Origin of the sequence: Halomonas sp. AOP5-B2-8 (assembly GCF_052376475.1) — a bacterium.
Taxonomy (GTDB): Bacteria; Pseudomonadota; Gammaproteobacteria; order Pseudomonadales; family Halomonadaceae; genus Vreelandella; species Vreelandella casei.
This window is the reverse complement of sequence record NZ_JBQSVS010000007.1, coordinates 56,911-166,493: the sequence shown is the minus strand read 5'-3', so window position 1 is coordinate 166,493 and position 109,583 is coordinate 56,911. Positions and strand designations below refer to the sequence as shown.

The following is a 109,583-nucleotide window of genomic DNA, read 5'->3' as shown; positions in this document are numbered from 1 at the left end:
AGCGTTCTCTGCGCGTACTCGATGGTGCCGTGGTTGTACTGTGTGGTTCTTCCGGCGTTCAGCCCCAGACCGAAACTGTATGGCGTCAAGCCAACAAGTATGAAGTTCCGCGCATGGTGTTCGTCAATAAGATGGACCGTACCGGCGCTGACTTCTTCATGGTTGTTGAGCAGCTCAAAGAGCGTCTAGGTGCTAACGCTGTGCCGATCCAGATTAACTGGGGCACGGAAGAAGACTTTAAAGGCGTTATCGACCTTCTCCAGATGAAAGCCATCCTTTGGGATGAGGCAAGTCTGGGTATGAACTATGAGCTCGTCGATATTCCTGCTGACTTGCAAGAAACGGCTGAGAAGTATCGCGAAGAAATGGTTGAAGCCGCTGCCGAAGGCTCTGATGAGCTGATGGAGAAGTATCTCGACGGTACTGAACTCAGCATCGAAGAGATCAAGGCTGGTCTGCGCGCGCGTACTCTGCGTAACGACATCGTGCTGGTCACCTGTGGTTCTGCCTTTAAGAACAAAGGCGTTCAAGCAGTGTTGGACGGCATTATCGAATACATGCCTTCGCCGACTGAAGTTAAGGCGATCGAAGGTGAGCTTGACGATAAAGACGGTACCATTGCCACACGTATCGCCGATGACAGCGCGCCGTTTGCGGCGCTGGCGTTCAAGATCGCGACCGACCCCTTCGTTGGTACGCTGACCTTTATCCGCGTCTATTCGGGTGTTCTGAAATCTGGTGACGGCGTTTATAACTCCGTTAAACAGAAGAAAGAGCGCGTTGGTCGTATCGTTCAGATGCACGCCAACTCACGCGAAGAGATCAAAGAGATCCTGGCTGGCGATATCGCTGCTTGTATCGGTCTGAAAGACGTCACCACCGGTGACACACTGTGCGATATCGACAACAAAATTGTTCTCGAGCGTATGGAGTTCCCGGATCCGGTTATTTCGGTTGCTGTTGAGCCGAAGACCAAGAGTGACCAAGAGAAGATGGGTGTTGCTCTGGGCAAATTGGCTCAGGAAGATCCTTCCTTCCAAGTTAAAACCGACGAAGAAACCGGCCAGACGATTATTTCTGGTATGGGCGAGCTTCACTTGGACATTATCGTTGACCGTATGCGTCGCGAGTTCAAGGTTGAAGCTAATATCGGTAAGCCTCAAGTAGCCTACCGCGAAACGATTCGCGGCAGCGTTGAGCAAGAAGGCAAGTTCGTGCGTCAGTCCGGTGGTCGTGGTCAGTATGGTCACGTTTGGCTGCGTATCGAGCCGCTGACTGCAGCAGAAAAGGGTGAAGGCGAAGATGAAATTTTCTTCAAATTCAACTCTGAAGTCGTGGGCGGTACGGTTCCTAAGGAATACATCCCCGCGGTTGAGAAGGGTGCTTATGAGCAGCTCAAAAACGGCGTCATCGCGGGTTACCCGATGATCGACGTTAAAGTGTCGCTGTTCGATGGCTCTTTTCACGACGTGGACTCTAACGAGACTGCGTTCAAGATTGCTTCTTCTATGGCCGTTAAAGAAGGTGCCAGGAAGGCCAAGGCCGTGCTGCTGGAGCCGGTGATGAAGGTCGAAATCGTGACCCCCGAAGAGTTTATGGGTGACGTCATGGGCGACCTGAGCCGTCGTCGCGGTCTGGTGCAGGGCATGGATGACTCTTCCGCAGGTAAAGTCATTCGTGCAACGGTACCGCTGGGTGAGATGTTCGGTTACGCAACCGACCTACGCTCGCAATCCCAGGGCCGTGCGAGCTACTCTATGGAGTTCTCGAAGTACGAGGAGGCGCCCTCCAGCGTCGTTGAAGCCGTCATCAATCAAAACGGTTAACCGTTAGCTAACGTAAAGAGGTTATAGCAGTGGCTAAGGAAAAATTTGAACGTTCCAAACCGCACGTCAACGTCGGCACCATTGGTCACGTCGACCACGGTAAAACGACTCTGACAGCGGCCCTAACCCGCGTGTCTGCTGAAGTTTTCGGCGGCGACTGGAGCGAGTTCTCGTCTATCGATAACGCTCCTGAAGAGCGCGAGCGCGGTATCACGATCGCTACGTCCCACGTGGAATACCAGTCTGAAATGCGCCACTACGCGCACGTTGACTGCCCAGGACACGCTGACTACGTCAAGAACATGATCACCGGTGCTGCGCAGATGGACGGCGCGATCCTGGTATGTTCTGCCGCTGACGGCCCGATGCCGCAAACTCGCGAGCACATCCTGCTGTCTCGTCAGGTTGGCGTACCGTACATCGTTGTGTTCCTGAACAAAGCGGACATGGTTGATGACGAAGAGCTGCTCGAACTGGTAGAGATGGAAGTTCGTGAACTCCTCGATCAGTACGACTTCCCGGGCGACGACACGCCGATCATCACAGGTTCTGCGCTGATGGCGTTGAACGGTGAAGATGAGAACGGAATGGGTACCACCGCCGTTGCTAATCTGATCAAAGCTCTGGATGATTACATTCCTGAGCCGGAGCGTGCGATCGACCAGCCGTTCCTGATGCCGATCGAAGACGTGTTCTCTATCTCTGGCCGCGGTACTGTTGTAACCGGTCGTGTAGAGCGCGGTATCGTGAAAGCGGGCGAAGAAGTTGAAATCGTCGGTATTCGTGACACCACTAAAACGATCGTTACTGGCGTTGAAATGTTCCGCAAGCTGCTCGACGAAGGTCGTGCTGGTGAGAACGTTGGCGCCCTGCTACGTGGTACTAAGCGTGATGACGTCGAGCGTGGTCAGGTACTGGCCAAGCCAGGCAGTATTCATCCGCACACTACCTTCGAAGCAGAAGTTTACGTTCTGTCCAAAGAAGAAGGTGGTCGTCATACGCCTTTCTTCAAGGGCTACCGTCCTCAGTTCTACTTCCGTACCACCGATGTAACGGGTACTTGTGAACTGCCGGAAGGTGTTGAAATGGTTATGCCTGGTGACAACGTGCAAATGGTTGTTACCTTGATCGCTCCGATTGCCATGGACGACGGTCTACGCTTCGCAATTCGCGAAGGTGGTCGTACTGTCGGTGCTGGCGTTGTAGCTAAGATCGTCAAGTAAGCTATTTGCTTGAATGATGAAGGGGGCTCTGATGAGCCCCCTTTTCTGCGCACCATCAGCAAATGTTTGACATGGGCTTGTGGCGTGCCTATAATGCGCATCCTTTGAATGCGTGGGTAGACGGCTCGCGCCGTCGACATCCATTGGAGTTTAGGGCAAATGCAGAACCAAAAGATTCGCATTCGGTTGAAAGCGTTCGACCATCGCCTGATCGATCAGTCCACAGCGGAGATTGTTGAAACCGCTAAGCGTACTGGTGCTCAGGTTCGTGGGCCGATCCCGCTGCCAACCAACCGTGAGCGCTTCACCATTCTGATCTCGCCGCACGTCAATAAAGATGCGCGTGACCAGTATGAGATTCGTACTCACAAGCGTGTGCTCGACATCGTTGAGCCGACTGAGAAAACTGTTGATGCACTGATGAAGCTCGATCTCGCCGCTGGCGTTGACGTGCAAATCAAGCTCAACTAATTACACTAGTCACTTTGCGGCCCAGCGTTCATCGCTTGTTTTAAACAAGCTTAGTATGATCAGCAGCCGCCACGCCGTGAGGCGCCATACAATGTGCTAGTGGAATGCTCTGGAAAGGGCAGCCATAGCGGGTGATAGCCCCGTACACTATAGGAGACTGAGTATGACTATCGGTTTAGTCGGTAAAAAGGCCGGGATGACCCGTGTCTTTACCGAAGACGGCGCGTCTGTGCCCGTAACCGTTATTGAAGTTGATCCTAATCGTGTTACACGCGTTAAATCTGTCGAGTCTGACGGTTACGCAGCGATTCAGGTCACATCTGGTTCTCGTAAAGCCAAGTACCTCACCAAAGCGCAAGCTGGACAGTTTGCCAAGGCGGGTGTTGAGGCTGGTCGTGCACTGATGGAATTCCGTCTTGCAGAAGGCGAAACAATTCCTGAGGTGGGTGGCGAAATCACCGTATCCCTCTTCGAAGCTGGTCAAATGGTTGACGTGACTGGCACCTCTAAAGGTAAAGGCTTCCAGGGTGCTGTTAAGCGCTGGAATTTCCGTACCCAAGACATGACTCACGGTAACTCTCTGTCGCATCGCGCGCCGGGTTCTATCGGCATGTGTCAGACTCCGGGTCGCGTTTTCAAAGGCAAAAAGATGGCCGGTCAAATGGGTAATGCCCGTTGCACCGTTCAAAGCCTTGAGATCGTCCGTGTCGACGCCGAGCGTAACCTGCTGCTGATCAAAGGCGCAGTGCCGGGTGCTCCCGGTAGTGACGTTATCGTTCGCAGCGCCGTGAAAGCTGGCTGAAGGGGATAATTACCAATGAATCTGAATCTTGCTGCAGGCGCGGGTACCGTTGAAGTAGCCGACGCCACTTTTGGCAAAGAATTCAACGAAGCGCTCGTTCACCAAGTGGTTACTGCCTATTTGGCTGGTGGCCGTCAGGGAACTCACGCACAAAAGAGTCGTTCCGACGTTCGTGGCGGTGGTAAAAAGCCTTGGCGTCAGAAAGGCACCGGTCGTGCACGTGCCGGTACTATCCGCTCTCCGCTATGGCGTGGCGGCGGCGTAACCTTCGCGGCTCGTCCGCAAGACTATACTCAGAAGGTTAACCGCAAGATGTACCGCGCAGCGATGCGCTCCATCCTGTCTGAGCTGGTACGTCAAGAGCGTCTAGTCGCGATTGAAGAGTTCAGCGTCGATGCGCCTAAGACCAAGCAGGTAGCTGCCAAGCTGAAAGAGCTCAACCTTGAAAAAGTGTTGATCGTCACTGAAGAAGTTGACGAAAAACTCTATTTGGCCGCACGCAACCTTCCCCACGTTGACGTGGTGGATGTCGCGGCAGCTGACCCGGTAAGTCTGGTAGCCTTTGATAAGGTCCTGATTACCGTCTCCGCCCTGCGTAAATTCGAGGAGAAGCTGGCATGAACCAGGAACGCGTATTCAAGGTTCTGCTTGGGCCGCACGTGACCGAAAAGGCCGCGATGGCAGCCGAGCGCAACCAGTACGTTTTCAAGGTGGCACGCGATGCTACCAAGCCCGAGATCAAGAAAGCCGTAGAAGCACTTTTCGGCAAGAAGGTCGGCAGTGTTCAGGTACTGAACATGAAGGGTAAAACGAAGCGTACTGCGAACGGTGTTGGCCTACGTAAGGGTTACCGCAAAGCGTATGTGACCCTGGCTGCGGGTGAAACGCTCGAAGACTTCACAGGCGCCGAATAGGGCAGGAGTACGGATAATGGCAATCGTCAAGACCAAACCCACTTCCGCCGGTCGTCGCCACGTCGTCAAGATCGTTGGCGAGGAACTGTTCAAGGGCCGTGCTTATGCGCCGCTTTTGGAAAAACAGTCCAAGTCCGGTGGCCGTAATAATAACGGTCGCATCACCACTCGCCACATAGGCGGTGGTCATCGTCACCACTATCGGTTGATCGATTTCAAACGTACCAAGGATGGCGTTCCAGCCACCGTTGAGCGTTTAGAGCACGATCCCAATCGCAGTGCGCACATTGCACTGCTGATGTATGCCGATGGTGAGCGTCGTTACATCATTGCACCGAAAGGTGTCAGCGCGGGTGACGTGCTGGAATCTGGTGTTAATGCGTCGATCAAGAAAGGCAATGCATTGCCGCTGCGCAACGTCCCATTGGGTTCTACGGTGCACTGCATCGAACTCAAGCCGGGTAAAGGTGCGCAGATTGCACGCAGTGCCGGTACAAGCGCCCAGTTGGTAGCTCGTGAAGGTAACTACGCCACGCTACGTCTTCGCTCTGGCGAAATGCGTAAAGTATTGGCTGAGTGCCGCGCGACGTTGGGCGAGGTGAGCAACTCTGAGCACAGCCTGCGTCAACTTGGCAAGGCCGGTGCGAAGCGCTGGAGAGGCGTGCGTCCGACTGTTCGCGGTGTCGCGATGAACCCGGTGGATCACCCACACGGTGGTGGCGAAGGCCGCACCAGTGGTGGTCGTCACCCGGTCTCCCCTTGGGGTGTGCCGACTAAGGGTCACAAGACGCGTAAGAACAAGCGCACCGACAAGCTGATCATCCGTCGTCGTAATAAGACGCGTTGATCTAAATTGCCCAGACACTAAGAGGTAACGGCTGTGCCACGTTCACTAAAGAAAGGTCCCTTCATTGACCTTCATCTTTTGAAGAAGGTAGAGGCTGCAGTGGAGAAGAACGATCGCAAACCAATTAAGACTTGGTCGCGCCGTTCAATGATCCTGCCAAACATGGTAGGCCTCACTATCGCTGTCCATAATGGTCGTCAACACATCCCGGTGCACGTATCCGAGGAAATGGTTGGCCACAAATTGGGCGAATTCGCTGCTACTCGCACTTATCGCGGGCATGCGGCGGATAAAAAAGCCAAACGGTAAGCCAGAGAGGATTGAGAGATGGAAGTCACAGCTAAGCTGCTTGGCGCTCGTTTATCCGCCCAGAAGGCCCGTTTGGTGGCTGACCAGGTGCGCGGTAAACCTGTCGCCGAGGCACTCGACCTGCTGACCTTCTCACCGAAGAAGGCTGCTAAGCTGGTTAAGAAGGTGCTGCAATCCGCCATAGCAAACGCGGAAGAAAATAACGGCATGGATATTGACGAGCTGCGTGTCTCGACCATCTGCGTCGATGAGGGCATGACGCTCAAGCGTATCAAGCCGCGTGCCAAAGGGCGTGCGGATCGTATCTTGAAGCGCACGTGCCACATCACCGTCAAGGTAGCCGAGAAGTAGGAGTCGACCGATGGGTCAGAAAGTCAATCCAACAGGCATTCGACTGGGCATCGTCAAAGACCATGCTTCTGTCTGGTATGCTGAGCGCGGCGCTTACGCCGATAAGCTCAATAACGATCTCGAAGTGCGTAGCTTCTTGGAAGAGCGTCTTAAAAGCGCTTCTGTGAGCCGCATCCACATCGAGCGTCCGGCGAACAACGCCCGCATCACCATTCACACCGCCCGTCCGGGTATTGTGATTGGTAAGAAAGGTGAAGATGTCGACCGTCTGCGTCGCGATCTCACCCAGATGATGGGTGTCCCCGTGCATGTGAACATCGAAGAAGTTCGCAAGCCGGAGCTGGATGCCAAGCTAGTCGCTGCTAACGTAGCGGGTCAGCTTGAGCGTCGCGTGATGTTCCGTCGTGCTATGAAGCGCGCGGTACAAAACGCAATGCGTCTTGGCGCTGGTGGCATCAAGATTCAGCTGTCAGGTCGTCTTGGTGGCGCTGAAATCGCACGTACCGAATGGTACCGCGAAGGTCGCGTTCCGTTGCACACGTTGCGTGCGGATATCGACTACGCCACTTACGAAGCTCACACCACCTATGGCGTTATCGGCGTCAAAGTGTGGATCTTCAAGGGTGAAATCCTCGGCGGTATCGAGGAAGTACGTGCCAAGGCCAAACAGCCTGCCGGCAACGCGCCCAAGAAGAAAGGTTCCAGGTAAGGGGAGAGCGAGTCGATGTTACAGCCCAAGCGTATGAAATTCCGCAAGATGATGAAAGGCCGCAACCGTGGCCTGGCGCATCGCGGAAGCAAGATCAGCTTCGGGGAATATGGCCTTAAAGCTACCGGTCGCGGCCGCATCACTGCGCGTCAGATCGAAGCAGGCCGTCGTGCGATCACACGTCACGTTAAACGTGGCGGTAAGATCTGGATCCGCGTCTTCCCTGATAAGCCGATCTCTAAGAAGCCGCTCGAAGTTCGTATGGGTAAAGGTAAAGGTTCTGTTGAGTACTGGGTAGCCCAGATCCAACCGGGTCGGGTCCTTTATGAAATAGAAGGCGTGTCGGAAGAGCTCGCTCGTGAAGCGTTTGAGCTCGCCGCACAGAAAATGCCCTTATCCACCACCTTTGCGAAACGGACGGTGATGTGATGAAAGCCCAGGAAATTCGTGAAAAGTCCGCAGGAGAGCTCCAGGAGCAACTCCTCGAACTCCTCCGCGAGCAGTTTAACCTGCGCATGCAGAAGGCCACTGGCCAACTGAGCCAGACTCATCTGCTCAAGCAGGTCCGTCGGGATATCGCCCGCGTTAAGACTATGCTCAACGAGAAGGCAGGTGATTGAGATGGCCGAAGAGAAAACAACGCGTACGCTCACCGGTAAAGTGGTGAGCGATAAGATGGACAAGTCCATCGTCGTTATGATCGAGCGGCGCGAGCGTCACCCGATCTACGGAAAATACGTTAAGCGCTCCACCAAGCTGCACGCCCATGATGAGGCGAACCAGGCAAAGGCAGGCGATACGGTTTCCATTCAGGAGTGCCGTCCGCTTTCCAAGAAGAAAGCCTGGACGCTCGTCGAGGTGGTTGAACACGCCAAGGGTTAATCCCGAGGCTGTCCAATCAGTGTAGTCAGATTAGGTTTGGAGAAAACCGATGATTCAGACTCAGACAATGCTGGATGTCGCCGACAACAGCGGAGCGCGCCGGGTGCAATGCATCAAGGTGCTAGGCGGTTCACACCGTCGCTACGCTCGTATAGGTGATGTCATCAAGGTCACGGTTAAGGAAGCGATTCCGCGTGGCAAGGTCAAAAAAGGCCAGGTGCTAAAAGCGGTCGTGGTCCGGACCCGTAGTGGCGTCCGTCGTCCCGACGGTTCGCTCATCCGTTTCGATGGAAATGCGGCAGTTTTGTTGAATAACACCAACGAACAGCCCATCGGTACCCGTATTTTTGGGCCGGTGACTCGTGAACTTCGTAATGAAAAGTTCATGAAGATCATTTCCTTAGCGCCTGAAGTGCTGTAAGGAGCGAGGCGGATATGCAAAAGATCAAACGTGACGATGAAGTCATCGTCATCGCCGGGAAGGATAAAGGCAAACGTGGCACTGTTAAGCGGGTATTAGAAAGCCGCTTCTTGGTGTCCGGTGTGAACATGATTAAACGTCACACCAAGCCAAATCCCATGGCGGGTAATCAGGGCGGTATCGTCGAGCGTGAGGCTCCGATTCACGCGTCCAACGTAGCCATCTTCAATTCGGAGACCGGTAAGGCGGATCGCGTCGGCTTCCAAGTTAAGGAAGACGGTACCAAGGTACGTATCTACAAGTCGACGCAGACGCAGATCGACGCCTAACGCGAGTCGGGTAGCAAAATGGCGAACTTGAAAGAACGTTATCAAAACGAGGTAGCAGCTGAACTTAAAGAACAGTTTAGCTATGCCAACGTTATGCAGGTACCCCGGATCACGAAAGTGACTCTGAATATGGGTATCGGCGAAGCAGTCAACGATAAAAAGTTGATTGACAATGCCATCGGCGACCTAGAGAAACTCTCTGGTCAAAAACCGTTGGTGACCAAGGCACGTAAGTCCATCGCGGGCTTTAAGGTGCGCGAAGGTTGGCCAATCGGCATCAAGGTAACTCTGCGCGCTGAGCGTATGTGGGACTTCTTGGACCGTTTGGTTTACATCGCGATTCCCCGCGTGCGTGACTTCCGTGGTCTCAACCCGAAGTCCTTCGACGGTCGCGGCAACTATTCTATGGGTGTGCGTGAGCAGATCATCTTCCCGGAGATCGAGTATGATAAAATCGATCGCATCCGTGGGTTGGACGTCACTATCACTACTACCGCCAAAACCGATGAGGAAGGTCGTGCGCTGCTAGCGGCGCTGAACTTCCCCTTCAAGAAATAAGGGTGGGATCATGGCTAAGAAAAGTATGATAGAGCGTGAGCTCAAACGTACGCAATTGGTGGCGAAGTATGCCACCAAGCGTGCCGAGCTCAAGAAGATCATCTCAGGCGTTGATTCGTCTGAGGAAGACCGCTTCGAGGCGACGCTGAAGCTGCAGCAACTGCCGCGCGACTCAAGCCCGGTGCGTCAGCGTAACCGCTGTCGCATCACTGGTCGTCCGCACGGTTTTTACAACAAGTTCGGCCTCGGCCGTAACAAGCTGCGTGAAGCCGCCATGCGTGGCGACGTCCCTGGACTCAAAAAGTCCAGTTGGTAACGCCACGTAGAATCATCAGGAGCGCACATTAAATGAGCATGCAAGATACTCTAGCGGATATGATAACTCGTCTCCGCAATGCGCAGATGGCCACCAAGGAGACGGCTACCATGCCGTCCTCCAAGTTGAAAGTGCAAGTGGCCCGAGTGCTAAAGGAAGAAGGCTACATTGCCGACTTTACGGTTGCAGAGGGTGTTAAGCCTGAGCTGACCGTGACTCTCAAATACTTTGAGGGTAAGCCGGTTATTGAGCATATTCAGCGGGTTTCCAAGCCGTCCCTGCGCCGCTATATGGGCAAGGACAACCTGCCTAAGGTCGCCGATGGTCTTGGTATTGCGATTGTCACTACGTCAAGTGGTGTCATGACCGATCGTGCCGCGCGCCAAGCCGGTGTGGGTGGCGAAGTCATCTGCACCGTATTCTAGGAGGCTGGAATGTCCCGCATAGCGAAATATCCGGTTAAAGTGCCCGCCGGTGTTGATGTTAAAATCAATGCTGACCAGCTGACCGCCAAGGGCGGCCAGGGCACGCTATCTTTGACCATCCACTCAGATGTAGTGGTCGGTCAAGAAGATGGCCAGCTGACCTTCGCCCCGAGCGAATCTGCCAAGAGCTGGGCAATGGCCGGTACTACCCGCGCCTTAGTTCAGAACCTGGTAACGGGCGTATCCGAGGGTTTCACAAAGACTCTCGAAATTGTTGGCGTCGGTTATCGTGCCCAAGCTAAGGGCCAGACGCTCAATCTTTCACTGGGCTTCTCGCACCCGGTCGACTACGAACTGCCTGAAGGTGTCTCAGCGGAAACGCCGAAAAACACCGTGATCGTGCTGAAAAGCGCGAACAAGCAGCAGCTCGGTCAGTGCGCCGCGGAAATCCGCGCTTTCCGTCCGCCTGAGCCATATAAAGGCAAGGGTGTACGGTACGCCGACGAGCAGGTGCGTCGCAAAGAAGCCAAGAAGAAGTAAGGCAGGGTTATGAACGCGAAGAAAGAATCTCGTCTCCGTCGTGCCCGCCGCGCTCGCGCAAAGATCCGCGAGCTGGGCGTGTATCGCCTGTGCGTCAACCGTACCCCGCGTCACATCTATGCGCAGATTATCTCGCCGGATGGTGGCAAAGTGTTAGCCAGTGCTTCTACGCTGGACAAAGCACTGCGCGAGGGTGCGACCGGTAACTCAGATGCTGCCTCTAAAGTAGGTGCACTGATTGCCGAACGCGCTAAAGAAGCAGGCATCACCCAGGTGGCCTTCGACCGTGCTGGCTTTAAGTATCACGGCCGCGTCAAGGCTCTGGCCGACGCCGCACGTGAAGGCGGCCTGGAATTCTAAAGGGTTTTACGATGGCGAAGAACGAACAGCAAAGCGGTGATCTGCAAGAGAAGTTAGTGCAGGTCAACCGCGTCGCCAAGGTGGTCAAGGGTGGTCGTATTTTCGGCTTCACCGCACTGACCGTCGTTGGTGATGGTAAAGGTCGTGTCGGTTTCGGTCGTGGCAAGGCGCGTGAAGTGCCGGTCGCAATCCAGAAAGCGATGGATCAAGCTCGTCGCAATATGGTCAAGGTGAACCTTGCTGGCCACACGCTGCAGTACCCGATTAAAGCCCGTCACGGTGCTTCTAAGGTGTACATGCAGCCGGCTTCCGAAGGTACCGGTATTATTGCCGGTGGCGCCATGCGCTCTGTATTAGAGCTCGCTGGTGTCCACGATGTACTGGCCAAGTGCTACGGTTCCACCAACCCGGTTAACGTGGTACGAGCGACTGTTAAAGGTCTCTCCTCCATGCAAGCACCGGAAGACATCGCCGCTAAGCGCGGTCTGTCTGTCGACGCGATCACGGGGTAAGACACCATGGCAGCAACGATCAAGTTTACTCAGATCCGCAGCACCATCGGCATTTTGCCTAAGCACAAGGCCACTATGAAAGGCCTGGGTCTGCGTCGCATCGGTCAGACGGTTGAACTGGAAGACACCCCAGCCGTACGCGGCATGATCAACAAGGTTAACTACCTTGTGCGCGTTGAGGGAGAGTAATCCATGAAACTTAATACCTTAAGCCCGGCACCGGGCTCCAAGCACGCTGCAAAGCGCGTTGGTCGTGGTATCGGTTCCGGTCTTGGTAAGACCGGTGGCCGTGGTCACAAAGGTCAGAAATCACGCAGTGGCGGTAGCGTCAAGCCTGGTTTCGAAGGCGGTCAGATGCCTTTGCAGCGTCGTTTGCCGAAATTCGGTTTTACGTCTGCAAAATCATTAGTATCTGAAGAAGTACGCCTGGCCGAACTTGCTAAAGTAGCCGGTGGCGAAGTCACTATGGCGACATTGAAGCAAGCCAACGTGCTGAAGGACTCTACGCTACACGCGAAGATTATCCTTTCTGGCGAATTGAAAACGGCAGTTACCGTTCGCGGAATCAAGGTCACCAAAGGTGCCCGTGAAGCGATCGAAGCTGCTGGCGGCAAGGTAGAGGACTAAATGGCCAAGTCAGGAAAAATGCCGGCGATGGGCAGCGGTCTGAGTGAACTGTGGGCGCGTTTGCGCTTCGTGCTCCTCGCCATCGTGGTGTACCGTATTGGTGCCCACATTCCCGTTCCCGGTATCAATCCTGACCAGCTTGCTGCCTTGTTTAGGGAGCAACAGGGTACTATCTTAGGCATGTTTAACATGTTCTCGGGTGGTGCCCTGGAGCGCATGAGTGTCCTCGCCCTGGGTATAATGCCCTATATTTCGGCGTCGATTATCATGCAGCTCATGACTGCGGTCTCCCCTCATCTTGAGCAGCTCAAGAAAGAGGGTGAGGCTGGCCGCCGCAAGATCAGCCAGTACACCCGCTACGGCACGGTGATACTGGCATTTGTCCAGGCTACCGGCATGTCCGTCGGTCTGGCTAGCCAAGGTATCGCGTACAGCGCTGACTTCAGTTTCTTCTTCACCGCCGTGGTTACGTTTGTATCAGGCGCGGTGTTTATGATGTGGCTGGGTGAGCAAATTACCGAGAAGGGCATCGGCAACGGTATTTCGCTGCTGATCTTCTCCGGTATTGTCGCTGGGCTACCGAGTGCCGTGGGCCAAGCCTTTGAGCTTGCCCGTAACGAAGGCGCCTGGAATGTTCTGCCGCTGTTAGCGTTGTCTGTGTTAGGTATTGCCACTGTCGCTTTCGTGGTTTTCATTGAGCGCGGCCAACGCCGTCTTAAGGTTAACTACCCGCGGCGTCAGGTGGGCAATAAGATGTATGCAGGCCAAAGCAGTTACCTGCCTTTGAAGGTTAATATGGCTGGCGTTATTCCAGCTATCTTTGCCTCCAGTATTCTACTCTTCCCGGCCTCTATTGGTCAGTGGGTAGGTGCCGGTGAAGGTATGGAGTGGTTGCAGCGTGCATCCCAGGCATTAGGTCCAGGTCAACCGCTTTACATCTTGCTTTTCGCGGCGGCAGTGGTATTCTTCTGCTTCTTTTACACAGCGCTGGTCTTCAACCCCAAGGATGTGGCTGACAATCTTAAAAAGTCAGGCGCTTTCCTGCCGGGCATTCGCCCCGGCGAGCAGACCGCTCGCTATATCGACAAGGTCATGACACGCTTGACCCTGTTCGGTGCCTTGTATATCACTGCGGTTTCCTTGATGCCCCAGTTCTTGATTGTGGCGTGGAACGTGCCGTTCTTTTTCGGCGGTACCTCGTTGTTAATCGTAGTCGTGGTCATCATGGACTTCATGGCCCAGGTGCAATCGCATCTCATGTCGCATCAGTATGACTCAGTGATGAAGAAGTCCAACCTGAAAGGCTACGGTAGCGGCGGTATCATGCGCTGAGAGGCGCCGCCCACCCCTATTAAGTTAGTTAAGGTGGCGAGCCGCGAGCCGGTTTTTGGAGAAAGATCGATGAAAGTTCGAGCTTCCGTAAAGAAAATGTGCCGTAACTGCAAGATCATTCGTCGCAATGGCGCTGTCCGCGTCATTTGCAGCGAACCACGGCACAAACAGCGCCAGGGTTAATACCCCTGGGTTGTTTTAAGCGGGTGCCAGCATACCCCTTGCCCTCGGGCAAATGAAGGGGTATGCTGTTGCGCCTTTTGTAGATGAATAAACGAGCAAGCCGCTCAAATTTCGGAGTAAGCTGATGGCCCGTATTGCAGGCGTCAATATCCCGGACAACAAGCATGCGGCGATCTCGCTGACCTATATCTTCGGGATTGGCCGTACTCGTGCTGAGCACATCTGTGCAGCAGCCGGTATCGCCACTACTGCCAAGATCCAGGATCTGTCTTCTGAAGAAGTCGACACCCTGCGTTCTGAAGTTGGCAAGTACACCGTAGAAGGTGACCTTCGTCGTGATGTTACGCTTAATATTAAGCGTCTCATGGACTTAGGTTGCTACCGTGGTCTGCGTCATCGTCGTAGTCTTCCGCTGCGTGGTCAGCGGACTAAGACTAACGCGCGCACCCGTAAGGGCCCGCGTAAGCCGATCCGCAAATAATACGCAGGCTCTTTAATAGAGAGCCGGCGTAACGACAGGAATAGACATCAACATGGCTAACCCGCGTAGTAACCGTAAAAAGGTTAAAAAGCAGGTAGTGGACGCGATTGCGCACATCCATGCCTCTTTTAACAACACGATCGTGACGATCACAGACCGCCAGGGCAATGCGCTTTCTTGGGCAACTGCCGGTGGTTCGGGTTTTCGTGGTTCTCGCAAGAGCACCCCGTTCGCTGCTCAAGTGGCAAGTGAACGTGCAGCAACTGCTGCAGCCGAGTATGGTGTGAAAAACGTAGACGTACTGGTTAAAGGCCCCGGTCCTGGTCGTGAATCCGCCGTGCGTGCACTTAACGCCGCCGGCTTCCGCGTGCAAAGCATCACAGACGCGACGCCCATTCCTCACAATGGCTGCCGTCCGCCTAAGAAACGCCGCGTTTAAGGAGACAGATTCATGGCTCGTTATATTGGACCGAAGTGCAAACTGTCTCGTCGTGAAGGCACCGATCTCTTTTTGAAGAGTGGTGTGACTCCCTTCGAGAAAAAGTGTAAATCCGAGCAAATCCCGGGTGTACACGGCCAACGTCGTCAGCGTCTTTCAGACTACGGCTTGCAGCTTCGCGAGAAGCAAAAAGTACGTCGCATGTATGGCGTACTCGAAAAACAGTTCCGCAACTACTACAAAGAAGCTGCTCGCCTGAAAGGCGCGACCGGTGAAGTATTGTTGCAGTTGTTAGAATCCCGACTGGATAACGTCGTCTATCGTATGGGCTTTGGCTCGACTCGCTCTGAAGCGCGTCAGCTAGTAAGCCACAAGGCGATTTCAGTGAACGGACGTACCGTTAACGTGGCTTCCTATCAAGTTAAGCCGGGTGACGTTGTTTCCATTCGCGAAAAGGCGAAGAACCAAGCACGTATTCAAAGCGCACTGTCCATTGCGGCAAACCGTGGCGATATTGTTTGGATCGAGATCGACGCCAAGAAGATGGAAGGCACTTTCAAGGCTCTGCCTGAACGCGGTGACCTGACTGCCGACATCAACGAAAACCTGATCGTCGAGCTGTACTCCAAGTAAGCAGCGTTAATTAAGTAAGAGTCTGCTTCTTGAAGCCCGGACGGGTAGCGTAGCTCTCCGTCCGGTTGCTCTTGAGTACATGCTCTTGAGCCTATGCTCTTGAGACTGAGTATCCGTTTGGCAGCCTGAAAGGTGTTCATATGCAGCGTTCAGTGACAGAGTTTCTCCGCCCTCGCGACATCAAGGTCGAAGAAATCAGCGCACATCACGCCAAAATCGTACTCGAACCATTCGAGCGCGGATTTGGTCACACCCTTGGGAATGCACTGCGTCGCATTCTGCTTTCGTCTATGCCCGGCTGTGCCGTGGTAGAGGCTGAAATTGCCGGTGTAGAGCATGAGTACAGTGCGCTCGAAGGGGTGCAGGAAGATGTTATTGAAATCCTCCTGAACTTGAAAGATGTTGCGATCAAGATGCACAGCCGCGATGAGGCGGTGCTCACGCTGAACAAGCAGGGCCCAGCCGTCGTCACCGCTGGCGACATTGCGCTTGATCATAGCGTCGAAATCGTCAACCCGGACCACATCATTGCTCATGTCAATGAAGGTGCCGAGCTGAAAATTCAGCTTAAGGTAGCGCTGGGTCGTGGCTACGAACCGGCTGACGCCCGCGGCTCTGATGAAGAGTCACGTGCTATTGGCCGCCTGCAGCTGGATGCCACCTTCAGCCCTGTCCGCCGTGTTTCCTACTCGGTTGAGGCCGCTCGTGTTGAGCAGCGCACCGACCTCGATAAGCTAATTATCGATTTGGAAACCGACGGTACCCTGGATCCGGAAGAGGCTATCCGTCGCAGTGCGACCATTCTGCAAGAGCAGCTGGCCGCCTTCGTCGACCTGGAAGCTGATAAAGAACAGGAAGTCGAAGAAGAAGAGGATCACGTTGATCCAATTCTATTGCGCCCCGTAGACGATCTTGAGTTGACCGTTCGTAGCGCGAACTGCCTAAAAGCCGAGAATATTTACTACATTGGTGATTTGATTCAGCGCACAGAAGTTGAGCTGTTGAAAACACCTAACCTCGGTAAAAAGTCTTTGAATGAAATCAAAGATGTATTGGCGGCGCGCGGCTTGTCCCTCGGCATGCGGTTGGAAAATTGGCCACCGGCAAGCCTGAAGGACGACAAGGCCTCCGCGTGAGTGTCGACTTGAGTCCCAGTTTGGTAAGGAATTACAACCATGCGTCATCGTAAGAGTGGTCGTCATCTGAATCGTACCAGCTCGCATCGCCAGGCAATGTTTAAAAACATGTCTGTCTCGCTGGTCGAGCATGAAGTCATTAAGACAACCCTGCCGAAAGCCAAGGAACTGCGTCGCGTTATCGAGCCGCTGATCACCTTGTCTAAGCAGGATAGCGTTGCAAACCGTCGCTTGGCGTTTGCCCGTACGCGTTCTAAAGAAGCGGTCGGCAAACTGTTCAACGAATTAGGTCCGCGTTACGCTGAGCGTCCGGGTGGTTACATCCGTATTCTTAAGTGCGGTTTCCGCACCGGCGACAACGCGCCTATGGCGTATGTTGAGCTAGTTGATCGTCCCGTTGTTGAAGAAGCCGCAGCAGAAGAGTAATCCTCTGTCGTCAGCGTCTTGAATAGCGAATGAAAACCGACCCTTTGGGTCGGTTTTTTTATACCTCTCAGCTAACACTCTCTAGGTGAGCCGAACTGGGTATATACTGCGCCTATTATAGATAGCCATAATGACTACCTTGCCGCCATGGGAAAGCCTTGCGTTGCGCCTTGAGTGTGGCATGGTAGTGGAACAGTACGAGCGCGTTGATAACGAGCAAGGGGCAGAGGCATGTATGCGAGGGTAAAACACGCTGTCGGTAAAGCATCGGCAGCATGGGCAGTGAGTATGGGGCTACTACTCATGCTGTCGTTGATCACCAGCGCTCACGCTGATAATCCGCGCTACGCGGGCATTGTGGTCGACTTGGATAATGGTGAAGTGCTGTATGCCGAAAATATTGATGATCAGCGTTATCCTGCATCGCTGACGAAAATGATGACGCTGTATTTAGCCTTCGAGGCGCTTCAAGCCGGTACCCTGCGTATCGACCAGCCCTTACCCGTTTCTAGCGTTGCCGCTGCTAAGCCTGCCGTAAAACTCTGGCTGGCGGCGGGCAGCTCTATTCCTGTTGATACGGCGATACGTGCACTGGCGGTGCGTTCAGCTAACGATGTCGCTGCGGTGATAGCGGAAGCACTGGGCGGCACCGAAGAGCGCTTCAGTGACATGATGACGACCAAAGCCCGCGAATTAGGCATGCACGCCACGACCTTTCGCAATGCATCCGGTTTACCAGATGACGGCCAGGTGACTACCGCGCGCGATATGCTGACGCTTTCTGTACGCGTGATGCAGGATTTTCCTCAGTACTATCATTATTTTGGCCTGCAAGAGTTTACTTACCGTGGCACCCGGCATACCAGCCACAACCGCTTAGTGCGTGATTACCCCGGGGCTGATGGCCTGAAAACTGGATTTATCCGCGCCTCTGGTTTTAACGTGGCGACGACGGCCGTGCACGGCAATCGCCGGCTGATGGCTGTGGTGATGGGTGGCTTTTCCGCTCAGTCTCGTGATACCCATATGGCTAACTTGCTCGACCGCGGCTTTTTGCGCGCGTCACTACGCGACCAGTCAACCTGGATGGCCAGCACCAATGTCGCGCAGGAATTTATGACATTTGGCCCGGCTGCTTTGACGCCGCCTCAACCGGCTACGCCGCCGTCGCAGCGCCAGCCCATGCTGGCCGTCGTGGAAACCACGCCGGCAGCATCCCCATCGCCCTCACTGTCGTCAACGCCTGCTCAAGATCTCGATGCTCAGCTGGCTGATGTGTCGAATATACAGCGCCCCAATGAGCAGCAAGCCGCGCCGCAGCAAGATCCCTTACAGACGTTTATTGAGCGTGAGCAGCAGATGGCCTCGGTATCTGAATCCGGTGGCAGTTGGGGAATTCAGGTAGGCGCCTTTAGCCAAGAAATGCAGGCAAGACATCTTGCCCAGCAGGCGGCGCAGCGGGTAGACCAAAGCGTCGGTGGCCGTGTTGAAGTAGATACCATTGCTGGTCAAACGCCTGTTTACCGTGCTCGTGTAGTCGCGCTTGATGAGCAGCGCGCGCGTCAGGCATGCCGCCAACTGCACTCTCAAGGCATGGACTGCATGGTGGTCAACGCCAGCTTATAGCGCATTTCACTGGCATATCACCCCGCCAATCTGCATTGGCGGGGTTTTTTGTTTTGGGCGATTAATAAATAGGAGGCTGCGGTGACAACGTCGCTAAAGGGCATACTCAGCATGTGTATCGGCGTATTTTTTCTAGCGCTGGGTGACGCCGTCGCCAAGTGGCTTGGTGAGGTGCACTCGCCCCTGCAGATTATTTTCTTTCGTACACTGATATCGCTGCCGCTGATTGCGCTGCTGGCCCATTTTTCGGGAGGGCTGCGTAAACTGGGTACTCGAAGGCCAGGGGTGCATGCCGTTCGAGGTTTGATTTATACCGGCACCATGGTGTTCTTCGTGGTGGGCTTAACACTGCTTCCGCTGGCTGAGGCGACGGCGATTGCCTTTGTCGCTCCGCTGTTTGTCACACTGCTGTCTGTGCCTTTGCTTGGCGAGCGAATTGCACCGCCGGTGCTCGCTGCCTCATTGGTGGGTTTTATCGGTGTGCTGGTCGTGGTTCGTCCTGGCGAAGGTGCGTTTCACATTGGTACGCTCAGCATGATAGCGGCGGCCCTGTTTTATGCACTGATGATGATTACGGCGCGTCGCTACGGCGCTCGCGAGAATCTCTGGGCTATGGTGTTCTATGTCACGCTAGTGCCGTTTATAGTGACCGCGGTGAGCCTGCCTTGGGTGTGGCAAACGCCCCAACTCTGGCACTGGGCAGGTTTTATGGCATCGGGCGTGCTTGGCGTGGCGGCAACGGTGTTTATCACGTTGGCCTTTCGGTTTGCTCCGGCGGCCATCGCCGCACCGTTTGATTACACCGCCATGCTGTGGGCAGTGATACTGGGCTGGTGGTTTTGGGGTGAAATGCCGGACATCTGGGTGTGGGTGGGCAGCGTGTTGATTGTGAGTAGTGGGATTGCCGTGGCGTACTACGACCGTCGGACTACCTTAAAACGCCGCCCAACCTCTTAATCTGCCCTCAAGCAAACTGGTAGACATCCATCGCCAGCACGCCGTGCTCAACGCTGTGATGCAGCTGAGTTGCCTCGTTACCGGCGCCCATCGCGACAAGCAGCGGTTGGAAGTGCTCAGGCGTAGGGTGATTTCTATTGGCCTGCGGCGCCTTTTCCCAGTGCAGCAGCGCATCACGATCATTGGCGACTATATGGGTCGTCACCCAGCTTGAAAATTCATCTACCCAGGTAGGCATTTGACTGCCCATCGGCATCAGCTCATACAAGTTATGGGTCAGGCTGCCTGAGCCGATAATCAGAATACCTTCTTCTCGCAGTGCCGACAGCTGTTCGCCGAGTGCGACAAGCTCGCTATTACGCCAGTGCACGGGCAATGATAGTGACACGATGGGCACATTAGCAGCTGGAAACATCAACGAAAGTGGCACCCAGGCACCGTGGTCCATGCCGCGCTCTACTCGCTCGGCATCGAGTAACAGCGCCAGCCGTTCGGCAAGCTCAGGGTCGCCTGAAGCAGGGTACTGACATTCGAAAAGCGCCCGCGGAAATCCTCCGAAGTCATGAATCGTTTCTGGCTTGGCGGTGGTGCTTACTTTGAGTGACGAACTCTCCCAATGTGCCGATATCACGATGACGGCTTTAGGCGAGAGACGTTTGCCCAATTCGCGTAAAAAAGCATGAGCGGGAGTTTTGTTCAGCGCCAGCATGGGCGAGCCGTGGGATATAAACAGGCTAGGTAACATGAGTGACTCTCCATCGCAGTGCCAGCGCTAGCGGTAAGCAGGCGCCGGAGGTAACGTTAGGCAAAGCGGCGATCTAACACCCAGCGCCCACTTCCTAGGCCGGCTTGAACCATCAGCGCCAGCGTCCAAAATGCTGGGAATTCCCAACCGCCTCCGGCATTAGAGAACATCCAGCCGTTGCCGAGGTGTACCCAGGTGGCGCCCAGTAGCACCGGAATTAACGCCAGACTCACCCAGCGGGTATACACACCCAGCAGCAGCGCAGCGCCGCCGCCAATTTCCGCAGCGATAGTCAGGTAGGCCAAAAACCCCGGTAACCCAAGTGACTCAAAGTAGCCGACAGTGCCGGGCAGGGTAAATACAAATAGTTTGAGCGAGCCGTGGGCGAGAGCCATCACGCCTAGCGCGACGCGCAGCAGCGAAATAGCATGAGGCTGTAGAGAGGTGGCTGTCGCAGGCGGTGAGAGAGTGGTCATATGAGTCGCTTCCATCAAGGGTGGTCGATGGAGCTACTTTACCGCTGGACTTAGCTGAGATAATCAGCGCGCATTGCACATCACTGTTGCGCTGGCTGCGACAATCCGATCTGTTGTTCCCAAATAGGGGGGTCGCCCCATGCTACTGATAGCTGCTCGACAAAGCGTTCCACTTTGGCAGGTAGGTAGCGCCTAGCGGGATAAAGGGCGTGAACATCGAGTCGCACGGTGGGCTCATCGATCAAAATAGGCACTAAACGGCCACTGGCGATACTCTCAGTGACTAAAAAGCTGGGCTGCTGGGCGATACCCAGCCCGGCTTCTGCTGCGTGGGTTAATACATCGCCATTGTTGCTTTCCATCGGGCCACGAACGCTGATGGGCTGCGTTGCTAGCTGCCAGTCCGCGGTATTTTGGCCGCTGCGATAACGCAGGCAACGGTGGTGTGCCAGCGCTTGAATACTTTTGGGCTCCCCGTGGGTGGCCAGATAATCCGGCGATGCGCAAAACAGTAAACGGCAGCGGGTTAGGCGGCGGGCGATTAAGCTGGAGTCGGGCAGGCTGCCGATGCGAATTGCGACGTCATAGCCTTCTTCCAATAAATCAACGCGGCGATCGTTAAGATCCAGGCGAACTTCAAGCGCTGGATGCGCGAGCATAAACTGAGCGACCAGCGGCGCCAGGTAGCGAGTACCGAAGCTCATGGGCCCATTGACGCGCAGCTGCCCGCGCACATCGCTGGTGCCCTGGCCGACCTCCGCGGCGGCTTCGTCAAGCGCCTGTAAAATGCTTTGAGCACGTGCCAGATAGCGCTCTCCGGCCTCAGTGAGATGCAAGCGTCGCGTAGTGCGCTGAATCAACCGCGCCCCCAGCGATGCTTCCAGTGCCATGACCTGACGCGACACTCGAGTGCGTGAAAGATCCAGCGCCTGCGCTGCTTGTGTATAGCTACCCAGCTCGGCAACGCGCACAAACGTAACGAGATGCTCTAGCTGGTTCATGAGGCTGTTGCCGCTTTAAACGCCCGCGCGGCTTGAGCCGGGTCAGGCTGGCCGCAAATAGCCGAAATGACCGCTAAGCCGTCTGTGCCTGCGCGCCGTACATGGTTCGCGTGTTCAGCCTTTAGCCCGCCAATGGCAACGCTGGGGAGCCGGCATGCGGCTACCAGCGTGGCTAAGCCGTCAAAGCCAATTGGCTGCGCGTGATCTTGCTTACTTCCGGTGGCAAACACCGGGCCAATCCCTACATAGTCGAGCAGTGCCAGTGGCGCTGCATCAAGCTGGGCATGCGTGTTGATCGAAAGGCCAATAATCGCCTGCTCGCCCATCGCCGCACGCGCCGCTTGCACGGCGGTGTCGCTTTGCCCTACGTGCAAACCGTCTGCCTGGCTTTCTAGCGCCACCGTTAAGCGGTCGTTAATAATCAGCGGTACGCCGGTGCCTGCCAGTACGCTTTTCAGCCGTTTTGCTTGCGCAATCATCTGGGTGTCGCTGGCGTGCTTATCGCGTAGCTGGACGATCGTCACGCCGCCGTTTACCGCGGCTTCGACCGTGCTTTCCAATCCGTAATCGTGGCATAGCGCAGCATCGGTGACTAAATACAGCGACAGATCAAACGACATAGACCGCCTCCAGATGAGTATGAGTAGTGAGATCCGCAGGGGTGAGCTGGTAGAGCGCATCCAGAAGGGCTACTTGAAAGCTACCGGGGCCTTGCGCGTGGCTGCCTGCACGTTCGCCGGCAACGGCAAAACAGGCCAATGCTGCCGCTGTTGCGCCCAGTGCCGCCTTGCGATTAGCGGCCACAAAAGCGGCTACTAGCGCGCTCAGCCCGCAGCCCAGCGTCGTGACATGCGGCATCAATGAGTGGCCGCCCTCAATTCGATAATGCTGTGTGCCATCGGTCACCCAGTCGCTTTCACCGGTCATGGCCACCACGCAGCCGTGCTTTTGAGCCAGCGCGATTGCAGCCTCGACGGCTTGTCCTGTGGTGGCCGTCGCATCCACGCCGCGGCCCTGGCTGGTCAAGCCATTGAGGGCGAGAATTTCAGAAGCATTGCCGCGAATAACGCCAGGCTTCAAGGCCAGCAGTCGTGTGCAAAGCGTTTGACGATAGCGCGTTGCGCCAACGGCGACAGGGTCTAACACCCACGGGATAGCGTGTTGATCGGCGGCAGCCGCAGCGATCAGCATAGCATCGGCCCAGTGAGCAGAAATCGTACCAATATTGACAGACAGTGCCGCAGAGATAGCGGTGAACTCAGCCACTTCCTCAGGCGCATGCAGCATGGCGGGCGAGGCCCCCGTGGCTAGCAGCAAGTTAGCGGTGCTATTCATCGCGACGTAGTTCGTCATGCAGTGAACCAGCGGTGTCTCTGAGCGAAGTGCCTCAAGATAATCGCCAAGCGGGCGGAGGGGCATAGTCTGTTCCTATAAAGCGGCCAGCGTTACTGGCTGAATGCCAGCATGGTAACGATTATTCATCATCAGTACTGAATGAGGGTAATAAAAGCCTATAGACTTGCCATAGAATCAATCTGCGAAGCAGCGATACATGAGGAAAACCAATGGCTGAACTACTGTTCCGGCTGCGCCACGTGACCGATGAGGAAGCGATGGAAGTGCGCGATCTATTCGCAGCGCACGGCTTTGATACCTATGAAACCCAGGCGGGCTTTTTCCGCTTGGGTGTCGATGCCATTTGGCTGCGTAACCCACATCAGCATGAAGCGGCGACCGCTGCGTTGAACGCTTATCAAGCCGAGCGCTTTGAGCGCGTGCAGCGTGAGCACCAGGCGACGGTTGAGCGCGGTGAGGCGGCAACGCTGTGGCGCCGCCTAGCCGCGCACCCGGTACAAGTCGTGCTGGTGTTGATAGCGGTAGTACTTATTGCCGCCCTCACGCTGCTCCCTTTTGTAGGTCTGTCGCACGCCTAAGCGGCCGGTAAATGACCGCGTTTAAGATACATCATGACGCCTTCGCTACCGGCGGTGAGCGCCGGGGCCGCGCCACTGGGGTAGCGGCACCAAGTACCCGCAGAGTAGCTTTGCTCAGTATCGCTGAGGGTACCTTCTAAGACCAAAAACTCCATGCCCCCCATCAGGGTCGGGTACGTAATAGACGTGCCCGCAGCCCAGTTTTCTAGGCTGATGCGCTCCTGCTTATAGGTGTGCAGCATTTTGTAGACAATGCGCGGGCGCCTATCAGGTTGCCAGGGAAGCCGGTGGGCAGGCACCGCCAGCTGTAGCGTGTCGTTAGGATCAAACTGATGCAGTTTGACAAAAATCAGCGCGCCTTCCTCGCCAATCTGCGGCGTATGGCCGGTACCCACAGGGTTTCTTAAGTAGCTACCCGCTGCGTAGCGGCCATGTTCATCGGCAAAGACACCCTCTAACACCAAAATTTCTTCACCGCCGCCGTGCGTGTGCCGCTCGAACTGCGAGTGGGGGGCGTAGCGAACCAGGCTAGTCGCACGTGCGACTTCGTCACCAATCCGGTCAAACATCATGCGTTCTACTCCCGGGCTGGGGGAGTCGACCCATTGATACTCTTCCGGGGTAACACAGGCAAAGTGGCTAAAATCAGCGTTTAGGCGCATAGGAAGGCTCTTCGCAGGGGACGTAAAGTAAGGGGGAAGGGGTGCTAGTCTCCTTATCGAGAGCCGAGAATGCAACTTTCAGTGGTGCGATACGCGCGGTGACGGCATAAAAATACCGCCCGAAGGCGGCATTCTTTTAAGCATATGTGAAGATTACTTCAGGGCGCGTCGGTCAGCGCGGTAATAATATGATGAGCCGCTTCAATACGCGCACTGTTGGGGTAGCTACGATTAGCCAACAGTACAATGCCTATTTTCTCGCTAGGCACAAAGGCCACGTAGGCGCCAAAGCCGTTAGTCGAGCCGGTCTTGTTGTACCACACGGCTTGGCCTGCCGGTAACGGTGGCTGTAAACGACTCGCTTCATTGGCTTCCATAATCATTTCAAGCGAATTCCCTGCACGCAATTGCTCAAGCTGCACAGGGTAGCTATAGCGCTCCCAACCCAGGCCTTGGGTCATATCACCCATATTGAAATAGCCCATCCGCGTCGTTTCTAGCGCCTCACGCAGAACCTCGTCCAGCGCTGAGTCGTCCATGTTGGCTTCAACGAATGTCAGCATGTCAGCGGCATTCGACTTCAATCCGTACGCCTGGGCGTCCAGCACGCCAGGGTTCACCCGAATAGGCTCATCCTGCTTTGAATAACCAAAGGCATAATTCGCCTGCTCCTCTTCGGGCACCTGCAGATAGCTATGCTCAAGCCCAAGCGTTGAGAACAGGTGCTCTTGCATCGATATAGCATATGGCTCATCAAGGCTTTGGGCCGCCAGATAGCCTAGCAAGCCAATGCTTGGGTTAGAGTACCGACGGTAGGTGCCAGGAGCGTACTCAGGCGTCCATTGACGATAGTAGGTGATCATATCATCTTCATCTTGAACGTCTTCTGGGAACTGCAAAGGCAGCCCACCTGCCGTGTAGGTGCCGAGTTCAAGCAAGCTGACGTCATCGAAGGCGCTGCCTTCAAGCGCAGGCAGATACTGGCTAGCAGGGTCAGAGAACGATAGAGCGCCGCTGGCCTGGGCATAGGCAGCCAGCGCGGCGGTAAAGGTCTTACTCACCGAGCCCAGCTCAAACAGCGTGTCTGCCGTTACCGGTACTCCGGCCGCTTGATCGGCAACACCATAATTAAAGTAATAACGCTGCCCCTCAACACTGAGTGCCACCGCCATGCCGGGAATGCGATGTTCCGCCATCAGGGCCGTTATGGTGTCATTGACCATGGCCTCGGTTTGGGAGCTGCTCAGCTTTTCGGTAGCCCAGCTTGAGGTACCGAGAAGTAGCGAACCTGCCACGATAAAACCTGCTTTGGCTGCTAGCATCCTATCCATATGAAACCTGCCTTCTTGTTTGTGAATATCGCATGATACGTCCTAGCAACGATAAAGCGTGGCCAGTAAGTCGTCGACAAACGTAAAAAAGCGCCCGTAGGGCGCTTTGGTTATCATTTTTCGCTACATTGTTCAGTTTAGTGGGCATGCTCGCTGTGATCGTGATCGTGATCGTGATCGTGATCGTGATCGTCGTCAGACGCATGATCCTCATGACCTGCTGCTGCCAGCGAGTCGTGCAGCACGCGCGCATTGTGGCGCATCATACCCAGATACGTGCTGGCCTCGCCTTCACTTGCTAGCGCGTCCGCGTACAGCGTGCCTGCAATGGGCAAGCCGGTTTCTTCGGCTAGCTGGGTGATGATCGACTGGTTGGTCATGTTCTCGTGGAACAGTGCCTTAACGTTCTCTTGATTAATCACGTCTACCAGCGCTGCCATGCTGGCGCCACTAGGATCCGCTTCCGTGGAAAGTCCCACTGGAGATAGGAAGTTAACTCCATAAGCGTTTGAGAAGTAGCCAAAAGAGTCGTGACCCGTAATCACACTGGTGGAGGCTGGAATTTCCTCTATTAGCGCACGAATCTCGGCGTCTACCTCGGCTATTTCTTGTAAATACTGCTCCGCATTGGCGCGGTACGCATCGGCGTTGTCAGCATCAGCGGCGATTAATCCATCGCGGATGTTGGCGATATACACCTCGGCTTGGTGCATATCCTGCCATGCGTGCGGGTCCTCATCACCATGATCATGACCGGCATGGTCGTCGCCATGATCGGCATGCTCATGCGCTTCGTGATCGTGTCCTTCATGATCGTGGCCGTGATCGTCATGTCCGGCATAAGAGAGGGGCTCAATGCCGTCGGTCGCGGTGGCCAGGGCGCCATCGTAGTCGCTGGCGCTAATTAGCCGCTCCATCCAGCCTTCAAATAGCAGGCCGTTAAACACGACTAAATCGGCATCGGCCAGTGAGCGTGCATCGCCAGGGCTGGGCGAGTAAACATGGGCGTCGCCATCGGCCGCGACCAGGGAACTTACCTCAACATGGTCACCGCCTACGTTTTCCACCATGTCCGCCAATATAGAGAAACTGGTCACGACCTGAATACGCTCATTAGCCATGGCAGCAGGCAGTGCCAACAGGGCAGAAACACCGACTAACCAGCGTGCCGACCGGTGTGATAACCGGTATGAAACATGGCTAAGCGACATATAAAACTCCTTACGATTAAGCGTGAACGGGCGCCATTAACACCCGTGATCGACGGCCAGCGGCGTCGTTTTACGCCGTAGCTTGGCTGCTAAACTGTGATAACGGCCAAACAGCGCCGAGAATAGATAACCCGCCCCGGCCAGCAGAATAATGCTCGGGCCTGAAGGGATATCCAGGTGGAACGAAAGCAGTAGGCCGCCGGTGCTAGACACCATGGCCAGCACAATCGAAATACCGATCAGCCCTTCTAAGCGCTTGCTCCAAAAGCGTGCCGAGGTGGCGGGAAGCATCATTAATCCCACCGCCATCAGCGTGCCTAGGGTCTGAAAGCCGGCCGTTAAATTCAGCACCAGCAGCCCCAAAAACACGCTGTGCACCCAGCCGCTACGGCGGCTTTGGCCGCGCAAAAATAGCGGGTCTAAACACTCCACCACTAAGGCACGAAAAACCACCGCCAGCGTCACCACAATCAGCGTACTGATACCGGCAATCAGCATTAGGGCGGTGCCATTAATCGCCAAAATAGAGCCAAACAGCACGTGGGTTAGATCCACGCTGCTACCGCCTAGCGAAATCAGCATGACGCCCGCAGCCAGCGAAATAATAAAAAAGCTCGCCATGGCCGCATCTTCACGCTGGCCGCCCATTTTCGATACCGCGCCCGCCAGCAGTGCCACCAGCAAACCAAACAGCACGCCGCCAATACTCATAATGGGTAGCGAGAATCCTGCCAGCAGAAAGCCGAGCGCCACACCGGGGAGAATCGCGTGAGCCATGGCGTCGCCAATCAGGCTCATCCCGCGTAACACCAAAAACACCCCCAGCGGAGGGGCCGCCAGCGAAAGCGCTAAACCGCCCACCACCGCACGGCGCATAAAGCCGTAGTCGAATGGCGCGACAAACCATGCATTCAGTAGGTCAAGCATGCTGATCCCCCACGCTAAACGGCATCGCCTGAACGGGCGCATGCTGATGAGTCAGCGCAACGGGGGCAACCCAGCGCGCGTGGCCGCCGTTGAGCATCAGCACTTCATCGGCAAGACGGCGCAAATGATCCATATCGTGTAACACCACAATAATCGTCGCGCCGTCATCGGCCATCTGACGCAGGATACGAATCAAAATGTCGACCGTTTCACTGTCCACATTGGCAAACGGCTCATCCAACAGTAATAGCTCGGCTTCCTGCATCAGCGTGCGCCCAATCAGCGCACGCTGGCGCTGGCCGCCGGAAAGCTCGCCCAGCGGGCGGTGGGCCAAGTGCGAAATACCCAGCCGCGCCATAATCTCGCGGCCTTTTCGATAATGCCCGGCGCAATAGCCGGTTAGCGCGCCGTGGCTAGGCCAGCTGCCGGTCATGACCAATTCTTCCACGCTCATTGGGAAGGTAAGGTCCAGCGCTAGCTGCTGGGGCAGCCACGCCCGGCGCTCTTTTGCTACCGTGCAGACCACTTCGCCGCTAATCGGCCGAAGCTCACCCATAATTGCCTGAATCAACGTACTTTTACCGGCACCGTTAGCGCCAATCAATGCGGTAATGGCACCCGGTTTGAAGTCGCCTTCAATGTGTTCCAGCACCGTGCGGCGCGCCTGGGCCAAATGTAGGTTGTGCAGCTGAAGACGAGAGACTAAATGCTCACTCATCCCCACCACCCGCCAGCCCAACTCACTAAACCCCACAGCGCTAGCAGCGGCACGGTAACAAACAGCAGTCGTTTAACCGCCGACAATGACATTAAGGAAAAGTGGCAAGGACCTTCCTTGTTATGACGGTGCGTATGCTCACTCATTAAATGGCCTCGTGTAATATCAAATAGGTTATAACATAACATGTTGCAAAGCCAAAAAATTGCTGGATATTTTACGCGCTCACGCCGTATTGGCAATAACAAAACACTGGACACAAGCCGCCGCCAGCGCTTTAGAGTAATTAAAAAGGCATCCACGATTTAATATCTGTTTGGCACCCACCAAAGCACCCGTTAAGAAAATTTTATTCTCTTAACGGGAAATCTCTTTGTTAGAGCGATCCGCAGCATTTTTTCCGGTAAATAGCTAAGTAATCCTGACACAAGATAGGTAGCGCCTATCCAGGTTTTGTGGCCTTTATAAATTTTCTTGCCTTATATTCGATGGTGTTGCTGAGACATCAATGATATCCAGCTAGAGCAGCGTATGTGCGTTTTTAATCGATCCTGTATTGCACTTGGCTGCTTATCGCTTTCAAGATGCCTTATGACATTTTCTGGGCAATACTTCGGGAAAAAGCGACGAATGCCTGCATGCCAGTGCTCATGTGACGGTGTTTAGGATAGTAAAGACAAAGGCCCGGGTAAGGCGGAGTCCAATCGGTCAATACCTGAGCAATTTGGCTGGAAGCTAATGCCGCCTCAGCGGCCCATTTCGTCACATATCCCAGCCCATAGCCCTCAATAGCAGCGGAGAGAATAAGGCGCGAATTATCCAGGATCAGCCCGCCTTTTGTTTCGACGACAATCGCTTTTCCATGGCTTTCGAACTCCCAGCGATAGAAAACGCCAGTGGGCATTCGAAGCTGGATGCAACGATGCTGGGCAAGATCAGCCGGTGAATAAATAGGAGGGGCATTATTAAGATAAGACGGTGCGCCTACCACGATATGTTGTTGTTCGGGACCTATAGGCACCGCCACCATATCGTTTGGCACAAGTTCCGCCGTGCGTATTCCACAGTCAAAGCCGTCTTCAGCGAGGTCGACTAGACGCTTCTCGCAGAGAATCTCTACATGCATATCGGGATACGCTCGCATGAAGTTCAGCACGAGTGGTTTCAAAATCTGTTCGGCGGCTATGCCATCGGCATTGATTCGTAATAGGCCGTTTGGACGAGTCGCATAATCGCTGAGATCGCGAATAGCATCGGCAATATCTGCCAGTACGGGAGTGAGGCGGGTGAAAAGGGTTTGTCCCGCTGCCGTCAACGATACGTGCCGAGTTGTTCGGTGGAACAGTTGTACCTTTAAACGCGCTTCAAGCCCTGCTACTGCATGGCTCAAGGCAGAGGAGCTAAGGCCGGACTCTCTCGCCGCCGCACGGAAGCCTCCATATTGGGCCACAGCCAGAAACGCAGCAAGTTCCGCTGGTGGGAGTGCGGAAACTGTCCTAAATATCTCACTAGTGTGCGGATAAGTGTCCATATTATAAAGACGTTAATCTGAATGTATTATGTTTGCAACTAATGTCAGTTAGAGAAAAGCAATGTTTATTCAGACCCCCTTCAGTTTTTCCAGCACCGCCAGTGAAGTGCTTGCGAACATCGACCTAGCGGGTAAGACGATGATTGTTACAGGTGGTGCAAGTGGTATCGGTATAGAGACTACCCGGGCCTTGGCATTGGCCGGTGCTGAAGTCACGATCGCAGCCCGACGCCCAGACGCTGCTGAAGAAGTCGCCAGTATGTTGCGACGGGAGACGGGCAATCCAGCCATCTCCGTTCGTGCTCTTAACCTTTGCGACTTACAATCTGTACGAAGCTTTGTGGAAACCTGGGATAGACCTCTTCACGCCCTTATTAACAATGCGGGAATCATGGCCTTGCCTGAGCTACAGCGCTCATCTCAAGGCTACGAGATGCAATTTGCCACAAACTATCTTGGACACTTTGCTTTGACCGTTGGTTTACACCCGTATCTGGCAAAGGCGCAGGGGGCTCGGGTTGTCTCGGTTAGCTCTACAGGTAGCTTGTTTGGACCGGTCTTTTGGGATGATCCACATTTCCGTTTCATTCCTTACAACCCGCTGCTCGCGTATGCGCAGTCCAAGACAGCATGCATATTGCTATCAATTGGAATTACCCAACATTGGTCAGATGACGGCATTGTTTCAAATGCTCTAAACCCCGGTGCTATCGCCACTAATTTGCAGCGGCACACGGGCGGGCTCAAGACGCCAGAAAACCGGCGCAAAACACCGGCTCAGGGCGCTTCTACCTCAGTTCTTCTCGCTGCTTCGCCCTTAGTAGAGGGCGTGACCGGTCGATATTTCGACAATTGCAATGAGGCTCAGGTAGTTCAAGGGCGTTCAGATGGCATTCCGGACGGTGTAGCTTCCTATGCGCTGGATCAGTCTAATGCTATGCGATTGTGGGAGCTTGCCGGGAAGCTGGTGAAAGAATGAAGATGGGAGTGATCTAATAAGAGAAGTGGGTAGCTTGCGCAAAGAGATTATAATCATTTTTAGAAATGAACATGATAGACACCACGTATACACGGGCAAAGATAAAAGTTGTGGATATTGTGGTTACTCCTTCGAAGAGATACAGGCACAAATTTTCTTCACCACAAAGCAAAAGAGGAAGAGGGCTTCGACGGCGACAGCTTATTCTTTCTATAAGCAAATCAGCGATTACGGTCTGTCGTGCTTCTCAAATGAGTTTTGATGTGGGGAGATATCAATCATCTGAAGGTGGTGTCAGGCTGGTGGGGGAAGGGTGCCTCACTAACCATTCACTCCATATACCTCTCAAAAGGATGGAATATATAAATCAGTAACGCCAGGTAGCGCCAAGCTGCTGTGGCCCCACATTCAGTGCATATTCACCAGGAATAGTGATCGGCCCTAGCGAGAGGTTAGCGGGCTGGAAGCGATTAATGGCCGAAGACGCCTGATTCGGCTGCGACCAGATTTGTAGCTCATTCACCAGCATACCGGTGGCAAAGTTAATCGCGCCATCGTCACCCCGTCCATCGGTAGCAATTACCGCGCCCGCCACGCCATTCACCACCAAAGAGCCCACGCGAGCACCCCAGCCGCGCCGTTCACGCTCTGCTTGGGCAAGCTGTAATCCCAGGGCCTGCACGCTACTTAAATCGCCGCTGGCTTTCAAACGCTCATATTCGGCCAAAGCCGCCGGGTGCGGCTGGCGGTCGGTCAACATACCGGCCACGGCCAGGGCTGATTTCACCACGCCCACCCGGGCATCAAAGCGGTCCTCCGGATCGCTTGCCTCGCTCGACTGGTACGCATTCACCGCCAGGCTTGTGCCGTAAATGCCCGTCCAGCCCCATTGCCAAACGTTGGCATGGCTGGCGCCGTTCTCAAATACCTCATCGTATTCACTCCACTGCCCATCTGTTTGTGCCTGGGCTTGTAGAGAGACAGGCATAACGACCACCAGGGTGGTAATCATCGCAAAGAGACGAAAAGCATGCATGAGGAGTGCCTATAGAAAGGGAGCAGTAGTGCTAAGCGTAGCACGCCGATCCCCGCACGAGCGCGGATGAACCGTGTAGCGAAGAGCGCTGAGGTTGTTGTTAATACCGATCCCCGTGCAGGCAGGAATGAAATGCTATACCCATTTAATCATGCTCTGCCGATATGCCTGCACCACCCACAAAAAAGCCACCCCGCAAGGTGGCTGTCAGTGCTGAGTTATCAACGCTAGTGCGTTTAACCTTCTTTCGGTGATGTTTCCATGGCGCGTTTGTCGTCGGGTACTCTGACCATGTTGCCGACTTCCAGTTTTTCATGGCGCTGGTGGCGGCCGCCGTTGGCGTCAATGATCGCGGCAACTTCGCCAATGCTAACGGCGTCATCTTCTCGATAGGCTTCTACTTTGACGCGTACCATCGCGCCTTGGTAGCGCGCGGAAATAATATCGCCCGAGTCCGGGGCGTGATGGTCAGGGTCGTTCTTAAAGTACTCAGATACGCTGGCGCTGCCTGGGGCATCCCATTCGACATGTTGATGCATCGCTGTTTTCCTTATCGTGTTGGGTGTTTCTGCAGTGTAGTGCGTTCAACCGCTCACTTCCTCTGTGCTTTGCTCCTCCGCTGATTTTTCTGTTGTTTCTACGCTATTTTCTTGCCCAACGTATTGAAATAAGAAGTTGAGCGCGGCCGGTAAGCTGGCGCGCCAGACTTGCCAAGTGTGGCCGCCAGGATACAGGTCGAGACGCACGTCGTTAGGTTGAATGCGCTCCATGGCTTGGCGCATTAGGCGGGCATGAAACTCAGCGTCGTAAACGTCACTGCGCCCCGCGCTGATATACAGCGGCACGGGTGGAGTCTCGGCCTCTTGTCCAGCGCCGCGAGGTGTTACGCGTAGCCGGTACTCCTCAAGATGAGCGGTATAGTTGAGCGATTCCCACAGCTCAGGATCAAACCGGCCCTGTTCATCGAGAAAGGCCGGATGACGATGGGCCGATGAGTTGCGCGGTGGCTGCGGTGAGTAGCTGGCAGGGCTTAACGCTGCAACAGCGGCGAATAAGTCAGGCCGTTCCAGCGCGAAGTTAAGCGCGCCATAGCCACCGGCTGAAAGGCCGGCAACGCCACGTAGGCGGCGTTGCCGGCCTACACGGTAGGTAGCTTCCACGTGGGGCATTAAATCGTTAAAAAACGCCCTGCGAGCGGGCTCGTTGTAGCCATCTACCCACCAGCTGCGGCTGCCGGGCATAATATAAACGGCAGGCGGAATGTGCCCTGCGCTAATTAACCTGTCGGCGACTTGCTGCAGGTTGCCGCGTGACACCCAGTCGCGGTCGGTTCCAAACGAGCCGTGCAGCATATAGATAACCGGGTACGCGTCTGTCGCCTGAGCGTCATAATGATCGGGTAAATAAACGCTGTACGGATAGTCGTAGCCGAGCGTGGGTGAGAAGAATTGATGATGCTCAACCTCGCTGGCCAAACTGTGGCCGCTCAACGTTAGCCACCCAATTAGCGCTGTTAAAAGGGCTTGAGATCGGTACGAGCACAGCGATAGCTTGAGTTTGGGCACCTTGCCTCCGGGAATTAAAACGGTTCAATAAGGTCGGACAACGGGACGGCATTAGATGTTCATTATAGTAAGGATGGCGTTGTGTAGCGGCGGGAGGCCCAATGCGGAAAGTTGAAGAGATTTATTGGCTGCGTGCTTACGGCTGCATCGCCGTTTTTTTATTTCACCTATTAGACCATGTGAATCAACGCATTGATAACGTTGCCACCGATCTCTTGCGCTTGCCACTTGTGTTGGGTACGCCCATTTTTCTGTTTATTTCGGTGTTTGTTTTTGCCGTTCGCTACGATAAATCGGTGCCAGAAGGTTTTCTCATCCAGCGCGTAAAATATGTGATGGTGCCGTATTTTGTGTACGGCTTTATTTACTCAACGGCCGAGTGGGTGCGCTTACAAGGATCGGATGAGCCAGTGGGGTTTATCGCCAATGCCATTGAGTATTTTGTCTACGCGGGTTGGCACGGCTATTTTTTAATCATTGCGATGCAGTTTTATATGGCGTACTGGCTGTTTACACGCTTTCAGCTGTGGCGCTTAAATCCGGTGCCATGGTTATGGGGCTCTTGTGTGATCAGTATGGCCTACTGGGGGCTTGCTTACTGGTTGGGTATTGACCTGCCCGGCTACTTGCTGTGGGTCGCGCCACTAGGTTGGATCTATGTGTTTTTCTTAGCATTGGTGCTGGTACGTTATTACCCGCTAGCGCCAGAAAGCGTGCTTGCCCTACGGCCAACTTGGATGCAGCGGCTGGCTCAGCCCGTTTGGCTGGCGCTGCTCGTTGCGCTGATCATTGCGGGCACTTTCGCGGGCCAGCTGGCCTTTTCATCGAAAGAAGTATGGGTGATCCCTTTCTTTGTGCTGTTTACGCTTTGCGCGATGCGCTACTTAGCCGGGCGACCGGTGCCGGTGTGGGTACGTCACGTGAATGCGCATTCGTTTGGCATTTACTTAGCGCACCCCATGTTTTTTGTGCTGGCCGATTTGGCCGTTGCGCCGCTGGCGTTGCCGGTTGTGGTATATGCCTTGGTGCTTATCGTGGTGGGCATAGTGGGGTCGGTAGCGCTTAATAAGCTGGCGAATACCTTTACGCTGGGGGCGATGTTGTTTGGTAAACAGCTTAAAGTGGCTTAAGGGCGGAAGGCGTAAAATAGGCATCAAAGGCGCAGCGTGTATGCAGTACTAAGCGTGTTTGACGCAGCCGACTCCGTGAGTGGTAACTTCCCATAATGTAGCTTATCGCAGTGTATTATTTCTTTAGGTAACAAGAAAAAATGTGCGAGCCAAACAAGAGCACCATCATGTCGAGCGCCCCTTTTTGGGGCATTGACGGGTGTTTTTGTTCTATTTTGGTGCATTGAGCGTGTTTTTAGCCCCTGCCTGGCTTCAGTGAGCGCGCTATGCGCCATCACGAGGCACTAAAGAGTATTTTTTAATGTTTATAAAACAAATGGTTGTTGTTTTTTAATACCATAATGGTGCAGTGTTGGCATGATCTATGCTTTCTCCTGTGCAGTAGGTTTTACAGCGGCTACAGGTCGTAGGCAGAAGCCTTGCGGCATGATAAAACGATAGCCGGCCTGAAAGGCTCGCTCAGCGCTTTGTTTATATTTTTCAGCAAGCGCTTGGGGAGCAAAAAATGACAGGCGTGCGTTTTTGCACGTATTTTGTCGCACAACACTTTTATCGGTAGCTTACTGTCGTTAGCTTTAAGCCACGCTCATACCGGAGGACACTATGTCAGCCAAGACCATAGCGCTAATTGAAGAACATGATGTTAAGTGGGTAGACCTGCGTTTCACTGATACGCTCGGTAAAGAACACCATGTCACCGTGCCTGCTCGCGACGTGACCGAAGAGTTTTTTGAAAATGGCCAGATGTTTGATGGTTCTTCCATCGGCGGCTGGAAGGGCATCAACGAATCCGACATGATTCTGAGCCCAGAGGACGGCTCTGCCTACCTCGATCCTTTCACTGAAGACGCTACGCTGGTGCTGCGTTGCGACATCATCGAACCTGCGACGATGCAAGGCTATGATCGTGATCCGCGCTCCATCGCTAAGCGTGCAGAAGCGTTTCTGCAGTCTACAGGCCTTGGCGACACCGCCTTCTTTGGTCCTGAGCCTGAATTCTTTATCTTTGATGAAGTACATTGGAAAACCGATATGCAGGGTTCCATGTACAAAATCTCTTCTGATGAAGGCGCTTGGGCGACTGACAGCGTCGTGGAAGGTGGTAACTTGGGCCACCGTCCGCGCCTGAAAGGCGGCTACTTCCCGGTTCCACCGGTTGATAGCTTCCATGATATTCGTGGCGCTATGTGTAATACGTTGGAGGCGATTGGCCAGACCGTGGAAGTTCATCACCACGAAGTTGCCAACGCAGGTCAGAACGAAATCGGCGTTAGATTCAACACGCTGGTGAAGAAAGCTGACGAAGTGCAGGAAATGAAGTACGTGATCCACAACGTGGCGCACGCTTACGGCAAAACGGCCACCTTCATGCCCAAGCCGCTAGTAGGCGACAACGGTTCTGGTATGCACGTCCACCAGTCGTTCTGGAAAGATGGTAACAACCAGTTCGCCGGTGATGAGTACGCAGGCCTGTCTGAAATGGCGCTTTACTACATTGGCGGCATCATCAAGCACGCTCGTGCGTTGAACGCGTTCACCAACGCTTCTACCAACTCGTACAAGCGTCTGGTGCCTGGCTACGAAGCGCCGGTAATGCTGGCCTACAGCGCGCGTAACCGCTCAGCTTCTATTCGTATTCCTTACACCGCGAGCCCGAAAGGCAAGCGCGTAGAAGCTCGCTTCCCTGATCCGACCGCTAACCCGTACCTGGCATTCTCTGCCATGTTGATGGCTGGTATCGACGGCATTAAAAACAAGATTCACCCTGGCGACGCCATGGATAAGAACTTGTACGATCTGCCGCCAGAAGAAGGTAAGGCGATCCCTACGGTCGCGAACAGCCTGGATCAAGCATTGGAAGCACTCGACGCTGACCGTGCGTTCTTGACCGAAGGTGGCGTGTTCACTGACGATATGATCAATGCTTACATTGAGCTCAAAATGGAAGAAGTTAATCGTATTCGTATGACGACTCACCCGATTGAGTTTGATATGTACTACAGCTGCTAAATGACAATAGCTGCTAAACGACAGCTGCTCAGAGCGCATTAGCCGTTGACTGTTGCTGACGAGATGTTAATAGCAGTGATAAACCCCGCTTCGGCGGGGTTTTTTTATGGCGAGCACCAAGTTGGTGCAATAATAAAAGCGTTAGTGCAGTGCGATGCGATAAAAGGGCTCGATTCTTGGTATTACGTTGCTCGCAGGCCGTGCAATCGGGCATAGGTGCGTAATTGGCGCGCTTATTGCAGTCTCTCATTAATCATCCACCTGTAGGTCTGTAATGGCGATGGAAGACGCGATTTCTCAGGACGGTTTCTCAGAGCATGCAATGCACCAGCGCTTGCTCGAACATCTCACTACGGCAGTATTGCTGCTAGATGGCGAGCTGAGCGTGCGCTGGATGAATCCAGCGGCCGAGGCGCTGTTAGCGGTTAGCCTGAGCCGTGTGCGTGGGAGCAGCCTGGATACGTTACTAGGCGGTGATGAAAGCATTGATGAGGTGTTGGCCAAGGCCCGCGATGCCTTTCACCCTTATACCCAGCGTGAGGCGCGTATTACGCCGCTGAATAGCGATCCGCTGACGGTCGACTATACGGTCACGCCGCTATCAGACAATGAGCTGCTGCTGGAAGTAGAGCCTCGCGATCGATTGATGCAGATCTCCCGAGAAGAGGCGCTGACCACGCGCCAAGAAACCATCAAGATATTAGCCCGAGGGCTTGCCCACGAAGTTAAAAACCCGCTAGGCGGTATTCGTGGTGCCGCACAGCTGCTAGAGCGAGATTTAGACGATCCGGCGCTGCGCGAATATACCCACATTATTGTGGAAGAAGTGGATCGGCTTCGCGATCTGGTCGATTCCATGCTGGGCCCCAATCGGATTCTTAAACATGAGCCGGTGAATATTCACCGGGTGCTGGAACGCGTACGCACGCTATTAATGGCTGAGCATCCCGATGTGGCTATTAATCGCGATTATGACCCTAGCTTGCCCGATCTTTCCGGCGATGAATCGCAGGTAATTCAAGCGGTACTCAACGTGGCGCGTAATGCGGTGCAGGCCATGAGCGATGCCCAAACGCCTGAGCCCACCCTAATACTGCGTACTCGTGCCCGGCGCCAGTTTACCCTCGGTGCAGAGCGTCACCGCTTAGTCAGTGAAGTTGCGGTTATTGATAACGGCCCTGGCGTTCCCGATGCGCTACACGAAACGCTTTTTTACCCCATGGTATCGGGGCGTGCTGAAGGCAGTGGCCTTGGGCTATCTATTGCCCAGTCGATTTTGCACCAACATCAAGGGTTGATTGAATGCGATTCCCGAGCCGGACATACCGAGTTTCGCTTACTGATTCCATTGGTCTTAATTTCACCGGAGAAACGTCATGACTGAGGCGACACGTACTGATGTTGCGCGGGTGGTGATTGTCGATGACGATCGCGCTATCCGTTGGGTACTTGAACGCGCATTAGCGCAACCCGATCTTGACGTTGAATGCATCGAGCGTGCGGATGTTGCATTGGCCCGCGTGCTGGAAAGCCCGCCGGATGTGTTGGTGACCGATATTCGTATGCCGGGTATCGATGGGTTGGATTTAATGTCGCGAGTCCGCGAGGCGCATCCTGACCTGCCGGTCATTGTAATGACGGCGCACTCCGATTTAGACAGCGCCGTCGCTTCTTATCAAGGCGGCGCGTTTGAGTACCTGCCCAAGCCGTTTGATGTTGATGAAGCGCTGGCGTTAGTACGCCGCGCGGTGGCGCATGCCCGTGAGCGCGAACGTCAGCGCCCGGCCACTGTGCCGGAAGGCTTAAATACCGAAATTATTGGTGAAGCCCCGGCGATGCAGGAAGTATTTCGCGCGATTGGCAGGCTTTCGCACTCGCATATCACGGTGTTGATTAACGGTGAGTCTGGCACCGGTAAAGAGCGTGTCGCCCAGGCGCTTCATCAGCATAGCCCGCGATCAGGAAAGCCGTTTATCGCCTTAAACATGGCGGCCATTCCACGCGACTTGATTGAATCGGAGCTGTTTGGCCATGAGAAAGGCGCCTTTACAGGGGCCGCGCAGCAGCGCCAAGGGCGCTTTGAACAGGCCAACGGCGGCACGCTGTTTCTAGATGAAATTGGCGACATGCCCGCTGAAACCCAAACGCGCTTGCTACGTGTGCTGGCCGACGGTGAGTTTTATCGCGTCGGGGGGCATACGCCGGTCAGGGTCGATGTGCGCATTATCGCCGCTACCCATCAAAATTTAGAGGTACTGGTGGACGATGGTCGCTTTCGCGAAGATCTATTCCATCGGTTGAACGTGATTCGCATTCATCTGCCCAAGCTTGCTGAGCGGCGCGAAGACATTCCCCGGCTAACGCGGCATTTTTTAGCCGAAGCGGCAAAAGAGCTAACCACCGATATTAAAGTGCTCACCAGTGAAGCAGAAACACATCTGACGCATTTGCCGTGGCCTGGCAACGTCCGTCAGCTAGAAAACATCTGCCGCTGGCTGACCGTCATGGCCTCAGGGCGTGAAATTCTTGTTGAGGATCTGCCTCCCGAACTGCGTTCGCCCAACGCCACGGATAGCCGTGTTCACGGCGACTGGCGCACGGCGTTTCGCGATTGGGCCGACCGTGCGTTGGCAGAGGGCCACACGCATTTGCTGGAAGAAGCGGTGCCGGATTTCGAACGGATTTTAATTGAGACTGCCTTGAAGCATACCGGCGGTCGCAAAGGGGAGGCAGCAGAGCTGCTTGGTTGGGGACGCAATACGCTGACCCGTAAATTGAAAACGCTATTACCGGCGCTGGCAGATGAGTGAGCGCTATTGTTGCGCTTCTATACGCAGGATCTCGGCCCTGATGGCCTCGGCTTCTTCCGTCAGCGTGGCGTTGGCGCGCATGTCGCCATTACGTGATGCCTCCATCGCCGCCTGAAGTTTGCGTTCATAACCTTGCTGCAGTTTCTTTTTGGGGTCGCGCTTAAACATGCCTAACATGAGCAAACTCCGCACTGAAATGTATACTATTTGTATAGCTTTTTAAGGCTCGTGTCGAATGTTTGTTGTATGTTGGCCGGCAAGGGCTTGACGGGCATCGGCACCGCACTGATGTAAGAAGCGTTCGAAATCGAGCAATATCGTATCGAGGCAGGCATGCAGACGATGATCGTCATCGACCATGCGTAGCGACAGCCGCTGAAGGCGGGCGCGTTCGATCACTGGCCCCGGAGCAATCACATCATCACGCCAGCCGTGAATAATGTGAGTATGGCGTGCTTGAATGTTGGGGGACGTTTCAGGGTAATCAATTAAACCCAGAGCCGGGGCCAAGAGAAAACAGCCCAGCACCGGCTGCTGGGCACTGACCGTCGCACTTAGCCAGCCACCTAAGCTTGAGCCTGCTAGCACGCAGCAGGCGGGGTCATCTCCACGTTCGGCCAACACCGCCAGCAGGTGAGTTAGGCGTTGCTGCGGTTCTGCCATACCCCGGTAGTCCATGACGACGGGTTCGCAGTCGTCCAGCTTTTCGGCGATGCTCTTCAGTGCTTGAGTTTTCAATGCACCCGGCCCGCTCTCCAAGCCGTGAGACAAGTAAACAGTCATCATCATCGTTATTCCGCTGAGCGTTGGATAGCCTGGCCACCCTGTTCAATGTCTTCCCCTGCGCCGCGAATAGTATTGCAGCCGCTGAGAAGCAGCGCTGTGATGATGAGAATACCAATGGCAACAGCTGATTTCATGGCGGCCTCCTTGAAGGCATAGTTTGCTAATAGTATTGACTGAGCGCTAACGGTTGGCACCCCTTGGCGAGGGCACTCTTTTCACCATCAGATAGTTCTCACCATCAGATAATAAACTAATCCCTGTCGCGTCGTTTCGCTACGGCTGAGTGAAAGAAATGCGCACTTATGTCGTGTGCTTATGTCGCATGTGTCAGTTCTATACATTAATTAGGTATTTTAAAAGACGTTTTTGAGCGTGATTTGTTTTTTAAGGATATGTTTTTAAATGTTTTATTTTTTTATACGGTGAATTGGCCCAGCGTGTGCAACAACTAATTTGTAGCGATAATCGCAGCCATCGATAGGTAGTCAAAGATTTGCATTCAAAGACAGGCATCGCTACACAAGGTTAGGCAACAGTTATTGAGCATCGTTATTAAGCGTCGTTTTTCATTTTAATTAGTCATGTCTAAATCGTCCTTATGGGGCGGGCTAGATTTTAGAAGTTAAGAACTTAGGAATTGAGAACTTAGAAACCAAAAATTCAAAAACCGAGTGAGTGGGCTGAGTACATAAGGAAGGCAGGAAGCCGAGTAAAAGTACAGGGAGCAAAAGGACAACCCGCTTACTCATTGGTTGCAGCGCAAAGAGGCGCTGTTCATCAACGCCAGGGACCGGAATCGATGCGAAACAGCCATCTCATGAAAATGAGGTGGCTTTTTTGCGTCTGGCGTTTACTAGGGTAAATAAATATTGTTCTTTATGTTTTTTGTGCATAGGTTTTGCATAAGTAAAAATTTTGTACAGATTAACACCTTGTTTTGGTCTATCCTTTTAGCAAGTGTAAATATGCTGCGGTTAGAAGGCGTCAACGTCACAGCCGCACACTGACAGGGACAAGACTATGGCCATGGCATTGATGTTGTGCATGTTTTTTTTGTTCTTAGGATTTTCGGGCGTTGGGCTGTATATGATGTTTAAAACATCTTTTATGGCGCGGCTGGATGAGCGCGACGACATGCCTCCCGGTATGTAATCCACCACGGTTCCAGTATGGCTCGTGTCTTCTAGTAATTTGCCCGTATTTTGAGATTTTTATAGGCATATGAAAAACGCCCGCTTAGCGGGCGTTTTGCGTTTAGCCCACCCAATAAAGACTGATCAGCGCAAATGCGTAGCCCAAGGCGGCGCCTGCCAGCACATCGCTTACGTAGTGCAATCCCAAGCCCACGCGCGAAATCGCAATTAGCAGGGTTAACGGCACAATCACCGGCAGCAGCCAGGGAGTGTGCGCGGCGACTAATACGCTAAACATGACTGCATGCATGGTATGGCCGCTAGGAAAGCTGTAGCGATCACGCGCGGGTTCGCAGCACTGAATATCCTCACCGTAGGTAATAAACGGTCGCTCGCGGCATAGCCGTGTTTTCACCAGTCGATAAACGGCCATGGCAAACAGCGCGACGACGCTGTACTGCATGACTCGCCAAGCGCCATCCGGTTGAAGCCAGGGTTGGGCCATGATGAGCAGCGCCCAGGCAGGCCAGTCGCCTAAACGGCTGGCGGCCTGCAGCGTGAAACGCCACGGCGAGTACAGCGATAGGCGTGAGATACGCTGGCAAAACTGCCATTCCAGCAGGTCAAGACGATCGAATACGACAAGCGGACGCGGGCGCATGGTGTGCCTCCTGGGCTTGGTGTAAATAACGCAGAAACTGCTCGGTAATACCTGACCAACTTTGCTCAAGCGCGCGTAAGCGTGCCACGCGGCCTAGGCGTGCGTAGTCAGCGGGATGCTGGCACAGATCTACCGCTGCCCGGCGAAACGCAGCACTATCTCCTGCGGTGACGGTGACGCCATTGCGGCCGCTGCTGATGAGCTCAGCGCTGGCGGCGTGATCATAGGCCATCACTGCCAAGCCGCTAGCCATGGCTTCCCCCACCACGTTGCCCCAGGTTTCTGAAAGCGAGGGAAAAATAAATAAGTCGGCACTAGCATAGTGGCGAGCGAGGGCCTCCTGGTTAATGAAGCCAGTGAAATGCACATCGGGTAGAGCCCTTTGTAATTGTGCCCGAGCGGGGCCATCGCCCACGATTACCTGGGCCATGTCGGGGCGCACTTCACGCATAGCGTGAAAGCTTTCTTGCAATAAGGTGAGATTTTTCTCTACGGCTAGTCGGCCAACGTACAGTGCGACTGGCTGGTGCTCGCTAACGCCCCAGCGCTTTCGTAACTGTGTGTCACGGTATGCAGGTGAAAATCGCTCGCCGTCTAACCCCCGTGAAAGCACGTGAACGCCTCGAATGCCTTGGTGCGTTAACGCAGCAGCCTGTGCGTGAGTAGGCACCAATGTTGAGGCGCAGCCGTTATGAAAGTAGCGAAGATAGCGAAGGGCCGTCGACGCCAGCCATGTGACGCCGTAATCTTTGCAGTAGTGGTCGAAATTGGTGTGCCAACCGGCTACCAGGGGAATGTTGAGCCGCTTTGCCGCTTGGCGCGCCGCCCAGCCTAGGGGGCCTTGAGTGGCCAAATAGATCACATCGGGACGATGTGTTCGCCAAAATCGTCGCAGCGCGGCCGGTGTTGCCAAGCCCACCTGGACATCGGTATAGCCGGGTAGTGCAACGCGTGAAACCTGTAGCTCGTGGTTAATGCGCGTGGTATTTCCAGCCACGCGTGGGCGTGGGCGAATAACGTCAACCGGCACTCCTTGCCGATTGAGCTCACAGCTTAGCCGGCTCAGCGTATGGGCGACGCCGTTGATGTCCGGTGACCATGTTTCACTAACGATACAGAGCCGCATGAGCGATTCATCCCTTCATCACGTTTATACGCAGTGTGGGGGAGGAGAATGACACTGCTGAGTCAAACCGATGAATAAGCGATGACTCGCGGGCATTAGTCCGGAAGAAACAGGGTGGCTGACCGGGAACAATGCGGGATGGACTTAGATTTAGATGACCTTGTCCTGAAGAATTGATCAAGACGATGAGCATGAAGTTCCGTTTTTTACTCCCCCTGCCCGGCACTAATCTTCAAGCGCTAATTGGAATGCCCCAGCTTCGCCGAACCGAGATATCTTAAAAAAGGCCGCCCGGTACTACGCAAGCCTGCCCGAGTGAAGTAGCGGTTTATTGCTGACAACAGTGACGACTTTCCTGTGCGCACAATGTGTAACCTGCTTCATGTCTCACGAAGTGGCTACTACGAGTGGCGCTTCAGGCCGTTATCAGAGAGGACTATCGACGACGCCCTGGCTACTCTGGTGGTGGGGAGATTATCCAATGACCGTATCTTTCATTCTAAACCTCAGGGTAAATAAATCGTAAAATATAACATCACCTACCTGTGGTAAGAGAAAATTTTACCTAACCCTAGGAGAAGCAGTCAAAGAAACACATTGCCTTTTAGCTTCACGCTCTTGTATTTTTAATGACCTCATATAAGCTTCTCTACTCCTTAGCTTATCCCAGTATTTTTTAATGCCATCTCCAAACTTTTCTTCCATATCTAAATATGAGGCTAGCATTAGGGAGTAACCAACGGATACGTCGGCAGCAGTGAACCTCCCGGAACAAATATAATCTTCGGACAATAGTCTATCGTTAATAAATTTAAGCCTTGAAAGAAACCAGCGTTCATAATCGTTCGCCACTTGTTCTATTCTTCTTTCTAACGATTCAAAGTACTTGTATCTAAGGATAAGGGTCTGCGGAAAAGTAAGTGTAGCTTCTCCGAAATGAAGAAAATTTAAATAGCAGCCATAACTTGGTTCCGCTACTCCAACTCCCATTTTATTAGCAGAGTAGCGGTCGGCTAGGTATTGGCACACTGCCGATGACTCTGTCATGAAGGTGTTATCATCATAGAATGCTGGAACAGTTCCCAAGGGGTTTGTTTTTTTGTAATCTTTTTCTAAATGTCTTGGGGGAAAGTCATGCATAACCAAATCATACTCCATCCCCAGCTCTTCCAGCATCCATAAAATCCGAAATGACCTAGCACTCATACAGTGGTGTAAAGTAATCATAAGTACTCCTAAAAATTATATTGAATGTAAAAACTAAAAATTACTTAAAGACCATTTCCAGCAGCAATAATATAATTGCTAGCAATAGGGCTATCAGCACACAGGCCAATGTGATTAGAGCCACAAAGGGATTGCCGCGCGGTAAAGGCCAACGATCTCCACCCCAGGCAGCGTCGATGGAAAATACTCCGGTAAAGGCAGTGTCTTCCCACCACCAGCATTACCATAGTGGTGGTCTTGCTGGCCTCGATCAGCGTGATAACAGCAAACAGCGGGGCCATCAGGCGGCCGAACCACTCATTGAGTGCATCTATACCCCTGGCAATGGTGTTCATGAAAAGGCTCTCTGAAACGAGTGAATCAAACGTATCGGGGTGTTGGAGGTGCCAGAAAGAGGCCGGGGCGCGTAAGCCCCGATCTGATTACTGGTTTATACAAGCTTCAAGTTCTTCAAGGGAGGGTAGGTTATCTGTGGTGCGGCTCATGTTGAAGGGCACGGTCAAGTCGCGCCAGATGGAGTAGTGCTCTAGATAGCTGACCATGGAGTGATACACTTGTGCTGTCATTGGATTTTCACATGCACTTTGAATAATAACTTGATTAGTAATTTCTTGGATTGTTTCTAAGTCTTCCTCTGATAGCCTATGAATCTCAACTCCTGCCTCAAGAAAACTTTCAGCCCCTTCAGTTGATTTTCTTTCAAGCCACGAGAGCGACCAAGCCATAGTGGATTCAGCGGCAATTTTTAGTTTATCTTGGGTTTGCTCTGAAAGATTATCCCAGGCATCCTTATTGATCATTACGCCCAGAACACTTCCTGTTTGATGCCAGCCAGGAACAGTCCAATGTTCAACGACCTCTGCAAACCCAGCGTCGTAATCTACTCCAGGAGTATTAAACTCCATTGCGTCTACAATGCCTCGCTCAACAGCTTGATAAATCTCAGCGCCAGACAGCGATACTTGAGAACCTCCCAGGCCACTCAAGACTCTTCCTTGATCTCGCCCAGCCAGGCGAACCCTTTTTCCGTCAATGTCATTTAAACTAGTAATTGGAACCCCTCCCATCAAGCCAGATTCGCTACCAACAATGCCATAAGGGAGATAGACTATATTATATTCCCCATAAACCTCTTGATAGAGTTCCCAACCGCCCCATTGCATTATCCAATTAAGGTAGTCAACACCATTGAACAACATGGTTGTAGTGCCTAACGGAGAAAAGGCCGAGTCAGTACCTGCCCAATAACCTGGCCAGTCACCAGAAGCTTCGATGCTTCCTGTTTCTGTGGCATCGAAGACTTCTGTGCTTGGCATAAGGGTTCCGCCAGCACGAAATTCAATAGACAACTCGCCATCCGTAAGCTTATTTACAGTCTCGACCCAGTGTCGATCGATCTCAATTAACCCCAAGCTCTCTGGCCAAGTCGATGTCATAGTCCATGTATCTTGAGCATTTGCTGTTGCCGATAAGCTCAGCAAAACTGTTGAAATGATCGTTTTAATTAAATTTGTTTTTTTCATGGCCATCTCCAGTTGTTATAAAACATCGTCTTTTGGGTAGTTTTTCAACATGATAGGAGCTAATTAATTTTCTTAAGTTGCAATAAAGTCTCCAGGTGGATTAAAATTCATCGTCGTTTTGGTCCTCTTCAAATCAGTGCCATGAGCAATGATATTTATGTTGGAATTGTTCGTAAATACTAGATAAGCAATGCAGTTCCATATAATTTTTTGTTACATTCTTTTAAGCTTCCCACGTATAATTTTTCCAGTAGCTGTCTGCGGAAGCTCATCGATGAATGTTATTTCACGCGGATATTCATGTGCTGCTAAACGCTTTTTAACATGACTTTTAAGCTCTTCCGAAAGTTCCTCGGTTGGCTCATACCCTTCCGCCAACACAATAAATGCCTTTACTATTTCAGTCCTCAGTGCGTCAGGCTTTCCTACTACAGCAGCAAGTCGTACAGATGGGTGTTTAAGTAAACAATTTTCAATTGGTGCGGGGCCAATTCGATAACCCGCACTAGTTATGACGTCGTCATCTCTTCCAACAAACTTAAAGAAGCCATCTTCATCTTGCACACCCAAATCACCGGTTACCAACCAATCGCCAATAAATTTTTCTTTAGTGGCCTTGGGGTTGTTCCAGTATCCAATAAACATAACAGGGTCAGGGGATTTGATAGCTATACTTCCTAACTCACCACTTTTAAGAATATTTCCCTTGTTATCTATAACTGCAACTTTATGACCTGGTACAGACTTACCTATATGCCCTGGCTTATGAATGCCCATCTGTGCGCTAGATGAAACCACAATATTGCATTCAGTCTGCCCATAAAATTCATTTATTGTTACATCAAAAATTTTGCGCCCCCAGTCAAGAAGTTCTTCCCCTAGTGACTCTCCGCCACTTGCAATACTTCTAACATTCAGGTCCCACTTATTCTTAGGGCTCTTCTCTTGCCGCATAATCTTAAGTGCTGTTGGGGGAAGAAATATATTTCTTACCCCAAAATTTTCAATGAGAGAGAATGCTTCTTCAGCATTAAATTTTAACATTCGCCTAGCAATTACAGGGACACCAAAATACAGCGATGGCAATAAGACATCTAATAGGCCGCCAATCCATGCCCAGTCCGCAGGTGTCCACATCACATCTCCGGTTTGTGGAAACCCATCATGTGAAATTTGAACACCGGGGATATGGCCAATCAGCACCTTATGAGAAAGAACAGCACCTTTCGAGCTCCCTGTAGTACCTGATGTGTAAATTATCATGGCCGGGTCATCTGCTGACGTTTTCTTCGCTGAAAAATGCTCATCAAACAGAGATATATCTTTATGAAAGTCAATAGAACTAATATCTGACTTACAGGGTTCTATAGAATAAATTATCTCAATGCTATTAAGATCATTGATAATGGGTAATAAATTCTCGCCTCCCCTAGCATCCGTTATAACCACACGCATGGAGCAATCATTCATTCTATGAAAAACAGCATCTGGACCAAACAAGCTAAACAAAGGAACAGCAATAGCACCTAATTTATAACAAGCAAAATGAGAAACGGCCGTTTCAGAACACTGTGGCAGGTAAATGCCAATTCTATCTCCAGACACCACCCCCTTTGCAGCCAAACTATTTGCTAACCTATTTGACTTTTCCTGCAACTCTTTGTAGGTTATCTCTTTACTCCCCCCTTGGCCGTCGACCTCTATCAGCGCAACTCGTGAATTATCTTTGTTAGCCCATTTATCACAACAAACATCCGCGATGTTAAAATCTCGACAACTCGGCCAAGAGAAATGGCTTACAATATCTTCATAATTTGAAAAAGAACTAATCATATCCCCTCCTTAAAATTATTATTGAAGCCTGATAATTTTTGATATCATCTCCGCCATATTTCGACAGCCAAGCTTTTTCATAACCTTAGATCTATGCGCTTCAACTGTCCTGTAGGATATACCAAGCTCTTTAGCTATTTCTTTACACGTCATCCCGTTAGCAATATATCCTGAAACCTCTCTTTCCCTAGCTGATAGGATCTTACTTGGCCCAGAGAAATCTTCAGCTTCAGAAAAGCTCCAAACTGCCAGCTTGAAAGGATCTTGTGGGGTTAATGTTCTACCCGAAGCTCTAGCCCAAAAGATTTTGCCCCCCTTGGTTTGCATAAACCTCTCATCTACATAAGAGGCAGACTCCATCAATTCTGAATAACTTTTCTCACCAATCTTGTTGAAGTCGGCAACGGAGGGATAAAGCTTCAAAATCAATTCTCCTAAAAGCTCCTCCTTTTCATACCCAAACAACTCGCAAAATTCTGCATTACAAATTTTTATTGATCTACGCTCAGTCAGCACAAGGGCAACAGGAGCATATTCAAAAACTAGGTTCTCAACTTCATCACTAAGCACAGAGCTCATGGGCGGCATCATCTAGTCATTTGATAGCGTGACTTGTTTTTAGTTACGCGCTTCAATCCAATGTTGATTCATTAGAGATTATCAGCACGCACTACGTTCCTCTATACGTAGTACTACGTATAGAGGAACGCATAATCTTCTACTATTGCATATCTTTTCAATGGTCAAGTAAAAACAGCCTGCGATTTATAATTAACCCTGTGCTTTGTCGCCATCTCGGCGATACTGCGCGTACCCGCAGATCCTTCGCTCTCGCGAAAGAGCTCTTTGACCTTGGCTATTTCCTTTGCCGTTGCGACACATGCAGACCTTTTTGAACGTTGTACCCAGTATTTAAAGCAGCTGCTATGTACGCCAAACAGCTTTTTCACTGGATAGCTCGTCTTGAGTTTCTCGATTAGCGAAAAGTGTTCAGGGAGTCAGACATCAAGAGAGCGGTAGCTTTTTTAGGATGTCTTTTTCCATCTCAATATCACGGATGCGCTTTTAAGCGCGCGAATATTGAGCTGATCGGGTGTCATGGGCGTTGCTTTAGGGCGTTGGCCATCGCGCTCTTGGCGACGTCAACCCTTGATCGAGATTCGGCGGTCTCAAGTTCAGGGCCGTCGACGCCAGCCATGTGACGCCGTAATCTTTGCAGTAGTGGTCGAAATTGGTGTGCCAGCCGGCACTCCTTGCCGATTGAGCTCACAGCTTAGCCGGCTCAGCGTATGGGCAACGCCGTTGATGTCCGGTGACCATGTTTCACTAACGATACAGAGACGCATGAGCGATTCATCACTTCATCACGTTTATACGCAGTGTGGGAGAGGAGAATGACACTGCTGAGTTAAACCGATGAATAAGCGATGATACGTGGGCATTAGCCCGAAGAATGCAGGGTGGTCAGGCCGAGAAAGATGTGGAATGGGCTTGTATTTAAATAACGTTAATCTGAATATTAGTTAACATCTATATGTTAACGTTTTATGGCGTTTTTATTTTTTCATTATAAATAAAATTAAGTCCAGAAAAATTAAAACGTTAAAATTAATGAAATATAACTGCTTTAAGGTTCCCAGCGCTAAGGCGTTATTTGTTCTTCGCCGTGACTAGCAATGCTCAAGTATTGACTACTTCAATGGGAACACGCATGTTTAAAAAAATGACTCTGGCCCTAGCCGTTAGCAGCTTATTAGGAGCCACTGCAGCACAAGCAGCCACCGTTTATGATCAAGATGGTACTGATCTGGAGATCTATGGTCGTATCGCGATGGGTTTTGAAGGCGGTGGTGTTAAGAACGGTGTAGACAACGGTGAGGAGTTCCGTAACTTTGGCTCACGCCTACGGATTACCGCTGGCCACCAGGTCTCTCGCGATCTGCGCGCTTTTGCTCGCGTTGAGTGGCGCTTTAGAGCCGATGAGCGAAGCAGCCCTGGTTTTGATGAAGTCCGCAACAGCTACCTTGGTTTAGAAAGTAAGCAGTTCGGTACCTTTATGGCCGGTAGCTACAATAGCTTCTACGATAACTACGTGATGGCACCGTTCGACGTTTACGTTGAGCGTGGCTATGAATTCGCTGGCGGTGGCTTGCAGTCACGTGGTGACTCTGTTGGCTACAAATCACCTAAAATCAATGGCTTTCAAGCTTTGCTGTCTGCGAAACACTTTTCTGAACGCGGCTTAACCGACGTTGAACAGAACGGTGAAGGTAGCGCTATCGCAACGCAAGGTGGCGTGGTTTATGAAACGGGGCCGGCTCGTTTAGCGCTAGGCTACGTTGAAGACACTGTGCGTGGCGGCGGTAACGGTGACATGCGATATGGTGCTACAGGCGAGTTTGCCATTACCGATGGTGTCTCTGCTCGTGTTGGTTATGAAACCCGCGGCGATGATGATGTCTACGGCGGCGGTTTCGATAAAATCGGTGTTGGTGCTACTTTCGCGATTGATTCATGGAAGTTCTTTGCCGATTACTACAACATCGAGGTGGACGGTGCTAGCAGTGATCGCAACGCTTGGGCGTTAGGGTCAATGTACAAGCTGTCTAGCAATTTCGATATGTTCCTTGAGCTTAATGATCGTAATCTAGATGCTGTTAACGATTACGAAGAAGATATGTACTTCGCATTAGGCGCTCGCTACCACTTTTAATTAACAGAATGTTTTTAGCAGTCGCGTTATTTTAGTTCTTTGCTCTTAGTTAGCTCGCATGTTTCGATCTTTACCGGTGTGGATGCTTCCATACCGGTTTTTAGTGTGTCCAAAAAGTTATTTAAGTGATGGGGCATTTTTTTGCTAATATTATAAACTCGATATAAAAGGAGCCGTTAAAATGCATTTTAATCGATATAGTCTTGCGCTAGGGACAGCACTGTTCATTACCGCCTCCCCTGTGTTGGCCGATAGCTACACGCTGACGATTTTTCATACCAACGATCTCCACGGGCGGACCGATCAGTATCCCTATTTGGTGACCGCGTTGAATCACGCGCGTGAGCAGTATGGCGAAGGGCTATTACTCGATGCTGGTGACATCTTTTCTGGCACGCTCTATTTCAATGAGTTTCAGGGCCAAGATGCGCTGGAGTTTATGAATCTCATGGGTTACGACGCTTTTGTTCCCGGTAATCATGAGTTTGATTTGGGTGACCCGGAAGAAGGGCATCAGGCGCTAGCGGCGTTTTTTGCGGGTGCCGACTTTCCTATTCTCGGCGCCAATCTAGATTTCTCCGCAGCACATGAATTTGCTGACTCGCTGGGCGAGTCGCTTAGCGCAGACGCGCAAGCGGGCAAGCTTTATGACGGTATTATTATCGAACATCGCGGTGAGCGAATCGGCATCTTTGGGCTAAGTACTCAAGATAGCGAGACAATTTCAAGCCCCGGCCAAGTCGCTATCAGTGATTATCAACAAGCTGCTGAGGACATGGTGACAAGCTTTGAAGATCGAGGCGTGAACAAGATTATTGCGCTGACTCATTTGGGTTACGACAGCGACCCAAGCGTGGGCAATGACCTGCTGTTGGCCCAGCACGTGGAAGGGGTGGACTTGATCATCGGTGGGCACAGCCATACGCATCTGGAATCGCCCGTCACGGTGGCCGATAACGACCTGGGCGAGCCTAAAGCGCCCACGGTGATTGGTCAGGCGAACGAGTACGGCAAGTACCTGGGCGTGATGCAAGTCACCTTCGATGACGGCGGCTTGGTGCTCGATGCCAGTGGTGAACTGCTGGCGGCAGAGGATTTCGAGCCTGATGCTCAAGCACTTGAGATGCTCGAGCCGTACACCGCTCGAATCGAAGAAGTACGCGATACCCAAGTGGGCGCTCACCTGAATACACCGCTTCCCAACCCGCGTCATGGCAATGGCGATGAACAAAGTGTGCGTGCCGATGAAACCGCGCTGGGTAACCTGATTGCCGATGGTCAGCTTGCGGCCGCCCGCCGGGTGAACCCGGACACCGTGCTGGCGCTACAAAACGGCGGTGGCATTCGCGAGCCGATTGCCGAGGGCGATATCACCGTCGGCGAGCTGATCGCAGTGCAGCCCTTCGGCAATCGGTTGACGCTAATGGACGTGACGGGCACCGAGCTTCTTGAAACCATCGAGATTGCCTTGGCGGGCGCGCCGGATGAAAGCGGCGCTTTCTTGCAGATATCGCGCGGCACCCAAGTGGAATATGACAGCCGCGAACCCGCTGGTGGGCGCGTGGTGAGGCTGAAAGTGACTGAAAGTGGCAAGTTGCAGGACGTTGACCCTGCGCGTACCTACACAATCGCCACCAATAACTTCACCGCTGCCGGCGGCGACAGCCATGCTGCGCTCAAGGCCGCCTATGATGACGAACGCAGCACCATCGTGGGTAACACCGATTGGGAGATGCTGCGTGACTACATGGTGACGATTGGCGAAGTGGATTATCAGGTTGAAGGGCGGATTATCGACCTTGCTGCCAGCGAGTCTTAAGACTACTTGCGGCGTTAACTTATGGACTAATCCCCCATGCGTTGCCCAGTTGTGCTGTTGAAAGGATGCAGGGCGTCGCGGGTTACAAAAAATCGCAGTGTTTCACCTTCGGCGACCGGCGGCTGGCCTGAAACGCGAATGACGATGGGCTGGTCGCTTTCGGCAAGCGTCACGTACAGGTGGCTTTCGGCACCGGCGGCTTCAAATAGCGCAAGGGTTGATTCGACGATTAAGTGGGGCGCGGCAGGGGGTATTAAGTGCATATCATCAGGACGAATGCCGACGATATCGGTGCCTTCTGGCAAGTCATCCAGCAGGCCGCTGGCACCTTTTTCCATTAGATAGTTCACCGGCAGCATGTTCATGGCGGGGGAGCCGATAAATCCCGCAACGAATAGGGTCGCTGGTCTCGCATAAATTTCCATTGGCGTGCCGACTTGCTCAATCCGCCCGGCATTTAAAACGACTAAACGATCACCTAGCGTCATGGCTTCTAGCTGGTCGTGGGTGACGTACAGGCTGGTCGTTTTCAAGCGCCGTTGGAGCTGCTTAATTTCGACACGCATTTGCACGCGCAGTTTGGCATCCAGATTAGACAGCGGCTCGTCGAACAAAAACGCGGCGGGGTCGCGGACCAGCGCCCGTCCCATCGCAACGCGCTGGCGCTGGCCGCCGGAGAGCTTGCGCGGCTTGCGTTCTAGGAACTCCTCTATTTCGAGCATTTTGGCCGCTTTACGCACGCGCACTTCGATCTCGGGCTTTTTGAAGCCACGGTTCTTTAATCCGTAAGCGAGATTGTTGTACACCGTCATATGTGGATAAAGCGCATAGTTCTGAAACACCATGGCAATATCGCGTTCGGCGGGTTCGAGTTTATTGACCACGCGATCGCCGATTTTAAGCGTGCCTTCGGTAATCGTTTCAAGCCCCGCGACCATGCGCAAAAGCGTCGACTTTCCGCAGCCTGAAGGGCCTACCAGCACCACAAATTCGCCGTCTTCAATCGCCAGATCGATGCCCTTTACCGCATGCACATCGCCCGCGTAGGTTTTCTCAAGCCCTTCCAGGGTAATACTGGCCATCTTATTTCTCCGTCTCGGTCAGGCCTTTCACAAACATTTTTTGCATGAACAGCACCACTAATACTGGTGGCAGCATGGCAAGCATCACGGTCGCCATGATGAGGTTCCAAGCGGGCACCCGGTCGGATGAGGCCATCAGGCGCTTGATGCCCAGCACTATGGTGTAGAAGTCTTCGTCGGTGGTGACCAGCAGTGGCCACAGGTACTGCACCCAGCCGTAGATGAACATGATTACGAAAAGCGCGGCGATATTGGTGATCGATACCGGAAGCAGAATGTCCTTAAAGAACTTCATCGGCCCGGCGCCGTCCACCCGGCTCGCTTCCATCAGCTCTTCAGGCACGGTCATGAAGAACTGGCGGAATAGAAAGGTCGCGGTAGCTGAGGCAATCAATGGCAGCGTCAACCCCGCGTAGGAGTTGAGCATGCCCAGGTCGGCAACGACCGCATAGGTGGGGATGATACGAACTTCGACCGGTAGCATTAGGGTGATGAAAATGATCCAGAATGCCAGCATGCGAAACGGAAAGCGGAAATAGACAATCGCAAAGGCGGAGAGGATCGAAATACTGATCTTGCCGATGGCAATGGTCAGAGCCATGATCAGCGAGTTGCCCAGCATCAGCCACACCGGCGGCGTGCCGCCCACCTGCCAGCCAGAGCCCAGCATCTGTTTATAGGAGGCCCACATATTGTCGCCGGGAAGCAGTGGCAACACGCCGCGCACGAAGGCGCTGGATTCGTGGGTGGAGGCAATAAACGCCACGTAGACTGGAAACGCCACGACCAGCACGCCAGCGATCAGCACCAGGTGGGTCAGAATGTTCAGAAAGGGTCTGTTTTCAACCATGTCGATACTCAAATAAGTGAATAGCCTTAACGTGCTAGTAGTTGACCCGACGCTCCACATATCGGAACTGGATAAACGTCAAAATGATCACAATGCCCATCAGCAGCACCGACTGCGCGGATGAGGAACCAATATTCAGCCCCGCCACACCATCGGTGTAGACCTTGTAGACCAGCGTCATGGTCGCCTGGCCTGGCCCGCCGGCAGTGGTGGCGTCAATCACCCCGAAGGTGTCGAACATCACATAGTTGATGTTGATGATCAGCAAAAAGAAGGTAGTGGGCGATAAAAGCGGCAGCACGATGGTCCAGAAGCGCTTGAAGGGCCCCGCGCCATCAATGGCTGCCGCCTCCATCAGCGACTGTGGCACCGATTGCAGCCCGGCCAGGAAAAACAGAAAGTTGTAGGAAATCTGCTTCCAGGCGGCTGCAATGGTGATCAAAATCATCGCCTGAGTGCCCGAAACGCGGTGGTTCCAGCTGATGCCGAACCAGTCAAGCAGATGCGGTAAAAGGCCGATGGTGGGATTGAACAGAAACCACCACAGCACCCCGGCAACCACCGGGGCGACGGCGTAAGGCCAGACCAGCAGCGTGGTGTAGAACTTGGCGCTCTTCAGTACGCGGTTGACACAAACGGCGAGTAACAGCGCCAGACTCATCGAAAGAACCGTCACCGAGAGGGAAAAAATCGCGGTGCGCCCGAGCGCATTCAGGTAGCTGGGGTCGGCCAGAATACGTGCATAGTTCTCAAGGCCGATAAACGTCGTCTTGAAGCCAAACGCATCGGTACGCTCGAAACTCGATTTGACCGCCTGGCTTGCCGGCCAGATAAAAAACACCAGCGTGATCACTAATTGCGGTGCCAAGAGTAAAAAAGGGAGCCACCGATTTTGATAGGTGGAGCGTTTGGTCTGCATGGCACATCCTGTCTTACTATCGTTGGTGCGGCTGGCCGCTGTGGACAGCTGCCAGGAAGTAAGCCATCCCATAGGCTCCGGTGATCAGGGCGTATGGGATGGCTCCTATAACAAACCCCGGCTATAAAAGCCGGGGCCTTTTTACAAGTAACGAGAAGGGCTTAGTTATTGGCAGCCTCGAAGTCGCGCAGGATCTGATTGCCGCGGCGTGCCGCGTCATCCAGGGCTTGCTGGCCGCTCTTGTTGCCAGCCAGTACGGCCTGGAACTCTTCGTCCAGAACCATGCGCACCTGTGGGTAGTTGCCAAAGCGCAGGCCCTTGGAGTTTTCCGTGGGCTCGTTTAAGTTGATCTGCTCGATGGCGATATCTGCGCCCGGGTTCTCGTCGTAGTAACCCTGCTCCTGGCTCAGCTCATAAGCGGCGGTGGTAATCGGCAGGTAGCCGGTGCCCTGGTGCCATTCGGCCTGAACTTCGGGTAAGGAGAGATACTCAAGGAATTCGGCAACGCCTGCGTACTCGCTTTCTTCGTGGCCGGAAAGCACCCACAGGGTCGCGCCGCCAATGATCGAGTTCTGCGGTGCGCCGTCCACGTCATCATAGTAAGGCAGCATGCCAAAGCCTACGTCGAAGTCGGAGTTGGCCAGCACGTCGGCCCGCGACGCTGACGAGTTCATGTACATCGCGCAGTCGCTTGAGTAGAACGAGGGCGCCGCATCCGGGCCATTCGCCGGGCCTGCGTAGCTGTAAACGCCGCTATCCGACCACTCCTTCAACTGATCCCAGAAGCGCGCTTGCACCTCACCGTTGAAGACGAACTCGGTATCCAGTCCGCCGAAGCCGTTTTCCTGGGTGCCGATGGGCTGATTGTGCAGCGCCGAGAAGTTCTCAAGGCCCACCCAGTTGGCGGCATAGGCCATGGTGAAGCCACAGGAGGCTGCGCCCTCGTCGACGATCTGCTGACCCATCTCGCCCATTTCTTGCCAAGTGGTCGGTGGCATTTCCGGGTCGAGGCCAGCGGCTTCAAAAATGGCTTTGTTGTAGTAAAGAATCGGCGTGGACGAGTTGAACGGCATGGACAGCATGTTGCCGCTGGTGTCGGTGTAGTAACCCGTCACTACGGGCAGATAGTCGTCCGCGTCAAAGGTGTTGCCATGCTCTTCCATCAGCTCGTAAACCGGGTAGATGGCGCCCTGGGCGGCCATCATGGTGCCGGTGCCCACCTCATAAATCTGTACGAGGTGTGGCTGCTCGCCTGCGCGGAAGGCGGCAATGGTGTTGACCATGGTCTGTTCGTATTCGCCCCGGTAGGAGGGCGTGACACGGTACTCATCCTGGGTGGCGTTGAAGTCCTCGGCCAGCGCGCTCAAACGATCGCCCAGCTCGCCGCCCATGGAGTGCCACCAAGTTATTTCGGTCGCTGCGTGAGCCGACAAGCTAAGGCTTGCCGCTGCGATACCTACTGAGAGGGCGTGCAACGTAAAACGAGACATAACAGCTCCTTGTGAGCCTGAATTTCATCAGGCAGTGCAGTACGTTTTTTAAGATTTTTGAATGCACTGAACAATAGAGAGTGTAGGTGACGTTTTGATGAATGCGAGGTGAATACGAAATGAAATTCAGCATTAGGTAAGCAGAGTAGGTTTCATAAGGTGGGAGTGGTAGGGTTAGCGCCATATCACTTGAGAAAGAGAAGATCATGTCTGACACCATCGCGCTTTTGGAAAAACTGGTCGCCTTTGACACCACCTCTAGCGAATCTAATTTAGCGCTGATTGAGTACGTTGAAGGTTACTTAGCTGGGCATGGCGTTAGCGCTGACCGTGTGATGAGTCCTTGTGGCACCAAAGCTAACCTAGTCGCCAGAATTGGCCCTGATGCACCGGGTGGCGTCATGCTTTCTGGGCACACTGACGTGGTGCCGGTGGCCGGACAGCCGTGGTCGAGTGACCCGTTTACGCTGCGCGATGGTGGCGATGGGCGTTTGTATGGGCGTGGCACTTGCGATATGAAAGGCTTTATTGCCTGCGTGTTGGCCAGGGTGCCTACCTGGGTGAAAGCACCGTTGCAGCAGCCGATTTATCTAGGCTTCTCGTACGATGAAGAAATTGGCTGTGTCGGCGCGCCGGACCTTATCCGTTTCTTCTGTGAACACTACTCACAAACGGCCAACGTCATTGTGGGTGAGCCAACCAGCATGCAGCCGGTGGTAGCGCAAAAGGGCGCAACGAACCTGCGTACCACGGTGATTGGTCGTGAAGCGCACAGCAGTCAGGTCAACCAGGGTACGTCAGCGATTCATGTGGCGGCGCGGCTAGTAACCGTTATTGAAGACACAATGGCAGCCTTAGTCGAAGAAGGACGTGTGGATGAGGCCTTTAACGTGCCGCATACCAGCCTGCATGTAGGAAAAATTAAAGGCGGTACGGCGATCAATATTATGGCGCGAGAGTGTCAGTTTGATTGGGAAATCCGCCACCTGCCCACCGAAACGTTTGAGTCGGTCTATGCGCGTTTCGATGCATTTTGTGCACAGTTAACCGCTGAACTACAGGCGAAAGGCAAGCACGTTGAGATCACCACTACGCCCCTTAGCCCGACAGTGCCGGGGCTGGCTGATCGTGATAATGACTACGTACTACGTTTAGCCAAAGATCATTTGCCAGCTGCCTGCTGCAACCACGCAGTGGCTTACGCCACCGAGGCCGGGCAGTTTCAAGGCCAAGGCTTGCAAACCATTATTCTCGGCCCTGGCAGCATCGCCCAGGCGCACCAGCCCGATGAGTATGTCGAGATAGAACAGCTGCAAGCCTGCGATGATTTTCTAGCTAAGATGGGTAAAGCGCTGGAGCAGCCGGCTTAACAAGCGCGCTGCCTGATAACAAAAATCCCACCCTGTTAAAGGGGTGGGATTGTTTTCAAGCACACATTAAATAAGATGTTTATAGCGCATCAGTGCTGAGAGTGTTGCTCATAAAGCTCGGCTTTGGCATGACGCATCACGTCTTCGCACGCCTGCTGCTGGGCTAACTGCGTTAGCAGACGCTGAGTGACTTCAAAGCCTTTACCTAAACACGTGTCTACTTCTTGGGGGCTAACCATTGGCGTCACGCGGTAGTCAATTTTTACCGTGCGCCCGCCGCCTTCCAGTCGATCCGCAACACCCCTGAGCCGCCATGCGACTCTCTCTTTCCAAGTGGCTGATTCTTCCGCGCCTTCGTTTACGCTAAACGTGCACTGCCATTCCGGTTTGTAAACCTTCATAGGGAGAACCTCCAAAATTTTGGAAAGAATGATTGGTCGTTATTCGTACTCCGTCGTTTAAATATTTTGCGTTACCACTATATACCCAACCCAGCGGAAATATCGACACAAAACGTATACATGCCGGGCGACGCGCATAGCACCTTTCGGTTAGGCTATGAGCGATGTTGTGAAAGAGCACCTGTTATGACCTTAACGACCCCTAAAACGTGCCCCTGTGGTAGCGATTTAACGCTGGATAGCTGCTGTGGTCGCTATCATCACGGTGAGGTGGCGCCTACACCTGAAGCACTGATGCGTTCTCGCTATGCCGCCTTTGCGCTAGGTCTTAGCGACTACTTACTCGCGACATGGCACACCTCAACGCGGCCAAGCAGCCTGCCGCCTGACCCCGATACCGAGTGGAAAGGGCTCACTATCGTGGCCGCCGAGCCGCCGCTTGCGAATGTCGGTTACGTACATTTTCGCGCCTTTTTTTGTGAACGAAAGCGAGAGCATGGCCGTTGGCATGTGCTTGATGAAGTGTCTCGCTTTACGCACGAAGAACAGCGCTGGTGGTATGTGGACGGCACGCCCACGCTAACGCGTTTAAAGCCGCGCCGTAATGATCCGTGCCTATGTGGTAGCGGGCGTAAATTAAAGGTTTGTTGCGGTGAATAGTGGCATCGTTGAGCCTCAGCAAGCCGGTACTCAATGGTATCTGTACTTACTTGAGTGCCAGCGCGGCACCTATACCGGGATTACCAATAACCTAGCGAAGCGTTATCAGGCGCATTGCCTTGGTAAAGGGGCGCGTTACACGCGGGCGAACCCTCCCGTTGCGCTATTAGGCGCCGAGCCGTTTGAAGATCGCGCCGCCGCTAGCCGTGCTGAATACCAGTTAAAGCAGCAAACAGCGAGCCAGAAACGCCGCTGGGCCAAACAGTGGCCGTATCAATTAGATGCCGATTAAGGAACCTGCATGCTGACGTTTTACTCAGAAAAAAGCCGTTTGCGCCAAGCGCGTACCGAGTTACATGATGGCGCGTTGGTCACACCATTTGAGTGCCCTGAACGCCTTGATCTGGTGCTTAAAAAAATCCGTCAATCTGGCCTTGGCGATATTTGTACGCCCAACGATTATGGCCTGGCACCGGTACTGGCGGTGCATGACGAGCACTACGTCACGTTTTTAGCTAACTGTTGGAAAGAGTGGGGAGCGGCAGGGCACGAAGGTGAGGCGATTCCCAACATCTGGCCGGCGCGCAGCATGCGTGGTGACCGCATTCCGCGCTCTATTAGTGGTCAGCTAGGTTACTACGCTCTGGCGGCGGAAACGTCGATTTCTGAAGGCACCTTTGAAGCCGCCATGGCGAGTAAAGATGTGGCACTTGGCGCGGTGGAGCACACTCTACAAACCGGTGAACCAAGCTTCGGACTATGCCGACCGCCCGGCCACCACGCCGCTTATGATCAGTTCGGCGGCTACTGCTTTTTCAATAATGCCGCGGTTGCTGCCCAGCGAGCGTTGGATGCAGGCAAGCGCCGCGTTGCAATTCTGGACGTGGATTTTCACCACGGCAACGGCACCCAGCAGATCTTCTATAGCCGTGACGATGTGCTGTTTATATCGCTGCATGGCGATCCCGAGGTCACCTTTCCCTATTACTTGGGCTACGCTGATGAACAAGGCGAAGGTAATGGCAAAGGCTATAACGTCAATTACCCCATGCCTCCAGGCACCAGCGTCGCTACCTGGATGGCGACCTTGGAAACGGCATTGGCGCAGATTAAGGCCGCTGAATGCGATTGCCTAATTGTGTCATTGGGGGTCGATATCTTTGAGGGCGATCCGATTAGTGCCTTCACCTTTGCGAGCGCCGATTTTGTCGCGCTAGGTAAACGCCTCGCGGAGGCAGGCCTGCCTAGCGTGTTTCTGATGGAAGGGGGCTATGCGGTGGATGCAATTGGTGTCAATGTAGTCAATGTGTTACAAGGTTTTGAACAAGGTCTTCACTAATATTCAACAACGGACAAAGTTTAACCAGTGACAGCGGCCAGTAAATCGGGCAGGCTGACGCCCTTTAAACGGGGCAGGGAGCTTAAGCGTGGCAGTGTATGGCGGCATTCAGGCACATGAATTGGAACGTTGGCTCAACGCGTTGACCAACGCAGCGTATGATCGACGCTGTCCGCTGGCAAAAGTACACGGTGGTAATGCCCGCGCACGCACTGCCCGGCAGAATTTATTACTGTTAGCCCATGATTACCGCAGTGGCCAGCGCACCCGCGAAGAGAGTGCTTTTATCCTGGGGCGCTGGTGCGAAACGTACCTTTCCGAAGCGGAATGGTACGTGCTGGTCGGCACCCGCCAGGCACCTTCCCAGCCCCAAAATGAAGAAGAACGCAGCCTTACCGTTCTCAAGCAGCACCGGGTGGGATAATTTCGTGTGCATGCAAAGCGTATAGGTACGCAGCTTTCAAACTCCCGAAATGGGAGTTTTTTGTGCGTGTACTGAAATTTTCAGGTGTTAACGGCGGGATGAATTCGCGGGTGTTATACGATTATAAATTGACAAAAGTTTAACAATATAAGTAGTTTGAAGTAATTACTACATACGACTAATGGTTTACGAACGCTCTGGGCAGCCTACATTGACGCTGATCAAAAGACAGCGCTGCCCACGAGCAGGGAGCATGGCATCTTGTGATAACGACACCCGCGCTATCGGTTCGCTCCTTGAGCGTGAATTTTGGTTCTAACTGCGTTGTTAATAATCTAAGTTTTGATGTTTATCCTGGCAAGACAACCGCCATCGTCGGTGAGTCAGGTTCAGGAAAGTCGGTGACGTCACTTGCCATCATGCGTTTAGTTGAATACATGAACGCTGAGATTACCCAAGGCTCGATACATTTTTGTCGCGATGCCGAGGGTGGGCAAACGCAAGACCTCGCGCAGCTTTCCGATAAGGCGATGCGCAAGATACGTGGCAAGGAAATTGCCATGATCTTTCAAGAGCCGATGACGTCGCTGAACCCGGTTTACACTATCGGTGACCAAATTACCGAAGTACTCGTCCTGCATGAAAAACATACCAAGGCCACGGCACAAGCTGAGGCGGTCAAATTGCTTAAGTTGGTGCGCTTGGCCGATGCAGAAGCACTGCTGAAGCGCTACCCTCACCAGCTATCGGGCGGCATGCGCCAGCGGGTAATGATCGCCATGGCGTTAGCTTGCCGACCCAAGGTGCTGGTAGCCGATGAGCCTACCACGGCACTGGACGTGACGATTCAGGCCCAGATTCTTACCATCATGCGCGACCTTCAGCAGGAGCTGGGGATGGCGGTTATCTTTATTACGCATGACATGGGCGTAGTGGCAGAGATGGCCGATCAAGTAGTGGTCATGCGCCATGGCGAGAAGGTAGAGGAAGCCACAGTGGAGGAGATATTTGCCAATCCGCAGCATCCCTACACTCAAGCCTTGCTCGCCGCAGTGCCAACGCTGGGGAGTATGCGAGGCGAGCCGCTGCCACGAATGGACCCTTTGGTTGAATTTAAGGCGAATGCAGCGGTTACGCGGGGTGAAAGCAAAACGCAGGATACCGCTAAAACCGATGCCACTCCGGTGGTAGAGGTGGAAAACCTAGTGACTCGCTTTGATATTCGTAAGGGTTTCTTTGGCGGCATTAGCCATCGAGTGCATGCGGTAGAAAATGTCAGCTTCACTATTTTCCCTGGTGAAACCTTGGCGCTAGTCGGTGAGTCAGGCTCTGGAAAATCGACTATCGGACGCACTATTCAGCAATTGCAAGAAAGTACCAGCGGCACGATACGCTTTAACGGCCAGGCGGTAGCAGACATGTCGCGCGCCGAAAAAATGCGCCTGCGCCAGGAGGTGCAGTACATCTTCCAAGACCCGTTCGCCTCCTTAGATCCACGCAAAACGGTGGGCTTTTCGATTGCTGAGCCGATCCGCACCCATGGTTTGTTGCACGGTACAAAAGCGATACGCCAGCGGGTTGATCAACTGTTGGAACGCGTTGGGCTAAGCGCAGAGCAGGCTGATCGCTATCCTCACGAGTTCTCGGGCGGCCAGCGGCAGCGAGTCTGCATCGCGCGTGCGCTGGCATCCAAGCCTAAGCTGATTATTGCGGACGAAGCGCTGTCTGCACTAGATGTGTCAATTCAGGCGCAGATTATTCATCTGCTCATGGAGTTGCAGCAAGACGAAGGCTTGGCCTATCTATTCATTAGCCATGACATGGCGGTGGTGGAAAAAATGAGCCATCGCGTTGCAGTGCTGCACTTAGGCCAAGTTGTCGAGCTGGGTGAGCGTCAAGCGGTATTCGATACACCTCAGCACTCTTACACCCGCAAGCTCTTGAACGCTGTGCCAGTGGCGGACCCTGGCCATCGGCGAGAGCGAGTGTTGCTACAAGGCGATATCCTCAGCCCCATTCGCAAGGTCGGTGATGAGCCTGAGCATGTGCCGTTAGTGCAGGTGAGCACCGGTCATTTCGTTGCTCAGGAAACCGACACTGACGCGCGTTTGGCATCTTAGTTGCCTGTTGAGCGACCGCCCGGCAGATAGTGCTCTAAAAAAACACCTTGCTCGTTATTTTCTAGCAAGGTTAGTGACAAAAAACAGGAGTGAACCTCATGCAAAAACCTAACATGCTAAAAACTAAAACGGTGCTCAATAGCGTGATCGCGAGCCTGGCCTTAAGCGTTGCCTTTTCAGCATCGGCACAAGCGGGTTCGTTAACTATCGCATCACCCCAGGACCCTGGTACCTGGGATCCTATCGATACTTTTCTAGTCAATTGGGCGTCGGTTGCCACCAATATTTTCGATGGCTTAACGTATCGCGGGCCTGATTTGGAGCTGGTGCCCGGCCTGGCTACCGAGTGGGAGGAGCTGGATGACGGCACCCGTATTCGTTTCACGCTACGCGAAGGCGTCACCTTCCATAACGGCGAACCCTTCAATGCCCAAGCGGTAAAGTTCACTTTTGATCGTTTACTGGGCGAGGAAGGTTCGCGAGGGCCGCAGCGTTCTAACTACACCGCGATTGAAAGCGTAGAAATCATTGATGATTACACCGTTGACTTCCATCTCAATGAGCTGGATCCGGTGTTATTGACCAAGCTTGCTGGTTACGGTGCAATGATCGTACCTCCGGCTTACCTGGAAGAGCATGACGACGAGTATTTCAATACTCATCCCGTTGGCACTGGGCCCTTCAAGGTGGTGGCGTACAATCCTCGTGAGGATATCCAGCTGGAAGCCTTTGCCGACCATTGGGGCGGGGCGCCGAAGCTGGAAAATGTAACCTATCGCTTTATTTCTGAACCCTCCACCGCTGTTGCTGAGCTGCAGGCAGGGCGTGTTGATATCGTCATCCCACCGACTATTCCAATCGGTATGATTGATACGATCCAAAATCACGACGGTGTGAGCATTGTCAGCGTACCTTCACCGACCGTGGAAGCGATTCGTTTTAACACCCAGTCAGGTATTACCGCCGATGAGCGCGTGCGTAAAGCATTAATCATGGCCGTCGACCGCCAGGCTATTATTGACGCAATTTTAGCGGGTGAAGGCGAGATGATTGCCAGCTTCCAGGGCGCTCAGTCGTTTGGTCATGATCCTGAAATGGAACCGCTGCCCTATGATCCACAGCAGGCTCGCCAGCTGTTGGATGATGCCGGCATCGAGCCTGGCGCTACCGTGCAGATTGATGTGCGAGGTAACGACGCGACCTTTGGCGAGGTGGCTCAAGTCGTCGCTTCCTATCTGCAGGCCGTAGGCGTGACCGCCTCAATCCAGCCTTATGAAACCAATGTGCTGCTGAATGACATTATTCCCGCAGGGCGTACGGGCGAGATGTTCCAACAAAAGTGGGGTGGTTGGACGTTCGATTTCGATAATACGGCCTACCTGATGTACCACAGCGGCGAGCGCTGGAATCCTTACGACAGCGACCCTGAATTAGATGAAATGCTAGAAGCACAGCGCAGTATTTCAGACAAGGATGAGCGTGAAGACCTGCTTCAGGCGATTGCACGCTATACCCAAGATCGCGCGCTGGAAATGCCGCTTTACAGTATTAATGCCTTGTACGGTGTGAACGATCGCGTCGAGAACTTTGAGCCTGCTCCGGATAACCGTATGCGCCTGACCGATGTCGATGTCGCTGACTGAAACGTGATGCAACCTGGCCGCTTGAAAGAGCGGCCGGATACGTGACAGCAGGCACTTCATCTAACGGCGATACGCGCTTAAGAGCAAAGAGGTCATAGTGGCAAAGTTTCTTTTATATCGAATACTGCAGGCTATTTTCGTGGTGATTGCCGTTACGCTAATCGTGTCTTTTGCGATTCGGCTTACCGGCGACCCAGCAGTGATGCTAGCGCAGGGCGCGGGCAGTATTACCGAGGCAGATCTGGTAAAAATTCGTGAAGCGTTAGGCTTGAATCAATCATTCCTGGCGCAGTATCTGGAGTTCTTGCGTGGCTTATTAGTGGGCGATTTTGGCCGCAGCTTTATGGGTGGCACCCCGGTAAGTGACCTCATTGGGCGTGCCTTACCTGCGACCCTCGCGTTAGCCTTCGTTTCACTGCTGTTGTCTATTGTGATCTCTATTCCGTTAGGCATTAAAGCGGCAGTATCGCGAGGCAAGTGGCCGGATCAAATGATTAGGATTTTTTCCCTGATAGGGCTCTCTTTTCCTAACTTTTGGCTAGCTATCATGCTTGTGCTGCTCTTCTCGATTACCTTCAATCTATTGCCGCCCAGTGGTATGGAGGGAATCGCTAGCTTTATTATGCCTGCTGCCACAATGGCGATCATTCTGACCGCTACTAACGTACGCCTAGTGCGAACGACCATGCTGGATACGCTGCGGTCGCAATACATTATGGTGGCGCGTGCCAAAGGGCTTTCTAATAACGTGGTGCTCTACAAGCATGCGCTACGCAACTGCTCTATCCCGCTGATTACTTATTTCGGTTTGCAGTTTGGCGGGCTGCTGGGCGGTATTGTCGTGGTCGAGCGAGTCTTTAACTGGCCGGGGCTGGGCACGCTAGCTTTCGAAGCGGTGTCGTCGCGTGACTATCCCGTCTTGCAGGGCGTAATTACGGTGCTCTCGTTAATGATCATCTCTATCAATCTGATCGTTGATATCGCTTATGGCTTGGTCGACCCTAGGGTACGTAAGGAATAACCATGATGGCTGCTCTCAAAACCGATAAATTAAAACGTTTTAAAAACCTAGAGTTTATTCTCGGTGTGCTGCTATTTGGTGGTATTGGCCTGGCGGTTATTTTCTCTGGCTGGTTGTTTCCGGGCGGCGGCTCGGAGTTAAATTTAGCCTATCGCTTAACGCCGCCGTTAACAGAAGCTGGCTTTCCCTTCGGCACGGACCCGCTAGGTCGGGATGTACTGGCTCGGGTCATTATCGGCGGAGAAATCTCGCTGAAAGTCGGGGTGTACTCTGCACTTGGTGCGGTAGTTATCGGCATTATTATGGGCTTAATATCCGGCTACTACGGCGGATTTGTAGACATGATTGTCATGCGCTTTGCCGATGTACAGCTCGCGCTGCCTTTCATTCTATTGGCGATTACCTTTATTGCGGTGATTGGTGGTGGCCTGACCAACATGATCATCTTGCTGATTATTTCCCAGTGGGTGCAGTACGCGCGCCTAGTTCGGGGGTCGGTGCTTTCGCTACGAGATCGCGAGTTTATCCTGGCGGCCAAAGCGATCGGGGTAAAAGATATCCGCATTCTCTTCCAACATCTGCTGCCCAATTTGATTGGCCCCGTCATCGTGCTGATGACCCTTAACGTGGCGAATAACATTTTGTTGGAAAGCAGCCTGACCTTTTTAGGGCTAGGCGTAGACCCCGTCATTCCTAGCTGGGGCGGCATGTTGGCAGAAGGGCGCACTTATCTGCAAACGGCGTGGTGGGTTAGCGTGTTTCCTGGCCTAGCTATTTTGTTAACCGTGCTAGGGCTTAACTTGCTCGGCGACTGGCTGCGCGATGCGCTTGATCCCACCGGACGTACCTCGTTATGAATAGGCCCAATAGCACCCAGGTAACGACGCTACTTGAGCGCTCTTTTCCCCGCACCACGCGTGCCTTGCTGGAAACATACGCCACGCCCGCCTATCAAGGATATCGCCTAGAGGCCTGGGTGTTTGATGACGAAGCCGAGCGTCAACGTACGCAGGCTGCTTTCAAAGCGGCCGGGGTCAGCGCTTGCCTACGCAGTGCCTACAAGCCGCTAGTGCATTTCTTTTTGGAAGAGCTTAGTTGGGTGTCACTGACGTCACTGGTGATTGAGTATCCGGTGTTGGAGCCTTCGTCGCGTCGGTTTCTTCTAGAAGCTTATCCGCTTGCCGCACTGCTTCCAAAAGACGTTACGTTACGCTGGGAGGGCGTTGAGACATCGGCGACCCACTACAGCGTTAAGGTGGAACGCAGCTCAGGTAATCAGGAAACGTATCGTGTCGCCGCGCCCAACCGGTATCATCAAGATCATGTTGGCGAGGACCAGTATTCACCCTGCGGTTGGCTGCGGCTAACCTCGCCTGAGGGCGAAATGAGTGAATCGGTGATTGAGACAGACTACGAAGCGCTCTATCAGGCGGCGATGTCGACGCTAGCGTCAGCGCGGTGGCAGAACGCATCGCCGTACTTCGAAGAACTCAATTTCACGGTGCATTTGCCCAGCAGCGACCGCCGCTTGGCGTGGGACGATGAGCATATTAGCCTCAGCGAAGCGCTCCACGAAGAGCTGTATTTTTCTACTCTGGAGTATTTTCAGCGCCAGGCGGGCTTAGCATTGGGAGATCGTTCGATTCAACCGGGCCAGATTGTGCCGGAAGTGTCGACCCAGGGTGAAACTGCCTACTTGCGAGTGAGCTTACGGCCCTTGGACTCATCGCCGTCGCCACGTGCCGCCGTGGCGCTAGATACTGCTTCGCAGGCTATTGGCACAGAGCAGGTCAAGCAGACGTTGGTCGCGCTGAGCGGCCAAGCGCTGTATGCAAGTACTCGTGCGGGCAGAGCGGTAGAAGCGCGCTATGTCGTCGGCAGTGACCGTGCTGTGATGATCAGTGCTGGGCAGCATGCCAACGAAACATCGGGTGTTGTCGGGGCATTGCGTGCGGCTGAGCAGCTTGGCGCGCAACCGCAGGCACACTTTGTTATTTCTCCTTTAGAGAATCCCGACGGCTACGCTCTGCAGAATCGGCTCATCGCCACGCAGCCGCGTCATATGCATCATGCCGCGCGCTATACCGCTTTTGGTAATGATCTGCAGAGTCAGCCGCTAGGCCAACCTTTCGAACACGCTATTCGCGAACAGGCTTTTGCGGCCAGCGGTGCCGGGCTGCATGTTAATCTGCATGGCTATCCTGCTCATGAATGGACGCGACCATTAACGGGCTACGTGCCCCGTGGCTTTGAAATGTGGACGATTCCTAAGGGATTCTTTTTGATTCTTCGCCACCAGCCAGGGTGGGAAATGGCGGCGATGCAATTAGTCGAAGCCGTTACTCAGGCGCTTGCGCAAGTGCCGGGGCTTGTCGAGCTTAATGCTACGCAAATCGCGCTGTTTGAAACCCATGCGGGCGCGCTCACGTTTCCGGTGCTGAATGGCTTTCCTTATCTCATGTCGGAAGATGCTGATCAGCTAACACCATTAATGCTGATTACCGAATATCCTGACGAGACCGTAACCGGCGATGCATTTGTGCAAGCGCATACCGCCCAAATGGCAACGGTAGTGGCGGCCTATAAAGCTTTCCAAACACTCGTATTGAACGACTAAGCACTAGCCAGCAGGCGGGATGACATTGAAGCGCCCGGCGATTGGAGTTAACCCCAATCGCCGGGCGTTTTGCTTAGCTTAAGCGATGCGGCGCTTAGTTTGCGTTTTGCTACCCGCAAAACCGGCAGCGCTGCTGATCAGTGCCGCGATAATCATGGCAATGAAGATCATCAGAGCAGAGTTGCGGATACTCTCGGTGGCGTTTTCGGCAGTTTCACGCAGCGATTGCTCTGCCTGCGCAAGTTCTTCTTGAGCCTGCTGAATGCGGGATTCTAAGCGGTCGATTTGACGCTCAAGCTCATTAATACCTGAATCAAGACGCGCCATGGACTCATCGACGAAGTTTTCAGCTTCGGGCTCGGTCATATCCGTGTTGCTTGTTAGGGCATTGACCAGTGCATCGCGATCTACGTCCTGCTGGATGTTTTCAAGCCGAGCGCGCTCTTTTTCAAGCAGCTCATTGAGGATGGCTTCGTACTCCATAGGGTTATTGGCAAGGCTTCTAACGGCTGTTTGAATATCGCCGACGGCATCTTGCGCTTGGTTACGTAGGTGCTCTGGCTGCAGTGACTCAGCGCCGGTGTCGCGCAGTATCTGGTTAACCTGATTACGAATGTTCTGGTCATCCAACGGTGAGTCAGTGCCTGGGTCGAAGTCGAAATTCTCGCTCAGCTGTTCGCCAAGTGACGATGTTGCACTGCCGATGCCTTGCGCAACGCTCCCCGTCACCTGCCCGGCGCCTGATAAAATCGAGCCAATAGCGCTAGCACCACTCGATGCTACTTGACCAGCAGCGAAGCCAATCAGCGCTAAAGACAGAATGGTTGCGGTTGCCCAGCTCAAAAATCCGTGTATGAAGCCGTTACTATTGGCCAAGCGGCCAGCCACAAAACCACCTGCGGCAAAGCTTACAATCAAGAAAATGGCAGAAGAAATGCCAAAGGCAGTACCCAGCCCATCAAAGGGGTTGTCGGACATCGGGTCAATCACGCTAGAGCCGATCGCCGTCCCAAGAAGTGACAGCAGAGCAGAAAGGGCGAGGACGGTCACAACACCAGCAATGACGCTTCCCCATGACACGCGGTCGATTGACTCGCGAAACGATCCAATAGTGGTCTCTGGCATGGTCTACTCCTTTTATCGAGCACTTACTAAGGTGCCCTTCAGCAAGTCGGCACTGGTGGGCAGCGACCTGTCGTCCGTTGAAATAAGCCGTATTCGTGGTTGGTCGTATTGACGCCCTCATACATTTTCAAGATAGCAAAGGATGTGACGATAAGAGTTGTTATTTTTGTTTTGTTTTCTTTAATCTTTAAAGGGCTGAGGATTGAACTGCTTTATGACCTGAGAAGGTACACGCAAGGCCTCTTGGACAACGCTGGAAAGCCACTCTTTTTGCGTGCGCTGGGCGATTACTTTCACTTATAAAGACCAGTAAGCGAGCCAATGACCGATTTATTCTGGTACCAGTATCTTCTTATCGGGTTGATTTTCGCCTGGAGCGGCTTTGTGAGAACCAGCCTGGGTTTTGGCGGTGCGGTGCTGGCGCTACCATTTTTGCTGTTAGTGGTGAACGAGCCACTCGTCTTTCTGCCGATTATCGCTATTCATCTGATGATTTTTTCCAGCTGGATTGCATGGAGCGGGCATCGCCAACTGCAAAAAGAAGGGCTGGGGGCTCCAATTGCAGAGAGCAATATTGACTGGGGCTATCTTTTCAAAGCCTTGAAAATCATGATCATCCCTAAGCTTATTGGCGTGATAGGGCTGCTGACGCTGCCCGCTCAGGTCATGACCAGTATTATTTTTGGCATTGTTTTCATTTATGCCATTGGCTACGTACTCAACAGACCGTTCAAGAGTAAAAATAAATACGTTGATTACGTACTGCTGGCGCTCGGTGGGTACGTCAGCGGCACCTCGTTGATTGGTGCACCGCTGATTGTGGCGGTGTTCGCCACGCATGTGGCCAAAGAGCAGCTGCGGGATACCATGTTTGTGCTGTGGTTTATCCTGGTAGTCATCAAGATGGTCTCGTTCCTGATTGCAGGCGTAGACCTTCAGCTAATCCATCAGCTGTGGCTGCTGCCCTGCGCTTTTCTTGGCCATCTTCTGGGCGAGAAGGCCCACCGCTATATGCTTAAAGCGGATACGGGCCTATTCTTTCGCATTCTGGGTGGGGTATTACTGCTGGTTAGCGTGGTGGGGCTGGTTCATCCGCCAGCGTAACGTGGGCTAAAGCGCCGCAGCCTAAAGCTGGCTGTCGGCGCGTAAATAGGTGTTGCTCAGTATCAGCAGCGCGGCTGCTAATAGGCAGCAAAGCACCGCCATGGCGGTGTAAACATTGCGCAAGGAGTCGAGCCAAATCAACGCGGGGGCGACCACGACCGGCGACACAAACTGCCCGAAAAAGAAGGTCGAGGTAAAGCCGCCAAACACTCGGCCGCGCACCCGTTGAGGCGTAATGCGCATTAGCCAGGTGGTGGTGTTGGGCATAAAAGCGCCCAGCCCCAGGCCGGAAATAGCCGCACCGACGATCGCCATGGCATAGCTTGTGGTTAATCCCACCACCAAAAATCCGGCGGCTGCCAGCAAGAAACCTAAGATATAAATCGTCATGACCGATAGGAAGGGCTTGTAGTAACCATAACCAAAGGCAACGATACTGGCCGTAAGAGCGGCCATGGAAAGCGCAATACCGATCAGCAAACCGCTGATTTCGCCTGACTGAGAAAGCAAAAAGGGAAGTTGCGCGGGAAACATGTAAAACATCATCATACTTATCATGGCGATAAAATAAGCCAGCCCGGTACGCCAATAATCCACGGTAACAGGCGCATCGCTTACGCCACTGCTGGTGATGCCAGTGTTTTTGGGCTCCTGAAGTACTGCCAATGCGTACGGCAGCAGCAGAACGCCGGTTAGATAAAGTAAAAACGGTCCGCGCCAGCTCCAATCGGAAAGTATTCCCCCCAGATTAATGAAAACTACTCCGCCCAGCGCCATACAGCTACTTTGCAGCCCCAGAAAGCGCATGCGCTCGTGGCCATCGAAATAATCGCCCACCAGCGTGGTGCTGATACTGAGAATGCCTGCCACCGCTATGCCCATTAAGGCCCGTGAGCTTAATAGTAAATCCACGCGATCGATAAAAAAGCCCGCCACCCCTGCAAAACCATAGATAAACAGCATCATCAGCAGCAGTTTCTTGCGCCCAAACCGATCGGCCAGATAGCCCATGAGCGGGCTAAACAGTGTAATCATCAGCGCAGGAATAGTCAGAATTAGCTGGATCAACACCTGAGGCTGGTCAGGAAAATGCCGGCTGATACCCGGTAGCGCCGGCGCAATGATTGCGCCCGACATCACCGTCATGGTGCTGGCAAACAGCAGCACGGCTTTAATATGCGTTAATGAGCTAATAGTCGGTTTCCACATCAAGAGAGAGGGAGAAGTGTTTAGAGCGAAGGCTACAATCTTAACATGTTTATTAGCAGGCTAGTTATCACCTGGGGTGAGCCCGGCATCAAGGCCTAAAGGCTAGCCGTTATGTCTGGAGGCCCAACGATTATCCAAAAAAAACGGCCATCGCTTGATAAGCGAAATGGCCGTTTCTAGTAATTCTATGGTCGGAATAGCAGGATTCGAACCTACGACCTCTGCCTCCCGAAGGCAGCGCTCTACCAAGCTGAGCTATATTCCGAAAGCTGCCGAGCACTGCTCAACAGCGGGAGTGGATAATACTTATTCAAGGTCATTTTTTCAAGCCCTTGATAGCGTGATCGAGCAGTTTTTATGCTTTACGATCAACGGCTAAACGGGCTAGCTGCGCCATGCTGTCGCGATAAGCACTGGGCGGTAGAGCGTCCAGTTGCTCAAGGGCTTTGTCGGCCATTTCTTCGGCGCGCTGGCGGGTGTAGTCGAGTGCGCCGGTGGCATGAACAATTTCCAGTACGGCGTCTAGCTGCTCAAGCCCGCCTTGGCGAATCACCTGGCGAATGAGTTTGGCCTGCTCTGGGGTGCCTTGCTCCATGGCGTGAATCAGCGGCAGCGTCGGCTTGCCTTCGGCCAGGTCGTCGCCAACGTTCTTGCCCATGGCGTCAGCGTCGCCCTGATAATCCAGCAGGTCATCAATCAGCTGAAACGCGAGGCCTAGATAGCGGCCATAATACTGAAGCGCGTGCTCTTGTTCGGGAGTAGCTTGGGCCAGCACGGCACCACTGTGGGAAGCCGCCTCAAACAGCATGGCGGTTTTACCCAAAATGGTCTCGAAGTAGTCCGCCTCAGAAATGCTGGGATTGCCAATGTTGGTGAGCTGCAGCACTTCTCCTTCGGCGATGATGCAGGTGGCGCCGGAGAGAATCGACATGATGCGCATGGAGCCCACGTCGACCATCATCTGAAAGGAGCGAGCATAGAGAAAGTCACCCACCAACACCGACGGCGCATTGCCCCAGGCATCGTTAGCGGTTTTCTTGCCCCGGCGCATGTGTGATTCATCAACCACGTCATCATGCAGCAGCGTCGAGGTATGCATAAACTCAATCAGCGTTGCCAACGGGATGTGTTTTTCGCCGGTGTAGTTGAGCGCGCGCGCGGCTAAAAGCGCCAATAGAGGGCGCAGGCGCTTACCGCCACTTTCAATGATGTACTGGCCGATGGTTTCGACCAGCGGCACTTTAGACGTGAGCTGCTCAATAATTGTCCGATTGACGGCTGCGAAGTCATCGGCCACCACGGCGTGCAGCGGTGAAGGCGTTGGGCTGACGGGTTGGGCTGAGGAGACGTTAGCGGTCATTGGATCCGTTCATCGCGGCAAGTGGAGGCGGTAAGTGCCGCCCGTAGTTATGTCATTCGTTAGGGTGATGCGTTGGGCTCATGCTATGGCGCTGCCTGTTGGGCGTCAAGGCGCGCTCAGCCGTGATGGCTTCTCCCAACCATTGACGAGTACAGGTAGTCTTGTGGTAAGAGGAGATAGTCGTTATAATCCGCGACCCACTCATCATGCTCCCTGTCAGATGGCTCCAGAAGGGGCGCCACTCGCAGCAGGTCGATAAGAGCGGAAGGCGATGAGCGCTGGTTACGCGGGGCGTAATTGGCATTAACGACAAGTCCGGAGAGTGACATGTACGCAATTATTAAAAGCGGTGGCAAACAGTACCGCGTTCAAGAAGGTCAGACCCTCAAGCTCGAAAAAATCGAAGTCGCTACCGGCGAAACGATTGAGTTTGATGAAGTGCTGATGGTTGCAGACGGCGATGACTTCAACATTGGCGCGCCAATGATTGGCGGCGCTAAAGTCTCTGCTGAAGTGGTTTCCCACGGCCGTGGCGATAAAGTGACGATCATCAAGTTCCGTCGCCGTAAGCACAGCATGAAGCGTCAGGGCCACCGTCAGTGGTTCACTGAAGTCAAAATTACCGGAATTTCCGCGTAAGCGGTTTGTCCCTTTAGGAGGTTTTTGCAATGGCTCATAAGAAGGCAGCTGGCTCCACGCGTAACGGTCGCGATTCCGAGTCTAAACGCTTAGGTGTGAAACTGTTCGGTGGCCAATCGGCGACTGCGGGTAACATCATCGTGCGTCAGCGCGGTACGCGCTTCCACGCTGGCACAGGCGTTGGCCTAGGCCGCGATCACACGCTGTTCGCGCTGAGCGACGGTTTTGTGAAATTTGAGACCAAAGGTCCCAAAAACCGTAAGTTCGTTAGCATCGTTTCTGCATAAGCGAAAAACGCAGCGCTAGATAGATGCTGCGTAAAAAAGCCCCGCTATGGCGGGGCTTTTTTGTCGGTTAAAACTCTTTTCGCATACGCTTTGCTACCCCGATGGTGGATAAAAGCGCCGGTGAAAAAAAGTATTGCATATTAGGGCGGCGGAAGCGGCCGGGAGAATCCAATGCAGTTCGTCGATGAAGCCTCGATTATTGTTGAGGCGGGCAAAGGCGGCAATGGCTGTCTGAGCTTTCGCCGCGAAAAATATGTGCCCAGGGGCGGCCCCGATGGGGGCGATGGCGGCCACGGTGGTAGCGTTTACCTGATTGGTGACGATGCGCTTAACACCTTGATCGACTTCAAATTCCAGCGTTTTTATAAAGCGCAAAACGGCCAGGGCGGCATGGGCCGTCAAATGAGCGGCAAGGCCGGCGAAGACCTGCACGTAAAAGTGCCGGTCGGCACCACGGTGATTGACGAAGATACCTTGGAAGTCATCGCGGATGTGACCGAGATCGGCCAGGTGGTCTTGGTTGGTGAAGGCGGTCGGCGTGGATTGGGTAACATCCACTTTAAGTCTTCGACCAACCGCGCGCCGCGTCGTACCACTACCGGTACCGACGGTGATCGCCGTAACCTGCGTTTGGAAATGAAGGTAATGGCCGATGTGGGTCTGCTGGGTATGCCTAATGCGGGCAAGTCCACGCTGATTCGCTCCGTGTCTGCCGCCAAGCCCAAGGTCGCTAACTATCCGTTCACTACGCTAGTGCCCAATTTAGGCGTGGTGAAGCTGGGCATGCACGAACACTTCGTCATGGCCGATGTGCCGGGTCTGATCGAAGGGGCTTCTGACGGTGCCGGCTTAGGGCTGCGCTTCTTGAAGCACCTGACGCGTACGCGGCTGCTGTTTCACGTCGTCGACGTAGCGCCGTTTGATGAGTCTGATCCGGTCGCGGCATCGAAGGCGATTGTGCGCGAGCTGGGGCAGTTCTCACCAGCGCTTTCTGAGCGTCCGCGCTGGCTGGTCTTGAATAAGTTTGACCTGCTGCCGGAAGACGAACGCGAAGAGCGCGCCCAGGCGATTATTCAGGCACTTAACTGGGAAGGCCCGGTGTTCCGTATCTCGGCCATCAGTAGCGATGGCACCGATAAGCTGGTTCAGGCGGCGTATCGCTGGCTGACCGAACAGCGTCGCCTTGAGCACGAAGATGAAGAAGCGCTGATTCGTGAGCAAGAAATGCGCCGTCGCATGGAAGAAGAATCGGTCGCGCGTACTGAGGCGCGTCTGGGTCGTCGGCGTAAGCGTGACGATGAAGACGACGAAGATTTCGACGACGATGATTATGATGTTGAAGTTGAATACGCCCCATAGCTTGGCAAAATAGCGTGACCTAGCTAAGGGTGTAAGATAGTAAGCTAATAAGGGCTGCGTTCGCGCGGCCCTTATTGTGTCTGATAAAGGTGGGGCGGATGGAAAGTAACGAGCAAATTCTCGGACGCAGCGCATTGAGTCGGGCGCGTCGAGTCGTGGTAAAGATCGGCAGTGCGCTACTGACTAACGATGGTCGCGGCCTGGACGAACCGGCCATCGGCAGCTGGGTGGATCAAATAGCAGCCTTGCATCAGCGCGGTGTTGAGGTGGTGCTGGTTTCCTCTGGCGCCGTGGCTGCTGGCATGGTGCGCCTTGGCTGGCAGGTGCGGCCCAGCGCGGTGCATGAGCTTCAGGCCGCTGCGGCGGTGGGTCAAAACGGACTCACCCAGTGCTATGAGCAGCATTTTGCGCGCCACAATATGCTCACGGCGCAGGTGCTGCTCACCCACGACGATCTTTCTAACCGCAAGCGCTACCTCAATGCGCTGTCGGCGCTGCGCACGTTGGTGGAAATGCGCGTGGTGCCGGTGATCAATGAAAACGATACCGTGGTCACCGATGAAATTCGTTTTGGCGATAACGATACGCTCGGAGCGCTGGTTGCAAATCTATTGGAAGCCGATGCGCTGCTGCTGTTGACCGATCAGGAAGGTCTGTTTGATGCCGACCCGCGGCATAATCCGAATGCTCAGATGATAGCCGAAGGGCGCGCCGACGACCCTCGTTTAGCGGCTGTTGCAGGCAGCGGCGGTGCGCTAGGGCGTGGTGGCATGAGTACTAAAGTGCGTGCGGCGCAGCTGGCGGCGCGCTCCGGAGCGGTCACGGTGATTGCTAGCGGGCGTCAGCCTGACGTTATCAATCGGATAATGGCGGGTGAGTCGCTGGGCACGCTGCTGCGACCTGATCAGGTGCCGATCGCGGCGCGTAAGCGTTGGCTGGCGGGGCAGCTGCAGGTGCGCGGCACGCTGGTGCTGGATGCCGGCGCGGTGAAAGTGCTGCGCGATAAAGGCTCTAGCCTATTAGCCGTTGGGGTGCGCAATGTGCAGGGCAGCTTTAAGCGTGGCGATATGGTGATATGCGTGGACGAGCAGGGCGCGTCAGTGGCCAAAGGCTTAGTGAACTACGGCGCTGATGAGGCGCACCAGCTAGCGGGGCAGCCCAGCCATCAAATTGAAGCAATCCTTGGCTATGTGGAAGCCCACGAGTTGATTCACCGCGATAATCTTGTGGTCTTATAAGCGAGCTGGCGGCGGTAAAGGCACTTGGTGCGGCCAGTCGTCAGGCACCAAAAAAACGCGCTCATAGCGCCGTTCATTCTGGTAATACAGCATGACCTGCTGGGGTGAGCGCCAAGCTTGTACTCTACCGATGACGCCGGGCAGCACTTCATCAATGGGGCGAAAAACGCTGGGTAGCGGTGGTGCCAGCCAGTGCGGTTTTTCCAGCCAGGCTATCGTGGGTACTGCAGCTGAGCTGGCGACAAACGCAGGCCAGTCGCGACAATAGCACCAGCGGCCACGGCGGTGATCCAGCGTGGCGCCCTCTGGTGGAGGCATCTCTGTGTGCCAGGGCGTTTTCCAGGGGTAGTACAGAACGCCCGGTATGGCTAGCCGTTGCGTTAACTGCTCACCCAGCGTTAGTTTAGAGGCGCCCAGGTCACGCGGTGCCAGCCAATGATTCAGGGTTGCCAACGCAGGTAGCGTTGTGGAAAGCGGCAACTGGTGGCGCTGTAAATGGGCACACTTAAGCGCTAGGCTATCTGCTCCGCCAGGGCCAATCCAGCGGCTTTGGCTACGCAACTCCCCAGGCCCTTCCGGCAAACCCAGATAGAACTTAATCGCCACCTCCAAATGTATCGGTGCCGGGTTGTCGCGAGTGCGATAAAGCATATCCAGCTCACCCAGCGTAATGCGCTGACGCGTAATGCGTACGTTGTGCGCTAGCATGCGTGTGTTGGGGGAGTGATCGAGCAACGTGTGCCAAAGGCGTTCGTGATAATGCCCCATGCGATTGGCCCGCGACCCCGTTAAAGCTGTTAGCGAAGGTGTTGGGAGTTGACGCAGCCAGGGCAACAGCGAGTTTTCCAGCCCTAGTTCTTTAAGCGTCGGGCGGCCTGCGCAGGGAATCGGTGGCGCCATCTCAATAAGGTCCGGCGTGGCGGCTAGCCAGGCTAAATCACGCAGCGCCGCGGTGGGTAGCGTGTCGCCGGGGGCTTGGCCATCAATGTCGTCATTTTGCACGGCGTTCTCCTCAGTCTGCGGCTATATTCGCTTCCTGCTGAGGCCATTATGACGCTTGGCTATTGCTGGGGCTATAACGCAGCGGGCTCCCTTGAAGGGAGCCCGCAGGGCGGCTTAAAACACCGCTAGTAGAGATGATGCGATAGATTAGTCGCGATCAATCTCGCTGACTTGATCAGCGCCTTGGCGTACGCTGATTTCCAGCTCACGGCCATTTTCGTCACGGCCTTCAACATCGATCATGCCGCTTTTATCCATGTCGAGGTCTTCAAACTCCACCATGCCTTCCTGGCTGGCAACATTCAGCGCTTGGCGAATATCGTCTTCGCTCATACCCCAGGCACCGGTGACTAGGCGCTCGCGTTGCTCTTGCAGCGTTTCGCCGTCATCTAGTGAGAAATCAATATCGGCATACCACTCATCGTCCAACCAGCCTTCTACTTCCACACGGCCACGGTTTTTAATGCTAATTTCTTCGTAATGGGTGAAACCGTAGTCGCTTGCGTGGGTCAATACGTCATCAATACGATCCATTGGCAGTGAATCAGCCTGAGCACTGCCAGCCGCAGCGGCAAGTAGTAGGGCAGAGGTCGGGATCAGCAGCATTTTTTTCATGGTGTTCATAGCAAATTCCTTCTTTACGTGACGAATCATTTACGTGAATCAATGGCACTCAGCCAATGCGACAGGGAATTTATACCACTGGGATACTTTCCTTAAGCTGACAAAACCGTTCATCTAACGTTCATGTTGTCTTAGGCATTCTGGCACTATGAGTAATGTCGTACGTCACCTTATAACGCCACTAGGCCGCTTCCAAAAAAGCGCTTGCCGCAGTGTTGCCAGTTTAGCCTTAGCGCTATTACTGGTCAGTAGTGCAGTGGGCGATCAGCCCTGGGAATCTCTGCATGGCGAGGTGAATCGTGGTGAAGTGGTGCCGCTGGACACTATTTTAGATTGGCTTGAAGCTCACTATATTGGTGAGGTGCTCGAAGTTGAGGTGGAGCGTGAGCGCGGGTTTGTAGAGTATGAAATTAAGCTGCTCGGACCCCAAGGCCAGATCGTTGAATTTGAATTTGACGGCCAAAGCGGTGAGCTAATGTCTATTGAAGGTGTGCGCATTAACGATATGCGCCGTTAGCTTTTTTATATAAGAAAAGGGTAGTCAGTCATGAAGTGTTTGCTGGTAGAAGACGACCACGCGCTCGCCCGCGAGCTAAGTCAGGCGCTGCGCGACGGCGACTGGCTTGTAGAGCATGCGGCCACGGGCCAAGATGCCGATTTCTTGGTGCGCACGGAAGCTTATGACACGCTCATTTTGGATGTAGGCTTGCCCGACGGTGACGGTACTCGCTGGCTAGCGGCTTGGCGCGAAGATGGTATTGACCTGCCCGTGCTCATTCTTACCGCCCGTGAGCGCTGGGCCGATAAAGCGGCAGGCTTTACCGCAGGTGCCGATGACTATGTCACTAAGCCTTTTGAACCGGCGGAAGTGCTTTTTCGCCTGCGCGCCCTGGTTCGCCGCAGCCACGGGCATGCACACCCGATATTGAAAGCCGGCGAGCTCAGCTTAGATACGCATACGCAGCACGTCGCATTGGCGGGGCGTCCGGTGGGATTAACCGCCCAAGAGACGCGCCTGCTCGGCTACTTAATGCATGCCGCACCGCGCGTGGTGAGTCGTACCGAGCTTTCAGAGCACGTATACGACCGTGACCATGAGCCGGACTCTAACGTGATCGACGTGCAGGTCAGCCGCCTGCGCCGTAAGTTGGGCAGCTGGCGCATTGCCACGCTGCGGGGGCAGGGGTATCGGCTCTTGGAAGAAGAGCCCGCCAGCGAATGAGTCACCCCCGTTCTGCGTGGCGTAATCAATGGAAAAAGCGTTGGGCCGGGCGTTCCATCGGCGTGCGGCTACTATTGGCGGTGCTGCTGATGGTGGGGCTGGCCCTTCCTGTTGCCGGTACGCTGCTTTCTCATCATTACCATTTATCAGCGACCCAGGCCTTTGATGAGCGCCTGGAGGCCACGCTCAATGTGATCATTGCCGGCGTCACCTATGACCGCACCACCCAGCAGCTTGTCCACGATCGGGCGCTGGGTGACCCACGGTTTGATAACGTTTACTCCGGCTGGTACTGGCAAATAACCGATGCTGGCCAGCATACGTTGGCTTCCCGCTCGCTGTGGGATCAACGCCTGCCGGTTATTGCCAATGACACTCTCAGCGCGCGCTCATTGTCAGGCCCGCGCGGGCAATCGCTGCGCGTTGTTGAGCGTGATATCTATTTAGCGCCTTTGGAAAGACCCCTGCATATCAGCGTTGCCGCGCGAGACGATGTATTAGCTGCGGATATTCGCGAATTCCAACGTCTTCTTTGGGGCGGTTTGGCGGGCCTAGGCATTTTGCTATTAGGCGTTTTGGCGCTGCAAGTTCGCTGGGGGTTAGCGCCGCTGCGGCGTATGCGTGCCAACCTGCATGAGGTAGAGCAGGGGCATGCAGAGCAGCTGGACACCCGCTTGCCCGACGAGCTGGCGACCCTGGCCGCCTCAATGAATGCGGTGCTGGCGCGGGACCAACGCTTAATTGAGCGCGGGCGTCACACGGCCGGTAATCTGGCCCACGCGCTGAAAACACCGCTGAGTGTGATGCGTCTACAGCTTCGCCAGCTGCCGGAAGACAGCCGTGCTGCCTGGGACGTGGAGTTAACGCGCTTAGACAGCGCGGTACGCCATCATTTAGCGCGTGCATCGGCGGCGGGCGAGGGCGCTCGCTTTGCCCCCATTGATCTGCATGCCACGTTAGCGCCGCTGCTAACCGGGCTGGCCAAGCTTGGCCAGCGTCGCGGCATTACGCTGCGCCAAACATGGCAGCGTGACGTGAACGTGCATATGGATGGGCAAGATATTCAGGAGCTGGTAGGTAACTTAATGGATAATGCGCTGCGCTGGGCGCACAGCGATGTTCAGCTGCAGGTCCAGGTTAACGAACAACAGCTCACTATTATCGTGAGTGATAATGGCCCCGGCATGTCTGACGCGCAGTGCCAGCAGGCGGTGCAGCGAGGAAAGCGTCTGGATGAGCAGCGCTCTGGCAGTGGTTTGGGGCTGGCTATCGTCACCGACCTTGTCGCTTTGTACAACGGCCATATGCAGCTTTCCCGCGCCAGCGAAGGCGGCTTAAACGTAGAAGTTGGGCTGCCCGTGGTGGCGAACGGATAACGGAGATTTCATTGGATGCATGGCACGGATACGCTGCCCGATATTTTAGTGGGTCCTTTATTACGGCGCATCAGCACGACCCGGCTAGTAATGTGGATTGTCGCCACTCGGCCACTGACCATGACGCTGGTGCTACGGCCTGGCCAGCATGACGCCGAGTCCATTGGTTTGGCGCACCACCATCAGTGCGTTGCCATCGGTAAGCGCGCTTTTATCCATCTGATTGATATTGAACTTGATACGCCACTGCCTTGCGACGAGCGTATCGAATACGACCTGCAGATTGAAACGATGCAGGGTAGCGTGCAGTCGTTGCCTGAGTGGGCGCCCTGGCTGCGCTATGAAGGCGCCGATTACCCTGCCTTTGTAATTGCCTCGCGCCATCATCGGCTGATGCATGGCTCTTGCCGTAAGCCACATCACGATAGCCCCGATGGTTTGGTGCGTGCCGACAGCTGGCTTGCCGATCAGCAGGCAGCGCCTACCGAGTGGCCTGCCTGGCTACTGATGACCGGTGATCAAGTCTACGCCGATGACGTTGCTGGGCCGATGCTGCGCGCCGTACATGCGTTGATTGAACGCCTAGGATTAGTCGACGAACAGTTAGAAGGCGCCACGGTAGACGATAGCCAAGCGCTGTACGACTCGCCTGACAGCTATTATTGCCGCGCAGCGCTGCTGCCGGATTTCACCAGTAACGCCGCGCTGCGCGAGCGCTTTTTCGGCGGTGTCAAAAAGCCGGTGTTTACGTCAGCCAATGCCCACAACCATTTAATGACGCTGGCGGAAATGCTCGCCATGTACTGTTTGGTGTGGTCGCCGGTGGCCTGGCAAGTGATTGCTCCCACGCCGCCCGCATTAGATGAAAAAGATGCCGAGCTTTATCGCCAAGAGCAGAAGGTGATCGATACCTTTGTTGAGGGCTTGCCCCAGTGTGCGCGGCTGATGGCGCACTTGCCGAGCCTGATGATCTTTGATGATCACGACGTAACCGATGACTGGAACCTTACCGCTGACTGGGAGCAAACCGCCTACGGCCATCCGTTCTCTAAGCGCATTATCGGTAATGCCCTGGTCGCGTATTCGCTCTGCCAAGCATGGGGTAATGATCCGGATAAGCTCAATCCATTAATTCACCATGCCGCTACGCTGCTGGGCGATGGCCGCGAGGTGCTCGCGCGTGCTGAGCAAGATGGATTCATTGAGCGGTTGCTGCGTTTTCAGGGCTGGGAGTTTCAAATCCCCGGTACGCCTGCGCTTATTGTGCTCGACACCCGCACCCGCCGTTGGCGCAGTGAGCGCAGCCCCAAGCGGCCTTCTGGTCTCATGGATTGGGAAGCGCTGATGGAAATGCAGCAGGCACTCATGGGCGCTAAAAGCGCGGTGATTATTTCGCCTGCGCCGATGTTTGGCGTCAAATTAATTGAAAGCATTCAAAAGCTATTTACCGCCGTGGGTAAGCCGTTAGTGGTGGATGCTGAGAACTGGATGGCGCACCGAGGCGCTGCTAACGCGCTGCTGCAAATTTGGCAGCACTCTAAAACGCCGGGCAATTACGTGATTCTTTCTGGCGATGTGCACTACTCGTTTGTCTACGACATTGTCGTGCGCCATCAGCGGCGCGCTCCTCACCTGTGGCAGATTACTTCAAGCGGGATCAAAAACACTTTTCCCAAGAATCTTCTCAATACCTTTGATCGACTGAACCGCTGGATGTATGCCCCGTGGTCGCCGCTTAACTGGTTTACGAAGCGCCGCAAACTCAGCGTTCATCCCCGTGACCCTGACCGGGCGAGTGCCGGGGAGCGGCTTTGGAACGCCAGCGGCATTGGTTTAGTCACACTCGACGAGAAAGGCTACCCAACGGATATCCGCCAGCTCGATGTGAGCGGTAGCGATGTGGTGTTCCCGCCGCCCGAGCGCCTCAAGCAAAAAGGCGGGCGTTAATCGTTGGTGAGTGGGTCTTGCCGCGATGGCGCCACCCGTTTGCTAAAGCGTCATTAAGTCGTCATAGAAGTGCCCCGCTGTTGTCATCTGAAGGGAGCAGGATACCGCTATCTGCTGACTACATTTAAGCGCGCTGATGCGTTAAAAAACCAGGGGCCTAAAATGCGTTTTTCTGATGCAACCGCTACCACCATTGATTTGTTACGTCATGGTGAGCCGGTGGGTGGGCGTATGCTGCGGGGCTCAACTGACCATCCTCTGAGTGACGCAGGATGGCAGCAGGTGAAGGATGCGGTCATGCGCCATACGGTCGAAGGCCATTTACCTTACGATGCGATTGTCACTTCGCCGCTGATGCGCTGCCGTGAGTTTGCCCTGTGGCTAGGCGAAGAGTTTGATCTCCCTGTGCAGGTGGAAGATGATCTCGCCGAGCTACACTTGGGGCAGTGGGAAGGTAGAACTTATGCAGAGGTAACCGCCGTAGAAGGCACCGCACGAATGAGTGCGTTTTGGCATAATCCGGCCGAGGTCGCGCCCCCTGATGGCGAAACTCTGCAAGCATTTGATGCCCGGCTCGCTGAGGTATGGCAGCGGCTACTTCTCCAGCCGCCCGGTCAGCATGTGCTGGTCGTGGCCCATCTGTTTGTCTGCAACGGCCTGCTGCGACAGGTTCTTGAACAGCCGCTTTCGCGAGTGCTGGCGATGGATCTGCCCTATGCGGCGATGAGCCGAGTGCGCCATGAACGCCATGCGCTTGGCGACACCAGCTTTATTGAGTGGATAGGGCGTTAAGCATTGTTGGCGGCTAGGCATGCTTTACGCCATTATGAGGGCAGTTAGCTTACCGGAGCGCCTGTCCATGTCATTGGTTCGCCTGTCGTCTTTACCTTATGCGGTTATATCGCGCAGCGGATGGTGGCTGCCCTGCCTATTCATGCTTGTGTTGGCGGGCTGTGCCAGCCGCGAGCTGACGCCGATAGATGCACTACCCGACCGCGCCGGTATTTCTATGGAGCGTGCGCTCATTCTTTCCCATGCCCAGCAAGCCATTGGCACGCCGTACCGCTTCGGAGGCAATACGCCAGAAGGTCTAGACTGCTCGGGGCAGGTGGAAATGACCTATCGAGCGGCGGGCATTCGTGTACCGCGCACCGCCAATGAACAGTTTCAAGCCTTGCCAAAGGCCGATGCCCCGCGCCCCGGCGACCTGCTTTTCTTTGGTGAGCGCCGCAAAGCGACCCATGTCGGTATCTATCGTGGCAACGGCCAAATGATTCATGCGCCCGGTAATGGTCGTCGCGTGGTGAGCGTGCCGTTAGAAATCGATTACTGGCAGGCGCGCTTTTTAGGTGCCGCCAGCCCTGCCCCTTAAGTAACCGTGCTCTCTACCGATATATTGCTTTGCAGCGCCTCATAGGTGAGCGCTCCAAGCGAAGCCCATTCGTGTGGGGCATACCTTTCTCATCCGCAGTAGGTTTTTGCGTTTCTGGCATAACATGGCATCAACATTGCTTGTATAATGTGTCCATTGGACTTTCAGGCTTATCCGCTTGAAAGCAAACAGCCTGCCTACCCGGCCTGCGCTGTCAGCACATCAGGAGATATACCATGTCTGCCTCACCTGTCACATTGATGGTGGCTCGGCGCGTTGAGCACGGCCGCTATTTCGATTTTAATCGTTGGCTTAACGAGGGGCGGGAGCTAGCGGCTGATTTTGCTGGCTATCTTGGCTCTGGCGTATTGGCACCACCGGTTGACGATGATGAATATCAGATCATATTTCGCTTTAGCAGTAGTGAGACTTTAGCAGCCTGGGAGCATTCCGCTTCACGCCATGCTTGGCTCGAACGCGGGGCAGGGCTCTATGAGGCGCCCCATGAACATCGCGCCACGGGGCTGGATACTTGGTTTCAAACTAGCGTTAGCAGCATTCCTCCGCGCTGGAAACAGGCGGTGGCCGTCTGGCTGGCGTTTTTCCCTATCTCACTGCTGTTTCAGTGGTTATTTGGCGGCGTATTAGCCGAGTGGGCACTAGTGCCGCGGGTAGTAGTGAGCACCTTAATGCTAACGCCTGTCATGGTTTTTGTGTTTATTCCACTCTCTATGCGCCTATTAGCGCCCTGGCTGCAGGGTAAATGGTCACCGCTAGATATGCTGGCGCGCTGGCGCCAAACGTCTCGATCATAATCATGCTTGGCAGCACTGAGATGATGCTAGTCTTGGCCCATAGGTTCTATGTAAGCTGACCTTGATAATCGTGGTTTCAAGCAATAGGCGCAATGTACTAGTAGAAATGTACTGGCAGAAAAGGATCGCTGTCGCTGGTGCAATGCGTGCGGCTAACTCAGTCCCAAGGAGCTTTTATGATTCATGTCCACCATCTGGAAAAATCGCGTTCTCATCGCATTCTGTGGCTACTCGAAGCCCTTGAGCTGGACTACGAACTGGTTGTTTACCAGCGTGATGAGAAAACGCAGCAGGCGCCAGCATCGCTGAAAAAAATTCATCCGCTGGGCAAGTCGCCGGTGATTACGGATGGTGATCTGACCGTGGCCGAGTCGGGGGCTATCATCGATTATCTGCTGCAACGCTATGGGCAAGGCCGGCTACAGCCTGCCCAGGAAGATATGCATGCGTGGGTAGATTATCGGTACTGGCTGCATTATGCCGAAGGCTCGCTGATGCCGCTGCTGGTGATGCAGCTTGTGTTTGGACAGATACCTAAACAGTCGCCGTGGCTGATAAAGCCGCTAGCGAAAGGCATTAGCGATACGGTGAGTAAGCGCTTCTTAGCGCCTCAAATTAAGCAGCATCTTAGCGTTATTAACGAACACTTATCTGCGCACGGTAATTTTGCCGGGCCGTGGCCGAGCGGTGCCGATATTCAAATGAGCTTCCCGCTGCAGGCAGTTGCTGCCGTTCAGTCGCTGGAGAAATATCCGGCCATTGCCGCCTTTGTGTCGCGTATTGAACAAGACGCTGCGTGGCAGCGGGTGATAGCGCGAGCCGGCCCGCTCACGATGCCGGGCCAGTGATTCGCCGTCATGGGCTTAATGTCGCTTGGGCCGCTAGCCTGAGTTAATTGAAAAGCGCAAAGCTATCAGCATTGATCCACATGTGGACCAGGATGCTAGCGATATAGCCGAGCAGAATCACCGGCGACCAGCGTAAATGCCCCATAAACGTATATGACCCACGTGCCTGCCCCATCACTGCCACGCCGGCCGCTGAGCCAATCGACAGCAGGCTGCCGCCAACCCCCGCGGTTAAGGTGATGAGCAGCCATTGGCCGTGGGACATGTCGGGATCCATGGTCAGCACGGCAAACATTACCGGAATGTTGTCGATCACCGCGGAGACAACGCCTAGCGTAATGTTTGCCGCGGTAGGATTCCAGCCGGTATATAGCGCTTCTGACAGCAGGCCGAGATAGCCCATAAAGCCTAGCCCGCCCACGCACATGACGACCCCATAGAAGAATAGGAGCGTGTCCCACTCGGCGCGCGCCACGCGATTAAAAACATCGAAGGGAACCACGCTACCCAACTGCGCCAACTTACGGTTATCGCCTTCCCGGCTGTAAATCTCACGTTTGCGCTTTAGTGAACGAGGCAAGCTACGGCGCAGGTAATAGCCAAAGAATTGCAAATAGCCCAGGCCTGTCATCATGCCCAGTACGGGCGGCAGGTGAAGCACTACATGGCAGAGTACCGCGGTGATAATGGTCAATAAAAACAGCGCCACGATGCGTCGCGCACCGCGCTTCATCCAGACGTCTTCATGAACGCTGGCGGGCTTCTCATCCTTGATAAATAGACTCATGATGGCGGCGGGGATCAAGAAGTTGACCAACGCCGGAATAAAGAGAATGAAGAAATCTTGAAACGCGACCATGCCTGCCTGCCACACCATTAGCGTGGTTATATCGCCAAAAGGGCTAAAGGCGCCGCCTGCATTGGCGGCAATCACAATATTGATACATGCCATGTTAATAAAGCGCTGATCTCCTTCGGCAACTTTCGTCACGACGGCGCACATGAGTAAAGCGGTGGTAAGGTTATCGGCAACGGGAGATAGCACGAAGGCAAGGCCGCCCGTTAGCCAAAAAAGTGTGCGGTAGTTGAAGCCTTTGCGCAGCATCCATGACCGCAGCGCGTCGAACACGTGACGCTCTTCCATCGCATTGATATACGTCATCGCAACCAGTAAGAATAGCATCAGCTCGGTGAACTCTAACAACGTCATTCTAAACGCGTATTCTGATGCCTCAGACATGCCATTTTGGACATACACCCAGCCGATAAGCCCCCAAATAATGCCGGCGGCTACTAGTACGGGTTTTGACTTGCGCATATGAATCTTTTCTTCTGCCATGACTAACGCATAGGCCAAGACAAAAATAGCGACGGCAAAAAAGCCCACGAGTGAGGTGGTTAAATTTAATTCGCCGGTGACGGCAAAAACGCTAGGACTGATGAATAACAGTAAGGCTGCTAATAAAAAAAGCCAGCGACGATGTAATCGTGGCTGGCAAGAGTGTTTGCTCAACGTAGACATGTGAGGTCTGTCCCATGGTTAAGTTATTAGAAATTGTTTAAAAGGGATTCCATGTTATCAGCCTGTGTTGCGGCGCAATACGTTATAAAAACGAATGAAGATCGTCGTTATTAAAAGAATCAGATCTTTTTTTAGTAAATTAATCTTTTAGGTAATGGCAACTTTAGAAATAATGATTCTGGAAGTTAATTCATTATCTTATCAATATGATACTAAGTGTTAATAGTGAAGCTGATTAAATTTTATTTTTAGATGCTTTTGTTAACGTCGCTAGTGTCGTTTTTAAAATGCAGCGTGCAGAAATGGATGAAGTGGTTTGATGGCCGGTGGCGTTAGAGTACATTCAACAGGGGAGTGCCCGATTAAGCACAGTCGTGCTATTTTGAGGCGCGCCACGCTCACGGCTTGGTAAGATAAAAATGAGGCCGGCTAGAAAGCGGCTACTGGACACGTTGAGGAATAAAAGAATGCGCAACCCATTTCGCTCCCTAAACCGCACGCTTGGCATGTCAGTAGCGACGTTAGCCCTAGCCAGTGCCGCGTTTTCCGCCCATGCCGAAACGCGTGTGACCTATAAATCGGCTTCTGCAGGAACCGCCTATTACCAGATGGGCGTAGAGCTTTCTGAGGCGATTCGCCAGGGCACGGGCGACGACATTATTCTTACGCTGGAAGAAAGCCAAGGCTCCGTACAAAATGTAATGGAAGTCATGGCCCGTCAGGGTAACTACGTTTTCACGACACCTCCCGCGCTAGTCGAACAGGCGATGGCGGGCGAAGGCCCCTTTGCTGAGCGGCAGAGCCCTCGCTTTCAAGAGATACGCGGCTTATTCCCAATCCCTTCTATTACCATGCACTTCGTGCTTGCGGGCGATGAAGGCGTGACCGATATTTCCGCCTTGGAAGGTAAGCACCTGTTGATTGGTAAAGGCACGTTTGGTGCCCGTGAAGCGGCTCGCTATCTAGAGCTGTTCGGCCTGGCAGACGACGTTCAAATTGCCGGTGCTGCTATTGGTAGTGGCCCTGATGCGCTTAAAAATGGCCAGATTGACGGTTTTGTGACCGCCAGCTCGTTCCCGTCACCTAACGTGATTGAGACGGCTGCCAGCATGCCTGTCTCTATGGTAAGCCTGACCGATGAGCAAATCGAACAGACGGGTGCGCCGCGTCAAACCATTCCTGGCGGCACTTACCCAGGTGTGGAGAAAGATGTTGAAACGACGTCACTGCCGGTCATTGCCTACACCACTACGCAGATGGATGACGACACCGCTTACCTGCTGACGAAGACGTTCTGGGAGCGTCGCGATGCCATGGCCGAAGAGGCCGCCTGGTGGGGCAGTATTGCGCCGGAAATGCTTGAAAATATGTTGGGTACGCTTCACCCCGGTGCACTGCGTTACTACGATGAAGCGGGTATCGATATACCGGATGCCCTGCGCTAACGCTGTTCGATAGTCCTGTGCGATAGCCCTTTTCGATAGCTTCTTTCGTTCCTCTTCCCACTGCCACGGCGCTTGTGCCGTGGCAGTGCTGTATCAATAGGCAACTTGGCATGCGTTTTTCCTTTTCGTCGCAAGCAGCGACGCCCTCCGCAGCGGACAACGCGATAGCGCCTGGCTGGATAGCGCTTGGGGCAGTCAGTGTTGTATTCCACCTTGGGCTGATTTTTTACGGCTTAACGCCTGCGCTGGTGAGTCGGCCGCTGCACATGGCGCTGCTGTTGCCGTGGGTATTGATCTTTATGGCGAAAACGCCGGCTCAGCGCATAAGCGGTTGGCTTTTAACGCTGCTGGGCATTGCGGCGTGCAGCTATATCGCCTTTAACGAAGCGGCGTTGGCCAATCAGTATGGCTTTATCGATACGCATCTACAGATGGCGATTGGCGTGTTTTTAATTGCGCTGGCGCTTGAGGCTGCCCGCCGAGCGATTGGCTGGCCGCTGCCGCTAGTAGCCTTATTGGCACTGATGTACGGTGCCTTTGGCCAGTATGTGCCCGGTGCCTTTGGGCACCCAGGTCTGCCGCTGCAGAGCATGGTCGGTACGCTGACCATTGCCGAAGGCGGCCTGTGGGGATCATTGACCGGCGTGAGCGTGAGCGTTGTCGCTATTTTTGTGATTTTTGGCGCAGTGCTCAATGCCGGGGAAGCTGGACAGGGCTTTATGAATTTAGCCAGCGCTGTGGCGGGCCGCCTGACGGGCGGGGCTGCCAAAGTGGCGGTGATTTCATCGGCATTGATGGGATCCATCTCTGGTTCAGCCTCGGCCAACGTGGCCTCAACCGGGGCGATCACCATTCCTTCGATGGTGCGTTTGCGTTATCCGCGTTCGTTGGCTGGTGCGGTGGAGGCGGTTGCTTCTTCCGGTGGGCAGATTATGCCGCCGCTGATGGGCGCGGGCGCGTTCGTGATGGTTGAGCTTACGGGAACGCCCTACACGCAGATTATGGCTGCCGCTATGCTGCCGGCGGTGCTGTATTTTCTGACCGTTTGGGTAGGCATTAATGCGTATGCGACGCGGCATGATTTACAGCCAGTCGCTGAGAGTGAGCGGCCCCATGCGAAGGAGGTGCTGATTACCTCACTATTTTTCGCGATACCGTTCGTACTGCTGTTAGAGCGCATTTTTCACGGTGGCTATACCCCGCAATACGCGGCCAGTATCGCGATTTTTGCAGGCATTGCGCTGCTGTTGTTCAATGTCAAACTACGCTTCTCGCTGCCTGATTTTGCGCATCGCTTAGCGGAAGCGGCGGTGACCGCCGGACGCCAGATCGCGGTGATTGGCGCCATTATTTTGTGTGCTTCTCTGGTGGTTGGGGTGCTGTCGCTGACGGGGTTAGGCGTTAAAATTACCTCGGGTATTTTGTCGCTTTCCAACGACGCCCTGTGGCCGGCGCTGCTCTTGACGGCGTTGGCGTGTTTGATTCTCGGCATGGAGGTGCCGACCACGGCTGCCTACGTAATTTGTGTTTCGGTTGCCGGGCCCGCATTAACCTCTTTAGGTTTAGAGCCGCTCTTGGCGCATCTTTTCGTGTTTTGGTATGCGCTGCTCTCAACCATTACGCCGCCGGTGTGCGGGGGTGTGTTTATTGCAGCGGGCATGGTTGGCGAGAACTGGCTCAAAGTGGCGTTTAAGGCGATGGCGCTGGGTATTGGGCTGTATATCATTCCGTTGGCGATGGTTGCCAACCCTGAGATAATCCAGCTAGCTTTTAATCCTTCGGGCGCTCTGCTTTACGCGTTGAAAGTGGCGGTTGGGTTAACGGCCATTTCATTTGGCGTTATTGCACGCAAAGCCCTATGGCATCGCGTGGCGTTAGTCGCAGCGGGCATCATCATCATCTTTGTGATTTAGCCGCAGCGGTGAAGAGGCGGGCAGGGGACTATTAGCAAACATCACCCAGGTATCTAGCGCAGGGCCAAGCGACTGCACCATACGCAGTTGCTCAGGCGCCAGCGCTAGTACTTCTTCAGCACAGATGCCCGCTTCAAAGCGGCCGTCTAACAAACCTTCGGCTACCGCCACGGTGGTAGGGGCCTCAATGATGGCTGGATAGCGGCTTATATCTGCGTAATAGCGCGTTGCTGGCTGCAGCGCGACGTGAGCGGGCTGAGCAATAGCGCGCTGTGCGAGCAGCGCCAGGGGTTTGCTGCCAGCAATAAAGGTGTCCACGGGATAGGCTCGGTGCATATAGCGGCCGACGCAATCGCTGTGCGAGGCATGGGCAGTGCATTGCAGTACGTGGCTTACCTGCCCCCTCATAAGCGCTTGGAATGCGTCTTCAAACTGCGTGAAAAGCACCACGCTTCCCACGTCTGAGCAGCGCATTTTAAGATAGCGTTTGGCAATCAGTTCGTGATTGTTACCACTCGGCCCTAGCGTCGCGATTTGCACGATAATTCTTCTCTGTAAAAAGTGGCTTAAATGAATAAGCCAAAAGCGCAGGGTGCTTTTGGCTCAATGCAATCAGCGAGCAGATGCGCTTAGAAGATAGTAAAGCTTAGCACTAAGTAAGCGGCATAGCCTGCCAGCAGCGCAGCACCTTCCCAGCGTGCTAGGCGCATGCCAGTATATAAAAACAGTACCAGCAGGCCTGCCGCGCCCAACATGACCCACTGATCAAACATCGCCACTCGCGGTGCCAGCGGAAGCGGCTGTAAGAACGCTGAGATACCTAAGATGCCAAGCAGGTTGAAAATATTACTGCCAAGAATGTTCCCGACGGCAACATCGGCATGACGCCTTAGCGCTGCAATCACTGATACCGCCATTTCAGGTAGCGAAGTACCCACGGCGACGATGGTTAAGCCGATAACCGTCTCGGAAATCCCCATGGCCTGGGCCAGGCCAATGGCGCCATAAAGGAGTAACTGCGAGCCACCAATCAGCATGCCTAGGCCGGCAATCAGCGCTAAGGTCATCATCCAGCCTGTGGTGGGTAGCTTGGTCATTTCCTCCGCTTCTGAGGTGTGCATCTCGGTCGCCGGAACATGCTGGCGGCTTTCGCTTACGTAGGCCCAAACGAGATAGCAGACTAGGCCGGTAAGAAAAATCCCGGCATCAACGCGTCCTAATGCCCCGCTAAACGAAAGTGCTATAAACAGCAGGCTGGCCAAAACGACGACCAGCCCATCACGGCGCAGTGCTAAAGGCTGTACGACCATTGGGCAGATAACCGCGCACATTCCCAAGATCAATAAAATATTGCCAATGTTGCTGCCCACTATATTGCCAATAGCAATGTCCGGCTGCTGGTTCATAGCGGCATGGATAGAAACGACCAGCTCGGGCGCCGAGGTGCCAAAGCCGACCACGACAAGCCCTGTCAGCAAGGGCGAGACACCCACTCTTCTAGCGCCCGCTACTGCGCCGCGAATAAGTGATTCCCCTCCTAGGGTGAGTAGTACAATGCCTGCTAACAAACTAAGTCCGTATAGCATGTTCAAGACCTCTTCCTGAGTACCTCCCCGACCGCGAGTGACGCGGGGTTTGTCGGGTCGGTTAAGCGCGCTAGGCGATCGGATTAATAGTGCCCAGCTCACTGGCAAGATTACGGCTATTTTTATGTCTTTGCTCTTTTTTACTGCGGTTGTCAGAAAGAAAAAGGTGAAAGGCTTTGACCTAGTTGGGTATCCGTGGCAAGGTGTGCGCAGTAAGTTAGCAAGCAGCATAGTTCCAGAAACATTCGAATTCTTTCGGTAGTCTGTAATTGTATTCCTTGTTCTACTCACTATTTATCTGGGTAATACCAGGATTTTTACAATTCGCAAATTGCGAAAAGGATTTATAACATGGCAACTGGCACAGTTAAGTGGTTCAACGATTCTAAAGGTTTTGGTTTCATTGCACCGTCTGACGGCAGTGACGACGTTTTTGCTCATTTTTCTGAAATTCAGTCTGATGGCTTCAAAACCCTTCCAGAAGGCGCTAACGTTTCTTTTGACGTTACCCAGGGTCAGAAAGGCCTTCAAGCTTCAAACATCAAGCTGCTTTCTTAATCCTAGCTAGCTAGTGATTATGTAAGTGTTCGAATCGTTTAGATTCGATAATCGGGCCCCACTTCGGTGGGGCCCGATGCGTTTGTGCTGTCAGAAAATAATTTTCTCCCCACTTAGCAATGCCACTCCTCTAAGATTAGAATTGATAAAGTGCTGGGGTCGATGCCTTGGCTTAGCTGGCATTTTATTTTTATCAGACATAAGGGGTATCACTATGCGTCTATCGCCACTCTTTCTTGGTATGGGCTTATTGATCGCAAGCGGTTTCACTATGGCCAGTGAAGGGTGCGAGAGCCCTACCACTCAGCTGGAAATGACCGAGTGCTCGGCTCAAGCCTATGAAGCAGCCGATACGGAGCTGAATGAGTCCTACCAAGAGCTTGTTAGCCAACTGAAAGGTAATGCGCCTGCGTTAGAAAAGCTGAGGTCGGCGCAGCGGGCATGGATTGGGTTCCGCGACGCTGAGTGTACATTTGAAAGCAGCGCCGTTGAGGGCGGTAGTGCCCAGCCTATGGTGCGCAATGGATGCCTTGAAAAGGTGACCGCGGCACGTGCAGAAAGGCTGCAAGAGTATGCTAGTTGCGAGGAAGGGGATCTAAGCTGCTCGCGCTGAGTGGTGCTTCAGCGTTGCGTACGATGACTCTCAGAAACGACAAAAGCACCCGAGGGTGCTTTTGTCGAAGGAGTGTCTGGTGGAGGCGGCGGGAATTGAACCCGCGTCCGCCAGCACGCGCCTATTGGCTCTACATGCTTAGATTCCGTCATTTAGTTTAGCGCGACTGACTCCGACGGTCAGGATTCAGCAACGCGAGCCTTCTAAAGTTTAACGATTGGCGAGAAGACACCACCAACCGCGGTCCTATCAGCTTTGGCTCATATCCCCGCAGAGATGAATAGGCACATCACCTTGGGGCCAGACAAGAAGCTAACAGTTTAAGCTGCTAGCGCGCCTTGAGCGTAGTTTTCGTCATTTGCGACTATTTTTTCGTGATGTGGGATTTACGAGATACATCACGCTCTCGGCATGCACCGCAAGGGTTGTCACCGGCGTCGAAACCATGTCGCCCCCTTATTACAGGTGAGCATTCTAACGTGCCCACTTCCAATTGACCAGTTATGCCTTGGTATGTTCCCGCATGATTCGCCCTTTTTGACGATTCCAGTCGCGATCTTTTTCCGTGGCACGTTTGTCGTGCAGCTGTTTACCGGTCACGAGCGCCAGTTCGCACTTCACCTTGTTACGTGTCCAGTAAAGTTTTAAGGGCACGCAGGTGTGTCCTTTGTCCTGAGTGATCGAAAAGATTTTGGCAATCTCTTTGCGATGTAGCAGCAGTTTGCGGGTACGCGTTGGGTCAGCAATTTCGTGAGTGCTGGTGGTATTGAGCGGCATGAAATGGCTACCCAGTAGAAACGCTTCGCCGTTACGAACCAAGATATAGGTGTCGGTGAGCTGGGCTTTTCCTGCGCGCAGGCTTTTGACTTCCCAGCCAGCAAGCACTAATCCTGCCTCAAAGGTCTCGTCGATATGGTATTCAAACCGCGCCTTCTTGTTCTGGGCGATAACGCCGCTGCCAGATACTTTGCTTTTACCTTTCTTAGTGGCCATGGAACCTCATATTTAATCTGTCAGTGGCATCCCCTTCGTTATTGGGGGAGGCGTGATACCATTTAGGGTCTGAAAAATGTTTCCCATGATACGCTTTGGGCACTGTGAAGTCAGCGGAGAGGTCAATGCCAACCGTCAATCGTTCCGCCCTAGTGCGGCACACCCCCCAGAAAATGTTCGACCTGGTCAACGACTTTGAGCGCTACCCTGAGTTTTTGCCTGGGTGTCGTCAAGCGCGTCTGGTAGAGCATGATGATGTGCATCTCATCGGCGAAATGACCCTTGGTCGCGCCGGTGTTGAACAAACGATTACTACCCGTAATGATCTTTTCGAGCCTGAGCGGATAGATATGTCGCTAGTAAAAGGACCGTTTAAGCAGCTCAAAGGTCGTTGGATGTTTACTCCTATGGGGGAGGGCGCCTGTAAAGTCAGCCTGGAAATGGAATTCGAATTTACCAACCGGTTTTTAGGCATGGCCTTTGGAAAGATCTTTCAACAAATAGCGGGGCAGCTCGTTGATGCCTTCACCAAGCGCGCTAACGAGCTATATGGCCGCTGAAACGCTTGCGGTTGAAGTTGCCTATGCCTTGCCGCACAAACAGCGCCTGGTGGCTCTACGCGTGCCTGAAGGCACCACGGCGCGCCAAGCCGTTGAGCGTGCCGATTTGCCCGTGCTGTTTCCGGAATTGCCCAGCGGCACGTTCGCACAAGCGCCGCTGGGTATTTTCGGTAAAGCGCTACGTAGCCCCGACACCCAGGCCCTGCGTGAGGGCGATCGAGTCGAGGTATATCGGCCGCTGGCCATCGACCCCAAGGCAGCTCGCCTAGAGCGCGCAAAGCGCCAAGCGAGCGACCAGGGGCGCTAGCGCCGCATCAAAGCTGTGAGGCGGGCTGTGTGCTTATGGGCGCGACGTTTTGCGTGCTTTCATCAGGCTGCATAAGCATTGGGTTAGACCCTTCGGTTGCGGGCCCCATGTTACTGTCCACATCTATGGGCAGCTCTTGGGACAAATCGCCTTCTTGCTCAATATTGGCTAAACGGCCCTGGGGGTCGAAAGCAAGGGTGACGCGGCGCTGCTCGACACCGCCATAGGCTTTGTCTACGCGGAATACATAGTCCCACTGGCTAGCGTCGAAGGGCGCTTCCAGCAAAGGTCTGCCCATCACATAAACCACCTGTTCTTGGGTCATGCCCGGCTGAAGCTGGCTCACCATCTCTTGGGTTACCAGATTACCTTGGGGGATGTCGCGTTTGTACACGCCGACGTAGCTACAGCCACTCACAACGGTAAGGGCGACGGAAAGTGTGATGATTCGAGTCAATTTTTGCATTTGGGCCTGTTCTTCACTATCGTGGTTTCGGTTGATCATACCCGACCTAACCTGTTACTGCGAAGAGCGACCATGGCCGATCAGAACCATGAATTGCGCAAAGCCGGTCTGAAAGTGACCCTGCCGCGCGTCAAGATACTTCAAATTCTCGAAAATGTTTCGGGCCAACACCATCTCAGCGCTGAAGAAGTGTACAAAACACTGATTGACGCGGGCGAAGATGTTGGCTTGGCAACCGTGTACCGCGTATTGACTCAATTTGAGTCAGCGGGTCTGGTTATTCGTCATAATTTTGACGGAGGCCACGCGGTATTTGAGATGACTCAAGAGGATCACCATGATCATATGGTGTGCCTTGAAAGCGGCGAAATCATTGAATTTGTAGATGAAATCATTGAGCGCCGTCAGCAAGAGATTGCCGAAGAGCATGGCTACGAGTTAGTAGACCATGCGCTGGTGCTTTATGTTCGCCCGCGCGGGTCTGACGTAACGCGCCAGGACAGTGGCCCGACGAATAGGAAGTAATATTCGTAGGTCGGATCTGTTTGTGAAGAGAAAGCATAAGCGCCCTGCCTATTTGGTCGAATTCCCTAAGCATGGAATTCGCCAAGTAGGCAGGGCGCTTTCTTGTTTGTGTAGATTGTTTGTGTAGATTGTTTGTATAGATTGTTTGTGTGAAGCGCCGCGCTAATGTTGAAAAATGCGTGCGTTTAAAGCAATTAGTGCGTCGGACGTTGGCTGGCGTGAAGCATCTCACGGGCGTGTGCGAGCGTTTGATCAGAGAGCGTGACACCGCCAAGCATGCGGGCTAGCTCGCTGATACGGCCGCGTTCATCGAGCAGTGCCATTTGAGTGAGAGTGGTGTCGCGTTTTGCCTGCTTTTCGATATGTAAGTGTTGATGCGCCTGTGCCGCCACCTGGGGCAGGTGCGTAACGGTCATTACCTGGCCGTTTTGGCCTAGCTTGCGCAGCAGTTGGCCAACAATTTCTGCGGTGGCGCCCGAAATGCCTACGTCTACCTCATCAAACACTAGGCTGGGGACGGTTGAGTGCGTCGCGGCAACCACTTGAATCGCCAAGCTGATCCGCGATAGCTCGCCACCGGAGGCCACCTTGGTGAGCGGTCTCGCGGGCTGCCCAGGGTTGGCGCTGATCAAAAACTGCACGCGGTCCAGTCCTTCTGGGCTAGGCGCATCTTTCGCAATGACGCCTACTTCAAAGCGTGCTTTGCCCATGGCTAAGTAGCCCAACTGCTGCTGGACCTCTTTGCTCAGGCGAAGCGCGGCTTTGTGACGGCTATCACTAATTTTTTTGGCTTCTTGACGATAGCGCTCACGATATTCGACGACTTGAGCGCTTAAGGCTTCAAGATCATTGCCCCCTCCATTGAGCTGCGCAACTTCTTGCTGTAAATCGGTATGCAGGGCGCAGAGCTCTTCAGGGGCAACATGATGTTTACGGGCAATCCGATGGACATCGGTCATTCTTTCCTCAACCCAGGCGAGCCGTTCAGGGTCTAGCTCGGTGGTGCTGGCGAGGCGGTTTAGCTCGCTAGACGCTTCTTCTACCTGAATGCGCGCATCGCTGAGCATGGCGAGCGTATTGGCCAAGGTGCCTTTGTCGCTGCCTGGCAGCGCGCTTAAGTGCGCGAAGGCTTGATTTAATAACGACAGCGCGCCGCTTTCATCACCGGCGCAGCAGTCGGCGGCAAATTGCGTTTCACGCAGGGTCTCTTCAGCATGGGCGAGCGTGTGCTGCTCTTCTTCTAATGTTGCCAGCTCACCTTCCGCTAACGCCAGCTGGTCAAGTTCTTCAACTTGGTAGCGCAGTAGCTGGCGTTTGGCCTCTACTTCACTGCCTTCTTCGCTGAGTTTTTTAAGCTGGCGGCGCGCGTTGCGCCACTCACGAAACGTCTCCGCTAATTGAGAGGTTGCGCTATTGAGACCGGCATAATCATCCAGTAAGGCAAGGTGCGTCTCTTCGCGCATTAGCGCATGGTGAGCGTGCTGTCCGTGGATCTGAATAAGCTGTTCGCCGAGCGATTTTAGATCCGAGATAGTGGCGGGATGACCATTGATCCATGCTTTGGAGCGGCCGCTGGCGGTCACGACGCGACGCAGCAAGCATTCTTCAGAAGGCAGGTCGCGTGCGGTTAGCCACTCAATGGCGGCGGGCAGGTGCTGAATGTCGAAGCGTGCAGAGAGGTCGGTGCGTTCGCGTCCGTGGCGCACGCAGCCGGCATCGGCACGTTCGCCCAGACACAGCCCGAGGGCGCCTAAGAGAATCGATTTACCCGCCCCGGTTTCCCCGGTAATGGCGGTCATGCCACCGGTTAAGTCGAGCTCTAAGTGATCGACAATGGCGAAATCTTGAATAGCTAGCTGAGTGAGCATGACGCCTCCTGAGGCGGTACGGCGCAGAAGCTGGATACTTATCCAATAGTTGTTGATTTATACAGTAGTTAATAACTCACTTCAATGCACCTCTTGAGATGGCGTTTATGGCCCCCATATAGCGTGCATAGCTAATTATGAACTTGTCTCTTTGCGCGCAACTCGGTGTAGAAGCGCCTTACTTTCTAGGAGCACAACATGGCGAAAGAACCGCAAACTCCGTTGGATGACGAACTGAACCGCCACGAGCATGAAGCAGACGGCGCTGAACAGGCGGCTGAAAAAGCCGCCGAAGAGCGTTTGTTGGAAGGCGAGCTGGAAGGGCTAATTAACGACGACGAGCCGTTAGACGGCGGTCTTGATAACCCAGAAGCTGAAATGCTAGCCGCCAAGGTTGATGAACTAGAGCAAAGCTTAGCCGAAGCGAAAGACCAAGCGCTGCGCGCCGCTGCCGAAGCACAAAATGTGCGCCGTCGTGCCGAGCAAGAAGCCGACAAAGCCCGCAAGTTCGCGCTCGAAAAGTTTGTCAAAGAGCTGCTGCCGGTGGTGGATAGCCTTGAGAAAGCGCTGGAAAACATGGAAGAAGATGCTTCCGATGTGCACCGTGAAGGTGTCTCCATGACGTTAAGAATGCAGCTGGATGCGCTCAACAAATTTGGCGTTGAGAGTATCGAGCCCCATGGCGAGCCTTTCGACCCTCAAGTGCATGAGGCGATGGCCATGGTACCCAATCCGGAGCTTGATCCTAATACCGTGATGGATGTCATGCAGAAAGGGTATTTGCTTAACGGACGCCTTGTGCGCCCGGCGATGGTCATCGTGAGCCAGAAAGCCAATTAAGCAATTGGTGACACAAGGTGTGAAAAAACCCTTGAAAAGCTAGCGGCGGCCCCCAGATATAGGGCAACCCCGCGGGGAAACCCGCAGTTATGTTTTAAATTTTTTGTTTATAACTACCAAATTCGAGGTTATTGCTATGGGACGTATTATTGGTATCGACCTGGGCACCACCAACTCTTGTGTGGCCGTGCTTGATGGTGACAGTGCTAAAGTTATTGAAAATGCCGAAGGTGGTCGTACCACGCCTTCTATCATCGCCTATACCGACGATGGTGAAACGCTGGTCGGCCAGGCCGCCAAGCGTCAAGCGGTCACCAACCCAGAAAATACGCTGTATGCCATCAAGCGCCTAATTGGCCGTCGTTTTAAAGACGACGTTGTCCAGAAAGACATCAAGATGGTGCCTTACAAAATCGCCGAAGCAGACAACGGTGATGCGTGGGTTGAAGTAAAAGGCAAAAAAATGGCACCCCCGCAGGTTAGTGCGGAAGTGCTGAAGAAAATGAAAAAAACCGCCGAAGACTACTTGGGCGAAGCGGTGACCGAAGCGGTTATTACTGTGCCGGCCTACTTTAACGACAGCCAGCGTCAGGCGACTAAAGATGCCGGCCGCATCGCGGGTCTAGACGTTAAGCGCATTATCAACGAGCCGACCGCTGCCGCACTGGCTTACGGTATGGACAAGTCGCGCGGCGACAAAACCATCGCGGTTTATGACCTGGGTGGCGGTACTTTCGATATTTCTATCATCGAAATTGCTGACGTTGACGGCGAAACTCAGTTTGAAGTGCTGGCCACCAATGGCGACACCTTCCTGGGCGGTGAAGATTTCGATTTGGCGCTGATTAACTACCTGGTTGACCAGTTCAAAGCGGATAGCGGTATTAATCTTTCCGGCGACAACCTGGCTATGCAGCGCCTGAAAGAAGCGGCTGAGAAAGCTAAAATTGAGCTGTCTAGCGCGCAACATACCGACGTCAACCTGCCGTACATCACGGCTGATAACACCGGTCCGAAACACCTTAACGTTAAAGTGACACGCGCTAAGCTTGAATCACTGGTAGAAGACCTGGTTCAGCGTTCGCTTGAGCCGTGCAAAATGGCGCTGAAAGACGCTGGTTTGTCCGCTTCTGAAATCGACGAAGTCATCTTGGTCGGTGGTCAGACACGTATGCCGATGGTGCAGAAGAAAGCCGCTGACTTCTTTGGTAAAGAAGCCCGCAAAGACGTTAACCCTGACGAAGCGGTTGCTGTAGGTGCAGCGATTCAGGGCGGTGTATTGGGCGGTGACGTTAAAGACGTGCTGCTGCTTGACGTGACGCCGCTGACCCTGGGTATCGAAACCCTGGGCGGCGTAATGACGCCGCTGATAGATAAGAACACCACTATCCCGACCAAGAAGACGCAAACCTTCTCGACCGCGGACGACAACCAAACGGCGGTCACCATTCACGCCGTGCAGGGTGAGCGTAAACAGGTCTCGCAAAACAAATCGCTGGGTCGTTTTGACCTTGCCGACATCCCGCCTGCACCGCGCGGCGTGCCGCAGATCGAAGTCGCTTTTGACTTGGATGCTAACGGTATCCTTAACGTGTCGGCGAAAGACAAGGCAACGGGTAAAGAGCAGTCCATCATCATCAAGGCGTCTAGCGGCTTGTCGGATGAAGAAGTCGAGCAGATGGTGCGCGACGCTGAAGCACACGCGGAAGAGGACAAAAAGTTCGAAACGCTGGTACAGCTGCGCAACCAGGCTGATGGCATGATTCACGCCACGCGCAAAACGTTGGAAGAAGCTGGTGATAAAGCGACTGATGACGAGAAACAGGCTATCGAGACCGCTATCACTGAGCTGGAAGAGGCCGTGAAAGGCGACGATGTCGATAACATCCAGAAGAAGCTGGATGCGCTGACCGAAGCTTCTGGCCAGCTAGCTCAGAAGATGTACGCCGAGCAGGCAGAAGCGGCTCAGCAAGAGGGCGGTGAAGGCGATGAAAATGCAAGCACCAAGCCGGAAGATGATGTCGTTGATGCCGAGTATGAAGAAGTTAACGACGATCAGAAAAAGCCGTAAGTAACGTCTTTCTGACAAGCAGTGCGGTGACGCGGGAGCCTACTCCCGCGTTGCTGTTTCCGCAGCCAAGACGCGCGTCGTTAAATGTGTGTTAAAAGGCGCAGTGAAATGCGCAGCTAACCAGGAGGCGTAGGGCCTATGTCCAAACGCGATTATTACGAAGTCCTGGGTGTTGAAAAAGGGGCCGATCAGAAACAGATCAAGCAGGCCTATCGCCGTCTGGCGCAAAAATTCCACCCTGATAGAAACCCGGACGATAACACCTCAGCAGAGAAATTCCGCGAGGTGTCTGAAGCCTATGAAGTGCTTAGCGATGGCGAAAAGCGCGCTGCTTATGACCAGTTTGGCCATGCGGGCGTTGACGGTCAGGGCGGCGGTTTCGGCGGCGCGGGTGCCGGCGCAGGTGATTTCAGCGATATCTTTGGCGATGTGTTTGGCGATATCTTTGGTGGCGGCGGTGGTCGTCGTCGTGGCCCTAACGCACCCGCTCGTGGTTCAGACCTACGCTACAACCTAGAGCTGGATCTGGAAAGCGCGGTGGCTGGCACCACGGTCGATATTCGCGTACCGCGTCATATTGAATGCGATCGCTGTGATGGCGGTGGCGCTGAACCCGGTTCCTCTAAAGATACGTGCCCTACCTGCCATGGCCACGGCCAGGTGCGCATGCAGCAGGGCTTCTTTGCCGTGCAGCAAACGTGCCCGACGTGTCACGGCTCTGGTCAGCACATCAAGGTGCCTTGCCATAAGTGTAATAGCGAAGGGCGCGTGCGCGAAACGCGGACACTCTCCGTTAAGATTCCGCCCGGCGTGGATACCGGTGACCGCATTCGTTTAAACAGCGAAGGCGAAAGCGGCGTCAACGGTGGTCCGGCAGGCGATCTTTACGTTCAGGTATCGATCAAACCGCACCACATCTTCCAGCGTGACGGTAAGCATCTGCAGTGCGAAGTGCCGATCAACTTTGTTGATGCTGCGCTAGGCGGTGAGCTTGAGGTGCCGACGCTCAATGGCCGTGTGAAGCTGAAGATTCCGCCGGAAACTCAAACCGGCAAGCTTTTCCGCTTACGTGGTAAAGGCGTTAAGCCGGTACGTGGCGGCGTCGCTGGCGACCTACTGTGCAAAGTGGTCGTGGAAACGCCGGTGAAACTTAACGACGAGCAGCGTGATTTACTGCGCCAGCTTCAGGAGAGTTTTGACGGCAGCAACAGCCATAGCCATTCGCCTAAGAAAAGTGGCTTCTTCGATAGCGTGAAAAGCTTCTTCGAAGATATGAAGCCCTAATCTGAGATGATGGATCTACGCTAGATATCTGGTTCAAAAACCCTCGGTTCGTCCGGGGGTTTTTGCTGTTTAGGAAATGCTACGCGCCATGGATAATCTTCAAGAAAAAGTGTCTCTGGGCATCTGGCTGAGGATTCTCTCAGGGATGCTGTTCACGGGAATGCTGGTGTGCATTAAAGCCGTGAGTGATGACGTGCCGGTCGGGCAGTCGGTCTTTTTTCGCTCGCTGTTTGCATTACTCCCCGTGGTGATTTTTCTCATGCTGCGGCGAGAATTTCCGCGCGGACTGGCCACTCGCCGCCCGGTAGGGCATGCGCTGCGTTCAGGGTTGGGAGCGGCGGCAATGTTTGCCTCTTTCGCAGCCGTTGCGTTACTGCCGGTGGCGGAGGCGACGCTGCTGGCCCAGCTTACGCCGGTGTTTATGGCGTTGGGTGGCGTGCTGCTGCTGGGTGAACGGTTCTCGCGCTACCGTATGGGGGGCGTGGCGCTAGCGCTTGCTGGGGTGGCGGTGCTGATATTGCCTGGGTTAAATGCGAGTGCCGCCAGTGGGCAAGCGACCGGGTATGCGCTAGGCGCGCTCGGTGCGCTGTTAACGGCGGGAGCGCTATTAACCGTCCGGCGAATTTCGCGAACCGAAAGTGCGGCTTCGATTGCATTCTACTTTATTGTTGTCGCGACGCTGGCTGGGCTTGCCACGCTTCCGTTGGGGTGGGCCGCATTGACGCGGGTGGAATTTGTGCTGTTAGTGCTGTCGGGCCTGTTTGGCGGCGCTGCCCATATCGCGATGACATTAGCGCTGCGCTATGCCGAGGCGTCGCGGTTGGCGCCTTTTGAATATATTGCCCTGGTGTGGCCTGTGCTCGCCGACTGGGTGCTGTTTGGCATACCGGTCTCCAGCGGCTTCCTGCTAGCGCTACCGCTGATGTTAAGCGGGGTAGCGCTAGCGGCGATGGAGGGGCGGCGGCTTAGGTTAACGGCTAAATGGCTGCTTCGACGATAAGCTGCGGCTGGCCTTTCGAGCACGGTTCAATTCGGGCCGTGACTTTATATACTTGCTGCAACAGCGCTGGCGTAATCACTTCAGCGGTGGGGCCGCAGGCAATCAGGCGGCCATTTTCCAGCAGCATAGCGGCGTCGGCGAAGCGTAGCGCATGCCCCAGGTCGTGGAGTGCCACCAGAATCAGCATCTGGCGCTCGTCGGCCAGCCGGCGCAGCACCGTCAACAGACTGATTTGCCGGTTAAGGTCGAGTGCCGAAGTGGGCTCATCCAGCATCAGAATCTCCGGCTCTTGCACCAGCGCTTGGGCGGCGCTGACCAACTGGCGCTGGCCGCCGCTGAGGTCGCCAATATCGCGCTCGCCAAGGGCTGTAATCGCCAGCTCGTCCAGTGCGCGATCCACCTGGGCTAAATCCTCAGGCTGCACTTTTAATCCACGCCCCTGCATGCGCGCCAAAAGCACCGATTCGTATACTGTGAGTACTGCTTTAGCGCCCGTGTCTTGGGGCATATAACCCACTGGCCGCTCGGCGCTGGTGCCGCTAATTGTCACCTCGCCTTCGCCTTTCAAGAGCCCTAAAATGCGCCTAAAAAGCGTCGATTTACCCGCCGCATTGGGGCCCAGCAGCGCGACGACTTGCCCGCCTTGAAAGCAGGGCGTGGTGATCTCTTGCAGAATAGGGCGTCGCCCATAGCGGGCGGATACGCGGCTCAGTTGTAGCGTTACCATGAGGCCTTCTTGTGGTTAAGCACTAGAAATAGAAAGAAGGGAATGCCCACCAGCGAAGTGATAATGCCAATGGGGATGATGGTGCCGGGGATAATGATCTTGGAGATAACCGAGCCCACCGAAAGGATGAGCGCGCCGCACAGCGCCGAACCGGGCAGGAAGAAGCGCTGATCTTCACCCAGCAAAATGCGCGCAATATGCGGGCCCACCAAGCCAATAAACCCGATGGTGCCGACAAACGCTACCGCGATAGCAGCGAGTAGCGACACCAGCACCAGCACTTCCAAGCGCAGCGCGCGGGGATTGACGCCCATGCTCTCGGCTTTGGCATCGCCCAGGCGCATAGCGGTCAGTGCCCAGCCGTGCCGGGCAAGCAGCGGCATCGACAAAGCGAGAATGCTGAGGGCGATCCAGAACTTGGGCCAGGTGGCTTTGGTCAAGCTGCCCATGGTCCAGAATACCACCGCGGATACCGCCTCCTGGCTGGCAAAGAACTGAATCAGTGCCATCAAAGAGTTAAAGATAAACACCATGGCGATGCCGAGCAGCACAATCGTCTCTACCGTCACGCCGCGCTTTAGGCTTAAGGCATGAATTAAAAACGCGGTAAACATGGCCATCACGAAGGCGTTGATAGGCACCACAAACTCAATGGCGGCGGGCACAATAGCCACCCCAAAAGCGAGGCCCAGCGCGGCTCCAAAACTAGCCCCGGCGGAAATTCCCAGGGTAAACGGGCTAGCGAGCGGGTTGCTCAGAATGGTCTGCATCTGTGCCCCGGCAACTGACAGGCTGGCGCCCACCACCAATGCCATCAGTGCCACCGGCATGCGGATTTCCCAGACAATTACCCGCGCCTGCTGGCTAACGCTGCCCGGCGTGAATAGTGCCGCGATGACTTCGCCCAGGCTGTAGCGGGCGGGGCCGAGGGCCAGGTCAACGCAGAGGCTAAAAAACAGCGCTAACACCAGTGCAACCAATATCAGTTGGCGGCGGAACACCTGGCTATGGTAAAAGGCGCGCCCCTGTGAAAGGCGCTCTGTTACCTCCGTTTCCGTTATCCTCGTATCAGTCGTCATGGAGCGATATCCAGTAGCCGGGTTCATAGTCGATGGGCAGGAAGCGTTCGTGCAGTTCTTCCATGGTGGCTTCCGGGTCCAGGTCTTCAAATAGCTCGGGGTGTAGCCACTTGGCTAATTGCTGTACCGCCACGAAGTAGTAAGGGCTGTTGTAAAACTGGTGCCAAATAGCGTGGAAGTTGCCAGATTCAACGGCCTTAATGCCGGTCATCGCGGTGCGCTCGGTCAGCGCTTCCAGCTTGGCGTGAGCCTGTTGCATATCTGAGCCAGGCCCGACGCCCACCCAGTCGCCGCCAGGTACGTAGGCATCCCAGTTGCCGCCGGTAACAACCACATGGTCGGGGTTAGCGGCAATAATCTGCTCAGGGTTCAGGTTGCCGAAGCTGTTAGGAATAATGCCTTCGGCAATATTGGTGCCGCCAGCGAGGGTTACATATTCGCCAAAGTTGGCTGGGCCAAAGCTCATGCAGCACTCATCGGAGTAGCCGCCGGCGCGGTCGATAAATACGCTTGGGCGATCAGGGTTTGCCTCGGCAATAACATCCGTGACGCGTGCCAGCTGGCTCTCTGCAAACTCGATGAAGGCTTCGGCCGCGGCTTTATCGTTCATGATTTGGCCGATAATCCGCATGGATGCAATAGTGTTTGCCAGCGGATCTTCACGAAAGTCTACGTAGATAATAGGAATGCCCAGCTGTGCCAGTTTTTCATCGTAGGCGGCGTCCTCTGTGGCCGCTTTCGCTTCGATATTCATCAGTACTACGTCGGGATTAAGAGAGGCTGCCTGCTCCACATCGAAGGTGCCGTCTTTAAAGCCGCCAAAGGTAGGAATCGCTTCAATCTCTGGGAAGCGCTCGAGATAGCGGGCATAGTTATCAGGGTCCGCCTGAGAAAAATCTTCGCGCCAACCCACTACATGGGCAAAGGGGGCTTCTGGCTCGAGTAGCCCCAGTAGGTAAATTTGCCGCCCTTCCCCTAAGATAACGCGCTCTGCAGGTCCGTCTAGCGTGACTTGGCGGCCAGCGATATCGGTAATGGTGATGTCATCAGCTATTGCAGTGGCGCAGAAGCCAGATGCTATGAGAGTGCCAAGCAGGCGTTTTAAGTGCTTAAAGCTGAGCATTTTTTTCTCGGAGGTCGGTGTTGATAAAAAATCGAGGTTGATTGACGAATCGATGTTGGGAAGTTGCACGCGACAGATAAGCAATGAAAGGACTTTTCTGGCGCGTTATCGTGATCTGATCGAACTAAAGATGCAATCTGTATTATAACTGATTCTCATTGTTTTTTGTGAGGGCGTGATTTTTGTCTATTTCAGCGTGGTTGTCATGGATTAGCCACGCAAATTGCCGTGAAGGCACGGTGTTTTTTCATCCATAATGCTAATGTTAGAGCGGCTTGACGCGTGTGAGTACTTATAAAATGGAGCAGTACTATGCCTTTATCTCGTGCAAAGATTGAAACCATGTCGGCTGAGCGATTGATCAACCGTTTATGTAAACACTGGGCGCATAAGCTAGAAGTTGAACAGGACGACCAGCAAGGCAAGATCACGTTTGCGACGGGCACCTGCTTAATGCGCGCTGAGTCCGGTACATTATTGATCGCCATTGAAGCGCTGGAAGAGGAGCACCTGGATGAGCTTGAAGGTGTGGTTGAGCGCCATCTAATCCGTATGGCTGGCGATGAAGAGATAGTCGTGGTGTGGGAGAACTGAGCGAGTAAAGAGAGCTTTTGTGCATCTGCTATAATCGCGGCCAATTAGTGAGCACTTTCTTTTACCTATCAAGTCGTAGCACAGGAGTTTGCATGACTCGAATTGCCATTGTAGGCGTGGCTGGTCGAATGGGCCGCACGTTGGTAAATGCGATAGAGCTAGAGGCTGAGGCGACGCTGGCGGGCGGCGTTGTAGCGCAAGGCAGTTCCTTGGCGGGGGCTGATATTGGTGAACTTGCCGGTGTGAGTAAGCGCGGCGTTGTCGCGGTCGATTCGCTTGAATCGATTGTCGATGACTTTGATGTGCTAATTGACTTCACGTCGCCTCAGGTCACGCTGGCCAACCTGGCATTCTGCGCCGAGCATGGCAAGCGCATTGTGATTGGCACCACGGGGATGAGTGATGACGAGCTAGCAACGCTGGATAGCTATCGCGATCGCGTGCCCATGGTGTTTGCGCCCAATATGAGCGTTGGCGTCAATCTTACCCTGAAGCTGCTGGAGACCGCTGCTAGGGCGCTGGGCGATGAAGGCTATGATATTGAAGTGATTGAGTCGCATCATCGCCATAAGGTCGATGCCCCATCAGGCACTGCGATCAAAATGGGCGAAGTCATCGCCGCAAGCCTGGGGCGTAACTTGAAAGAGCACGGCGTGTTCGAACGAGTTGGCCAGTGCGGCCCGCGCACCGACAAAGAGATCGGCTTCGCCACCGTGCGCGCAGGCGATATTGTCGGCGAGCACACGGTGATGTTCGCGACCGAAGGTGAACGTATTGAAATTACCCACAAGGCCTCCAGCCGCATGACGTTTGCCAAAGGTGCCGTACGCGCCGCTCGATGGGTCGCGGATAAAGAGAACGGCCATTACGATATGCAGGATGTGCTGGGGCTAGAGTAATGGGCGCTAGCTAGGCGGGGGTTTAGAGGAGTTAAAATGCTGGGAACCCTTACCGTATACGTATAGATGTTACCTTCGCCTTAAATCTTGGATTCATAGAATAACTGCAGCACTTTGGATCACAAGGTAGGGATAGGAGGACCAGTGCCGGTACCCTCTCTGCTTTACCTACCAAGGTGAAGCAGAGCATGGGATACCGACAACTGACCCAGACACAACGATATCAAATTTTTGCTTATCTTTAGACCAGTATTAGCCAGCAACAGATAGCTAATGCCATTGGTGTCCACAGCAGCATAATTAGCCGCGAAATCAAGCCCAACGGACTGATCAGTGGTTATGCGTCTAAACAGACCCATACGCACCAGTGAGCAGCTCCGACGTGCCGTCTGGAAAGTGACGAAGAGACCGTCAAGCCTGATTCGCTGGGTCACTGGGCAATTGATGGGCGAATGGAACCCTCAGCAGATCAGTGGCTTCATGACTAAGACTAACGGGGTTTATATGAGTCATTAGTGGATCTACACGCTCATCTGTAATGGCAAGAAACACGGTGGCACATTATGGAAGCGGGTCCGACTGCCACAACAGCGGCGCTATCAGCGTCAGTCAGCTAAGCGGGCGGGGCTAGGCAAAATCCCGTACCGGATAGGCATCGAGCAGGGCCCTGCCGAGGTGGCAGCGCGGCTGCCAACGATCATCGCCACTAGGACGGTTAAGGCGGTGACACGGTTATTGGGACCACGCCAGGCGCAGTGCAACCATCACTCTGGATGACGGGTCGGAGAGCGCTGAGCACAGGGAGGTGGCCAAGGCCGTCTCGGCAAAGACCTATTTGTGCGGCCCGTACTGCTCATGCCAGCGTGATACCAATGAGGCAGTATTTTCCAAAAGGAACTGACTTTCGAAAGGTGGCCAAAGCATAGCTACGAAGCGTCGTCGATAAGCTAAACCATAGGCCAAAAAAGCGGCTGGGATACCGCACTCCGGTCAATGTTTTATTAGGAAAGTTCCCAGGTGCATTAGAAACTACAGTTGCTTATTGATTGAATTCAGGACGCAATACGCTTTAGTTAGCTCGTTCTTGTCTTCTTCTCTCGGATTGGTTGGTATGAGGCATTAATCTCGTTTCGAACGGTCGCTTACTCAGCGGCCCTTTGCATTTATAAAAGCTGAAAATATGACAAAATTCATAATTCCCTCAGGTTGGGAAAAGTGGAAAGTTATGTAGCTCGTAGGAAAAGAAATATTACAGACCATCATGCGCTTCGATGAATCGATCTGCGCTTGGCTGTGTGCATGGGTCGCAGAGTCTTCTGATACGAGCTGGAACCAATCAGCAGATGCAAGTCACTAGTTTCCAAGTGCTAGAGAAACGGGCTCTGATCGCTTCGAGCACGGGATGTTTTTAAAAGGCCGGGAAGTAACGTTGTCAGAGCGCATCAAGAGTCGAGATTACATAATGCCGGTGGCTAAGCCGATCATGAGTGCAATCAAAGCGATGACACTAAGTGCTCCAGCTATCTCAGGCCACCAGCCAAAGTCATATACTTGTGGGTCTTTATCGTCGGTTTTCATATTGGAACTCCTTTATTTGCCCAACGAAGGTAACCAGAGTGCGATCT

Annotated in this window: 123 protein-coding genes, 1 tRNA gene, 1 other RNA gene and 2 pseudogenes (2 of these 127 only partly in view); 78 read left to right on the top strand and 49 right to left on the bottom strand. The window is 53.9% G+C overall.

Annotation, left to right across the window (positions count from 1 at the left end):
• From fusA to ACT3RP_RS16635, 32 genes are all read left to right on the top strand, one after another.
• A protein-coding gene (gene fusA / locus ACT3RP_RS16790; protein WP_444625741.1) for an elongation factor G crosses the window boundary here: on the top strand, positions 1–1,826 show its 3' portion. It extends 298 nt beyond the left edge of the window; only the last 1,826 of its 2,124 coding nucleotides appear in the window; the start codon falls outside the window, past its left edge; the stop codon is at positions 1,824–1,826.
• Positions 1,827–1,855: 29 nt separating this feature from the next.
• Positions 1,856–3,049 (top strand): elongation factor Tu, encoded by a 1,194-nt coding sequence (gene tuf, locus ACT3RP_RS16785; protein ID WP_444625742.1) that lies wholly within the window; start codon positions 1,856–1,858, stop codon positions 3,047–3,049.
• Between the two features lie 159 nt (positions 3,050–3,208).
• The gene (gene rpsJ / locus ACT3RP_RS16780; protein ID WP_096276530.1) at positions 3,209–3,520 is read left to right on the top strand and encodes a 30S ribosomal protein S10; all 312 of its coding nucleotides are present in this window, start codon (positions 3,209–3,211) and stop codon (positions 3,518–3,520) included.
• Positions 3,521–3,683: 163 nt separating this feature from the next.
• Positions 3,684–4,322, top strand: coding sequence for a 50S ribosomal protein L3 (gene rplC, locus ACT3RP_RS16775; protein WP_483394191.1), 639 nt, complete (start codon positions 3,684–3,686; stop codon positions 4,320–4,322).
• A gap of 15 nt (positions 4,323–4,337) precedes the next feature.
• Complete coding sequence (gene rplD, locus ACT3RP_RS16770) at positions 4,338–4,943, top strand: 50S ribosomal protein L4 (RefSeq protein WP_444625743.1); 606 nt, start codon at positions 4,338–4,340, stop codon at positions 4,941–4,943.
• Positions 4,940–5,236: a 50S ribosomal protein L23 gene (gene rplW, locus ACT3RP_RS16765; protein WP_444625744.1), complete on the top strand. Its 297-nt coding sequence runs from the start codon at positions 4,940–4,942 to the stop codon at positions 5,234–5,236. Before rplD ends, rplW begins: the two co-directional genes overlap by 4 nt.
• Before the next feature lie 16 nt (positions 5,237–5,252).
• On the top strand, positions 5,253–6,083 hold the full coding sequence (rplB, locus tag ACT3RP_RS16760) for a 50S ribosomal protein L2 (protein WP_444625745.1): 831 nt from the start codon (positions 5,253–5,255) through the stop codon (positions 6,081–6,083).
• Positions 6,084–6,116: 33 nt separating this feature from the next.
• The gene (gene rpsS, locus ACT3RP_RS16755; protein WP_096276522.1) at positions 6,117–6,392 is read left to right on the top strand and encodes a 30S ribosomal protein S19; all 276 of its coding nucleotides are present in this window, start codon (positions 6,117–6,119) and stop codon (positions 6,390–6,392) included.
• An 18-nt stretch (positions 6,393–6,410) separates the two neighbouring features.
• Positions 6,411–6,743 (top strand): 50S ribosomal protein L22, encoded by a 333-nt coding sequence (rplV, locus tag ACT3RP_RS16750; RefSeq protein ID WP_007112002.1) that lies wholly within the window; start codon positions 6,411–6,413, stop codon positions 6,741–6,743.
• A gap of 10 nt (positions 6,744–6,753) precedes the next feature.
• The gene (rpsC, locus tag ACT3RP_RS16745) at positions 6,754–7,452 is read left to right on the top strand and encodes a 30S ribosomal protein S3 (RefSeq protein WP_008959164.1); all 699 of its coding nucleotides are present in this window, start codon (positions 6,754–6,756) and stop codon (positions 7,450–7,452) included.
• 15 nt (positions 7,453–7,467) lie between these two features.
• Positions 7,468–7,881, top strand: a complete 414-nt coding sequence (rplP, locus tag ACT3RP_RS16740; RefSeq protein WP_007112000.1) for a 50S ribosomal protein L16 — start codon at positions 7,468–7,470, stop codon at positions 7,879–7,881.
• Positions 7,881–8,072, top strand: coding sequence for a 50S ribosomal protein L29 (gene rpmC, locus ACT3RP_RS16735; RefSeq protein ID WP_096276518.1), 192 nt, complete (start codon positions 7,881–7,883; stop codon positions 8,070–8,072). The genes rplP and rpmC overlap by 1 nt, the downstream gene beginning before the upstream one ends.
• Position 8,073: 1 nt before the next feature.
• The gene (gene rpsQ / locus ACT3RP_RS16730; RefSeq protein WP_096276515.1) at positions 8,074–8,334 is read left to right on the top strand and encodes a 30S ribosomal protein S17; all 261 of its coding nucleotides are present in this window, start codon (positions 8,074–8,076) and stop codon (positions 8,332–8,334) included.
• Between the two features lie 49 nt (positions 8,335–8,383).
• Positions 8,384–8,755: a 50S ribosomal protein L14 gene (gene rplN, locus ACT3RP_RS16725; RefSeq protein WP_096276513.1), complete on the top strand. Its 372-nt coding sequence runs from the start codon at positions 8,384–8,386 to the stop codon at positions 8,753–8,755.
• Between the two features lie 14 nt (positions 8,756–8,769).
• Positions 8,770–9,084 (top strand): 50S ribosomal protein L24, encoded by a 315-nt coding sequence (rplX, locus tag ACT3RP_RS16720; RefSeq protein WP_096276511.1) that lies wholly within the window; start codon positions 8,770–8,772, stop codon positions 9,082–9,084.
• 18 nt (positions 9,085–9,102) lie between these two features.
• Positions 9,103–9,642, top strand: coding sequence for a 50S ribosomal protein L5 (rplE, locus tag ACT3RP_RS16715; protein ID WP_096276508.1), 540 nt, complete (start codon positions 9,103–9,105; stop codon positions 9,640–9,642).
• A 10-nt stretch (positions 9,643–9,652) separates the two neighbouring features.
• Positions 9,653–9,958: a 30S ribosomal protein S14 gene (rpsN, locus tag ACT3RP_RS16710; protein WP_096276506.1), complete on the top strand. Its 306-nt coding sequence runs from the start codon at positions 9,653–9,655 to the stop codon at positions 9,956–9,958.
• A 32-nt stretch (positions 9,959–9,990) separates the two neighbouring features.
• The gene (gene rpsH, locus ACT3RP_RS16705) at positions 9,991–10,383 is read left to right on the top strand and encodes a 30S ribosomal protein S8 (protein ID WP_096276504.1); all 393 of its coding nucleotides are present in this window, start codon (positions 9,991–9,993) and stop codon (positions 10,381–10,383) included.
• 9 nt (positions 10,384–10,392) lie between these two features.
• Positions 10,393–10,923 carry a 50S ribosomal protein L6 gene (gene rplF, locus ACT3RP_RS16700; protein ID WP_444625746.1) on the top strand — a complete coding sequence of 177 codons (531 nt, stop codon included), beginning with the start codon at positions 10,393–10,395 and terminating at the stop codon, positions 10,921–10,923.
• 9 nt (positions 10,924–10,932) lie between these two features.
• Complete coding sequence (gene rplR / locus ACT3RP_RS16695; protein WP_008959159.1) at positions 10,933–11,283, top strand: 50S ribosomal protein L18; 351 nt, start codon at positions 10,933–10,935, stop codon at positions 11,281–11,283.
• A gap of 11 nt (positions 11,284–11,294) precedes the next feature.
• Complete coding sequence (gene rpsE / locus ACT3RP_RS16690; RefSeq protein WP_096276500.1) at positions 11,295–11,795, top strand: 30S ribosomal protein S5; 501 nt, start codon at positions 11,295–11,297, stop codon at positions 11,793–11,795.
• Positions 11,796–11,801: 6 nt separating this feature from the next.
• The gene (gene rpmD, locus ACT3RP_RS16685) at positions 11,802–11,984 is read left to right on the top strand and encodes a 50S ribosomal protein L30 (RefSeq protein ID WP_096276498.1); all 183 of its coding nucleotides are present in this window, start codon (positions 11,802–11,804) and stop codon (positions 11,982–11,984) included.
• A gap of 3 nt (positions 11,985–11,987) precedes the next feature.
• Positions 11,988–12,422, top strand: coding sequence for a 50S ribosomal protein L15 (gene rplO, locus ACT3RP_RS16680; RefSeq protein ID WP_096276496.1), 435 nt, complete (start codon positions 11,988–11,990; stop codon positions 12,420–12,422).
• Positions 12,423–13,754 (top strand): preprotein translocase subunit SecY, encoded by a 1,332-nt coding sequence (gene secY, locus ACT3RP_RS16675; RefSeq protein WP_444625747.1) that lies wholly within the window; start codon positions 12,423–12,425, stop codon positions 13,752–13,754.
• Positions 13,755–13,823: 69 nt separating this feature from the next.
• Complete coding sequence (gene rpmJ / locus ACT3RP_RS16670; protein WP_008959154.1) at positions 13,824–13,937, top strand: 50S ribosomal protein L36; 114 nt, start codon at positions 13,824–13,826, stop codon at positions 13,935–13,937.
• 124 nt (positions 13,938–14,061) lie between these two features.
• A complete protein-coding gene (rpsM, locus tag ACT3RP_RS16665) occupies positions 14,062–14,418 on the top strand; it encodes a 30S ribosomal protein S13 (RefSeq protein WP_008959153.1) in 357 nt (118 codons plus the stop codon).
• Positions 14,419–14,470: 52 nt separating this feature from the next.
• Positions 14,471–14,857, top strand: coding sequence for a 30S ribosomal protein S11 (gene rpsK, locus ACT3RP_RS16660; protein ID WP_096276490.1), 387 nt, complete (start codon positions 14,471–14,473; stop codon positions 14,855–14,857).
• A 12-nt stretch (positions 14,858–14,869) separates the two neighbouring features.
• The gene (rpsD, locus tag ACT3RP_RS16655; RefSeq protein WP_096276488.1) at positions 14,870–15,490 is read left to right on the top strand and encodes a 30S ribosomal protein S4; all 621 of its coding nucleotides are present in this window, start codon (positions 14,870–14,872) and stop codon (positions 15,488–15,490) included.
• 140 nt (positions 15,491–15,630) lie between these two features.
• Positions 15,631–16,626, top strand: coding sequence for a DNA-directed RNA polymerase subunit alpha (locus ACT3RP_RS16650; protein ID WP_113269833.1), 996 nt, complete (start codon positions 15,631–15,633; stop codon positions 16,624–16,626).
• A gap of 39 nt (positions 16,627–16,665) precedes the next feature.
• A complete protein-coding gene (gene rplQ / locus ACT3RP_RS16645; RefSeq protein ID WP_096276486.1) occupies positions 16,666–17,052 on the top strand; it encodes a 50S ribosomal protein L17 in 387 nt (128 codons plus the stop codon).
• A 231-nt stretch (positions 17,053–17,283) separates the two neighbouring features.
• Positions 17,284–18,678 (top strand): serine hydrolase, encoded by a 1,395-nt coding sequence (locus ACT3RP_RS16640; RefSeq protein WP_444625748.1) that lies wholly within the window; start codon positions 17,284–17,286, stop codon positions 18,676–18,678.
• An 81-nt stretch (positions 18,679–18,759) separates the two neighbouring features.
• Positions 18,760–19,635: a DMT family transporter gene (locus ACT3RP_RS16635; RefSeq protein WP_444625749.1), complete on the top strand. Its 876-nt coding sequence runs from the start codon at positions 18,760–18,762 to the stop codon at positions 19,633–19,635.
• 7 nt (positions 19,636–19,642) lie between these two features.
• On the opposite strand, the gene ACT3RP_RS16630 is transcribed toward ACT3RP_RS16635, so the two are convergent.
• From ACT3RP_RS16630 to thiM, 5 genes are all read right to left on the bottom strand, one after another.
• Positions 19,643–20,380 (bottom strand): DODA-type extradiol aromatic ring-opening family dioxygenase, encoded by a 738-nt coding sequence (locus ACT3RP_RS16630; protein WP_483394190.1) that lies wholly within the window; start codon positions 20,378–20,380, stop codon positions 19,643–19,645.
• A gap of 56 nt (positions 20,381–20,436) precedes the next feature.
• Entirely contained in the window at positions 20,437–20,871 is a 435-nt protein-coding gene (locus ACT3RP_RS16625) for a DoxX family protein (protein ID WP_483394189.1), read from the bottom strand.
• A 65-nt stretch (positions 20,872–20,936) separates the two neighbouring features.
• Positions 20,937–21,857: a LysR family transcriptional regulator gene (locus ACT3RP_RS16620; RefSeq protein ID WP_441686757.1), complete on the bottom strand. Its 921-nt coding sequence runs from the start codon at positions 21,855–21,857 to the stop codon at positions 20,937–20,939.
• Complete coding sequence (thiE, locus tag ACT3RP_RS16615) at positions 21,854–22,477, bottom strand: thiamine phosphate synthase (RefSeq protein ID WP_444672394.1); 624 nt, start codon at positions 22,475–22,477, stop codon at positions 21,854–21,856. The genes ACT3RP_RS16620 and thiE overlap by 4 nt, the downstream gene beginning before the upstream one ends.
• On the bottom strand, positions 22,467–23,276 hold the full coding sequence (thiM, locus tag ACT3RP_RS16610) for a hydroxyethylthiazole kinase (RefSeq protein ID WP_444672393.1): 810 nt from the start codon (positions 23,274–23,276) through the stop codon (positions 22,467–22,469). The genes thiE and thiM overlap by 11 nt, the downstream gene beginning before the upstream one ends.
• A gap of 146 nt (positions 23,277–23,422) precedes the next feature.
• On the opposite strand from thiM, the gene ACT3RP_RS16605 reads away from it, so the two are divergent.
• Positions 23,423–23,791: a DUF6164 family protein gene (locus tag ACT3RP_RS16605; protein WP_441686754.1), complete on the top strand. Its 369-nt coding sequence runs from the start codon at positions 23,423–23,425 to the stop codon at positions 23,789–23,791.
• Here the strand turns inward: ACT3RP_RS16605 and ACT3RP_RS16600 are convergent.
• The 7 genes from ACT3RP_RS16600 to ACT3RP_RS16570 all read right to left on the bottom strand — a co-directional run bounded on the left by ACT3RP_RS16600 (position 23,788) and on the right by ACT3RP_RS16570 (position 30,171).
• On the bottom strand, positions 23,788–24,453 hold the full coding sequence (locus ACT3RP_RS16600; RefSeq protein ID WP_444672392.1) for a cupin domain-containing protein: 666 nt from the start codon (positions 24,451–24,453) through the stop codon (positions 23,788–23,790). The two genes, ACT3RP_RS16605 and ACT3RP_RS16600, sit on opposite strands and share 4 nt — an antisense overlap.
• 158 nt (positions 24,454–24,611) lie before the next feature.
• Positions 24,612–25,775 (bottom strand): class C beta-lactamase, encoded by a 1,164-nt coding sequence (ampC, locus tag ACT3RP_RS16595; protein WP_483394209.1) that lies wholly within the window; start codon positions 25,773–25,775, stop codon positions 24,612–24,614.
• A 146-nt stretch (positions 25,776–25,921) separates the two neighbouring features.
• Positions 25,922–26,995, bottom strand: a complete 1,074-nt coding sequence (locus ACT3RP_RS16590; protein ID WP_483394188.1) for a metal ABC transporter solute-binding protein, Zn/Mn family — start codon at positions 26,993–26,995, stop codon at positions 25,922–25,924.
• 36 nt (positions 26,996–27,031) lie between these two features.
• A complete protein-coding gene (locus ACT3RP_RS16585; protein ID WP_096276464.1) occupies positions 27,032–27,922 on the bottom strand; it encodes a metal ABC transporter permease in 891 nt (296 codons plus the stop codon).
• Positions 27,915–28,640, bottom strand: coding sequence for a metal ABC transporter ATP-binding protein (locus ACT3RP_RS16580; RefSeq protein ID WP_483394187.1), 726 nt, complete (start codon positions 28,638–28,640; stop codon positions 27,915–27,917). Before ACT3RP_RS16580 ends, ACT3RP_RS16585 begins: the two co-directional genes overlap by 8 nt.
• Positions 28,637–28,786 carry a hypothetical protein gene (locus ACT3RP_RS16575; RefSeq protein WP_483394186.1) on the bottom strand — a complete coding sequence of 50 codons (150 nt, stop codon included), beginning with the start codon at positions 28,784–28,786 and terminating at the stop codon, positions 28,637–28,639. Before ACT3RP_RS16575 ends, ACT3RP_RS16580 begins: the two co-directional genes overlap by 4 nt.
• A 443-nt stretch (positions 28,787–29,229) precedes the next feature.
• Positions 29,230–30,171, bottom strand: a complete 942-nt coding sequence (locus ACT3RP_RS16570) for a LysR family transcriptional regulator (protein WP_096276458.1) — start codon at positions 30,169–30,171, stop codon at positions 29,230–29,232.
• 61 nt (positions 30,172–30,232) lie between these two features.
• Here ACT3RP_RS16570 and ACT3RP_RS16565 point away from each other — a divergent pair, with 61 nt between their 5' ends.
• Positions 30,233–31,150, top strand: coding sequence for an SDR family NAD(P)-dependent oxidoreductase (locus tag ACT3RP_RS16565; RefSeq protein WP_217990259.1), 918 nt, complete (start codon positions 30,233–30,235; stop codon positions 31,148–31,150).
• A 367-nt stretch (positions 31,151–31,517) separates the two neighbouring features.
• Here the strand turns inward: ACT3RP_RS16565 and ACT3RP_RS16560 are convergent, their stop codons facing one another.
• The 3 genes from ACT3RP_RS16560 to ACT3RP_RS16550 form a co-directional block, all read right to left on the bottom strand.
• Complete coding sequence (locus ACT3RP_RS16560) at positions 31,518–32,186, bottom strand: hypothetical protein (RefSeq protein ID WP_441686410.1); 669 nt, start codon at positions 32,184–32,186, stop codon at positions 31,518–31,520.
• Between the two features lie 236 nt (positions 32,187–32,422).
• Positions 32,423–32,725 carry a hypothetical protein gene (locus ACT3RP_RS16555; protein WP_483394185.1) on the bottom strand — a complete coding sequence of 101 codons (303 nt, stop codon included), beginning with the start codon at positions 32,723–32,725 and terminating at the stop codon, positions 32,423–32,425.
• Positions 32,726–32,770: 45 nt separating this feature from the next.
• Positions 32,771–33,751: an alpha/beta hydrolase gene (locus ACT3RP_RS16550; protein ID WP_483394184.1), complete on the bottom strand. Its 981-nt coding sequence runs from the start codon at positions 33,749–33,751 to the stop codon at positions 32,771–32,773.
• A 101-nt stretch (positions 33,752–33,852) separates the two neighbouring features.
• Here ACT3RP_RS16550 and ACT3RP_RS16545 point away from each other — a divergent pair, with 101 nt between their 5' ends.
• From ACT3RP_RS16545 to ntrC, 4 genes are all read left to right on the top strand, one after another.
• Positions 33,853–34,881, top strand: coding sequence for an acyltransferase family protein (locus ACT3RP_RS16545; RefSeq protein ID WP_483394183.1), 1,029 nt, complete (start codon positions 33,853–33,855; stop codon positions 34,879–34,881).
• Between the two features lie 603 nt (positions 34,882–35,484).
• The gene (gene glnA, locus ACT3RP_RS16540; protein ID WP_444672382.1) at positions 35,485–36,891 is read left to right on the top strand and encodes a glutamate--ammonia ligase; all 1,407 of its coding nucleotides are present in this window, start codon (positions 35,485–35,487) and stop codon (positions 36,889–36,891) included.
• Between the two features lie 322 nt (positions 36,892–37,213).
• Positions 37,214–38,275 carry a nitrogen regulation protein NR(II) gene (glnL, locus tag ACT3RP_RS16535; RefSeq protein WP_096282218.1) on the top strand — a complete coding sequence of 354 codons (1,062 nt, stop codon included), beginning with the start codon at positions 37,214–37,216 and terminating at the stop codon, positions 38,273–38,275.
• Positions 38,268–39,701 (top strand): nitrogen regulation protein NR(I), encoded by a 1,434-nt coding sequence (gene ntrC, locus ACT3RP_RS16530; RefSeq protein WP_444625764.1) that lies wholly within the window; start codon positions 38,268–38,270, stop codon positions 39,699–39,701. The genes glnL and ntrC overlap by 8 nt, the downstream gene beginning before the upstream one ends.
• Before the next feature lie 3 nt (positions 39,702–39,704).
• On the opposite strand, the gene ACT3RP_RS16525 is transcribed toward ntrC, so the two are convergent.
• From ACT3RP_RS16525 to ACT3RP_RS16515, 3 genes are read right to left on the bottom strand one after another with little or no spacing between them, the layout of a single operon-like run.
• Positions 39,705–39,878: a DUF6435 family protein gene (locus tag ACT3RP_RS16525; protein WP_441686420.1), complete on the bottom strand. Its 174-nt coding sequence runs from the start codon at positions 39,876–39,878 to the stop codon at positions 39,705–39,707.
• Positions 39,879–39,920: 42 nt separating this feature from the next.
• A complete protein-coding gene (locus ACT3RP_RS16520) occupies positions 39,921–40,487 on the bottom strand; it encodes a YqiA/YcfP family alpha/beta fold hydrolase (protein ID WP_444625827.1) in 567 nt (188 codons plus the stop codon).
• Positions 40,488–40,492: 5 nt separating this feature from the next.
• Entirely contained in the window at positions 40,493–40,621 is a 129-nt protein-coding gene (locus ACT3RP_RS16515; protein ID WP_441669175.1) for an entericidin A/B family lipoprotein, read from the bottom strand.
• Between the two features lie 886 nt (positions 40,622–41,507).
• On the opposite strand from ACT3RP_RS16515, the gene ACT3RP_RS16510 reads away from it, so the two are divergent.
• Positions 41,508–41,639: a hypothetical protein gene (locus tag ACT3RP_RS16510; protein ID WP_441686422.1), complete on the top strand. Its 132-nt coding sequence runs from the start codon at positions 41,508–41,510 to the stop codon at positions 41,637–41,639.
• A gap of 102 nt (positions 41,640–41,741) precedes the next feature.
• On the opposite strand, the gene ACT3RP_RS16505 is transcribed toward ACT3RP_RS16510, so the two are convergent.
• The 8 genes and pseudogenes from ACT3RP_RS16505 to ACT3RP_RS16470 form a co-directional block, all read right to left on the bottom strand.
• A complete protein-coding gene (locus tag ACT3RP_RS16505) occupies positions 41,742–42,281 on the bottom strand; it encodes a phosphatase PAP2 family protein (protein WP_444625765.1) in 540 nt (179 codons plus the stop codon).
• A complete protein-coding gene (locus ACT3RP_RS16500; RefSeq protein ID WP_483394182.1) occupies positions 42,244–43,407 on the bottom strand; it encodes a glycosyltransferase family 4 protein in 1,164 nt (387 codons plus the stop codon). The genes ACT3RP_RS16505 and ACT3RP_RS16500 overlap by 38 nt, the downstream gene beginning before the upstream one ends.
• A 561-nt stretch (positions 43,408–43,968) precedes the next feature.
• Positions 43,969–44,634, bottom strand: a complete 666-nt coding sequence (locus ACT3RP_RS16495) for a glutathione S-transferase family protein (protein WP_444625767.1) — start codon at positions 44,632–44,634, stop codon at positions 43,969–43,971.
• A 44-nt stretch (positions 44,635–44,678) separates the two neighbouring features.
• Positions 44,679–44,969, bottom strand: coding sequence for a hypothetical protein (locus tag ACT3RP_RS16490; protein ID WP_483394181.1), 291 nt, complete (start codon positions 44,967–44,969; stop codon positions 44,679–44,681).
• Between the two features lie 87 nt (positions 44,970–45,056).
• A complete protein-coding gene (gene dctP / locus ACT3RP_RS16485; RefSeq protein ID WP_441686431.1) occupies positions 45,057–46,157 on the bottom strand; it encodes a TRAP transporter substrate-binding protein DctP in 1,101 nt (366 codons plus the stop codon).
• 213 nt (positions 46,158–46,370) lie between these two features.
• A complete protein-coding gene (locus ACT3RP_RS16480) occupies positions 46,371–47,990 on the bottom strand; it encodes an acyl-CoA synthetase (RefSeq protein ID WP_483394180.1) in 1,620 nt (539 codons plus the stop codon).
• Positions 47,991–48,008: 18 nt separating this feature from the next.
• Positions 48,009–48,569 carry a LuxR C-terminal-related transcriptional regulator gene (locus ACT3RP_RS16475; RefSeq protein ID WP_441686435.1) on the bottom strand — a complete coding sequence of 187 codons (561 nt, stop codon included), beginning with the start codon at positions 48,567–48,569 and terminating at the stop codon, positions 48,009–48,011.
• Positions 48,570–48,885: 316 nt separating this feature from the next.
• Positions 48,886–49,129 (bottom strand): annotated as a pseudogene (locus tag ACT3RP_RS16470) (IS3 family transposase); the annotation flags it as partial.
• A 572-nt stretch (positions 49,130–49,701) separates the two neighbouring features.
• Between ACT3RP_RS16470 and ACT3RP_RS16465 the strand changes: the two are divergent.
• Together ACT3RP_RS16465 and ACT3RP_RS16460 are read left to right on the top strand one after the other, a co-directional pair.
• Positions 49,702–50,703, top strand: a complete 1,002-nt coding sequence (locus ACT3RP_RS16465; RefSeq protein ID WP_483394179.1) for a porin — start codon at positions 49,702–49,704, stop codon at positions 50,701–50,703.
• 181 nt (positions 50,704–50,884) lie between these two features.
• Positions 50,885–52,522, top strand: coding sequence for a bifunctional metallophosphatase/5'-nucleotidase (locus tag ACT3RP_RS16460; protein ID WP_483394178.1), 1,638 nt, complete (start codon positions 50,885–50,887; stop codon positions 52,520–52,522).
• Between the two features lie 26 nt (positions 52,523–52,548).
• On the opposite strand, the gene ACT3RP_RS16455 is transcribed toward ACT3RP_RS16460, so the two are convergent.
• From ACT3RP_RS16455 to ugpB, 4 genes are all read right to left on the bottom strand, one after another.
• On the bottom strand, positions 52,549–53,604 hold the full coding sequence (locus tag ACT3RP_RS16455; protein WP_483394177.1) for a sn-glycerol-3-phosphate import ATP-binding protein UgpC: 1,056 nt from the start codon (positions 53,602–53,604) through the stop codon (positions 52,549–52,551).
• Position 53,605: 1 nt separating this feature from the next.
• Positions 53,606–54,454, bottom strand: a complete 849-nt coding sequence (ugpE, locus tag ACT3RP_RS16450; protein ID WP_483394208.1) for a sn-glycerol-3-phosphate ABC transporter permease UgpE — start codon at positions 54,452–54,454, stop codon at positions 53,606–53,608.
• A 34-nt stretch (positions 54,455–54,488) separates the two neighbouring features.
• Positions 54,489–55,373, bottom strand: a complete 885-nt coding sequence (gene ugpA / locus ACT3RP_RS16445; RefSeq protein ID WP_483394176.1) for a sn-glycerol-3-phosphate ABC transporter permease UgpA — start codon at positions 55,371–55,373, stop codon at positions 54,489–54,491.
• A 161-nt stretch (positions 55,374–55,534) separates the two neighbouring features.
• Positions 55,535–56,863 (bottom strand): sn-glycerol-3-phosphate ABC transporter substrate-binding protein UgpB, encoded by a 1,329-nt coding sequence (gene ugpB / locus ACT3RP_RS16440; RefSeq protein WP_483394175.1) that lies wholly within the window; start codon positions 56,861–56,863, stop codon positions 55,535–55,537.
• A gap of 206 nt (positions 56,864–57,069) precedes the next feature.
• Between ugpB and argE the strand changes: the two genes are divergently transcribed.
• Complete coding sequence (gene argE, locus ACT3RP_RS16435; RefSeq protein WP_444625774.1) at positions 57,070–58,233, top strand: acetylornithine deacetylase; 1,164 nt, start codon at positions 57,070–57,072, stop codon at positions 58,231–58,233.
• A gap of 89 nt (positions 58,234–58,322) precedes the next feature.
• Here the strand turns inward: argE and ACT3RP_RS16430 are convergent, their stop codons facing one another.
• Positions 58,323–58,634, bottom strand: coding sequence for a hypothetical protein (locus tag ACT3RP_RS16430; protein ID WP_096276403.1), 312 nt, complete (start codon positions 58,632–58,634; stop codon positions 58,323–58,325).
• 186 nt (positions 58,635–58,820) lie between these two features.
• Here ACT3RP_RS16430 and ACT3RP_RS16425 point away from each other — a divergent pair, with 186 nt between their 5' ends.
• The 9 genes from ACT3RP_RS16425 (at position 58,821) to ACT3RP_RS16385 (ending at position 68,458) form a co-directional block, all read left to right on the top strand.
• Complete coding sequence (locus ACT3RP_RS16425) at positions 58,821–59,294, top strand: YchJ family protein (RefSeq protein ID WP_441686405.1); 474 nt, start codon at positions 58,821–58,823, stop codon at positions 59,292–59,294.
• Positions 59,287–59,586: a GIY-YIG nuclease family protein gene (locus ACT3RP_RS16420; RefSeq protein WP_096276399.1), complete on the top strand. Its 300-nt coding sequence runs from the start codon at positions 59,287–59,289 to the stop codon at positions 59,584–59,586. The genes ACT3RP_RS16425 and ACT3RP_RS16420 overlap by 8 nt, the downstream gene beginning before the upstream one ends.
• Before the next feature lie 9 nt (positions 59,587–59,595).
• Complete coding sequence (locus ACT3RP_RS16415; protein ID WP_444672373.1) at positions 59,596–60,633, top strand: histone deacetylase family protein; 1,038 nt, start codon at positions 59,596–59,598, stop codon at positions 60,631–60,633.
• A gap of 88 nt (positions 60,634–60,721) precedes the next feature.
• A complete protein-coding gene (locus ACT3RP_RS16410; protein WP_096276395.1) occupies positions 60,722–61,057 on the top strand; it encodes a hypothetical protein in 336 nt (111 codons plus the stop codon).
• A gap of 263 nt (positions 61,058–61,320) precedes the next feature.
• A complete protein-coding gene (locus tag ACT3RP_RS16405; RefSeq protein ID WP_441686400.1) occupies positions 61,321–63,177 on the top strand; it encodes an ABC transporter ATP-binding protein in 1,857 nt (618 codons plus the stop codon).
• A gap of 113 nt (positions 63,178–63,290) precedes the next feature.
• Complete coding sequence (locus tag ACT3RP_RS16400; RefSeq protein ID WP_483394207.1) at positions 63,291–64,820, top strand: ABC transporter substrate-binding protein; 1,530 nt, start codon at positions 63,291–63,293, stop codon at positions 64,818–64,820.
• Between the two features lie 97 nt (positions 64,821–64,917).
• Positions 64,918–65,841, top strand: coding sequence for an ABC transporter permease (locus ACT3RP_RS16395; protein WP_096276391.1), 924 nt, complete (start codon positions 64,918–64,920; stop codon positions 65,839–65,841).
• 2 nt (positions 65,842–65,843) lie between these two features.
• Complete coding sequence (locus tag ACT3RP_RS16390; RefSeq protein ID WP_441686398.1) at positions 65,844–66,698, top strand: ABC transporter permease; 855 nt, start codon at positions 65,844–65,846, stop codon at positions 66,696–66,698.
• Positions 66,695–68,458 (top strand): M14 family metallopeptidase, encoded by a 1,764-nt coding sequence (locus ACT3RP_RS16385; protein WP_483394174.1) that lies wholly within the window; start codon positions 66,695–66,697, stop codon positions 68,456–68,458. Before ACT3RP_RS16390 ends, ACT3RP_RS16385 begins: the two co-directional genes overlap by 4 nt.
• A 78-nt stretch (positions 68,459–68,536) precedes the next feature.
• Here ACT3RP_RS16385 and ACT3RP_RS16380 read toward each other — a convergent pair whose 3' ends face one another.
• Entirely contained in the window at positions 68,537–69,583 is a 1,047-nt protein-coding gene (locus tag ACT3RP_RS16380) for a YrzE family protein (protein ID WP_444625779.1), read from the bottom strand.
• Positions 69,584–69,904: 321 nt separating this feature from the next.
• Here ACT3RP_RS16380 and ACT3RP_RS16375 point away from each other — a divergent pair, with 321 nt between their 5' ends.
• Positions 69,905–70,687 carry a TSUP family transporter gene (locus ACT3RP_RS16375; protein WP_441686392.1) on the top strand — a complete coding sequence of 261 codons (783 nt, stop codon included), beginning with the start codon at positions 69,905–69,907 and terminating at the stop codon, positions 70,685–70,687.
• A gap of 21 nt (positions 70,688–70,708) precedes the next feature.
• Here the strand turns inward: ACT3RP_RS16375 and ACT3RP_RS16370 are convergent, their stop codons facing one another.
• The 3 genes from ACT3RP_RS16370 to ispB form a co-directional block, all read right to left on the bottom strand.
• Positions 70,709–71,854, bottom strand: a complete 1,146-nt coding sequence (locus ACT3RP_RS16370) for an MFS transporter (RefSeq protein WP_444672370.1) — start codon at positions 71,852–71,854, stop codon at positions 70,709–70,711.
• A gap of 230 nt (positions 71,855–72,084) precedes the next feature.
• A tRNA-Pro gene (locus ACT3RP_RS16365) sits at positions 72,085–72,161 on the bottom strand.
• Positions 72,162–72,251: 90 nt separating this feature from the next.
• Positions 72,252–73,256, bottom strand: coding sequence for an octaprenyl diphosphate synthase (ispB, locus tag ACT3RP_RS16360; protein ID WP_483394173.1), 1,005 nt, complete (start codon positions 73,254–73,256; stop codon positions 72,252–72,254).
• Positions 73,257–73,583: 327 nt separating this feature from the next.
• On the opposite strand from ispB, the gene rplU reads away from it, so the two are divergent.
• From rplU to proB, 4 genes are all read left to right on the top strand, one after another.
• Entirely contained in the window at positions 73,584–73,895 is a 312-nt protein-coding gene (rplU, locus tag ACT3RP_RS16355) for a 50S ribosomal protein L21 (protein ID WP_235041063.1), read from the top strand.
• Positions 73,896–73,924: 29 nt separating this feature from the next.
• Positions 73,925–74,182 carry a 50S ribosomal protein L27 gene (gene rpmA, locus ACT3RP_RS16350; protein WP_096276340.1) on the top strand — a complete coding sequence of 86 codons (258 nt, stop codon included), beginning with the start codon at positions 73,925–73,927 and terminating at the stop codon, positions 74,180–74,182.
• A gap of 171 nt (positions 74,183–74,353) precedes the next feature.
• Positions 74,354–75,541, top strand: coding sequence for an Obg family GTPase CgtA (cgtA, locus tag ACT3RP_RS16345; RefSeq protein ID WP_441686386.1), 1,188 nt, complete (start codon positions 74,354–74,356; stop codon positions 75,539–75,541).
• 98 nt (positions 75,542–75,639) lie between these two features.
• The gene (gene proB / locus ACT3RP_RS16340) at positions 75,640–76,779 is read left to right on the top strand and encodes a glutamate 5-kinase (RefSeq protein ID WP_483394172.1); all 1,140 of its coding nucleotides are present in this window, start codon (positions 75,640–75,642) and stop codon (positions 76,777–76,779) included.
• On the opposite strand, the gene ACT3RP_RS16335 is transcribed toward proB, so the two are convergent.
• The gene (locus tag ACT3RP_RS16335) at positions 76,774–77,781 is read right to left on the bottom strand and encodes a DUF1853 family protein (RefSeq protein ID WP_444625783.1); all 1,008 of its coding nucleotides are present in this window, start codon (positions 77,779–77,781) and stop codon (positions 76,774–76,776) included. The two genes, proB and ACT3RP_RS16335, sit on opposite strands and share 6 nt — an antisense overlap.
• 147 nt (positions 77,782–77,928) lie before the next feature.
• Complete coding sequence (locus tag ACT3RP_RS16330) at positions 77,929–78,405, bottom strand: PepSY domain-containing protein (protein WP_441686380.1); 477 nt, start codon at positions 78,403–78,405, stop codon at positions 77,929–77,931.
• Positions 78,406–78,553: 148 nt separating this feature from the next.
• On the opposite strand from ACT3RP_RS16330, the gene ACT3RP_RS16325 reads away from it, so the two are divergent.
• The 8 genes from ACT3RP_RS16325 to ACT3RP_RS16290 all read left to right on the top strand — a co-directional run bounded on the left by ACT3RP_RS16325 (position 78,554) and on the right by ACT3RP_RS16290 (position 85,985).
• Positions 78,554–78,922 carry a PepSY domain-containing protein gene (locus tag ACT3RP_RS16325; RefSeq protein WP_441672895.1) on the top strand — a complete coding sequence of 123 codons (369 nt, stop codon included), beginning with the start codon at positions 78,554–78,556 and terminating at the stop codon, positions 78,920–78,922.
• Between the two features lie 30 nt (positions 78,923–78,952).
• Positions 78,953–79,627 (top strand): response regulator transcription factor, encoded by a 675-nt coding sequence (locus ACT3RP_RS16320; RefSeq protein ID WP_096276329.1) that lies wholly within the window; start codon positions 78,953–78,955, stop codon positions 79,625–79,627.
• Positions 79,624–81,003, top strand: coding sequence for an ATP-binding protein (locus ACT3RP_RS16315; RefSeq protein ID WP_483394171.1), 1,380 nt, complete (start codon positions 79,624–79,626; stop codon positions 81,001–81,003). The genes ACT3RP_RS16320 and ACT3RP_RS16315 overlap by 4 nt, the downstream gene beginning before the upstream one ends.
• A 15-nt stretch (positions 81,004–81,018) precedes the next feature.
• Positions 81,019–82,950 carry a metallophosphoesterase family protein gene (locus ACT3RP_RS16310; RefSeq protein ID WP_483394170.1) on the top strand — a complete coding sequence of 644 codons (1,932 nt, stop codon included), beginning with the start codon at positions 81,019–81,021 and terminating at the stop codon, positions 82,948–82,950.
• Positions 82,951–83,112: 162 nt separating this feature from the next.
• Positions 83,113–83,742: a histidine phosphatase family protein gene (locus ACT3RP_RS16305; protein WP_444625786.1), complete on the top strand. Its 630-nt coding sequence runs from the start codon at positions 83,113–83,115 to the stop codon at positions 83,740–83,742.
• A gap of 67 nt (positions 83,743–83,809) precedes the next feature.
• Entirely contained in the window at positions 83,810–84,322 is a 513-nt protein-coding gene (locus ACT3RP_RS16300) for a C40 family peptidase (protein ID WP_483394169.1), read from the top strand.
• A 236-nt stretch (positions 84,323–84,558) separates the two neighbouring features.
• Positions 84,559–85,137, top strand: a complete 579-nt coding sequence (locus ACT3RP_RS16295) for a putative antibiotic biosynthesis monooxygenase (protein WP_441686844.1) — start codon at positions 84,559–84,561, stop codon at positions 85,135–85,137.
• Between the two features lie 176 nt (positions 85,138–85,313).
• A complete protein-coding gene (locus ACT3RP_RS16290) occupies positions 85,314–85,985 on the top strand; it encodes a glutathione S-transferase family protein (protein ID WP_441686843.1) in 672 nt (223 codons plus the stop codon).
• A 43-nt stretch (positions 85,986–86,028) separates the two neighbouring features.
• Here the strand turns inward: ACT3RP_RS16290 and nhaD are convergent, their stop codons facing one another.
• Positions 86,029–87,507, bottom strand: coding sequence for a sodium:proton antiporter NhaD (gene nhaD / locus ACT3RP_RS16285; RefSeq protein ID WP_483394168.1), 1,479 nt, complete (start codon positions 87,505–87,507; stop codon positions 86,029–86,031).
• A 467-nt stretch (positions 87,508–87,974) separates the two neighbouring features.
• Between nhaD and ACT3RP_RS16280 the strand changes: the two genes are divergently transcribed.
• A complete protein-coding gene (locus tag ACT3RP_RS16280; RefSeq protein WP_483394167.1) occupies positions 87,975–88,952 on the top strand; it encodes a TAXI family TRAP transporter solute-binding subunit in 978 nt (325 codons plus the stop codon).
• Positions 88,953–89,062: 110 nt separating this feature from the next.
• Positions 89,063–90,865 carry a TRAP transporter permease gene (locus tag ACT3RP_RS16275; RefSeq protein WP_444625789.1) on the top strand — a complete coding sequence of 601 codons (1,803 nt, stop codon included), beginning with the start codon at positions 89,063–89,065 and terminating at the stop codon, positions 90,863–90,865.
• Here ACT3RP_RS16275 and ACT3RP_RS16270 read toward each other — a convergent pair.
• Positions 90,827–91,405 carry a hypothetical protein gene (locus ACT3RP_RS16270; protein WP_444625790.1) on the bottom strand — a complete coding sequence of 193 codons (579 nt, stop codon included), beginning with the start codon at positions 91,403–91,405 and terminating at the stop codon, positions 90,827–90,829. The two genes, ACT3RP_RS16275 and ACT3RP_RS16270, sit on opposite strands and share 39 nt — an antisense overlap.
• Before the next feature lie 89 nt (positions 91,406–91,494).
• The gene (locus ACT3RP_RS16265; RefSeq protein WP_444672364.1) at positions 91,495–92,451 is read right to left on the bottom strand and encodes a calcium/sodium antiporter; all 957 of its coding nucleotides are present in this window, start codon (positions 92,449–92,451) and stop codon (positions 91,495–91,497) included.
• Between the two features lie 351 nt (positions 92,452–92,802).
• Here ACT3RP_RS16265 and ACT3RP_RS16260 point away from each other — a divergent pair, with 351 nt between their 5' ends.
• Both ACT3RP_RS16260 and ACT3RP_RS16255 read left to right on the top strand, forming a co-directional pair.
• Positions 92,803–93,009, top strand: coding sequence for a cold-shock protein (locus ACT3RP_RS16260; protein WP_007111857.1), 207 nt, complete (start codon positions 92,803–92,805; stop codon positions 93,007–93,009).
• A 214-nt stretch (positions 93,010–93,223) separates the two neighbouring features.
• Positions 93,224–93,622 (top strand): lysozyme inhibitor LprI family protein, encoded by a 399-nt coding sequence (locus ACT3RP_RS16255; protein WP_441686515.1) that lies wholly within the window; start codon positions 93,224–93,226, stop codon positions 93,620–93,622.
• A gap of 77 nt (positions 93,623–93,699) precedes the next feature.
• Here the strand turns inward: ACT3RP_RS16255 and ssrA are convergent.
• Positions 93,700–94,078: a transfer-messenger RNA gene (gene ssrA / locus ACT3RP_RS16250) on the bottom strand.
• Between the two features lie 45 nt (positions 94,079–94,123).
• Entirely contained in the window at positions 94,124–94,615 is a 492-nt protein-coding gene (gene smpB, locus ACT3RP_RS16245; protein ID WP_235041110.1) for an SsrA-binding protein SmpB, read from the bottom strand.
• 125 nt (positions 94,616–94,740) lie between these two features.
• On the opposite strand from smpB, the gene ACT3RP_RS16240 reads away from it, so the two are divergent.
• On the top strand, positions 94,741–95,175 hold the full coding sequence (locus tag ACT3RP_RS16240; protein WP_441686520.1) for a type II toxin-antitoxin system RatA family toxin: 435 nt from the start codon (positions 94,741–94,743) through the stop codon (positions 95,173–95,175).
• Positions 95,165–95,482: an RnfH family protein gene (locus tag ACT3RP_RS16235; protein WP_441686521.1), complete on the top strand. Its 318-nt coding sequence runs from the start codon at positions 95,165–95,167 to the stop codon at positions 95,480–95,482. The genes ACT3RP_RS16240 and ACT3RP_RS16235 overlap by 11 nt, the downstream gene beginning before the upstream one ends.
• A 7-nt stretch (positions 95,483–95,489) precedes the next feature.
• Here ACT3RP_RS16235 and ACT3RP_RS16230 read toward each other — a convergent pair whose 3' ends face one another.
• Positions 95,490–95,948, bottom strand: a complete 459-nt coding sequence (locus tag ACT3RP_RS16230) for an outer membrane protein assembly factor BamE (protein WP_441686527.1) — start codon at positions 95,946–95,948, stop codon at positions 95,490–95,492.
• A gap of 72 nt (positions 95,949–96,020) precedes the next feature.
• Between ACT3RP_RS16230 and fur the strand changes: the two genes are divergently transcribed.
• Positions 96,021–96,473, top strand: coding sequence for a ferric iron uptake transcriptional regulator (gene fur / locus ACT3RP_RS16225; protein WP_096276274.1), 453 nt, complete (start codon positions 96,021–96,023; stop codon positions 96,471–96,473).
• 194 nt (positions 96,474–96,667) lie between these two features.
• On the opposite strand, the gene recN is transcribed toward fur, so the two are convergent.
• Complete coding sequence (gene recN, locus ACT3RP_RS16220; RefSeq protein WP_441686522.1) at positions 96,668–98,341, bottom strand: DNA repair protein RecN; 1,674 nt, start codon at positions 98,339–98,341, stop codon at positions 96,668–96,670.
• 198 nt (positions 98,342–98,539) lie between these two features.
• Between recN and grpE the strand changes: the two genes are divergently transcribed.
• From grpE to ACT3RP_RS16200, 4 genes are all read left to right on the top strand, one after another.
• Complete coding sequence (gene grpE / locus ACT3RP_RS16215; RefSeq protein ID WP_441686523.1) at positions 98,540–99,181, top strand: nucleotide exchange factor GrpE; 642 nt, start codon at positions 98,540–98,542, stop codon at positions 99,179–99,181.
• 136 nt (positions 99,182–99,317) lie between these two features.
• Positions 99,318–101,252 (top strand): molecular chaperone DnaK, encoded by a 1,935-nt coding sequence (dnaK, locus tag ACT3RP_RS16210; RefSeq protein ID WP_441686524.1) that lies wholly within the window; start codon positions 99,318–99,320, stop codon positions 101,250–101,252.
• Between the two features lie 138 nt (positions 101,253–101,390).
• On the top strand, positions 101,391–102,536 hold the full coding sequence (gene dnaJ / locus ACT3RP_RS16205; RefSeq protein ID WP_096276265.1) for a molecular chaperone DnaJ: 1,146 nt from the start codon (positions 101,391–101,393) through the stop codon (positions 102,534–102,536).
• A gap of 88 nt (positions 102,537–102,624) precedes the next feature.
• The gene (locus ACT3RP_RS16200) at positions 102,625–103,536 is read left to right on the top strand and encodes a DMT family transporter (protein WP_444672363.1); all 912 of its coding nucleotides are present in this window, start codon (positions 102,625–102,627) and stop codon (positions 103,534–103,536) included.
• Here ACT3RP_RS16200 and ACT3RP_RS16195 read toward each other — a convergent pair.
• The 3 genes from ACT3RP_RS16195 to ACT3RP_RS16185 are packed head-to-tail and all read right to left on the bottom strand — an operon-like array spanning position 103,514 to position 106,465.
• Entirely contained in the window at positions 103,514–104,263 is a 750-nt protein-coding gene (locus ACT3RP_RS16195; RefSeq protein WP_441672705.1) for an ABC transporter ATP-binding protein, read from the bottom strand. The two genes, ACT3RP_RS16200 and ACT3RP_RS16195, sit on opposite strands and share 23 nt — an antisense overlap.
• On the bottom strand, positions 104,257–105,342 hold the full coding sequence (locus ACT3RP_RS16190) for a FecCD family ABC transporter permease (protein WP_444625799.1): 1,086 nt from the start codon (positions 105,340–105,342) through the stop codon (positions 104,257–104,259). Before ACT3RP_RS16190 ends, ACT3RP_RS16195 begins: the two co-directional genes overlap by 7 nt.
• On the bottom strand, positions 105,332–106,465 hold the full coding sequence (locus tag ACT3RP_RS16185) for an ABC transporter substrate-binding protein (RefSeq protein ID WP_483394166.1): 1,134 nt from the start codon (positions 106,463–106,465) through the stop codon (positions 105,332–105,334). The genes ACT3RP_RS16190 and ACT3RP_RS16185 overlap by 11 nt, the downstream gene beginning before the upstream one ends.
• A 312-nt stretch (positions 106,466–106,777) precedes the next feature.
• On the opposite strand from ACT3RP_RS16185, the gene ACT3RP_RS16180 reads away from it, so the two are divergent.
• The 3 genes and pseudogenes from ACT3RP_RS16180 (at position 106,778) to ACT3RP_RS16170 (ending at position 109,004) form a co-directional block, all read left to right on the top strand.
• On the top strand, positions 106,778–107,059 hold the full coding sequence (locus ACT3RP_RS16180; protein ID WP_483394165.1) for a DUF2218 domain-containing protein: 282 nt from the start codon (positions 106,778–106,780) through the stop codon (positions 107,057–107,059).
• Positions 107,060–107,151: 92 nt separating this feature from the next.
• On the top strand, positions 107,152–107,958 hold the full coding sequence (dapB, locus tag ACT3RP_RS16175) for a 4-hydroxy-tetrahydrodipicolinate reductase (RefSeq protein ID WP_483394164.1): 807 nt from the start codon (positions 107,152–107,154) through the stop codon (positions 107,956–107,958).
• A gap of 188 nt (positions 107,959–108,146) precedes the next feature.
• Positions 108,147–109,004, top strand: a pseudogene (locus ACT3RP_RS16170) (transposase).
• A gap of 409 nt (positions 109,005–109,413) precedes the next feature.
• Here ACT3RP_RS16170 and ACT3RP_RS16165 read toward each other — a convergent pair.
• Positions 109,414–109,536 carry a hypothetical protein gene (locus ACT3RP_RS16165; RefSeq protein WP_483394163.1) on the bottom strand — a complete coding sequence of 41 codons (123 nt, stop codon included), beginning with the start codon at positions 109,534–109,536 and terminating at the stop codon, positions 109,414–109,416.
• Positions 109,537–109,548: 12 nt separating this feature from the next.
• Positions 109,549–109,583 carry the 3' portion of a TRAP transporter large permease gene (locus tag ACT3RP_RS16160; protein WP_483394162.1) on the bottom strand. Its footprint extends 1,279 nt past the window's final position, so only the last 35 of its 1,314 coding nucleotides appear in the window; the start codon falls outside the window, past its right edge — the gene reads right to left on this strand; the stop codon is at positions 109,549–109,551.

What these genes read in the sequence shown, in the direction of transcription:
- ACT3RP_RS16605 (WP_441686754.1), top strand. Translation starts at nt 23,423, where the DNA reads ATGGCTGAACTACTGTTCCGGCTGCGCCACGTGACCGATGAGGAAGCG.
- proB (WP_483394172.1), top strand. Translation starts at nt 75,640, where the DNA reads ATGGAAAGTAACGAGCAAATTCTCGGACGCAGCGCATTGAGTCGGGCG.
- rpmC (WP_096276518.1), top strand. Translation starts at nt 7,881, where the DNA reads ATGAAAGCCCAGGAAATTCGTGAAAAGTCCGCAGGAGAGCTCCAGGAG.
- rplC (WP_483394191.1), top strand. Translation starts at nt 3,684, where the DNA reads ATGACTATCGGTTTAGTCGGTAAAAAGGCCGGGATGACCCGTGTCTTT.
- ugpB (WP_483394175.1), bottom strand. Translation starts at nt 56,863, where the DNA reads ATGTCTCGTTTTACGTTGCACGCCCTCTCAGTAGGTATCGCAGCGGCA.
- secY (WP_444625747.1), top strand. Translation starts at nt 12,423, where the DNA reads ATGGCCAAGTCAGGAAAAATGCCGGCGATGGGCAGCGGTCTGAGTGAA.
- rplF (WP_444625746.1), top strand. Translation starts at nt 10,393, where the DNA reads ATGTCCCGCATAGCGAAATATCCGGTTAAAGTGCCCGCCGGTGTTGAT.
- ACT3RP_RS16375 (WP_441686392.1), top strand. Translation starts at nt 69,905, where the DNA reads ATGACCGATTTATTCTGGTACCAGTATCTTCTTATCGGGTTGATTTTC.
- thiM (WP_444672393.1), bottom strand. Translation starts at nt 23,276, where the DNA reads ATGCCCCTCCGCCCGCTTGGCGATTATCTTGAGGCACTTCGCTCAGAG.
- ACT3RP_RS16400 (WP_483394207.1), top strand. Translation starts at nt 63,291, where the DNA reads ATGCTAAAAACTAAAACGGTGCTCAATAGCGTGATCGCGAGCCTGGCC.
- rplO (WP_096276496.1), top strand. Translation starts at nt 11,988, where the DNA reads ATGAAACTTAATACCTTAAGCCCGGCACCGGGCTCCAAGCACGCTGCA.
- ACT3RP_RS16480 (WP_483394180.1), bottom strand. Translation starts at nt 47,990, where the DNA reads ATGATTAGTTCTTTTTCAAATTATGAAGATATTGTAAGCCATTTCTCT.
- ACT3RP_RS16600 (WP_444672392.1), bottom strand. Translation starts at nt 24,453, where the DNA reads ATGCGCCTAAACGCTGATTTTAGCCACTTTGCCTGTGTTACCCCGGAA.
- ACT3RP_RS16325 (WP_441672895.1), top strand. Translation starts at nt 78,554, where the DNA reads ATGAGTAATGTCGTACGTCACCTTATAACGCCACTAGGCCGCTTCCAA.
- ugpE (WP_483394208.1), bottom strand. Translation starts at nt 54,454, where the DNA reads ATGGTTGAAAACAGACCCTTTCTGAACATTCTGACCCACCTGGTGCTG.
- ACT3RP_RS16620 (WP_441686757.1), bottom strand. Translation starts at nt 21,857, where the DNA reads ATGAACCAGCTAGAGCATCTCGTTACGTTTGTGCGCGTTGCCGAGCTG.
- ampC (WP_483394209.1), bottom strand. Translation starts at nt 25,775, where the DNA reads ATGCTAGCAGCCAAAGCAGGTTTTATCGTGGCAGGTTCGCTACTTCTC.
- recN (WP_441686522.1), bottom strand. Translation starts at nt 98,341, where the DNA reads ATGCTCACTCAGCTAGCTATTCAAGATTTCGCCATTGTCGATCACTTA.
- ACT3RP_RS16590 (WP_483394188.1), bottom strand. Translation starts at nt 26,995, where the DNA reads ATGTCGCTTAGCCATGTTTCATACCGGTTATCACACCGGTCGGCACGC.
- ACT3RP_RS16380 (WP_444625779.1), bottom strand. Translation starts at nt 69,583, where the DNA reads ATGCCAGAGACCACTATTGGATCGTTTCGCGAGTCAATCGACCGCGTG.
- ACT3RP_RS16505 (WP_444625765.1), bottom strand. Translation starts at nt 42,281, where the DNA reads ATGCGCCCGCGTCCGCTTGTCGTATTCGATCGTCTTGACCTGCTGGAA.
- cgtA (WP_441686386.1), top strand. Translation starts at nt 74,354, where the DNA reads ATGCAGTTCGTCGATGAAGCCTCGATTATTGTTGAGGCGGGCAAAGGC.
- ACT3RP_RS16625 (WP_483394189.1), bottom strand. Translation starts at nt 20,871, where the DNA reads ATGGAAGCGACTCATATGACCACTCTCTCACCGCCTGCGACAGCCACC.
- ACT3RP_RS16545 (WP_483394183.1), top strand. Translation starts at nt 33,853, where the DNA reads ATGCGGAAAGTTGAAGAGATTTATTGGCTGCGTGCTTACGGCTGCATC.
- ACT3RP_RS16390 (WP_441686398.1), top strand. Translation starts at nt 65,844, where the DNA reads ATGATGGCTGCTCTCAAAACCGATAAATTAAAACGTTTTAAAAACCTA.
- ACT3RP_RS16300 (WP_483394169.1), top strand. Translation starts at nt 83,810, where the DNA reads ATGTCATTGGTTCGCCTGTCGTCTTTACCTTATGCGGTTATATCGCGC.
- ACT3RP_RS16280 (WP_483394167.1), top strand. Translation starts at nt 87,975, where the DNA reads ATGCGCAACCCATTTCGCTCCCTAAACCGCACGCTTGGCATGTCAGTA.
- ACT3RP_RS16515 (WP_441669175.1), bottom strand. Translation starts at nt 40,621, where the DNA reads ATGAAATCAGCTGTTGCCATTGGTATTCTCATCATCACAGCGCTGCTT.
- rpsE (WP_096276500.1), top strand. Translation starts at nt 11,295, where the DNA reads ATGGCGAAGAACGAACAGCAAAGCGGTGATCTGCAAGAGAAGTTAGTG.
- ACT3RP_RS16495 (WP_444625767.1), bottom strand. Translation starts at nt 44,634, where the DNA reads ATGATTACTTTACACCACTGTATGAGTGCTAGGTCATTTCGGATTTTA.
- ACT3RP_RS16640 (WP_444625748.1), top strand. Translation starts at nt 17,284, where the DNA reads ATGTATGCGAGGGTAAAACACGCTGTCGGTAAAGCATCGGCAGCATGG.
- rplD (WP_444625743.1), top strand. Translation starts at nt 4,338, where the DNA reads ATGAATCTGAATCTTGCTGCAGGCGCGGGTACCGTTGAAGTAGCCGAC.
- dapB (WP_483394164.1), top strand. Translation starts at nt 107,152, where the DNA reads ATGACTCGAATTGCCATTGTAGGCGTGGCTGGTCGAATGGGCCGCACG.
- grpE (WP_441686523.1), top strand. Translation starts at nt 98,540, where the DNA reads ATGGCGAAAGAACCGCAAACTCCGTTGGATGACGAACTGAACCGCCAC.
- rpmA (WP_096276340.1), top strand. Translation starts at nt 73,925, where the DNA reads ATGGCTCATAAGAAGGCAGCTGGCTCCACGCGTAACGGTCGCGATTCC.
- ACT3RP_RS16500 (WP_483394182.1), bottom strand. Translation starts at nt 43,407, where the DNA reads ATGCGGCTCTGTATCGTTAGTGAAACATGGTCACCGGACATCAACGGC.
- ACT3RP_RS16630 (WP_483394190.1), bottom strand. Translation starts at nt 20,380, where the DNA reads ATGTTACCTAGCCTGTTTATATCCCACGGCTCGCCCATGCTGGCGCTG.
- ACT3RP_RS16235 (WP_441686521.1), top strand. Translation starts at nt 95,165, where the DNA reads ATGGCCGCTGAAACGCTTGCGGTTGAAGTTGCCTATGCCTTGCCGCAC.
- rpsQ (WP_096276515.1), top strand. Translation starts at nt 8,074, where the DNA reads ATGGCCGAAGAGAAAACAACGCGTACGCTCACCGGTAAAGTGGTGAGC.
- ACT3RP_RS16200 (WP_444672363.1), top strand. Translation starts at nt 102,625, where the DNA reads ATGGATAATCTTCAAGAAAAAGTGTCTCTGGGCATCTGGCTGAGGATT.
- ACT3RP_RS16195 (WP_441672705.1), bottom strand. Translation starts at nt 104,263, where the DNA reads ATGGTAACGCTACAACTGAGCCGCGTATCCGCCCGCTATGGGCGACGC.
- ACT3RP_RS16510 (WP_441686422.1), top strand. Translation starts at nt 41,508, where the DNA reads ATGGCCATGGCATTGATGTTGTGCATGTTTTTTTTGTTCTTAGGATTT.
- rpmJ (WP_008959154.1), top strand. Translation starts at nt 13,824, where the DNA reads ATGAAAGTTCGAGCTTCCGTAAAGAAAATGTGCCGTAACTGCAAGATC.
- ACT3RP_RS16275 (WP_444625789.1), top strand. Translation starts at nt 89,063, where the DNA reads ATGCGTTTTTCCTTTTCGTCGCAAGCAGCGACGCCCTCCGCAGCGGAC.
- ACT3RP_RS16165 (WP_483394163.1), bottom strand. Translation starts at nt 109,536, where the DNA reads ATGAAAACCGACGATAAAGACCCACAAGTATATGACTTTGGCTGGTGG.
- ACT3RP_RS16315 (WP_483394171.1), top strand. Translation starts at nt 79,624, where the DNA reads ATGAGTCACCCCCGTTCTGCGTGGCGTAATCAATGGAAAAAGCGTTGG.
- rpsH (WP_096276504.1), top strand. Translation starts at nt 9,991, where the DNA reads ATGAGCATGCAAGATACTCTAGCGGATATGATAACTCGTCTCCGCAAT.
- rpsD (WP_096276488.1), top strand. Translation starts at nt 14,870, where the DNA reads ATGGCTCGTTATATTGGACCGAAGTGCAAACTGTCTCGTCGTGAAGGC.
- ACT3RP_RS16430 (WP_096276403.1), bottom strand. Translation starts at nt 58,634, where the DNA reads ATGAAGGTTTACAAACCGGAATGGCAGTGCACGTTTAGCGTAAACGAA.
- ACT3RP_RS16490 (WP_483394181.1), bottom strand. Translation starts at nt 44,969, where the DNA reads ATGAACACCATTGCCAGGGGTATAGATGCACTCAATGAGTGGTTCGGC.
- fur (WP_096276274.1), top strand. Translation starts at nt 96,021, where the DNA reads ATGGCCGATCAGAACCATGAATTGCGCAAAGCCGGTCTGAAAGTGACC.
- ACT3RP_RS16180 (WP_483394165.1), top strand. Translation starts at nt 106,778, where the DNA reads ATGCCTTTATCTCGTGCAAAGATTGAAACCATGTCGGCTGAGCGATTG.
- rplR (WP_008959159.1), top strand. Translation starts at nt 10,933, where the DNA reads ATGAACGCGAAGAAAGAATCTCGTCTCCGTCGTGCCCGCCGCGCTCGC.
- ACT3RP_RS16330 (WP_441686380.1), bottom strand. Translation starts at nt 78,405, where the DNA reads ATGAACACCATGAAAAAAATGCTGCTGATCCCGACCTCTGCCCTACTA.
- ACT3RP_RS16560 (WP_441686410.1), bottom strand. Translation starts at nt 32,186, where the DNA reads ATGCATGCTTTTCGTCTCTTTGCGATGATTACCACCCTGGTGGTCGTT.
- ntrC (WP_444625764.1), top strand. Translation starts at nt 38,268, where the DNA reads ATGACTGAGGCGACACGTACTGATGTTGCGCGGGTGGTGATTGTCGAT.
- rpmD (WP_096276498.1), top strand. Translation starts at nt 11,802, where the DNA reads ATGGCAGCAACGATCAAGTTTACTCAGATCCGCAGCACCATCGGCATT.
- ACT3RP_RS16310 (WP_483394170.1), top strand. Translation starts at nt 81,019, where the DNA reads ATGCATGGCACGGATACGCTGCCCGATATTTTAGTGGGTCCTTTATTA.
- ACT3RP_RS16255 (WP_441686515.1), top strand. Translation starts at nt 93,224, where the DNA reads ATGCGTCTATCGCCACTCTTTCTTGGTATGGGCTTATTGATCGCAAGC.
- rplN (WP_096276513.1), top strand. Translation starts at nt 8,384, where the DNA reads ATGATTCAGACTCAGACAATGCTGGATGTCGCCGACAACAGCGGAGCG.
- rplX (WP_096276511.1), top strand. Translation starts at nt 8,770, where the DNA reads ATGCAAAAGATCAAACGTGACGATGAAGTCATCGTCATCGCCGGGAAG.
- rpsN (WP_096276506.1), top strand. Translation starts at nt 9,653, where the DNA reads ATGGCTAAGAAAAGTATGATAGAGCGTGAGCTCAAACGTACGCAATTG.
- ACT3RP_RS16185 (WP_483394166.1), bottom strand. Translation starts at nt 106,465, where the DNA reads ATGCTCAGCTTTAAGCACTTAAAACGCCTGCTTGGCACTCTCATAGCA.
- argE (WP_444625774.1), top strand. Translation starts at nt 57,070, where the DNA reads ATGTCTGACACCATCGCGCTTTTGGAAAAACTGGTCGCCTTTGACACC.
- rplV (WP_007112002.1), top strand. Translation starts at nt 6,411, where the DNA reads ATGGAAGTCACAGCTAAGCTGCTTGGCGCTCGTTTATCCGCCCAGAAG.
- dctP (WP_441686431.1), bottom strand. Translation starts at nt 46,157, where the DNA reads ATGAAAAAAACAAATTTAATTAAAACGATCATTTCAACAGTTTTGCTG.
- dnaK (WP_441686524.1), top strand. Translation starts at nt 99,318, where the DNA reads ATGGGACGTATTATTGGTATCGACCTGGGCACCACCAACTCTTGTGTG.
- ACT3RP_RS16580 (WP_483394187.1), bottom strand. Translation starts at nt 28,640, where the DNA reads ATGAGTGAGCATTTAGTCTCTCGTCTTCAGCTGCACAACCTACATTTG.
- ACT3RP_RS16295 (WP_441686844.1), top strand. Translation starts at nt 84,559, where the DNA reads ATGTCTGCCTCACCTGTCACATTGATGGTGGCTCGGCGCGTTGAGCAC.
- ACT3RP_RS16385 (WP_483394174.1), top strand. Translation starts at nt 66,695, where the DNA reads ATGAATAGGCCCAATAGCACCCAGGTAACGACGCTACTTGAGCGCTCT.
- rpsM (WP_008959153.1), top strand. Translation starts at nt 14,062, where the DNA reads ATGGCCCGTATTGCAGGCGTCAATATCCCGGACAACAAGCATGCGGCG.
- smpB (WP_235041110.1), bottom strand. Translation starts at nt 94,615, where the DNA reads ATGGCCACTAAGAAAGGTAAAAGCAAAGTATCTGGCAGCGGCGTTATC.
- rplU (WP_235041063.1), top strand. Translation starts at nt 73,584, where the DNA reads ATGTACGCAATTATTAAAAGCGGTGGCAAACAGTACCGCGTTCAAGAA.
- dnaJ (WP_096276265.1), top strand. Translation starts at nt 101,391, where the DNA reads ATGTCCAAACGCGATTATTACGAAGTCCTGGGTGTTGAAAAAGGGGCC.
- glnA (WP_444672382.1), top strand. Translation starts at nt 35,485, where the DNA reads ATGTCAGCCAAGACCATAGCGCTAATTGAAGAACATGATGTTAAGTGG.
- ACT3RP_RS16570 (WP_096276458.1), bottom strand. Translation starts at nt 30,171, where the DNA reads ATGGACACTTATCCGCACACTAGTGAGATATTTAGGACAGTTTCCGCA.
- rpsJ (WP_096276530.1), top strand. Translation starts at nt 3,209, where the DNA reads ATGCAGAACCAAAAGATTCGCATTCGGTTGAAAGCGTTCGACCATCGC.
- rplP (WP_007112000.1), top strand. Translation starts at nt 7,468, where the DNA reads ATGTTACAGCCCAAGCGTATGAAATTCCGCAAGATGATGAAAGGCCGC.
- ACT3RP_RS16425 (WP_441686405.1), top strand. Translation starts at nt 58,821, where the DNA reads ATGACCTTAACGACCCCTAAAACGTGCCCCTGTGGTAGCGATTTAACG.
- ACT3RP_RS16525 (WP_441686420.1), bottom strand. Translation starts at nt 39,878, where the DNA reads ATGTTAGGCATGTTTAAGCGCGACCCCAAAAAGAAACTGCAGCAAGGT.
- ACT3RP_RS16650 (WP_113269833.1), top strand. Translation starts at nt 15,631, where the DNA reads ATGCAGCGTTCAGTGACAGAGTTTCTCCGCCCTCGCGACATCAAGGTC.
- ACT3RP_RS16290 (WP_441686843.1), top strand. Translation starts at nt 85,314, where the DNA reads ATGATTCATGTCCACCATCTGGAAAAATCGCGTTCTCATCGCATTCTG.
- ispB (WP_483394173.1), bottom strand. Translation starts at nt 73,256, where the DNA reads ATGACCGCTAACGTCTCCTCAGCCCAACCCGTCAGCCCAACGCCTTCA.
- ACT3RP_RS16465 (WP_483394179.1), top strand. Translation starts at nt 49,702, where the DNA reads ATGTTTAAAAAAATGACTCTGGCCCTAGCCGTTAGCAGCTTATTAGGA.
- rplW (WP_444625744.1), top strand. Translation starts at nt 4,940, where the DNA reads ATGAACCAGGAACGCGTATTCAAGGTTCTGCTTGGGCCGCACGTGACC.
- ACT3RP_RS16320 (WP_096276329.1), top strand. Translation starts at nt 78,953, where the DNA reads ATGAAGTGTTTGCTGGTAGAAGACGACCACGCGCTCGCCCGCGAGCTA.
- rplE (WP_096276508.1), top strand. Translation starts at nt 9,103, where the DNA reads ATGGCGAACTTGAAAGAACGTTATCAAAACGAGGTAGCAGCTGAACTT.
- thiE (WP_444672394.1), bottom strand. Translation starts at nt 22,477, where the DNA reads ATGTCGTTTGATCTGTCGCTGTATTTAGTCACCGATGCTGCGCTATGC.
- ACT3RP_RS16190 (WP_444625799.1), bottom strand. Translation starts at nt 105,342, where the DNA reads ATGACGACTGATACGAGGATAACGGAAACGGAGGTAACAGAGCGCCTT.
- ACT3RP_RS16555 (WP_483394185.1), bottom strand. Translation starts at nt 32,725, where the DNA reads ATGCATCAACATGTCGAATGGGATGCCCCAGGCAGCGCCAGCGTATCT.
- rpsK (WP_096276490.1), top strand. Translation starts at nt 14,471, where the DNA reads ATGGCTAACCCGCGTAGTAACCGTAAAAAGGTTAAAAAGCAGGTAGTG.
- ACT3RP_RS16260 (WP_007111857.1), top strand. Translation starts at nt 92,803, where the DNA reads ATGGCAACTGGCACAGTTAAGTGGTTCAACGATTCTAAAGGTTTTGGT.
- ACT3RP_RS16575 (WP_483394186.1), bottom strand. Translation starts at nt 28,786, where the DNA reads ATGAGTGAGCATACGCACCGTCATAACAAGGAAGGTCCTTGCCACTTT.
- ACT3RP_RS16240 (WP_441686520.1), top strand. Translation starts at nt 94,741, where the DNA reads ATGCCAACCGTCAATCGTTCCGCCCTAGTGCGGCACACCCCCCAGAAA.
- ACT3RP_RS16520 (WP_444625827.1), bottom strand. Translation starts at nt 40,487, where the DNA reads ATGATGACTGTTTACTTGTCTCACGGCTTGGAGAGCGGGCCGGGTGCA.
- ACT3RP_RS16460 (WP_483394178.1), top strand. Translation starts at nt 50,885, where the DNA reads ATGCATTTTAATCGATATAGTCTTGCGCTAGGGACAGCACTGTTCATT.
- ACT3RP_RS16230 (WP_441686527.1), bottom strand. Translation starts at nt 95,948, where the DNA reads ATGCAAAAATTGACTCGAATCATCACACTTTCCGTCGCCCTTACCGTT.
- ACT3RP_RS16455 (WP_483394177.1), bottom strand. Translation starts at nt 53,604, where the DNA reads ATGGCCAGTATTACCCTGGAAGGGCTTGAGAAAACCTACGCGGGCGAT.
- nhaD (WP_483394168.1), bottom strand. Translation starts at nt 87,507, where the DNA reads ATGTCTACGTTGAGCAAACACTCTTGCCAGCCACGATTACATCGTCGC.
- rplB (WP_444625745.1), top strand. Translation starts at nt 5,253, where the DNA reads ATGGCAATCGTCAAGACCAAACCCACTTCCGCCGGTCGTCGCCACGTC.
- ACT3RP_RS16475 (WP_441686435.1), bottom strand. Translation starts at nt 48,569, where the DNA reads ATGAGCTCTGTGCTTAGTGATGAAGTTGAGAACCTAGTTTTTGAATAT.
- glnL (WP_096282218.1), top strand. Translation starts at nt 37,214, where the DNA reads ATGCACCAGCGCTTGCTCGAACATCTCACTACGGCAGTATTGCTGCTA.
- rpsC (WP_008959164.1), top strand. Translation starts at nt 6,754, where the DNA reads ATGGGTCAGAAAGTCAATCCAACAGGCATTCGACTGGGCATCGTCAAA.
- ACT3RP_RS16305 (WP_444625786.1), top strand. Translation starts at nt 83,113, where the DNA reads ATGCGTTTTTCTGATGCAACCGCTACCACCATTGATTTGTTACGTCAT.
- ACT3RP_RS16265 (WP_444672364.1), bottom strand. Translation starts at nt 92,451, where the DNA reads ATGCTATACGGACTTAGTTTGTTAGCAGGCATTGTACTACTCACCCTA.
- ugpA (WP_483394176.1), bottom strand. Translation starts at nt 55,373, where the DNA reads ATGCAGACCAAACGCTCCACCTATCAAAATCGGTGGCTCCCTTTTTTA.
- ACT3RP_RS16585 (WP_096276464.1), bottom strand. Translation starts at nt 27,922, where the DNA reads ATGCTTGACCTACTGAATGCATGGTTTGTCGCGCCATTCGACTACGGC.
- rplQ (WP_096276486.1), top strand. Translation starts at nt 16,666, where the DNA reads ATGCGTCATCGTAAGAGTGGTCGTCATCTGAATCGTACCAGCTCGCAT.
- ACT3RP_RS16565 (WP_217990259.1), top strand. Translation starts at nt 30,233, where the DNA reads ATGTTTATTCAGACCCCCTTCAGTTTTTCCAGCACCGCCAGTGAAGTG.
- ACT3RP_RS16415 (WP_444672373.1), top strand. Translation starts at nt 59,596, where the DNA reads ATGCTGACGTTTTACTCAGAAAAAAGCCGTTTGCGCCAAGCGCGTACC.